Source organism: Streptomyces sp. NPDC002499, assembly GCF_053595415.1.
Genome location: NZ_JBSFXO010000018.1, coordinates 168,990 through 276,779 on the forward strand (window position 1 = coordinate 168,990; position 107,790 = coordinate 276,779).

Sequence of the window (107,790 nt, forward strand, 5' to 3'; positions counted from 1 at the left end):
ACCTCCACCCCGCCCGCGGGCACCGCCGCCCGGCTTCCGTCCGGCAGCACCACCTTCACCTCGCCACCGGTGTGGTTCACGTAGAACCGGAACGTCCCCGACTCGCCCTCCCGGACGACGAGTTCGACATCGCGAGGCAAGTCACCGGGGGCGATCCCGGCGTCCGCGAGGGCGAGATCGACCACGGCCGCCAGGTCGGCGCCGGTCAGCCGCGTCGCCAGGTACCACGCCGCCCCCGACCCCACCGCGTGCCGTGTCAGCGCCGCCCCGCCCGCCGTACGCCCGTCGGCGAAGACCGCGACGACCTCGCAGCCGTCGCCCGGCACCACCACCTCGGACCACAGATCGGCCTCGTACGACTCGGGTCCGCCGCCGCCCCCGACCCGCCGCACGCCCACCGTCTCGCCGGGCAGCAACGGATCGAACTCCTCGACCGTCAGCCCGAGCACATCCCGCAACGCCCCCGGATACGCCCCGGGATGCAGCGTGTCGTTCTCGTCGACGATCCCCGAGAAGAACGACACCAACAGCGTGCCGCCCCGCGCCACATACCGCTCCATATCGGCCCCCACCCCGGCCGGCGCCGCATACAACTGCGGTACCACCAGCAGTGGATACCGTGCAGGGTCCAGGTCCCCCAACCCCGTCGGCGGCAGGAAGTCCACCGTCAAGTGCCGGTCGTACAGGGCCTCGTAGAAGGAATCCAGCCGCTCCCGCGCGTCCAGGTCCTGGCTCGGCCGCCACTCCAGGCTCTGCGCCCACCAGGAGTCCCACGACCACACCATCGCCACGTCACCCCGCGTCCGCGTGCCGTGCAGGCCGGCCAGGCCCAAGTCCGCGACACGGCGGCCGAGTTCGGTCACCTCGCGCCAGCCCCGGTTGTCCGTCCCCGAGTGCGCCAGCATCGCGGTGTGGAACTTCTCCGCGCCCGACCGCGACTGCCGCCACTGGAAGAACATCGCGCCCTCGGAACCCCGGGCCACGTGCCCGAGTGAGTTGCGCGCCATCTCGCCGGGGCGCTTCGCGGGGTTGTACGGCTGCCAGTTGACCCCGGACGTGGCGTGTTCCAGCAGCAGCCACGGGCCGCCGCCGGCCACCGAGCGCGTCAAGTCCGCCGCCAGCGCCAGGTTCACGTGCGTGCGGCGGCCGTCGGTCATCAGGTAGTGGTCGTTGGTGACGAGGTCGACCTCCTTCGCCCAGGCCCAGTAGTCGACGGTCTGGCCCTGGCTGGGCGCGACCATGAAGTTGGTGGTGACGGGGACGCCGGGGGAGAGGCGGTGCAGGATGTCCCGCTCGGCGACGAAGTTGGCGCGGGCCTGGGCGTCGGCGAAGCGCCGGTAGTCCAGTTGCTGGGTCGGGTTGCACACGGACGGGGTCGCGCGGGGCGGGGTGATCTCCTCCCAGTCGCCGTACTGCTGGCCCCAGAAGGCCGTGCCCCAGGCCTCGTTGAGGGCGTCGAGCGTGTCGTGCCGGTCCCGCAGCCAGACCCGGAAGGCGGCCGCGCAGGTGTCGCAGTAGCAGGCGAGGACGGGTGCGCCGTACTCGTTGTGGACGTGCCACAGCACCACCGCCGGGTGGCTGCCGTAGCGCTCGGCCAGCGCCCGAGTGATCGTGGCCGCCGCCGCCCGGTACTCCGGATTCGAGTGGCAGATCGCGCCGCGCGAGCCGAAGGACAGGCGGACGCCCTCGCGGGTCACGGGGAGGGCGTCGGGGTGTGCCCGGTAGAACCACGCCGGCGGTACGACGGTGGGCGTGCCGAGGTTCACCGAGATGCCGGCCGCGTGCAGCAGGCCGATGACCGTGTCGAGCCACTCCCAGTCGTACGCGCCGGGGCGGGGCTCCATGCGGGCCCAGGAGAAGACGCCGAGGGAGACCGTCGTGACCCCGGCCTCGCGCATCAGCCGTACGTCCTCCGCCCACACCTCCGGTGGCCACTGCTCGGGGTTGTAGTCACCCCCGAAAGCGAGCGGCGGGCGGTCGTGCGGGGCGGGGGACGGCATGAAGTTCACTCCTGTTTCTGTGATCGTGCACATAGCCAATCGAGGGTGTCATCCGTCGACAACAGGTAGGTAACCCCACGCTTCATCCATTGACAAGGGTCCGAAACGCTTCTCTACTGTGCACGATCACAGAGCCGTTCAGTCAGGGGAGATGAAGATGTCGATCCACCGCCACCAACTCAGCAGGCGCAGCATCCTTGCCGGGGCAGCAGCTGTCGGCCTCACCGGCACCCTCGCCGCCTGCGGCGGTTCCGACGACGACTCCGGCAAGAGCAGCGGGCCCGTCAAGCTGACCTACTGGACCTGGGCGCCGAACATGGAGAAGGTCGCCGCGATCTGGAACAAGAAGAACCCGGACATCACGGTCACCGTCTCCAAGCAGGCCGCCGGCAAGGACATCGTCTCCAAGCTGATCACCGCGAAGAAGGCGGGCAACGCCCCCGACCTGATCCAGGTCGAGTACCAGGCGCTGCCGACGCTGGTCTCGAACGACGTGCTCGCCGACATCTCGAAGTACGCGAAGTCCGCCAAGTCCCAGTTCGCCGAGGGTCTTTGGGGCATGGTCACGCTCGGCACGGACGCGGTCTACGCGATACCGCAGGACTCGGGCCCGCTGATGTTCTTCTACCGCGAGGACCTGTTCAAGAAGCACAACCTGACGGTCCCGGCGACCTGGGACGACTTCGCCAAGACCGCCCGCGCCGCCAAGAAGGCCGTCCCGGACGCCTACTTGACGACGTTCTCCTCCAACGACCCCGGTCTGTTCGCGGGGTTGGCGCAGCAGGCCGGCGCCAAGTGGTGGACCGTGGGCGACGGCGGCAAGTGGACCGTCGGCATCGACGACGCGGCGACCAAGAAGGTCGCCGACTTCTGGGGCGGCCTGGTCCAGGAAGGCGCGATCGACAACCAGCCGATGTACACGCCGGCTTGGAACAACGCCCTGAACAAGGGCACCCACCTCGCCTGGGTCTCCGCCGTGTGGGCGCCGGGTGTGCTGGTCAGCTCGGCCCCCGACACCAAGGGCAAGTGGCGGATGGCGCCGCTGCCGCAGTGGAGCGCGGGCGAGGACGTCACCGGCAGCTGGGGCGGCTCCTCCACCGGTGTCTCCACCGACTCCAAGCACGCCGAGGCCGCGACCAAGTTCGCGAACTGGCTGAACACCGACCCGGAGGCGCTGGCCGCCCTGGTCAAGGAGGCCGGCATCTACCCGGCCGCCACCAAGGGCCAGTCCGGCTCGGTGCTCACCCCGCCCGCGTTCTTCCCGAACCAGACCGACTTCTACGACACGGCCGCCAAGATCGCCGCGACCACGGCCGCGTCCGCCTGGGGCCCGAACGTCCAGGTCGCCTACGACACCTTCAGCGACGCGTTCGGCAAGGCCACCAAGGCGAAGAAGGCGGCCCAGTTCGACACCGCGCTCGCCACCATGCAGTCGTCGACCTTCACCGACATGAAGAAGCAGGGCTTCAAGGTGACCGAGGCATGACCAGCACGCCGCTCAAGGGCACCGACCGGCTGACGGCCGGGCCCTTGGCGGACGGCACCGCCACCTCCGTCCGCCCCCGCCGCCTCCGTCGTGGCCGCAGCGCGCCGTACTGGTTCCTCGTACCGGCCGTGCTCCTGTTCGCCGCCTTCACCGTCGTACCGATCGGGTACGCGGTGTGGCTCAGTCTCCACAAGGTCCAGGTCAAGGGCATCGGCCTCGGCAAGGGCGCCCGCGAGCAGGTGTGGAACGGCCTCGGCAACTACACCGCCGTCTTCGAGGACTCCGAGTTCGGGCACAGCGTCCTGCGCGCCTTCGGCTACGGCCTGATCGTCATCCCCACGATGCTCGGTCTGGCGCTGGTCTTCGCGCTGATGCTGGACACCCCGCAGGCGCGCAGCGCCAAGTTCGCCCGCCTCGCGATCTTCCTGCCGTACGCCGTCCCCGGCATCATCGCCGCCCTGATGTGGGGCTTCCTCTACCTGCCGACGGTCAGCCCCTTCTACTTCCTCCTGCGCGAGTTCGATCTCCCGCAGCCGGACCTGTTCGACGGCGGCAACCTGTACCTGTCCTTCGCGAACATCGCGGTGTGGGGCGGCACCGGCTTCAACATGATCGTCATCTACACCGCCCTGCGCTCGATCCCGCAGGAGATCTACGAGGCCGCCCGCATCGACGGCGCGTCCGACCTGAAGATCGCTCTGCGGATCAAGATCCCGATCGTGATGCCGTCGCTGGTGCTCACGTTCTTCTTCTCGGTCATCGCCACGCTCCAGGTCTTCACCGAGCCCATGGCGCTCAAGCCGCTGACCAACGGCCTGTCCAGTTCCTGGAGTCCGCTGATGGCCATCTACGACGCCGCCTTCCTCAGGTCGGACATCTACGGCGCCTCCGCCACCGCCGTGGTGCTGGCCCTGGCGACCTTCGCGCTCTCCTTCACGCTGCTGCGCGTCTCCGACCGCTACACCCGGGAGGACCGGGCATGACCCCCCTCACCCTCACCGCCGACACCAACCAGGGGCTCAGCAAGCCGAGGCGCACCGCCTGGGTGCCCACCGTGGTGCTGATCATCGGCTCGCTGTACTGCCTGATCCCCGTGGCCTGGGTGGTCATCGCGGCGAGCAAGGGCCAGGGCGAACTGTTCTCCACCTTCACCTTCGCCCCCGGCACCGGCTTCCTCGACAACCTCAAGGAGCTGAGCTCCTACCGGGACGGCATCTACTGGGAGTGGATGGCCAACTCCCTTCTCTACGCGGGCGGCGGCGCCCTGCTCTCCGCCGCGGTCTCGGCCGCCGGCGGCTACGCGCTGGGCCGGTTCGCCTTCAGGGGACGGGAGTTCGTCTTCAAGCTGATGCTGGCCGGCGTCCTGGTCCCGAGCATCGTGCTGACGGTCCCGCAGTACCTGCTCCTCTCGAAGCTGGGCCTGGCCGACTCGTACTGGTCGATGCTCCTGCCGTCGATCCTCTCCCCGTACGGGGTCTACCTCGTCCGTATCTACGCGGCCGCCTCCGTGCCCGCCGAACTCCTCGAAGCCGCCCGCATGGACGGCGCGAGCGAGTGGCGGATCTTCTCGCGGATCGCGGTGCCGATGATGATGCCGGGCCTCATCACGGTGTTCCTGTTCCAGTTCGTCGGCATCTGGAACAACTTCCTGCTGCCGTACGTGATGCTCGCGGACGACACCAAGTTCCCGATCACGCTGGGTCTTTACACCCTGCTCAACCAGGGCGCCTCGCAGCCCGCCCTCTACACCCTGGTCATCATGGGCTGTTTCCTCGCGATCCTGCCGCTGATCGCGCTCTTCCTGGTGATCCAGCGCTTCTGGTCCCTCGACCTGCTCAGCGGATCCGTCAAGGCCTGAGCCGAACCGCCCGCCACCGCACCGGACTTCCCCCCACCGCACCGACCCGGCAGAACGAGGACCATGGCCACCAGTCCGAACGGACGCCGCAAACCGCCCACCATCCACGACGTGGCCCGGGAGGCAGGGGTCTCCCGGGGGACCGTCTCCCGGTTCCTGAACGGGGGCCACTACGTCTCGCCGGCCGCGCGCGGCGCGGTGGAGTCGGCGATCAGGAAGACGGGGTACGTCGTCAACCGGCATGCCCGCAGCCTGAGTACGGGCCGGTCGGACTCGGTGGCGTTCCTCCTGACCGAGCCGCAGGAGAAGTTCTTCGAGGACCCCAACTTCAATGTGCTGCTGCGGGGTTGCACCGAGCACCTGGCCCGGCACGACATCCCGCTGCTGCTGATGCTGGCCTCGTCCGAGGACGACCGTCGCCGGCTGACCCGGTACATCACATCGGGCCATGTCGACGGCGTCCTGCTCGTCTCCAACCACGGCGGAGACCCGGTCGCCGCCGAACTCCGCGACGCCGGCATCCCGTTGGTGGCCTGCGGCAAGCCGGTCGGCATCGGCTCCAAGGTCAGCTACGTGGCGGCGGCCGACCGCGAGGGCGCCCAGGAGATGGTGCGCCATCTCATCGCGCGCGGCCGACGCCGTATCGGCATGGTCACCGGACCGCTCGACACGGCGGGCGGCCCCGACCGGCTGGCCGGCTACCGCGACGTCCTCACCGAGGTGGGCCTGCCCTACGACCCGGCGCTCGTCGTCGAGGGCGACTACCGCCGCACCGGCGGCGAGGAGGCGGCCCGCCGGCTCCTGGACCGGGCCCCCGACATGGACGCGGTGTTCGTGGCCTCCGACCTGATGGCCCTCGGCGTCGTCAACACCCTTCAGCAGTCGGGCCGTTCGGTCCCCGATGACATCGCTGTCGGGGGCTTCGACGACTCGGCCGCGGCCACCGCGGGCACCCCGGCCCTCACCACCATGCGCCAGCCCTACGACCGCATCAGCGCCGAGATGGTCCGCATGCTGCTCGCGCAGATCGCCGGGGAGGACACGGCGGGGGTGCTGCTGCCGACCGAGTTGGTGATCCGCGAGTCGGCGTGAGCGCGGCGCGAGTGGCGTGCGCGGAGCACCGTCCGCCCCTCAACGCATATGTAGGCAGCAACCGTCCGGTTCGCGTCGAGTTAGCCGGGCTTTCCATCCGTATTCTCTGATCATGGCCGCACCCCTCGCATATTCACTCATCGCCACGGATCTGGACGGCACCCTGCTCCGGGGCGACGACACCCTCTCCGACCGGTCTCTCGCCGCGCTCGCGCGGGCGGTCGGCGCCGGGGCCCGCCATCTCGTCGTGACCGGACGGCCGGCCCCGAGAGTGCGCCCGCTCCTCGACGACCTGGGCAGCAAGGGGCTCGCGGTGTGCGGGCAGGGCGCGCAGGTGTACGACGCCGGCGCGGACCGGCTGCTCTGGTCGGTCACGCTGGACCGGGAGTTGGCCGAGACCGCGCTCGGCAAGATCGAGGCGGAGGTCGGGCAGGTGTACGCGGCCGTGGACCAGGACGGCGTGGACGGACTCACGCTCATCGAGCCCGGCTACCTCATGCCGCACCCCACGCTGCCCGCCGTCCAGGTCGGCCGACGCGACGACCTGTGGCACGAACCGATCAGCAAGGTGCTGCTGCGCCATCCCGACCTGTCCGACGACGAGTTGGCGACAACCGCCCGCACCGTGGTCGGTTCACTGGCCACCGTCACCATGTCGGGACCCGGCACCGTCGAACTCCAGCCATGCGGAGTCACGAAGGCGACGGGCCTGGCTCTGGCCGCCCGTCACCTGGGCCTGGGCCCGCACGAGACGATCGCTTTCGGCGACATGCCCAACGACATCCCCATGTTCGACTGGGCCGCCCACGGAGTGGCCATGGCCAACGCCCACCCCGAACTCAAGGCGGTGGCGGACGAGATCACCTTGTCGAACGAGGACGACGGCATCGCCGTCGTCCTCGAAAGACTCTTCTGGGAGTAACCCTTTACGGGGTGGCTCAGTAGGCCCCATACACGTTGTCGATGGAGCCGTAGACCGCCGCCGCGTAGTTGCAGGCAGCCGTGATGTTCGCGACCGGGTCGTACGGGTCGAACGACGTGCCGGCCACGTGGTACGCGGCGAACGTCGGGTCGATCACCTGGAGCAGGCCCTTGGACGGGGTGCCGGCCGCGGCGTTGGAGTCCCAGTTGTTGATGGCGTACTGGTTGCCGGACGACTCACGGATCACGTTGCGGTAGATGCCGTCGTACGTGCCCGGGATCCCGTTCTGCGCCATGACCTGGAGCGAGGCGCGGATCCAGCCGTCGAGGGTGTTGGAGTACCCCAGCGACGCGGCGGTCACCGTCGACGAGGGAGCCGCGGACGCGCTGGTCGCGCCGATGACGGGGAGGGCGAGCACCGCGGCCCCCGTGCCGAGCACGGCGAGCTTGCGGACGAGGCGGGAGTTGCGGCTGCGGCGGTGCTGAGCGGATGCAGGCATGACGAGGTTCCTCTCCGTCGCCTGCGAGGTGAGCTGTCGGGTTCGGGCTGGGAGGTGCCCGGCCACGCCCTTGCGGACGTGACTTAACCCCGAGCCGTCCCGGTCGTGCTGACCGGTCCGGCGACTTACCTGGGTCCCCCGCTCCTGCCGTGCGGTGAGTTCGTGACTGGGATGCCGGGCGGCGGCAGGATTCGGCGTTCCACCCGACAGGGCGGGAACGTATGCGAGAGCACATGTCCGGAACAAGTACCGGATTCACACATCGACCCTATTGACCTTGGTCTGAGGCCTATGGGGCGCTTGATCCTTTGCGCCTGCCAAGGGTCAACTGTCAAGCGGCGAAAGGAGAAACGCCGACATGTCGGGGCACAGGCCGCGCACAGATTCGCGTGACCCAAGTCACGGCAGGATTAAGAACGGCAAAACGGGCATTCATCCTCAACTGGCAGTTCTCGGAACCCTCTTCTCCCAGGTCCGATGAAAGATCACCTCGCCGCCCTCGGTGCAGATCACCTCATTCGACGTAATAAAGTCCGTTTCGTCGCAAGTAATCTCCGACCGGGTGCGCACGGTGGTGTCCCAGGCCTGCTCCGGCCGATGCAGCCGGATCGACCAGTCGGACCGGGCGCGCGCCGACAACGGATCCGTCTCGTCGATCGTGTACGTCTCCAGCGCGTCCTCGGTGAACTCCAAGCCGTCCGGATACACGCGCGTGCCGCCGTACCGGGGATCCACCTCCAGCCGCCACTCACCCTTCGCGACATCCCGCACGACCAGCCGCTCGGGCCGTGGCTCGTCCAGCGTGGCCGGGTGGTTGACCCCGAGCGGCTCGGCCTCCTCGGGCTCCTCGAAGCGAATGCCGTCCACCGACTCCCGCTCCCGCACCGGGAGTTCGAGCGCGCTGCCCTCCGGGTCCATCGTGAAGCCGGCCGCCGACTCCGGCTGGGGCCAGATCCAGGGCCAGTACGCCGAGGACACCGCGAGCCGGATGCGATGCCCGGCCGGAATGGCGTACCCGATGCCGTTCAGCTCGAAGGTCACGTCCTCCACCGCGCCCGGCGTCCAGGGCACCGCCCGCCCCCGCCCGAACCGCGCCGACAGGTTCAGCGCCCCCCGGGTGACCAGCGTCGACGAACCGTCCGGCGCCACATCGCACAGCCGGGCGATCACCTGCCCCCGCGCCACCTCCGAGGTCAGCCGCAGCCGAACCCTCGGCCGCCCCAGCACCCACGTCTCCGCCGGCACCTCGAACTCGAAGCACGCCGACCGCGCGTCCTCGTCCCGCTGGTCCGGCGGCAGATCGGCCTCGTTCCCGAAGGGGAAGAACCGGCCCGCGTCCACACCGGTGTGCATGGGCGACCGGACGATCGCGGGGGCGCCCCGCAGCCCGTACGTCGTCGTCTTGACGTGCGGCGAGGGCCAGGCCGGCTCGCCGACCCAACGGCCCGGCAGGGTGTCGTAGACCGTGGCCGGCGGGTGCGAGTCGCTGACGTAGGAGCGCAGGAGCGGGTCGGCCATGACGCCGGTGTCCTTGCCCTTGAGCCAGTGGTCCCACCAGCGCAGGGTCTCCTGGAGGAAGCCGATCGCCGGTCCCGGCGGCAGGCCGCGGTCCGGGTACTGGTGGGACCAGGGGCCGATCAGCCCCCGTACCCGGTCCGCCGGGAGGTGCTCGACGAGCCGCAGCACGGTGTCGCGGTACGGGTCGTGCCAGCCGCCCACCGCCAGGACGGCCGCGTCGATCGCGCCGTAGTCCTCGCAGACGCTGCCGTGCCGCCAGTAGTCGTCCCGGGTCTGGTGGGCCAGCCAGGTGTGGATGAAGGGGTCGACCGCTTCCAGGCGCTTGAGCCACATGTCCCGCCATTCCTCGCCCACATGGAGCGGGTCCGGCGGGCGGGAGACGAAGGCGAGCATGGTCGCCGCCCACGCGTGCATGTCGACGGCGAGGACGGAACCACCCATGTAGTGCACGTCGTTGTCATAACGGTCGTCCGTCGAGCAGACGGTGACGACCGCCTTGAGCGGCTCGGGCGCGAGGGCCGCGAGCTGGAGGGAGTTGAAGCCGCCCCAGGAGATGCCGAACATGCCCACCTTGCCGTCGCACCAGGGCTGCGCGGCAAGCCAGTTGACCACCTCGACCCCGTCGGCCAGCTCGGTCACGGAGTACTCGTCACCGGGCATGCCCTCGCTGTTGCCGTGCCCGCGCACGTCGACCCGGACGGAGGCGTAGCCGTGCCCGGCGTACCAGGGGTGCCGCTGGGCGTCGCGGGGCGCGGTCCAGTCGGTCAGGCGGTACGGCAGGTACTCGAGGAGCGCGGGTACGGGCTCCTCGGTGAGCGGTCGCCATACGCGGGCGTACAACCGCGTTCCGTCGGGCAGCCGGACACGGAGGTCCTCGTGGGTCGTCTCGTAAGGGAAGGACGTTCGGATGCGCATGAGCGTGACCCCTGTGGCTGCGTGGGCTTCAGTGGACCGGGTGCATCGTGCGGCGCAGCCAGGGCGCCGCGGCGATCACCGCGAGGCCCGCGGCCACCGCGATCGCGCCGTTGACGCCGAAGTAGGCCGGCTTGGAGACGTCGTCGTAGAGCTTCACCGTCTGGGCCTGGATGCCGTTGGCGAGTGCGAGGGACAGGAACCAGAGGGACATGGTCTGGCTGGAGAAGGCGGCCGGGGCGAGCTTGGTGGTGGCGGACATGCCGGAGGTCTCCAGGAGGATGTCGCCGAGGCCGAGCAGCAGGTAGGAGCCGACGATCCACCAGACCGACATCAGGTAGTCGTCGCCGCTGTGCCCGCTGGTCGGCAGGACCATGAGCAGGAACGACAGGCCGCCCAGCACGACCCCGATCGCGATCTTGTTGGAGGCGTGCGGCTGGCGCGGTCCCATCCGCACCCACAGCGTGGCGACCACGGGCGCGAGCCCGACCTCGAAGGCGCCGAGCGCGGAGGCGTACCAGCTGGCCGGGAAGTCGAAGCCGAGGATGGACGTCTCGGCGTTGGTCGAGGCCAGCAGCATCATCGTCGAGTACGCCTGGAAGAGGATGAAGTTGAAGACCGTCGAGGCGAGGAACAGCACGATGTACGGGCGCAGCCGGCCGCGTTCCCCGGGCGTCACCCGCGGGCTCATGAACATCACCGCGAAGTAGACGACCGGCGCGATCACGGAGACCACCGTCAGCAGGTCGACGAAGCGGTCCATGGTCAGCCAGCCCACCCCGGCCAGCAGGACGGCGAGCGCGGCGGCGACCAGGATGCCGACGACGATCAGCCGGACCGCCCGGCGCATTCCGTCCGGCGCGAGCGCGAACTCCGCCGTGTTGCTGCGCCCGGCCAGGTGACGGCGGCCGGCCACGTACTGGATGAGCCCGAAGGTCATGCCGACCGCCGCCGCCGAGAAGCCCCAGTGCCAGCCCTTGTGATCGCCGAGCCAGCCGGTGATCAGCGGGCCCGCGAAGGCGCCGACGTTGATCGCCATGTAGTAGAGCGCGAAACCGGCGTCCCGGCGCTCGTCGTCGGTCCGGTACAGCTTGCCGACCATGGTGGCCACGTTGGGCTTGAGCAGCCCGGTGCCCCCGCTGATCAGCCCGAGGCCGACCCAGGTCATGGTCCCGGTCGGCACGGCCATCGCGTAGTGGCCGCAGGCGATCAGGACGCCGCCCCACAGGACCGAGCGGTACGAGCCGAGGATGCGGTCGGCGAGCCAGCCGCCGGCGACCGAGACCAGGTAGACGAGGGTGCCGTAGGCGGCGGAGACGGAGGCGGCGGTGCCGTCCGACATGCCCATGCCGCCGTGGGCGACGGAGTCCGCGAAGTAGAGGACGAGGATCGCCTGCATGCCGAGGAACGAGAAGCGTTCCCAGACCTCCAGGCCGGAGAGGGTGAGCAGGCCTTTGGGCTGGCCGAAGAAGGCGTGGTCGTCCTCGGGCGGCGGCCGGTCCTCGGGTTCGACGTCTGCCTCGGTTCGGGACACGCTCCACTGCTTCCTGGTAAGTCGCTACATGTCCATCCTTATCAAGTGATCAAAAACATACCCGTCGTGATCGGATATCGCCCGGGCTGCACAGGTGGGTGGCATAGGTGCCCGCCAGGGCAGCACGCGTGGGCGGCATCGGTGATCGAAACTTGACCGGATACGCTGACTTGAGTGATGGCAGCGACCTATCGACAAACCGTGTAACCACCCGTGGACACCAGCAGACAGGAGATCCCTCGTGACCGTCGTCGGGCCGTTCGGGCTGAGCGTGCGGGACCAGGCTCTGGAAGCCGATGTCCAGGCGGGGATGGCCGCTGTCGAGGAGGGACTGCTCGAAGCCACCAAGAGTGAGGTCCCCTTCATCACGGAGGCCGCGCAGCATCTCGTGCGGGCCGGCGGCAAGCGGTTCCGCCCGCTGCTGGTCATGCTCGCCGCGCAGTTCGGGGACCGGTACGCGCCGGGGATCGTGCCGTCCGCGGTGGTGGTGGAGCTGACCCACCTCGCGACGCTGTACCACGACGACGTCATGGACGAGGCGACCGTGCGGCGCGGGGTCGACAGCGCCAACACCCGCTGGGGCAACTCGGTGGCCGTCCTCACGGGTGACTTCCTGTTCGCCCGCGCCTCGCACATACTGGCCGACCTCGGCCCCGAGGCGGTCCGGGTGCAGGCCGAGGCGTTCGAACGCCTGGTGACCGGCCAGATCCTGGAGACCGCGGGTCCGCAGGACGGCCGGGACCCGATCGACCACTACCTGGACGTGCTCGCCGGCAAGACGGGCTCCCTGGTCGCGGTCTCGTGCCGGTTCGGCGCCCTGATGTCCGGTGCCGACGAGACGGTCGTCGACGTGCTCACGCAGTACGGCGAGCGGCTCGGTGTCGCCTTCCAACTCGCGGACGACGTCCTGGACATCGCGTCCGACTCGCACGAGTCCGGCAAGACGCCGGGCACCGACCTGCGCGAGGGCATCCCGACCATGCCCGTGCTGCGCCTGCGGGAGCGGGTCGCGCGCCTCGGCCTGGCCGAGGACATCGCCCTGTGCGAGCTGCTGGACTCCGACCTGACCGACGACGCCCGGCACGCCGAGGCGCTGGCGGGACTGCGGGAGCACCCCGCGCTGGAGCAGGCGCGGCGGGACACGGTCCGGTACGCCGAGGACGCGCGGGCCGCGCTGGCACCGCTGCGGGAGTGCGACGCGAAGGCGGCGCTGGTGGAGCTGTGCGACGCGGTGGTGCACCGGGCGGGCTGAGGCACGCCCGGCACGGGGCCGACAGGGCCCAGGTGATACACGTCACACCTTTGGACTAAATCCAATCTGAGATCCGCTCCGTATTGATTCCCAGAAGCTGACGCAGGGGGCGTCGGCTTGGATACGGGGAGAAAACAACATCATGGGCATGAACACGACGTTCTCCAAGCGCCGTAAGAGCCTCATCGTCACCGCGGTCGCGGTGGCAGCCGCCGGCGGGATCTCCGCCGCGGTGATTCCCGCCTTCGCCGCCGGAGGGACCCACGCCGACCACGCGGGCCACTCCGTCGACATGGGCGGCACGCACGACCCGTCCGGCGCGAGCCAGGACATCGTCACGCAGAGCGGTACCGTCTCCGGCGGCACCGGGGGAACCCTGCTCGCCGCCAGCTTGCGCGGCGGCAACGAGGTACCCGTGGCCGGCGGTCCCGCCGTCGGCGACAAGGACGGCGCCGCCGTCGAGTTCATCAAGGTCAAGGGCGACAAGGTCTCCGTCGCCGTGACCTGGCGCGGCACCGGCAGGCCGACCATGCTCCACATCCACCAGGGCGCCAAGGGCACCAACGGCGGCGTCAAGGTCGACTTCACCAAACTGCTCGACAAGATCAAGGGCCACAGCGTCACCGGCACCGTCAAGGTCAAGGACAAGGCCCTGCTCAACGCCCTCAAGTCCGACCCGAACTCCTTCTACGCCAACCTGCACACCGCCCAGTTCCCGGGCGGCGCCGTCCGCGGCCAGCTCCACAAGGTCACGGTCGCCGACTTCGACTTCCGCGACGCCCTGCACAACTTCCAGGCCTCCGTGGTCAAGGGCAAGCAGATCTACGAGTGCAAGCCGGCCGCCGGCGGCGGGTACGCCTTCGCCCAGCGGGACGTCAGCGCCCTGCTCGGCGGCAGCATCAAGCACACCTTCGTCAAGCCCAACTCCGGTACGCCGCAGTGGATCGCCCCCGACCGCAGCGCGGTCACCGGAGCCGTCATCAGCAAGACCGCGAACGGCGCCACCAACATTCCCGAACTCGACCTCAAGGCCACCCAGTCCGGCAAGCACCGCGGCCTGCTCGCCCACACCACCGAGATCCTGCGCCTGAACACCGTCGGCGGGGTCGCCCCGGCCGGCTCCTGCACGCCCGGCACCATCGTGGGCGTGCCCTACAAGGCGGACTACGTCTTCCTCCAGAGCTGAACCGTCTTCCTCCGGAGCCGGCACACCAGTTGACGCGAGAGCGTCCGGGCGGCGCCTCCCCGACACGACCCCTACGGGTCGGGGGAGGCGCCGCCTCCTCATGTCATCCCGCAGGTGTACATGGAGTTGAGTCCGGGGTCTGACGCTTACCTCCCGTCGATTTGGTCAGATGGAAACCACGGAAAACACCACTCCTCACCGATTCGGGTGAGAATGGCGGCACGGGGTGGAAAGCGAGTGCAGCTGGACAGCCGCCGCCGACGACGGAGGTAAGGCACACATGGCACCGTACGAATCCGACGACAGCACGTCCGCCGCGGAGGCAGACGACCTGCGCGCCGGCCGCCGCAAGGCCGCGCGTTACGTCGTCCCGGTCGCGGTGTTGGGGGTGGCGGCGGCGACCATCGGGCTCGTCCCCGCGCTCGCCGACTCCGGCGATCCCGACCTGCCGAAGATCACCGCGCAGCAGCTCATCGAGAAGATCGCGAAGTCGGACGTACAGCAGATGTCCGGCACGGTGAAGATCACCACGGATCTGGGGCTGCCGAACCTCGGCGGTCTGGAGAGCAGCCTGACGCAGGGCGCCACCGGCTCGGGCGACGGCTCGTCCGCCGACCCGTCCGCCAAGCTCACCGAACTCGCCACCGGCACGCACACCCTGCGCGTCGCCGCCGACGGTCCGGACCGGCAGAAGGTGTCGCTCCTGGAGAGCGCGGCCGAGTACAGCCTGATCCACGACGGCAAGGACGTCTGGGGCTACGACAGCGGGACCAACGAGGTCTACCACGCCACCGCCGACGACAGCGCGAGCGCCAAGGAGAAGCAGGAGGAGACGCCCGCGACTCCCCAGCAGCTCGCCAAGGACGCCCTCGCCGCGGTCGACGACACGACCTCGGTGACGGTCCAGGGCACCGCGCAGGTGGCCGGCCGGGACGCGTACCGCCTGGTCATCAAGCCCAAGGACGACGGCTCGACGGTCGGTCAGATCACCGTGGCGGTCGACGCGAAGACCGGCCTGCCGCTGAAGTTCACGCTCACCCCGGCGAGCGGCGGCGCGGCTGTCGTCGACGCCGGCTTCACCAAGATCAGCTACTCCAGGCCCGCCGCGTCCACCTTCGACTTCACGCCGCCCAAGGGCGCGAAGGTCACCGAGGACGGCAAGGTCGACGGGGCCGGCGGCAAGGCGAGCGGCGACAAGAAGACCGACGGCAAGACCCGCGAGGACCTCGGCGGGGACCTCGGCAAGGGCGGCGGCCCCGACGGCCTGAACGTCATCGGTGACGGCTGGGACTCCATCGCCACCTTCGACACCGGCGGCCAGGGCGTCCCGTCCGGCTCCGGGGCCGGCGCCTTCGGCGGCTTCCTGGACTCGCTCGGCGACAAGGCGTCCGGCAAGTTCGGCTCGGGCACGGTCTTCAAGACGCGTCTGATCAACGCCCTGATCACCGACGACGGCAAGGTCTACGTCGGCGCGGTCACCAAGGACGCGCTGGTGAAGGCGGCCAACGCCGCGCAGTAGCACCGCAGGAATCAGCAGCACGACGAATGAGGGAGCCGATGGGCGAAGCGTCCGCCACGGAGCCGGAGCAGGAGGACCCGGGTGACAGCGTCATCGCCACCCGCGGCCTCACCAAGCGCTACCGCGGCGGACAGCTCGCCGTGGACGGTCTCGACCTGACCGTCCCGGCGGGCAGCGTCTTCGGCTTCCTCGGTCCCAACGGCTCCGGCAAGACCACTACCATCCGCATGCTGATGGGCCTCATCGAGCCCACCTCCGGGACGGCGCGTGTCCTCGGGCGGCCCATGCCGCGCGCGACCCGCGCCGTCCTCCCGCACGTCGGCGCCCTGATCGAGGGCCCCGCCCTGTACGGCTTCCTCTCCGGCCGCGACAACCTCCTGCGCTACGACGCCGCCGACCCGACCGCCGACCCGCGCACCCGGCGCGCCCGCGTCGCCACGGCGCTGCACCGGGTGGGCCTGACGGCCGCGTCCGGCAAGAAGGCGAAGGCGTACTCACTCGGCATGAAGCAGCGCCTGGGCCTGGCGGCGGCGCTCCTGCAACCCCGCAAGCTGCTCGTCCTCGACGAGCCGACCAACGGCCTCGACCCGCAGGGCATGCGCGAAATCCGCTCCCTGGTCCGGGAGTTGGCCTCCGAGGGCACGACCGTCTTCCTCTCCTCCCACCTCCTCGACGAGATCGAGCAGGTCTGCACCCACGTGGCCGTCATGGCCCAGGGCCGCCTGATCACCCAGGGCCCGGTGGCCGACCTGGCGGCGGGCGCGAGGGGCCGCCTGGTCGTGACCACGCCGGATACCGGGGACGCGGCTCGGGTGCTGAAGGAACAGGGGACGGCGGACGTCGTCATCGCGGAGGACCGGGTGACAGCAGAGCCACCGGATCGCGAACTGGCGGACATCAACGCCGCGTTGGTGAAGGCAGGGGTACGAGTGCGAGGCTTCGGCGTCGAACGGGCGTCGCTGGAGGACGCCTTCGTGGCCCTGACAGGGGAGGGCTTCGATGTCGCAGGCTGAGTTGGACGCCCTTAAGGGGCGCGGGGAACTGCGCGACCAGCCACGAACTACGGTCAGCCGCCGAACAACCTTCTACGGCACCCTCTTCCGCAACGAGCTGCTCACCACCTTCCGCCGCTGGCGCACCCTGGCCCTCCTCGGCGTACTGGCGGCCGTCCCGATCCTGGTCGGCATCGCCGTCAAAATCGAGACAGGCGACGGCGGAAACGCGGGCCCCGGCGGAGGCGGCGGCCCCGCGTTCATCTCGCAGATCACCAACAACGGCCTCTTCCTGGTCTTCACCGCACTCGCCGCAACACTCCCGTTCTTCCTGCCGATGGCGATCGGCGTCATCGCAGGAGACGCCATCGCCGGCGAGGCCAACGCCGGCACCCTGCGCTACCTCCTGGTCGCCCCCGCGGGCCGCACCCGCCTGCTGCTCACCAAGTACGCGACGGTACTGACCTTCTGCCTGGTCGCCACCCTCGTGGTAGCCGTGTCGGCCCTGGCGGTGGGCGCGATCCTGTTCCCGCTCGGCGGCCTGACCACGATCTCCGGCACCCAGATCAGCTTCGCCGAAGGCCTCGGCCGGGCCCTGCTGATCGCCCTCGTGGTCGCCGCGTCCCTGATCGGCATGGCGGCCCTGGGCCTGTTCGTGTCGACGCTCACCAACAGCGGCATCGCGGCGATGGCGACCACCGTGGGCCTGCTGATCACCATCCAGATCCTCGACCAGATCCCCCAACTGCACACGATCCAGCCGTACTTCTTCTCCCACTACTGGCTGTCCTTCGCCGACCTCATGCGCGACCCGATCTACTGGGACGACCTGACGAAGAACCTGGGCCTACAGGCCCTGTACGCGGTCGTGTTCGGCTCGGCGGCCTGGGCGCGCTTCACGACGAAGGACGTCACGGCGTAGCCGTGAGCCGCGCGAGCACCGCCGTCTCCTTCGGAGGCGCCCCGCCGAAGTCACCGAGACGCCAGGCGGGCACCCACGGCACCCGGTACACGTCGATGATCGACTCCAGCAGCCGCACATCCCGGTCGAGCGGTTTGGGCAGGCGCCCCGGCGCGTCCGCGACCAGCACGACACCGTCGAGGTACAGCTCAGGCGGCGCCTCCCCGCGCCGGAACATCTCCAGCGTGGCGAGCAGCGAGGCCAGCCCCGACGCATGCGTACGGCCCACCAGCAGCACCGACCGGGGGGCCTCGGGGCCGGGCCAGTCGCGCCCGCAGTCGTGACCGCCGTACACGGTGGAGAGGGTGGAGACACCGGCGCCGCCGTGCGTGCCGACCCAGGAGTAGCGCCGTGCGCCGGCGGAGCCCTGCTCCTCCGGTACGGCGACCGGTCCGCGGATCCAGATCTCCGGTCCCTGCTGCACATCGGTCCGCATGCCCGCGCTCCTCCTTCGCCACGCCTACCGGTACGCACGGCTCCGGGACAGTTCCGGGAACGGACGGTTCCGCGACGGGACGCGGGCTCCTGGGACGAGTCTGTGACGTCCCGGTGACCTGGAGAACAGGAGCGACCGGAGAGACTCAACAGTACGTGTACGACCGGACCACAGCAGGACCGGATCTTGCCGCCGGGGGAGCGCGACCCGAGGCCGGGAGGGAGCACCATGGAACCCGAAGGCCTCACCCGCCCGACCCCGACGCATCCGAGTGAGGGAACCGATGTCTCGACTCAGCCGTGAGAAGAAGCGTGAACAGCAGCGCGCCGAGCGGTCGGCGGCCCTCATGGCGGCGCCGATCGACGTCCACGTCCCCGGCACCGGTCCCGCGACGGTGGGCGGCGTACCGATCACGGCGGCTCCCGGCGAGGAACTCCAGCTGACCGTCCTGAACCACCTCCACCACATCGCCCTCACCGCCGGCCACCCCGTCCACGCCACGGTCCGCGACGAGCGCATCGGCTACGTCGTCCAGCTCCAGGTGGCCCCGGACGGCTCCAGCGACTTCACGGGCGAGCCGGTACCGCTGGCTCCGCCGGTCCAGCGGGGGGCGCAGCCGGAGGCGCCGGACGCGTTCCGGGCACCCGAAGGGCCGCAGCAGGAGTGGCCCGGCGTGCCGGACGACTCGCAGGAGAGGCCCGGGGCAGCCACGCCGGCGCTCCCGCCCGCCTCTCCGACCGCCCTTGCGCCCAGCCCTGCTTCAACGCGTCCGCCCGCGTCCGCCGCCGCCCCTTCGCACGCCCCCGCACTCCCGCCCGCCCCCGCATCCGGGGTCCGGTCGACGCCCGCGTCCGCATCGGCGTTCCCTCCCGCACCCGGCGGACCCGCCCCTGCCCCCGCGCTCCCCGTCGCGCCGGAGTCGCCGCGACCGCAGGCGCAGCGGCCCCGGAGTGACTCTCCGGCCGACAAGCCCACGCACGTCTTCCCTCCCGTCGCGGAGCCCGGCGCCGAGCCGCTCGCGGACTCCCCGCCGACCTTCCGGATGAAGGCCGTCTCGGAACCGTTGCCGCTCGGCGAGAACGTACCCACCTTCCCGCTGCGGGCCGTGCCGGAGTGGGTCGAGGACCGCGTCCCCGGGACGGTCGTCCCGCCGTTGGGCGAGTTCGGGCCGCCGCCGCAGATGGACGCGATCCCGCTCCCCGCGCTGCCGCCCGAGCCGGAGCCCGACCCCGACTCCCGGCAGACCCCCGCCCGGGGTTTCGACGCGGTGGCGGAAGCCGTGTTCGACGACGCCCCCTCGACGGTTCCGCCGATCCTCGCGGAGCCGATGACTCGTATCAACGAGGCCGTGAAGGACGGCCGGATCGACGCGGCGGCCGAACTGGCGGAGCGCACCGTGGGGGAGGGTGCGCGGGCGCTCGGCCCGGAGCACCCCGAGGTGCTCCGGCTGCGCGAACTCACCTCGTACATCGCCTACTTGGCCGGCGACCCGGTCCGCTCCTTCCACCTCTCCCTGGACCTCGCCCGGATCCGCCGCCACACGCGGGACGCGGAGGCGGCGTACGGCAACATCCAGAGCGCGGCCTCGGCCTGGCGGGCGGTCCGCGACCCGGAGCAGGGCCTGTCCCTCGGCCGCGAACTGATCGATCTGTGGACGGAGTTGACGGCGGAGGACGGCCCGGCCGCCGAGGACATCGAACAGCTGGAGGCGGCCCGGGCCCGCATGGGCCGCCTCACCGAACGAGCCCGCCGCGACTGACAGCCGTACACGGAGGGCCTGTTGACGATCCGCTGAGCCCTACGACGAGAGCGACCACACCGCGTAGGCGATCGCGTCGCTGTTCCGGTCGAGGGCCGTGTCGTTGATGTTGGCCGTCGTGTCGCAGGACGCGTGGTAGCACCGGTCGAAGGCGAGCCCCGCGGTCCCGCCCCACTTGGCCGCCTGGGCGGTCGTCTTGATGTAGTCGGCGCCGCTGAACAGGCCGCCGACGGGGATGCCCACGTTCTTGAAGGGCGCGTGGTCGGAGCGCCCGTCGCCCTCGGTCTCGATCTCGGTGGGGACGCCGATGCCGGTGAAGTAGTCCTTGAAGGTCTTCTCGATGGCCGGGTCGTCGTCGTAGACGTAGTAGCCGGGGTTGGGCGAGCCGATCATGTCGAAGTTCAGATAGCCGCTGATCTTCTGGCGGTTGGCGGTGGTGAGGCTGTTGACGTAGTAGCGCGAGCCCACCATCCCGAGCTCCTCCGCGCCCCACCATGCGAACCGGAGGTGCTTGGTGGGCTGGAAGTTGGTCCGTGAGACGGCGAGCGCGGTCTCCAGGATGGCCGCGGAGCCCGAGCCGTTGTCGTTGATGCCGGCTCCGGCGGTGACGCTGTCGAGGTGCGAGCCCGACAGCACGACCGAGTTGGTGTTCCCGCCGGGCCAGTCGGCGATCAGGTTGTAGCCGGTGCGGCCGGAGGACGTGAACTGCTGGATGGTCGTGGTGAATCCGGCCGCGTCCAGCTTGGCCTTCACATAGTCCAGCGAGGCCTTGTAGCCGGTGCGGCCGTGCGCGCGGTTGCCGCCGTTGGCGGTGGCGATGGACTGGAGCTGGGCCAGGTGGGCCTTGACGTTCGCCACGGGGATGTCGGGCGCGGCGGCAAGGGCCGGGGCGGGCGCGGGTGCCGCGCCGACTATGGATCCGCCAGTCAGGAGCATGACAACAGAGGCACCGGCGGCGAGCTTGATGCGAGGGGTCAGTGCGGGGGCCATGTGGGGGGCTCCGGCTTCATCGGGAATCACAGGGATTCCACAGTGGATGGGGTCCCAGGATGGTGAAGCCTTGACCATTTCCCCGTCAAGAGCGGTATCAGGACAGCGAGTTCACATAACGGATATCCGGGTGAACTCCGAACTCCTCGTGCGCGCAGAACCCCCTACGGCGCGCAGAACCCCCTACCGCGCACAGAACTCCTACTGCACGCAGAACTCCTACTGCACGCAGAACTCGTTCCCCTCCGGATCGGCCATCACGACCCACTCCCCGCCGTTCTCCTTCACCCGCCGCAGCACGCTCGCGCCGAGCCCCTCCAGCCGCTCGACCTCGCCGTCCCGCAGCTCCGGGCCGGGATGCAGGTCCAGGTGCAGCCGGTTCTTGACGCTCTTGACCTCCGGCACCCGCTGGAACAGCAGCCGGCGCCCGAGCCCCGTACCGCTGCCCTCGTCGTACGGGTCCGCCGGATGCCGTACGGCGATCAGGTCCCGGAACGCGGCCCGTCCGTGATGCTCGACGGTCGCCTCCTTCGGCAGCGCGCCGAGCCCCAGCAGCCGCTCGACGAGGGCGCTGTTGTCCTCGACCGAGTAGTGCAGGGCGGCGGCCCAGAAGTCGGCCTGGGCATGCGGGTCACCGGAGTCGACGACGAGTTTCCAGTGGAGGGGCGTGGGGGTGGCTGCGGGCGTCTGAGTCATGACACCCACTATCCAACGAGGGTCTGACAATCACAGCCCGACCGTCCTTCGGGGACGAGATCAGACATCCACCGGAGCGGTCGCCGGTACATCCGTCGCCCGGGCGAGCTCCAGCCGCCGCCGCCCCGCCGCTGCCGTCCGCCACACGTCGAAGGTGAGCAGGCACAGGGCCAGCCACACGAGCGAGAACCCGGCCCACCGCTCCACCGGCATCTCCTCGTGGAAATACAGCACCCCGAGCAGGAACTGGAAGACGGGCGCCAGGTACTGGAGCAGCCCGAGCGTCGACAGGGGCACCCGTATCGCCGCCGCCCCGAAACAGACGAGGGGCAGCGCGGTCACGACCCCGGTCGAGGCGAGCAGCGCGGCATGCCCGGCCCCCTCGCTCATGAAGGTCGCGTCGCCCCGCGCGCCCAGCCACACCAGATACCCCACCGCGGGCAGAAACTGGATCGCGGTCTCGGCCGCCAAGGACTCGACGCCCCCGAGATTGACCTTCTTCTTCACCAGCCCGTAGGTGGCGAAGGAGAACGCGAGCGTCAACGAGATCCAGGGCGGCTGCCCGTACCCCACCGTGAGCACGACGACCGCCGAGAACCCGACCCCGACCGCCGCCCACTGAAGGGGCCGCAGCCGCTCCTTCAGCAGCAGCACGCCCATGGCGATGGTGACGAGCGGATTGATGAAGTACCCGAGGGACGCCTCGACCACGTGCCCGCTGTTCACGGACCAGATGTAGACGCCCCAGTTGACGGTGATGACGGCCGCGGCCACCGCGACCAGCGCCAGCCGGCGCGGCTGCCGCAGCAACTCGCCGGCCCAGGCCCAGCGCCGTACGAAGAGCAGCGCGACCCCGACGAAGACGAGCGACCAGACCATGCGATGGGCGAGGATCTCGATCGCTCCGGCGGGCTTGAGCAGCGGCCAGAAAAGGGGAACGAGTCCCCACATCCCGTACGCGGCGAAGCCGTTCAGCAGTCCTATGTGCCGCTCACCCTTCGGCTTCCCGCTCACGGGCCCTCCCCCTCACCTGATCGCACACGCGCGCAGGCACGAAGGTAACGCCGAGGACCCGCACCTGTCATGCCCGTATCGCCATACGGTCATGACAGGCCGGGTCCACGTCCCTGACCTGGGCGTCAGCCCTTGAGGGCGAGCGCGATCGACTCGGCGATCGGCGTGGTCGGACGGCCGGCGAGGCGGGACAGGTCACCGGTGGCGACGACCAGCTCGCCCTTCTCGATGGAGGCGTCGACGCCGGCGAGGATCGCGGCGAACGGCTCGGGCAGCCCGGCGCCGGTGAGGATGCCGATGAGGACCTCGCCGGGAACGTTGTTGAAGGCGATCTCCTTGCCGGTCTGCCGGCTCAGCTCGGCCGCGTACTCGGCGAAGCCCCAGGCCTCGTCGCCACCCAGTTCGTACGTCTGGTTCTCGTGGCCCTCGCCGGTCAGTACGGCGACGGCGGCCGCGGCGTAGTCGGCGCGGGAGGCGGAGGAGACGCGGCCGTCACCGGCGGCGTTCACGACGGCGCTGTGCTCCAGGACCGGGGCCAGCTGCTCGGTGTAGTTCTCGTTGTACCAGCCGTTGCGCAGCAAGGTGTACGGCAGACCGGAGGCGAGCAGGGCCTCCTCGGTGCCGCGGTGGTCGTCGGCCAGGGCGGCGGTGAGGGAGCCCGGGGCGCTGGTGTAGGCGAGCAGCGCGGCACCGGCGGCCTTGGCGGCCGCGATGACGACCTTGTGCTGCTCGACCCGGCCCTTGTCGAACTCGTTGCCGGAGATGAGCAGCACCTTGTCGCCGGCGGCGAAGACGGAGTCGAAGGTCTCGGGGGAGTTGTAGTCGGCGACCGCGATCTTCACGCCGCGCTCGGCGAAGTCGGCGGCCTTCTCCGGAGTGCGGACGACCGCCGTGACCTGATCGGCCGGAACCTTCTCCAGCAACTGCTCCACGACGAGGCGGCCGAGGTGTCCGGTGGCTCCGGTGACGACGATGCTCATGATGACAACTCCTTGTGGGGTGCGATGACGCTAACCCTAGGGGTTGCACTAACCTTACGAAAGTACCCACTTTGAAGTAAGGTACCGACATGGCAGTAAGCAGTGAGGCGACAAGCAAGTACACCGTGGGTGCGGTGATGTGCCCGTACCGCCTGGTCCTGGAGCACGTGACGTCCCGCTGGGGCGTCCTCGTCCTCATCGAACTCCTCGACCGCCCGTACCGGTTCAGCGAACTCCGCCGGGCGATCGGGCGGGTGAGCGAGAAGATGCTGACCCAGACCCTCCAGACCCTCGAACGAGACGGCCTGGTCCACCGCGACGCCAAGCCGGTCATCCCGCCGAGGGTCGACTACTCCCTCACGGACCTGGGCCGCGAGGCGGCGGAACAGGTGCGGGCGCTGGCGCTGTGGACCGAACGCCGGATGCCGGAGGTGCAGGAGGCGCGGGAGATGTACGACACCCGGAAAGCGGCCGCTGAGCAGGGATGACGCGCGCGTAGCGGCTCCACCGAACGAATGCGGGAGGCGCTCGCTGGGCACACACATGTCAGGGCGTCGAATGACACGAGCGCCACGTCCACCCGTGCGCCCCCTCTCCGCCTCCCGCGCCGACTTGAGTCGCCCGGCATCCTGGGGGCGGGGCGCAGTGCCCAACCGCGCACCGGCCCTCGTGCCGCCCACGAGGACTTCGACCGGCGTGCGGACGCCTACTCGGGGGTCGCATGGCCAGACAGAATCCGGATGCGCGAAGGATCGGTTCTGCATCGCGAACGAGGAGCGGCCGAGTGCGCACCCCCTTTCCCCGCCAGGCCTGGCGCCGGCGACAGGAGGAACTGGCGCTGGCCGTGCTGCACCAACTCACCTGTGTCGCCGAGGAGATCAGGAACGCCAACCTGCTCATGCTGCACCGCATCACGGCCGAGCAGGTGGACCGCGCGATCGCCGACCCCGCGCTGGCCGCCGCCATGAGCACCCTGCGCGAACTCTCGGACCACAAGCGCCGCCAAGTCCTGTTCGTCAACCGGGAGTACAGCGCGATCCTGCTGGGGCATCGCATCGGTGCCTACGGCTGGGAGGAGTTGATCGGGCATCTGCGGGTACTGGCTCGGAACCCGGTCTTTGCGGAGTATTGGGAAACGACTCGGGAGCACCGCCTGAGCCTGCCGCGCCATTCATTAGAGGCTCGGGTGAGCGACGTCGTCAATGTAATTGTCGATGAATTGGCGGACGATCCGGACGAATGGTGGGTTGTCGGCTCGGAGGATGAGCCGAATTCGTGAAGTGATGCAATCCATAAGTCGACAGAGGCGATTTAAGGATTCGCTCTTACTACCTCTGGGTAATCGGGTATCCTTCTGCTTGATCGGGTATTCTCGCGCGCAACGTGTTGCGTCCGGCCCCTGGTCACGTGGGGTCGGACCTTCATTTGTGTCCGGCCGTAGAAAGTAGAAAAGGGCCCCCGCGTGCACAGCGAATTCCCTGTCGTCAGCATTCTTCGCCGAATCGGCGACTCGCCCCGCCAGCGAGGATCAATGACCGGCGAGACGTGTCCCGATTTGTTCGAGCTGAGCGACGGAAATTTTGCGGTCATCGGCACCGACCGAACCGAGGAACTAGACGGACTTCTGCCCGCGGATGCTGCCAGAGCCGACTACGAGCGCATCGTCGTCATCACCCGTGACACTCTCCTCCGAGCCAAGCGGGATATCCCCGAAGCCTGACTCGACCGACGTAAAGGCCCGGATGACCACCCACCTCGTCCGGGCCCTTCCGCATGTCCGTCGCCGTCAGCCCACAACCGTCCAGGTGTCCCCGCCCGCCAGCAGCGCCCCCAGATCCCCCTTGCCGTTCTGTTCGATCGCTGCGTCGAGTTGGTCGCTCATCTGCGTGTCGTACACCGGTCGGTCCACGGAGCGCAGGATGCCGATCGGGGTGTGGTGGAGGGTGTCCGGGTCGGCGAGGCGGGAGAGGGCGAACGCCGTGGTCGGGGACGCCGCGTGGGCGTCGTGGACCAGGATCTGGGACTCGTTGTCCGGCGTGACCGTGACGACCTTCAGGTCACCCGTCGTCACATCTCGCACCACACCCCGTGAACCGTCCGCCCCGAAGCGGATCGGGCGTCCGTGTTCGAGGCGGATCACCGCTTCCTCCGCCTGCTGACGGTCCTTCAGCGCCTCGAACGCCCCGTCGTTGAAGATGTTGCAGTTCTGGTAGATCTCGATCAGCGCCGTGCCGGGATGGGCGGCCGCCTGCCGCAGCACCTCCGTCAGATGCTTGCGGTCGGAGTCGATCGTCCGCGCCACGAAGGACGCCTCCGCGCCGATCGCCAGCGACACCGGGTTGAACGGCGCGTCCAGCGACCCCATCGGCGTCGACTTCGTGATCTTGCCGACCTCGGACGTGGGGGAGTACTGCCCCTTCGTGAGGCCGTAGATCCGGTTGTTGAAGAGCAGGATCTTGAGGTTGACGTTCCGGCGCAGGGCGTGGATCAGGTGGTTGCCACCGATCGACAGCGCGTCGCCGTCACCGGTCACCACCCACACGCTCAAGTCCCGCCGGGAGGACGCCAGTCCGGTCGCGATGGCGGGCGCCCGGCCGTGGATGGAGTGCATCCCGTACGTGTTCATGTAGTACGGGAACCGGGACGAGCAGCCGATGCCCGAGACGAAGACGATGTTCTCCTTGGCCAGCCCCAGCTCCGGCATGAAGCCCTGGACGGCCGCCAGGATCGCGTAGTCACCGCAGCCGGGGCACCAGCGCACTTCCTGATCGGACTTGAAGTCCTTCATGGACTGCCTGCCCTCGGCCTTGGGGACGAGAGAAAGCGCCTCGATCGTGTCCGAACCTTCCGTGGACGTCTCAGCCATCGATGGCCTCCTTGAGAGCCGTGGCGAGCTGCTCAGCCTTGAACGGCATGCCGTTGACCTGGTTGTACGAGTGGGCGTCTACCAGGTACTTCGCCCGGATCAGCGTGGCGAGCTGACCGAGGTTCATCTCGGGGATCACGACCTTGTCGTACCGCTTCAACACCGCGCCGAGGTTCTTCGGGAACGGGTTGAGGTGCCGCAGATGCGCCTGCGCGATGGCCTCCCCGGCCCCGCGCAGCCGCCGCACCGCCGCCGTGATCGGCCCGTACGTCGATCCCCAGCCCAGCACCAGCGTGCTCGCCCCGTGCGGGTCGTCGACCTCCAGATCGGGCACGTCGATGCCGTCGATCTTGGCCTGCCGGGTGCGGACCATGAAGTCGTGATTGGCGGGGGAGTACGAGATGTTCCCGGTCCCGTCCTCCTTCTCGATGCCGCCGATGCGGTGTTCGAGACCGGGCGTGCCGGGGATCGCCCAGGGGCGCGCGAGGGTCAGCGGATCGCGCTTGTAGGGCCAGAACACCTCGGTGCCGTCGTCGAGGGTGTGGTTCGGTCCCTGCGCGAACTGCACGGTCAGGTCCGGGAGTTCGTCCGTCTCCGGGATCCGCCAGGGCTCCGAGCCGTTGGCCAGATAACCGTCGGAGAGAAGAAAGACGGGAGTGCGGTACGTCAGCGCGATCCGCGCCGCCTCCAGGGCCGCCTCGAAACAGTCGGCCGGCGTCTTCGGCGCGATCACCGGAACCGGCGCCTCGCCGTTGCGGCCGAACATGGCCTGGAGCAGGTCGGCCTGCTCGGTCTTGGTGGGCAGACCGGTGGAGGGCCCGCCGCGCTGGATGTCGATGACGAGCAGCGGCAGTTCGAGGGAGACGGCGAGCCCGATGGACTCCGACTTCAGTGCCACTCCCGGACCGCTCGTCGTCGTCACTCCCAGCGAACCGCCGAAGGCCGCGCCCAGCGCCGCGCCGATGCCCGCGATCTCGTCCTCGGCCTGGAAGGTCCGTACGCCGAAGTTCTTGTGCCTGCTGAGTTCGTGCAGGATGTCGGAGGCCGGGGTGATGGGGTAGGAGCCGAGGAAGAGGGGCAGGTCGGCCTGGCGGGCGGCGGCGATCAGACCGTAGGCCAGGGCGAGGTTGCCGGAGATGTTGCGGTAGAGGCCGGGCGGGAACGCGGTGGCGGCCGGAGCGACCTCGTAGGAGACCGCGAAGTCCTCGGTGGTCTCGCCGAAGTTCCAGCCCGCGCGGAACGCTGCCAGGTTCGCCGCGGCGATCTCGGGTTTCTTCGCGAATTTGGCCCGCAGGAACTTCTCGGTCCCCTCGGTCGGCCGGTGGTACATCCACGACAGCAGGCCCAGCGCGAACATGTTCTTGCTGCGCTCGGCCTCCTTGCGACTGAGGTCGAACTCCTTGAGCGCCTCGACCGTCAGCGTCGTCAGCGGAACCTCGTGGAGGCTGTACCCGTCGAGCGAGCCGTCCTCCAGGGGCGAGGCCGCGTACCCGACCTTCTGCAGGGCCCGTTTGGTGAACTCGTCCGTGTTGACGATGATCTCCGCGCCGCGCGGCACGTCGGCGATGTTCGCCTTGAGCGCGGCGGGATTCATGGCGACGAGCACGTTGGGCGCGTCGCCGGGGGTGAGGATGTCGTGGTCCGCGAAGTGGAGCTGGAAGGAGGAGACCCCCGGCAGGGTGCCGGCAGGGGCGCGGATCTCGGCGGGGAAGTTCGGCAGTGTCGAAAGGTCGTTTCCGAAGGACGCCGTTTCGGAGGTGAAGCGGTCGCCGGTGAGCTGCATACCGTCGCCGGAGTCTCCCGCGAACCGGATGATCACCCGGTCCAGCCTGCGTACGTCCTTCTCGCCCGTCGGTTTGCGCTGCTCTCCCAAGACGGCTTCGTCGGCCTGTTCCGCTGTCCTGCTGACCTGGCTGGTCACTGAACTGGACCTCCTTCGAGGCGGCTGTCGGGGACCGGCCTTCCCGCAGGCCTTCCCAGGATCAACCCTACGTCCGGCAGGGTCGCCTTCCCTTGGCCATTCGCATGATGGACGCGGTTTTGAGACGGTGCGCCGCCCTGACTTGTCATGATTTCTCGCCCCGGCGTCTCCTTGTGGAGACGCCCCGGATGCCTCCGCGGTTTCTGACCAAGTGTCAGCCCGTCAGGAGTTCAGATAGGTGAGCACCGCGAGAACGCGCCGGTGATCCCCGTCACTCGGAGACAGCCCGAGCTTCAGAAAGATATTGCTGACGTGCTTCTCGACGGCACCGTCGCTGACCACCAACTGCCGGGCGATCGCGGAGTTGGTCCGCCCCTCGGCCATCAACCCCAGGACCTCCCGCTCCCGCGGGGTGAGCCCGGCCAGCACATCCTGCTTACGGCTGCGCCCCAGCAGCTGCGCGACCACCTCGGGATCCAGCGCGGTACCCCCCTGGGCGACCCGCACCACGGCATCCACGAACTCGCGCACCTCGGCGACCCGGTCCTTCAGCAGATAGCCCACCCCATGGCTGGAACCGGCCAAAAGTTCGGTGGCGTACCGCTCCTCCACATACTGTGACAGCACGAGCACACCGAGTCCCGGATGGGCCTTCCGCAGCTGTACGGCGGCCCGCACCCCCTCGTCCGTGTGCGTCGGCGGCATCCGCACATCGGCGACCACCACGTCCGGCAGCTCGCCCTGTTCGTTCAGCTCCGTGATGGTCTTGACCAACGCGTCCCCGTCCCCGACTCCGGCGACGACCTCATGCCCACGGTCGGTCAACAACCGGGTCAGGCCCTCCCGAAGCAGCACTGAATCCTCGGCGATGACCACCCGCACCCTGTCCTCCACGATCTCCGGCCCCCCGAGCCCGACTCCGCCCGCCGCACCGACCAAGTCGGCCCCCACGGCGGCTTCGGTGGTCCAGCATTCCAGCAATCCCATCCCACTGCGCCCGCCGAACACGAATCAACGGGAAAAGACGCATGGTAGGGCGGGTTTCGGGGGTCCATTTCAGGGCGGGTACCCACAGAAACACCTCAACGCCGGCGAGCATCCTCCAGCCGGTCTGTCTTTCAGCCCGTCCGGCCTTCAAGGCCAAGGCTCTGCCATCCCCAACCCCCACCCACCCCTACCGGGCTGCGCCTCCTGAACTCCGGTCCGTATCTTTCAGCCCGTCCGGTGTTCGAGGCCGAGGTTTTGCCATCCCGATCCCCCACCCACCCTCAGCGGGCTGCGCCTCTTGAACTCCGGTCCGTATCTTTCAGCCTGTCCGGCGTTTGAGGACGAGGCCGTTCAGGCCGAAGCGGGGTCTGGGGGCGCAGCCCCCAGTGGGGTCGAAGGGGCAGCGCCCCTGGGGATGGGACGGGTAGGGGCGGCGGGGGCGAGGAAAGCCCAGGTCAGCGAACCGCCCGCCAAGGCAGCTCCGCCGTCACCCGAGTAGGCCCACCCACCGGCGAATCCACCACCAGAATCCCGTCGACCGCGTCCAACCGCTCGGCCAACCCCCCGAGCCCCGACCCCCCGGACGTATCCGCCCCACCCACCCCGTCATCCACAACCTGCACCATCAACCGATCCTCCACCCGCCACACATCCACGGAAGCCCACGTCGCCCGCGAGTGCTTACTGATGTTCTGCAGCAACTCGGACACGGTGAAGTAAGCGATCCCCTCGATGGCCGGCGCGGGCCGCGCCGGCAGATCCACCTCCACCTGCACCGGCACCGTGCAACGCGACGCCACCGAGGACAACGCCGCGTCCAGCCCCCGATCCGTCAACACCGCCGGATGAATCCCCCGAGCCAGATCCCGCAGCTCCTGCAACGCCGTCTTCACCTCCCCGTGCGCCTCACCCACCATCCGAGCCGCCGCCTCCGGATCCTCCGTCAGCTTCTCCTTCGCCAGCCCCAGATCCATCGCCAACGCCACCAACCGCGCCTGCGCCCCGTCATGCAGATCCCGCTCGATCCGCCGCAGATCCGCCGCCGCCGTGTCGACCACGACCCCCCGGTCCGACTCCAGCTCCACCACCCGCGCCGACAACCGCGTCGGCCCGAGCAACCCCTGCACCATCACCTGGTCCACCGTCGTGAGCGCCCGCACGATCCACGGCGTGGCCAACGTGAACAACAGCCCCACCAACGCGGTCACGGTGATCTCGAACGGGTTGTCGAGGTACACGCTGTGCGTCCCGTCGCTGAACAGCTGAACTCCGCCCTGACCGACGTACACCGGAAAGACCCAGAACCACAGCGGATACGTCAGCAACGCCCAGCCGTACGCCCAGAAGTTCAGCGCGACGACGAACGAGAACACCGACCACGGGAACTGAAGCACCGCGTACAGCAGCGACCGCCACGACGTGCCGCTCTTCAGCACCGCGCCCACCCACGCCAGCACGCCGGGCTTCCGCATCCGCAGCGGCTCCGGGTCGGCCACCTCCACGCCCAGCAGCCCCCGCGCCCGCGCCCGCTCCATCGCCCCGAACCCGCGGCAGCCGGCCAGCCCCGCCGCCAGCACCGGAACCCCGAGGAACGTCACCAGCAGACCCGCACCGAGCGACACCATCGTGACCGCGTAGGTGAAGAGAAGGATGCTGATCGGCAGGCTCAGCAGCACATACGCGAAGGCCCGCCAGGTGCGTGCCTCGAACGGCGCCCGCAGCCCGGCGGGCAGCCGGTGCCGGCGCTCGCCGGCAAGAGGGAGACCGCTGTCGTAACCGTGCCCGTCCCCGTAGCCCTGTCCGTACTCCGTGGCCATCGACGTCGTCCCGTTCTACTCGTCCTGCGGCTGTCCCGCCGTACCTCCACCCTCCTGCGTCGCAGCTCCCCGAACCATGGAGTCCGTAGGCCTCTTCGACGGGGGGTTTTCCCTACCTCCGCGGGCGCCCTGCCGCCCCTGCGCGCCAAGCCGGTCCAGGCCCTACGGCTGACCCGGCGTGCGGTCCCGCCAGGGCAGTTCCGCCGTGACCGTGGTCGGGCCGCCCACCGGCGAGTCCAGGATGAACAGCCCGTCGACCGCACCCAGCCGGTCCGCGAGCCCCCGCATCCCCGTACCGCCGTCCAGCCGCGCGCCCCCGCGGCCGTTGTCCTCGACCTGGATCAGCAGCCGGTCCGCCGACCGCCACACCTCCACCGAGGCCGTCCGCGCGGCGCTGTGCTTGCTGATGTTCTGCAGCAGCTCGGAGACGGTGAAGTAGGCGATGCCCTCGATCGCCGCGGCCGGCCGGGCGACGAGATCGACCGTCACCTTCACCGGCACCGTGCAGCGCGAGGCGACCGACGACAGCGCGGCGTCCAGGCCCCGGTCGGTGAGCACCGCCGGATGGATGCCCCGGGCGAGATCTCTGAGCTCCTGCAACGCCAGCTTCACCTCGCCGTGCGCCTCCGCGACCATCTCCGCGGCCGTGTCCGGGTCCTCCAGGAGCTTCTCCTTGGCGAGCCCGAGGCCCATCGCCAGATTGACCAGGCGGGCCTGCGCCCCGTCGTGCAGATCGCGCTCGATGCGCCGCAGATCGGCGTTGGCCGTGTCGACCACGACCCCCCGGTCCGACTCCAGCTCGGCGATCCGCTGCTCCAGCTCGTCGGACGGCGACAGCAGACCGCGCACCATCGCCCGGTCGGCGTTGGCCAGCCCCCGCGCGATGAACGGCAGCACCGGCCACAGCACGAACAGCGAGGTCAGCGTGATGGTGAAGGTGAGAATGCCCCAGGGCAGCCGGATGAAGTCGTACAGAATCGTGCGCCAGCCCACCGGGTCCTTCAGGGTCATCCACAGCCAGGGCAGATAGCCGTCGCGGCGTTTGGGCAGCCGGCTGGGCTCGTCGATCCGCACCCCGAGCAGCTTCCTGGCCCGCGCCCGCTCGAACCGGCCCAACTGCCGTGCCCCCAGCAGCCCGAGGGTCAGCAGCGGGAACCCGATCACCGTGAGGGCCAGCATGCCGCCGGTGAACAGGACCACCACGGTGTAGGTGAAACCGACCAGCGACACCGGAAGGTTCGCCAGCAGATGCGCGATCTCCTTCCAGGTGTGCCGGTCATAGGCGAAACGGGCGGGCGGCAGACGGTCGTCGTCCTCCGGCCGCGCGGCTTCCCGATCGGGCGTCGGGAACAAGAGGCGTTCGGTCATATGGGCCAGCGTGCCGCGCCCGGGGCCGCCGCGCCATGAGGAGGGCCGCCAGGTTCCCCTGGGGAAAACCCCACCCCTCGGCACGGACTTCGGTCCGGCCCCGGCATATCAAGCAGATCTCGAGCCCGACGGGCTGCTTACCGTCCCTTTAACAGGGCCTAGACTCCCGTCCGTACAGATCGCAGATCGCAACTCGCTGATCGCGGATTGCCGAACCGCAGCGATCGTCGAGCAGCCAGCGAAGGGACGGACGCGGACGTGCGGGAACCGACTGTCCTCGATCCGACCGTCGTCGCGGCGGACTACTTCGAGTCGTACTCGGTCGTCGGACTGCTCGCCGTCGTCGGCGTGCTCTTCGTCGCCGTCGCCTTCGGCGCCGGCCGCCTGCTGCGCCCGGTGGTCCCCACCCCCGAGAAGCTCCTGACCTACGAGTGCGGTGTCGACCCCGTCGGCGAGGGCTGGGCCCACACCCAGGTCCGCTACTACGTCTACGCCTTCCTCTACGTCATCTTCGCCGTCGACTCGATCTTCCTGTTCCCCTGGGCCACGGTCTTCGCCGCCCCCGGCTACGGCGCGACGACCCTCGTCGAGATGTTCATCTTCCTCGGCTTCCTCGCCGTCGGCCTGCTGTACGCCTACAAGAAGGGCGTCCTGGAATGGACGTGACGCCAGAAGTGACCTCGCCGCAGCCGATTCCGGAGGCGGAGCCGGTGTACCTCCCCGAGCCGAAACGGCTGGGCGCCCTCGCCCGCCTCGCCCCCGAGCCGATGAAGGTGGTCCTCAACTGGGGCCGCCGGTACTCCCTCTGGGTCTTCAACTTCGGCCTGGCCTGCTGCGCCATCGAGTTCATCGCCGCGTCCATGGCCCGCCACGACTTCATCCGCCTCGGCGTGATCCCCTTCGCGCCGGGCCCGCGCCAGGCCGACCTGATGGTCGTCTCCGGCACGGTCACGGACAAGATGGCCCCCGCCGTGAAGCGCCTCTACGAACAGATGCCGGAACCCAAGTACGTCATCTCCTTCGGTGCCTGCTCCAACTGCGGCGGTCCCTACTGGGACTCCTACTCCGTCACCAAGGGCGTCGACCAGATCATCCCGGTCGACGTGTACGTCCCCGGCTGCCCGCCCCGCCCCGAGGCCCTCCTCCAGGGAATCCTCAAACTCCAGGAGAAGATCGCCCGGGAGTCCCTGGCCGAGCGCTACGGCACCGCCCCGGCACGCCCGTCGACAGCGGCCCTGCAGAGCGGCCTGGTGAAGCCCCCGCCGACTCCCTCGAACGGATCGACTCCTTCTGCCGGGTCGCCCGAAGGGGACGCCTGATGACGACGATCGGCTGGCTCCCCGCCCCCGCCGAAGAACTCTTCGGTACGGAGGCCACCGCCGAGGAGTCCTACGAGGTCCTCACGGTCGACGTCCCGCCCACCACCTGGCTCACCGCACTGCGCGTGGCCCGCGACGAACTGGGCTGCACCTACTTCGACTGGCTCAGCGCCGTCGACGAACCCGGCACCGGCTTCCGCGTCTCGGCCCACGTCGTGGCGCTGTCCCCGGTCCGCCGCCTCCTGGTGCGCACGACGGTCCCGCACGAGTCGCCGACCCTGGCCTCCGCCGTCGACGTCTACGCGGGCGCCGCCTGGCACGAGCGCGAGACCCACGAGATGTTCGGCGTCGTCTTCGACGGCCACCCCGCCCTGGACCACCTCCTCCTCCCGGAAACCTTCGAAGGCCACCCCCTGCGCAAGGACTTCGTCCTGGCGGCCCGCGTCGCCAAGGCCTGGCCCGGCGCCAAGGAACCGGGCGAGTCCGACCACGGCGGCCCCAAGCGCCGCCAGACCCTCCCGCCAGGCGTCCCCGACCCCAACGAATGGGGCCCCCAGAAGGGCCAGTTGCCCCCGGCTCCGGCCCGCCCCGCCCGAGCGGCCGGCCGAGCACCGGGCCGCGCGGCGGTCGAGCGCCCCGGCCAGGCGCCGGCAGACCGTCCGGCCCGCCCCACGGGCGACCGCCCGCCCCGCCGCACCCGCACAGCAGCGGACGGCTCCGCCAGTCAGGCGGAGGCCGGCCCGACGCAGGGTTCGTCGGCACCGGCAACCGACGCAGCCGCCCCCGCGTCGGCTCCTGCCTCGCCACGGCGCACCCGCACCGCGTCCCAGGGCTCCGCGAGCCAACAGACGCCGACCACCCCGGAACCGGAATCGAGCCCGTCACCCGCCGACCGCAGCGAGGGCGAGCCCGCCACACCGCCGAAGGCACCCACGGCCCCTCACAGCCCGGACGCCCCGTGGCACCACGCCCGCCCGGCTTTCGACGCCCCGGAATCAGGCCTGGAGTCCGGCCCGGAATCCGGCCCAGAACCCACTTCGGAATCCATGGAGTCCGCTTCGGGAACGGAACCAGCCCCCGATCCCGAGGTCCCTCAGACCTCCGAGGTCCCTCAGGCTCCCGAGACACCTCAGGCTCCTGACGCAGGCGAGGCCGGCGAGGTCTCGAAGGCGCCCCGAACCCCGCAAGCACCCACCCCCGAAGACCCCGCAGGAGGCCCGCAGTGAACGACGCTCTCGACGTCGCCCTGCGACTCCTGATCGTCTTCGTCGTCTTCCTCACCTTCCCCCTCATCGTCGGTCAGACCGAGCACAAGGTCATGGCCCACATGCAGGGCCGCCTCGGCCCGATGTACGCCGGTGGCTTCCACGGCTGGGCCCAACTCGTCGCGGACGGCGTCAAGTTCGCGCAGAAGGAAGACGTGGTCCCGGCGGGTGCGGACCGCCGCATCTTCCAACTCGCCCCCGCCGTAGCCCTCCTCCCGTACCTGATCGTTCTGCTGGCCATCCCGATCGGCCCCGGCGAGGGCGCGGTCGGCCAGGTCCTCGACGCCGGCATCTTCTTTGTGCTCGCGGTGATGGGCGTGGGCGTCCTCGGCTCGCTCATGGCCGGTTGGGCCTCCGCCAACAAGTTCTCCCTCCTGGGCGGCCTGCGCACCGCCGCCCAACTCCTCGCCTACGAACTCCCGATGCTGCTCACCGCCGCCTCCGTGGCCATGGCGGCCGGCACCGTCTCCCTCCCCGGCATCCTCGACGCCTTCGAGTGGTGGTGGCTGCCCTGGCAGATCGTCGGCGCGATCGTCTTCTTCGTCGCCGGCCTCGCCGAACTCCAGCGCCCGCCCTTCGACATGCCCGTCGCCGACTCGGAGATCATCTTCGGCGCCTACACCGAGTACACCGGTCTGCGCTTCGCCCTGTTCCTCCTCGCCGAGTACGCCGGAATCATCGTTCTGTGCGGCCTGACCACCGTCCTTTTCCTGGGCGGTTGGCACGGCCCCTGGGGTGCCGACGGCCTCGGCTGGGTCTGGACCCTGCTGAAGACGGCCGTCCTGGCCTTCGTCGTCATCTGGCTCCGCGTCACCTACCCCCGCCTGCGCGAGGACCAGTTGCAGAAACTCTCCTGGACCCTCCTGGTCCCCCTCTCCCTCGCCCAGATCGCCCTCACCGGCATCGTCAAGGTGGTGATCTCCTAACCATGGCCGAGCCCCTCCCGCCCACCCGGCCCCGCTTTCCCGGCTCCGGCCTGGCCAAAGGTCTGGCCGTCACCCTCCGCACGATGACGAAGAAGACCGTCACCGAGCAGTACCCGGACGTTCAGCCCGACCTCCCGCCCCGCACCCGCGGTGTGATCGGCCTGTTCGAGGAGAACTGCACGGTCTGCATGCTCTGCGCCCGTGAGTGCCCCGACTGGTGCATCTACATCGACTCCCACAAGGAGACGGTCCCGGCGGCGGCCCCCGGCGGCCGCGAGCGAAGCCGTAACGTGCTCGACCGCTTCGCCATCGACTTCTCCCTGTGCATGTACTGCGGTATCTGCATTGAGGTCTGTCCTTTCGACGCGCTGTTCTGGTCACCGGAGTTCGAGTACGCCGAGACCGACATCCGCGAGCTCACCCACGAGCGGGACAAGCTCCGAGAGTGGATGTGGACCGTCCCGGCCCCACCCGCCCTCGACCCCGGCGCGGAGGAACCGAAGGAGATCGCCGCCGCCCACAAGTCCGCCGAGAAGCTGGCGGCGGCACAGGTGACTTCGGCTGCGCAGGACGAGTTGAGCGAGCCGCCCGCGAAGCCCGAGCCGCCCGCGAAGCCCGAGCCGCCCGCGAAGCCCGAGCCGCCCAAGTCGCCCGAAGCCGGGGGAGGCACACCGTGACCCTCGCCGCAGCCGCCGCCACCGCGGTGCACGCCCTGGCCGTGCCCGCCACCGCCGCGCACCCTGCGCTCACCACCGCCGCGCACCCCACGCTCACCACCACCGCCGCCGAAACGCACGGCTTCCTCTCCCCGACCGGCGTCGAGGTCGCGTTCCTCCTCGTCGGCCTGGTCACCTTCGGCGCCGCCCTCGTCAGCGTCACCACCCGGCAGCTGGTGCACGCCGCCCTGTGGCTGGTGGTGACCCTCGGTGGTCTCGCCGTCGAATACCTGTTGCTCACCGCCGAGTTCATCGCCTGGGTGCAGGTCCTCATCTATGTCGGTTCCGTCGTCGTCCTCCTCCTGTTCGGTCTGATGCTCACCAAGGCCCCCATCGGCCGCTCCCCGGACGCCGATTCCGGCAACCGCTGGGCCGCCCTCACCGTGGCCGTCGCCGCGGCGGCCGCCCTGGTCTGGGTCGTCGTCGACGCTTTCCGCGCCACCTGGATCGATCTGGACGGCCCGGCCGCCGGCACCACCGCCGTCACCGGAGCGAGCCTGTTCCAGAACTGGGTGCTCCCCTTCGAGGCCCTCTCCGTCCTTCTCCTCGCTGCCCTGGTCGGCGCGATCGTCCTGTCCCGCAAAGCGAAGGCGGAGTCGAGTTCTCCCCCTTTGAACTCCCGGGCGATCACGGAGAGTTCCCCATCTGCCCCGGATTCCCGGAATAACCCGATCGAGGGAAATGGGCCGAAATCGGGAACCGGCCCGGTTGAGGGCACCAGCTCGGTCGATGGAACCGGCTCGGTTGAAGGAACCAACCCGGCCAAGCAGGAAGGCGCCCGCTGATGCACCTCGCCTATCCGGCTGTCCTCGCCGCGCTCCTCTTCTGCACCGGCATCTACGGCGTCCTCGCCCGCCGCAACGCGATCCTCGTCCTGATGTCGGTCGAGCTGATGCTCAACGCCGTCAACCTGAACCTCGTCGCCTTCGACGTCTGGCTCAGCAGGACCGCCCGGGACACCCTGCACTCCGGACAGGCCCTGACCCTGTTCACCATCGCCATCGCCGCCGCGGAGATCGGCATCGGCCTGGCGATCGTCCTCGCCGTCTACCGCAACCGCGGCACCTCGGACATCGACCGGCTCCGCGACACCGCCGAGGGCCACGAGCCCGACGGGCCGGAATCCGATGGGCCGGCTCCCGGGGGTACCGACTCCGACGGCTGGGACTCCGACGGTTCCGACAGTGACGCCCGCACGGCCGGGTCGGCCGGCCGGGCCGGGAAGGCTGAGGCCACCGCGTGACCACGACCAACCTCGCCGTCCTCGTCCCCCTCCTGCCGTTCCTGGGCGCGGCGGCGGGCCTGCTCCTGGGCCGCACGGCCCCCGGGTTCGTCCGCCCGCTCGCGATCCTGCCGCCCCTCACCTCCCTCCTGCTCGCCGTGCTGGTCGCGGTGCGCCAGGGCGGCGACCGGGCCGTCGACTCCGCCACGGAGCTCACGCCCACCGGCTCGGTCCCGATCGAACTCGCCCTGCACATCGACGGCTTCGCCGCCCTCGTCGCCGTACTGGTCGCCTTCGTCGCGTCGTGCGTGCAGATCTACTCGACCGGCTACCTGCGGGACGACGCGCGCTACCCCTCCTACGCCGCCCTCGTCTCCCTCTTCACCTCCGCGATGCTGCTCGTCGTCTACTCCGGCGACCTGATCGTGCTGCTGGTCGGCTGGGAGATCATGGGCATCTGCTCGTACTTCCTGGTCGGCCACTACTGGGAGACCCCGGAGGCCCGCGCCGCCTCCATCAAGGCCTTCCTGGTGACGAAGCTCGGTGATGTCCCGTTCCTCATCGGCCTGTTCGCCCTCGCCACCGACGCCGGCTCCTTCCGGATCACCAAGGTCCTCGGCACGGTCGCGAGCGGCGGACTCGACCACCCGACGCTGATCGCCCTGCTGCTCCTGGCCGGCGTCGCGGGCAAGTCGGCACAGTTCCCGCTGCACACCTGGCTCCCCGACGCGATGGCCGGCCCGACCCCCGTCTCCGCGCTGATCCACGCCGCGACGATGGTCGCCGCCGGTGTGTACTTCGTGGCCCGTCTCCTCCCGGTGTTCGAGGCCTCGCAGGCCGCGATGGTCGTCCTCGCCGTGATGGCCTCCGTCACGATGGTCGGCTCGGGTCTCGCCGCGCTCGCCCAGGACGACATCAAGCGCGTCCTCGCGTACTCGACGATCGGTCAACTCGGCTACATGACCGGCGCCCTGGCTGTCGGCGACCGCGGTGCCGCCGTCTTCCACCTCCTGTCCCACGGCGCCTTCAAGGCGCTGTTGTTCCTCGCGGCCGGCGTGATCATCCACGCCGCCGGCACCAACTCGCTGGCCGCCATGTCCCGCATGGGCAAGCTCCGCGACCGCGTCCCCGACGCCTTCTGGACGATGACCGTGGCGCTCCTCGCGCTCGCCGCGATCCCGCCCTTCAGCGGCTTCTTCTCCAAGGAGTCCGTCCTCGGCGCCGCCGAACACGTCGCCACCGGCCACACCGAGCACGCCCCCGGCGCGGCGGGCTGGACCGTGCTCGTCGCCGGCCTGCTCACGGCCCTGCTCACCGCGGCCTACGCCACCCGCCTGTGGCTGCTCGCCTTCCGCGGACACGGCGCCGAAGCCCCCGACCACGGCCGTCAGCCTCGCACCATGACCGTGGTGCTGTGGGTGCTCGCCGTCCCGTCCCTCGCCCTCGGCGGATTCGCCTACCGCTCGCTGCCCGGCTGGTTCGACGGCCGCGACCTCACCCCGACCCTCACCACCTCCGTGCTCGGCACGGGCGTGGCCCTGGTCGGCGGCATCGTCACCTACGCCGTCTGGCGGCACACCAGCGCACTCGCGGCCCATGTCCCGCTGGGCGCGGTCGCCGCCCACCCGGACGGCGACGCGGGACTCGTCGAGGCCGAGGCGATCGCCAGCCACGCGCCCGCGTACGGGGACGTGGCCTCAGCACCCGACCCGGCGGACCCCGGACGGATGCTGCTCGGCCCGCTGCACCGGCACGCGGCCGTCGGCTTCCACCTGGACGCCGTGTACGCGGCCCTCTTCGTCCGCCCGGTCCTGGCCGGCGCGAGTCTCGTCCGGTTCCTCGACCGCGAGGTCGTCGAGACCTACGTACGCGGTGCGGGCACCCTGCCCCGCCTGCTCGGGTCCGCCGTACGGCGCGCCCAGACCGGCAACACGCAGACCTATGTGAGCGCGCTGCTCGCCGGCACCGTCGTCCTGGCGGTCGCCGCCCTCCTAGTCGCCACGGGAGCGTGAGCAGGCGTGATCGATATCAGCGAGTCCGTGATGCAGTTCCTTCTGGCGTTCGTCGTCGTCGCGCCCCTCCTGGGCGCCGTCGCCGCTCTGCTGCCCGCCCCGCCCGGACTGAAGGGGAAGTCGCCCGAACAGGCCGTGCTGCGGCACGGCGTGACCGTGACCGGCGCGGTGCTCATCGCCGCGATCGTCCTCGCGCTCGGCTTCGACCACGACCACCCGTCGAAGATGCAGGCCACGACCGACATCAGCTGGATCCCCGCACTCGATGTGCGGATCCACCTCGGCATCGACGGCATCTCCCTCCCCCTTCTGGTCCTGACCGCGCTGCTGACCTTCCTCTGCGCGCTCTACTCCTACTTCAAGATGCCCGCGGGCCCGACCCCGAAGGCCTTCGTCGCACTGGTGCTCGTCCTCGAGTCCGGCACCCTCGCGAGCTTCGCCGTCCTCGATCTGCTGCTGTTCTTCCTGGCGTTCGAGATGGTCCTCGTCCCGATGTACTTCCTCATCGCCCGCTGGGGCGGCGAGGACAGGACGCGGGCCGCCTGGCGGTTCATCCTCTACACACTGCTCGGTTCGGTCATCATGCTGCTCGGCCTGCTCCTGATCGGGATCAAGGCGGGCACATTCGACATGGTGGCACTCGCCACTGACAACGGCCGGTCGCTGAGCACATCCGTGCAGGTCATCGCCGTTTTGGCGATCGGGATCGGGCTCGCGGTCAAGACGCCGATGTGGCCGCTGCACAGCTGGTTGCCCGACGCCCACACCGCGGCCCCGACCGTCGGCTCGGTCCTGCTGGCCGGCGTCATGCTCAAGATGGGTACGTACGGTTTCGTCCGAATTCTGCTGCCGATCGCCCCCGACGGCTTCCGCACCTTCGCGCCCTACCTCGCCGCCTTCGCCGTCGTCGGGATCATCTACGGATCCCTGGCCTGCCTGGCCCTCGCCCGACAGGGCGCCAAGGGCGACCTCAAGCGCCTCATCGCCTACTCCTCCGTCGGCCACATGGGCTTCGTCCTGCTCGGCATCTCGACCATGACCCCGACCGGCGTGAACGGCGCCCTGTTCGCCAACATCGCCCACGGCCTCATCACCGGCCTGCTCTTCTTCCTGGTCGGCGCACTCAAGGACCGCACCGGCAGCACCGACCTCGACACCCTCGCCGCGGAGACCGGCGCCGCGCTGTACGGCAAGGCCCCGCGCCTCGGCGGCCTGCTCGCCTTCGGCGCGGTCGCCTCGCTCGGCCTGCCCGGACTGGCCGGATTCTGGGGCGAGATGCTGGCACTGTTCGGCGCCTTCAAGCCCGCCGCCGACCTCAGCCGCCCGGTGTTCCTCACCTTCATGGCGATCGCGGCCTTCGGCACGCTCCTCACCGCCGCGTACATGCTCGTCGTGGTCCGCCGCGTCTGCATGGGCGCTGTACCGCAGGAAGCCCCGCTCCTCGCCGACGTGCAGTCCTACGAGTTCGCGGCCTGGACCCCGCTCGTCGTCCTCACCGTCGTCGCCGGGCTGTGGCCCAAGGCCCTCCTCGGCCTCACCGACCCGGCCGTGCAGCAGCTCCTCGCAGGAGGCACCCGATGAGCAGCCCGGTCCAGCCGCTGGCCGCGAACCTCGTCCAGTCCGTCGACTGGCTCGCCATCGCACCGCCCACCCTCGCGGCGGTCGTCGCACTCGTCGTCCTGGTCGCCGACCTGTTCGTCGGCGAACAAAAGAAGGCGCTCCTCGGCTGGCTCTCGGTGGCGGGCCTCGCCGCCTCCGCACTCCTGCTGCTGCCCCTCCTGGACGGCGACCGCTCCACCTTCTGCCTGAACGGCAACGCCGACGTCTGCAGCTACACCGCGGACCGCTTCACCCTGGTCATCCAGTTCCTGGTCCTGGGCGGCGCCCTGCTCGCCGCCCTCTTGTCGGTCACCGCCCTCAAGGACGCCGACAAGGGACTCCCCGAAGGGGAGTACTGGTTTCTGTTGCTGTCCTCGGCCGCCGGAGCCGCCCTGCTTCCGGCGTCCCGCGACCTCGCGACCCTGATCGTCGCCCTGGAGGTCGCCTCCCTGCCCGCCTTCGCCCTCGTGGGCCTTCGGCAGGGCGACCGGAAGTCCTCCGAAGCCGCCCTCAAGTTCTTCCTGTCGTCGGTCACCGCGACCGCCGTCAGCCTCATGGGCATCAGCTTCGTGTACGCCTCCACCGGCACCCTCTACCTCACCCAGGTCGCCGACCGCATCCAGCACGTCGACGGACAGCTCCACACACTCGCCCAGACCGGCGTCGTCCTCACCCTCGTCGGCTTCGCCTTCAAGGTCGCGGCCGTCCCCTTCCACTTCTGGGTGCCCGACACCTACGTGGGAGCGCCCCTGCCGATCGCCGCCTACCTCTCGGTCGTCGGCAAGGCGGTCGGCTTCTCCGGCCTGATCCTCGTCACAGTCGTCGCCTTCCCCTCGTACGCCGACGTCTGGGGCCCCGCCCTGGCAGCCCTGGCCGCGCTCACCATGACCGTCGGCAATGTCGGCGCACTGCGCCAACAGGCCACGCGCGCTTACAGCGCGGTACGCCTGCTCGCCTGGTCGTCGGTCGGCCAGGCCGGCTACCTCCTCGTACCGATCGCCGCGGCCGCCTACTCCGACGACGCCGAGCACTCGATCGGCTCCACGGTCGCCTACGCCCTCATGTACGCCGCCGTGAACCTCGGCGCCTTCGCGGTGGCCGCACTGGTGGGCCGTACACAAGCCCTCAACCGCATCTCGGACTACCGCGGCCTGTACGCCAAGAACCCCCTCGCCGCCCTGCTCCTGGCCTTCTTCCTGCTCTGCCTGGCCGGGCTGCCGCCGGGCATCATCGGTCTCTTCGCCAAGGTCACCGTGTTCGCGGCGGCCGTGGACGCGGGCCTCGGCTGGCTGGCCGTGGTCATGGCCGTCAACGTGGTGATCGCCCTCTTCTACTACCTCCAGTGGACGGCACTGCTCTTCCGCGCCCCCGAGGGCGAGCCCGTCAAGCACCGCCTGCCCGCCCCGCTCACGGCGGCCATCACCCTCACCGGCCTCCTCGCCGTCGCGCTGTCCGGCGCTCCGCAGCTGGTCCTGCGCTTCGCGGACACGGCACTCTTCTAGAACCGGCACCGCGTTCTTCCGGGCAGAAGCAGGCAGCAGAGGCCGCCATCACCCGGTCGGCCCATGCCCGGCGCCGCACGCACAAGGGAACTAGAGGCCCCCGCCTGGCGTTGACCAGTGAGGGAGGGTCCACTGGACGTGACACCACGGCACCGGTGGCATCGGAGACAACACGCAGGATCAGCAAGCAAAGGGTTCCCCTGCTGCGCGATTTGGAGGGCGTACCGTGCACCGCCGGCACAACGGGCTAAGGACCGCAGTACTCCTCGGGGGACTGTCCGCCCTCATCATCGTCATCGGCAGCTTCTTCGGCCGCATGGGGCTCGTCGTAGCGGTCCTGGTAGCACTGGGCACGAACGCGTACGCGTACTGGAACAGCGACAAGCTGGCGCTACGCGCGATGCGCGCCCGTCCGGTCAGCGAGTTCGAGGCCCCCGCTCTCTACCGCATGGTCCGCGAGCTCTCCACCCAGGCCCGCCAGCCCATGCCGCGCCTCTACATCTCGCCGACGGAAGCACCGAACGCCTTCGCGACCGGCCGCAATCCGCGCAACGCCGCCGTGTGCTGCACGGACGGCATCCTGCGCCTCCTCGACGAGCGCGAGCTGCGCGGTGTCATCGGCCACGAGCTGAGCCACGTCTACAACCGCGACATCCTCATCTCGTCGGTCGCCGGCGCACTCGCCTCCGTGATCATGTTCCTGGTCAACTTCGCCTGGCTGATCCCGATCGGCCGCTCGAACGACGACGACGGACCCGGCATCCTCGGCATGCTGATGATCATGATCCTGGGCCCGCTCGCGGCCACCGTCATCCAACTGGCCATCAGTCGTTCCAGGGAGTACGAGGCCGACGCGTCCGGAGCCCAGCTCACCGGCGACCCCCTCGCGCTCGCCAGCGCCCTGCGCAAGCTCGAAACCGGCACGAAGCAACTGCCGCTGCCGCCCGAGCCCCGGATCGAGACGGCGAGCCACATGATGATCGCGAACCCCTTCCGCCCAGGCCAGGGACTCTCCAAGATGTTCTCGACACATCCGCCGATGGCGGAGCGCATCGCCCGTCTCGAGAAGATGGCAGGTCGACCCCAGTGAAAACCATCCTGAACGTCATTTGGCTCGTCCTGAGCGGCTTCTGGCTCTTCCTCGGATACCTGCTAGCGGGCGTCCTCCTCTGCATCACGATCATCGGCATCCCGTTCGGCATCGCGGCCTTCCGTATCGGCATCTACGCCCTGTGGCCCTTCGGGTACACGACGGTCGAGCGCCGCGACGCCGGGGCGCCCTCCTGCATCGGCAACGTGCTGTGGCTGATCCTCGCGGGATGGTGGCTGGCCCTGGCGCACATCGTCACGGGCATCGCCCTCTGCATCACGATCATCGGCATTCCGTTCGGCATCGCCAACTTCAAGCTCATCCCGGTCTCGCTGCTGCCCCTCGGCCGCGAGATCGTGCCGACGGACCAGCCGTTCGCGGCACGCTGAGCGCATAGAACACACGGCCCGGGTTGGGGGTTGACGATCGGTCGCCCCTCGCCCGGGCCGACGCGTTGTCCACAACCCGGTAGTTGTCCACAGGCCGGTTCGATTGTCAGTGCCGCCTTGCATCATGAACCCATGACCGAGAACGAGCAGTTGCTGGCACGGGTGGCCGCCAAGGCACGCAACACCCATCCGTGGGGCTGGACTTCCCTGCCCGAGCCCGTCGACGCCGCCACCCTGGCCCGTGCCGAGGCCACGCTCGGTTTCTCCCTGCCGCCGCTGCTCGCCGACCTCTACCTGCGGATAGGGGACGGTGGATTCGGCCCGGAGTACGGCCTGTTGCCCCTGCTCGACAGCCCGCCCGCCGGCGAGCCCGCCGCCGTCGTGCAGTACCTCGCCAACCGCAAGGACGCCCGCAAGGACCCGGAGTGGCCCTGGCCCGAGGGCGTCCTGCCGATATCCCACTGGGGCTGCGCGATGTACGCCTGCGTGGACTGCCACACTCCACAGGCCACCGTCCTCCTCTACGAGCCGAACGCCGCCGAGGCCGACCACGCCTGGTTCATCGACGCCCCCGAACTCACGGACTGGCTGCGTGCCTGGGTCGACGGGACCGGCTGGTACGAGGAGATGAACGAGGAGCTGGAGATGGCTCCTTGGGCCGACTTCCGCATACGCACGACGGCCGAGCGGGCGTCCTGACCGACCTGGCTCCCTGCCCTCGTTCCTGACTGCTATCGCGAGGCCAACCGCCGCCGCACGCCGTACGTCAGCACCCCCAGGACCAGCACACCCGCACCCACGACCACCGACACCCCCGGCAGAGAGAAGGCCAGGACCACGCACCCGACAAGTCCCAGCGCCGGCATCGCGCGGGCCGCCGGAGCCGAATCGAGCGTCCAGGCCGAGGCGTTGGCGATGGCGTAGTAGGCCAGCACACCGAAGGAGGAGAACCCGATCGCGCCCCGCACGTCGACTGTGGCGGCCAGGACGGCGACCACCGCGCCCACGGCCAACTCGGCCCGGTGCGGGACCTGAAAGCGCGGGTGCACAGCCGCCAGCGCGTTCGGCAGATGCCGGTCCCGGGCCATGGCCAGCGTCGTCCGTGAGACGCCCAGGATGAGCGCGAGCAACGACCCAAGTGCGGCCACCGCGGCACCCACGCGCACCACGGGCACCAGCCCCGGCACGCCGGCGGCCCGCACCGCGTCGGCCAGCGGGGCGCCCGCTCGACCGAGATCGTCAGCCCCCAGCACCGAAAGGACGGCCACCGCCACACACACGTAGACCGCCAGCGCGATGCCCAGAGCGAGCGGGATCGCGCGGGGGATGGTGCGCGCCGGATCCCGCACCTCCTCACCGAGGGTCGCGATGCGCGCGTACCCGGCGAACGCGAAGAACAGCAGCCCGCCCGCCTGCAACACCCCGCCCACCCCACCCGAGACCCCGACGTCCAGGCGCCCCGCGTCGGAGGCACCCGAGCCCAGACACACGACCACCACGGAAGCGAGGACAGCGAGGACCACCGCCACGATCGCCCGCGTCAGCCAGGCGGACTTCTGGACGCCGCCGTAGTTCACCGCGGTCAGCGCCACCACGGCCGCGACCGCCACGGCATGCGCCTGCCCCGGCCAGACGTACGCCCCGACCGTGATCGCCATCGCCGCGCAGGAGGCCGTCTTCCCGACCACGAACGACCAGCCCGCGAGATAGCCCCAGAACGCCCCGAGCCGCTCGCGTCCGTACACGTACGTGCCACCCGAGGCCGGATACCGGGCGGCCAGCCGGGCCGACGACGTGGCGTTGCAGTACGCGACGACGGCGGCGACCGCGAGGCCGAGCAGCAGTCCGGAACCGGCGGCACGTGCCGCGGGTCCGAGGGCGGCGAAGATGCCGGCCCCGATCATCGAACCGAGCCCGATGACCACGGCGTCCCCGACCCCCAGAGTGCGCCGCAGTTCGGGCGGATCAGAACTGGGCGAACTCGAACCGGACGGATCCGGACCGGACGATGTCATGGCCGAAACATTACCGATCAGTTGCAACCGAGAAGTGCCGTCAAGACGTCCCATCCATCAACAGAGCATGAGCACCAGGCACGAGCAAACGCGCCCGAAATCACAGTGCCCGGACAGTGCGGGCACAGCGCGGAAGGGCAGGTTCACGGCATGACCATCATCAGCTGGATCATTCTGGGGCTGTTGGCCGGAGCCATCGCCAAGTTCCTGCTGCCGGGCCGCGACCCGGGCGGTTTCATCGGCACGACGCTGATAGGGATCGCGGGCGCGTTCATCGGTGGCTGGATTTCGGCCCGTTGGCTGGGCCACCCGATCTCCAAGGACTTCTACGACGGCGCGACCTGGGCCGCGGCGATCGGCGGCTCGCTGGTCCTCCTGATCGCCTTCCGCCTGCTGTTCGGCAACTCGCGCGACTGAGCACACCGCACACCCCTGGACTGCGGCCAGCAGACGAGAAGGGTGGGCACCGGCGGTGCCCACCCTTCCTCGTACAACGGCCGAGCAGCCGGGCCGCCATCTACCGGTAGTTCACGAACTGCACGGCGAAGTCGAAGTCCTTGCCCTTCAGCAGGGCGATCACGGTCTGCAGGTCGTCACGGCTCTTGGAGCTGACGCGCAGTTCGTCGCCCTGCACCTGGGCCTTGATGCCCTTGGGGCCCTCGTCGCGAATGATCTTCGCCACCTTCTTCGCGTTGTCCTGGGAGATGCCCTCCTCGATCGACGCGAAGAGCTTGTACTCCTTGCCGGAGAGCTGGGGCTCACCCGCGTCCAGGGACTTCAGCGAGATCCCACGCTTGATCAGCTTGGACTGGAAGACGTCGAGGATGGCCTTGACCCGGTCCTCGGAGTTCGCCTCCATCAGGATCTTCTCGCCGGACCACGCGATCGAGGCACCCACACCCTTGAAGTCGTAGCGCTGCGAGATCTCTTTGGCGGTCTGGTTGAGGGCGTTGTCGACCTCCTGCCGCTCGACCTTCGAGACGATGTCGAAACTGGAGTCGGCCATGTCCTGTGGCTCCTTGTATCGGGGTGCTTGTCAGGTGCGTGTCGGCGGGCGTGGGGGTGGCCGCCGAGCCCGGCGTCGATCCGGGCCGCATCCGCACAAGCCTAGCCACCCCATGTCCCCCGGGCGCAGATCAATCGGGTGGCGAAGCACCCCTCCGTATCGGGTATTGTTTACGTCGTTGCCAGCGAGCACCGCCGAAAAGCGGTTCGAACGGCAGCAACCCCCGGCGGTGTGCCCGAGCGGCCAAAGGGAGCAGACTGTAAATCTGCCGGCTCAGCCTTCCGTGGTTCGAATCCACGCGCCGCCACACGGGAAAAAGATCCCCTCCGACCTGCGTAAGAGCAGGGCGGAGGGGGTCTTTGCGTGCTCCGTCGTTTTCCTCATGCCGCCACCCCGGGAGACGTCCAGCTCGCCCCGGCCCCGCGCACGCGCAACACAGTGACCCTCGGGGCACACTGACAGCATGTCCACTCCCCGTAGACGCTGTCCCGAATGCCGGCGTGAGATCGCCGTGGTCGCCGGACGGATCGCGCGGCACGATCCGCCCGGGGCGCGAGAGGCGGGGGAGCTGGTGTCGTGTCCCGGGTCGCGCCGTCAGACGCAACTGGGTGCCGCGCAGCCGTCGTTGGACGGCTACACAGTTCCCGAATTCCCCGGCCAGCTCCCGCTCTTCTGACCGCTCCGACGGACCGCCGTCGGTCTCAGTTCCCCGCCACCGACTTGACCGCGACCGACACCGGCGTCGAACCACTGATCAGTTCCAGGACCAGGCCCGCCGTCGCGACGCTGTCCACCAACTCCGCCAGTACGGCGGCCACGTCGTCGCGCGGTACCGCGCCGCGGCCCGTGCGGGCCTCCAGGCGGACGAGACCGGTGCCGGCGTCGTTCGTGAGCGCGCCTGGGCGCAGGATCGTCGCGTCCAGCGCGTTCAGGCCCTGCACGTACGCGTCCGCCTCGCCCTTGGCGCGCAGGTACACGTCGAAGATGCCGTCCCCCTGATGCGCGGGGTCGGCGCCCATCGACGAGACGACCACGTGTCGTCGTACACCCGCCCTGACCGCCGCGTCCGCGAACAGGACCGCTGCGCCCTTGTCCACCGTGTCCTTGCGGGCGGCGTCGCTGCCCGGGCCCGCGCCCGCCGCGAAGACCGCCGCGTCGGCGCCCCGCAGTTTCTCCGCGACCTCCTCCACCGAGGCCGACTCCAGGTCCAGGAGCACCGGTTCGGCACCGGCCTCCCGCAGATCGTCGGACTGTTCGGGGTGACGGATGATCCCCGCGACCTCGTCTCCGCGCGCGGCGAGCAGGCGCTCCAGCCGCAACGCGATCTGACCATGACCACCAGCGATGACAATGCGCATGCCTTCGACCGTACGCCCGGACGGCCGCATCCGCCGCACGACTTGAGCCACGCCTCAGGGGCGCACCCGGGAGCCGATAGAGGCGGCTCGCGCGCGGGTGGCGTGCGCCCACCGCCCCGTCACGACACCTCGCCCCGGCCCTGCCGAGGCAACCCCAGCTCCGCTGCCGCCGCCGAGTTGCAGTACTCCCGTACCGCGCTCGTGCGTGCCACCACGCGCCCCCGGTGCACGACGATGCGGCTGTACGCCAGGGAGAGGGCGCCCGCGAGTCGGTCGCCGCGGACCGCGAGGAGTTCGGCGGGGAAGCCGGCCTCGACGCGGACCTCGGGCAGGCCGAGGGCGGCGCGGGCTGAGGAGCTGACGGCGTCGTAGGCGTCCTCAGGGCGCAGCCCGTAGCGGGAGGCCAGGAGGTAGGCCGCCTCCAGGGGGTCCCCGCGGCCCACCGGGTTCGACAGGTCGCGCAGGGCGCCGCTGCCCGCGGCGACGCGTACGCCGGCCGAGCGCAGCAGCCGTACCGGTGCCGTGTCGCGGCGGTCGACGGCGGCGCAGCCGCCCTGGGGCAGGCACACCACGGTCACGCCGGCCGTGGCGAGCCCGTCGGCGATGCGCGGGGCCGCCTCGGCGGGCAGCCGGTCCAGGCCGCCGCACGGGCCGAGGGTCACGCCGGTGCGCAGTCCGCCGGACATCGCGGCGAGGCGGGCGAGGCGCGCCGGGTCGGCGGCGTCGGTGTGCAGGTCGACGGGGCAGCCGTGCTCGGAGGCGACCTCGAGGACTGCCTCCACGTACCCCGTCGGGTCGGGGTCCAGGTCGGGACAGCCGCCCACCACCGAGGCGCCCATCTTCAGCGCGTCCCGGAGCATCGCGAGCCCGTCCGCGCCGGCCACGCCGGTCAGCAGCCGCGGCATGGCGACCGCCGTCAGCTCCGTCAGGCCGCGCAGCGAACGCCGTGCCTGCAGCACCGCGGCCAGCGCGCCGAGCCCCTGGACGTCACCCACGCGCACGTGTGCCCGTACCGCCGTCGCCCCGTGGCCGAGTTGCAGCAGCGCGGCTTCGGTCGCCCGGCGCTGGACGTCCTCGGGGGCCGAGGAGGCGGGCCCGTCGCCGTCGGCCGAGAGGGCGGTGTCACCGTGGGTGTGCGGTTCGGCCGGGGCCGGCAGCAGCAGGTAGCCGGTGAGGTCCACGCGCGCGCCGCAGCCCCGAGCGGCGTCCGTCGCCAGGCTGCCGGCCGTACCGACCGCCTCGATACGCCCGCCGCCCAGCCGTACGTCCACCGTCCGGCCGTCGGTCAGCCGCGCCCCGCACAGCAGCAGGGAGGCCGAGTCGCCCTGTCCCGACGAGCCCGCGGGGCCCGAGGAACCGGAGGAGGAGGACGAGGAGGACGACGAGTGAGGCGGCTGCGGCTGGCTGTCGGGCATCGCGCTCCAGGGGCTCGGGGCTGCGCGGACTCGGGCACTGCGGACCGGGTACTCACCGGGGAGGCAAGATCACGCAGAGTGAGTCGAGCCTAGGGCGGTGATCCGCCCGTGTCGGGGAGGAGCGCAATAGTCGTACCGGTGTGGTCCGACGGTCCCGAGGGGCTCCGGAGGCCGCTGGGGGAGCGGCTGGATGGGCCTGTATGGGGGCCACGAAACGGATTTGGGTGAACGGCTGCCGAGCGTGTAATGTCTTCATCGCTCGCCCCAATAGCTCAGTCGGTAGAGCGTCTCCATGGTAAGGAGAAGGTCTACGGTTCGATTCCGTATTGGGGCTCTGGTGTGAGAGGTTCCCGTCGCAAGGCGGGAACTGATCGCATCACAGCGGTGTAGCTCAGTCGGTAGAGCAAGCGGCTCATAATCGCTGTGTCACCGGTTCAAGTCCGGTCACCGCTACTGACAGTAGCCGATTGCGGGGTCGGTCCTTCGATCGGCTACTCTTTTATGCGTTCATCGTCCCATCCGTTCGTCAAGGAGCACTCCTGTGGCTGCCACCGACGTCCGCCCGAAGATCACGCTGGCCTGCGTGGAGTGCAAGGAGCGGAACTACATCACCAAGAAGAACCGGCGTAACAACCCGGACCGACTGGAGATGAAGAAGCACTGCCCGCGTTGCAACGCGCACACCGCGCACCGCGAAACGCGATAAATCAGGCTCGTACACGAGGCCGCCCCCGCAGTCGGGGGGCGGCCTCGTGTCGTTATCGGCCCCGGTTACCGACCGGTTCAGACAACAGGAGGTGCCGAGCCATGGCGCTCGACCAGTCCTTCGTGGGGCGGACCTATCCGCCCACCGACCCGTACGAGGTGGGCCGGGAGAAGATCCGTGAGTTCGCGGTCGCGGTGGGAGACACCAACCCGGCGTACACGGACCCGGAAGCCGCCAAGGCGCTCGGTCACCCCGATGTGATCGCCCCGCCGACCTTTGTGTTCGCGATCACCTTCAAGGCCGCGGGACAGGTCATCGAGGACCCGCAGCTGGGCCTGGACTACAGCCGGGTCGTGCACGGCGACCAGAAGTTCGTCTACGTCCGCCCCGTGCGGGCCGGTGACCGGCTCACCGTCACCTCGACCATCGAGGCCATCAAGTCCATGGCCGGCAACGACATCCTGGACATCCGCGGCGAGGTCCACGACGAGGCGGGCGAGCACGTCGTGACCGCCCTGACCAAGCTGGTCTCCCGCGCGGCAGAGGAGGCGTGAGGAACCGATGACGGCGAAGATCGCTTACGACGACGTCGAGGTCGGCACCGAGCTGCCCGCCCAGACCTTTCCCGTGACCCGTGCCACGCTCGTCCAGTACGCGGGCGCGTCCGGGGACTTCAACCCGATCCACTGGAACGAGAAGTTCGCCAAGGAGGTCGGGCTGCCGGACGTGATCGCGCACGGCATGTTCACCATGGCCGAGGCGATCCGCGTGGTCACCGACTGGACCGGCGACCCGGGCGCGGTCGTCGAGTACGGCGTCCGCTTCACCAAGCCGGTCGTCGTCCCGAACGACGACCAGGGCGCCGTCATCGAGGTCAGCGGCAAGGTCGCCGCCAAGCTCGACGACAACACGGTCCGCGTGGACCTCATGGCGACCAGCGCCGGCCAGAAGGTGCTGGGCATGTCCCGGGCGGTCGTACGGCTGGGCTGAGACACGCACGCGTGGCTTGCGGTAAGGGGCGTACTCCATTGAGGGCGCCCCTTACGCATGCCTCGGCCTTCACCCCAGCCTCTCCCTCCGTCTCCACAGCCTCGTCAACCACCTCTTCCGCACCCACTTGACGTAGTTAGTGATTGAGTACTAACTTCGTCGCATGGTCAGGATGAGCGCAGAAGAGAGGCGCGAGAGCGTCATCCGTGCGGCGACCGCGGAGTTCGCCCGCGGTGGCTACTACGGCACGTCGACCGAGGCGATCGCCAAGCGCGTCGGTGTCTCGCAGCCGTATCTCTTCCGGCTCTTCCCGGGCAAGAAGGCGATGTTCCTCGCGGTGGCGCAGCGGTGCGTGGACGACACGATCCGCACGTTCGAGGAGGCCGCCAAGGGGTTGCAGGGCGAAGAGGCCCTGCACGCCATGGGGGAGACGTACCGCAAGGTCATCGCGGAGCAGCCGGAGCGGCTGCTGATGCAGATGCAGATGTACATCACCGTGGCCGCCGCCGAGCAGGCCGGCGATCTCGAGCTCGGCGAGGAGGTGCGGGCGGGCTGGTCGCGGCTGTGGGACACGCTGCGTCTGTCCTTCGGTGCCGATGTCGACGAGACGACGTCGTTCCTGGCGTACGGGATGCTCATCAACTGCCTGGTGGCCATGGGTTTTCCGCCGGAGCATCGGGTCTGGGAGGGCTTTGGGTCGGAGGCCCGGCTCAGGGGCAATCCGTGCACCCAGATCACCGGGAACGGCTAGTTCGACCGACGCAAGTGGTTCACGTGAGCGGGGAGAAGGCGCCGCAACCGCCTTTTCATGGCCGCAAAAGTTAGTAATCAATAACTAATCAAGCAAGCAGCAGCAGACTCACCACCGAAGCGACTGATCACTCTCTGGGGGAGCGATGTCAGAGCAGACAGCACGTCGCGGGGGAACCGTCTGGGCCCTCGTCATCACCAGCGTCGCCGGATTCATGGCGGCCCTCGACAACCTCGTGGTCACCACCGCCCTGCCCTCCATCCGCAAGGATCTCGGCGGCGCGCTGGGCGACCTCGAATGGACCGTGAGCGCCTATACGCTCACCTTCGCCGTGCTCCTGATGTTCGGCGCGGCGCTCGGGGACCGGTTCGGCCGCCGACGGATGTTCCTCGTCGGCATCAGCGTCTTCACCGTCGCGTCGGCCGCGGCGGCCATGGCCACCGGCATCGACAGCCTCATCGCGGCGCGTGCGGTCCAGGGCGTAGGCGCGGCGATCATGATGCCGTTGACCCTCACCCTCCTGACCGCGGCCGTACCGGCAGCCAAGCGCGGAATGGCGTTCGGCATCTGGGGCGCGGTCAACGGCCTCGCAGTCGCGTCCGGCCCCCTCATCGGCGGCAGCCTCACCGAGCACATCTCCTGGCACTGGATCTTCTGGCTGAACGTTCCGCTCGGCATCGCGTTGCTGCCCCTGGCCCGCCTTCGCCTCTCCGAGTCCTTCGGCACGGGTGCGCCGCTCGACGTACCCGGCACGCTCCTCGCCAGCGGCGGCCTGTTCGGGATCGTCTACGGCCTGGTCCGCGGCCCCTCCGACGGCTGGAACAGCTCTCTGGTCCTGACCGGCCTGTTCGCCGGGTCGGCGCTGCTCGTCGGGTTCGTCCTCTACAGCATCCGGGCCAAGAACCCCATGCTCCCGATGCGGCTGTTCCGCTCGCGGGCCTTCGCCGGCATCAACGCGGCGAGTCTGCTCATGTTCCTCGGGATGTTCGGGTCGATCTTCCTGCTCAGCCAGTACATGCAGGGCGTCCTGGGCTACTCGCCCACCGAGGCGGGCCTCCGGATGCTGCCCTGGACCGGTATGCCGATGCTGGTCGCTCCCATCGCGGGCATCCTCTCCGACCGGATCGGTGGCCGCCCCGTCGTCGCCACGGGCCTCTTCCTCCAGGCGGCCGGTCTTGCCTGGATGGCGTCCGTGGTCACTCCTGATGTGTCCTACGCCGTCCAGTTGCCGGGTCTGATCGTCAGCGGTATCGGTATGGCGCTGTACTTCGCTCCGGCGGCCAACCTGGTCATGTCCAGCGTTCTGCCCAAGGAACAGGGGATCGCGTCCGGGGCGAACAACGCCCTGCGCGAGGTCGGGGGCGCGCTCGGCATCGCCATCATGGCGTCGATCTTCGCGTCTCAGGGTGGGTACGAGTCGGGGCAGAGGTTCGTGGACGGCCTGCAGCCGGCGCTGGTGACGGGGGCGGGGGTTGTGGCTCTCGCGGGTGTCGCTGCGCTGCTCATCCCGACGCGGCGGTCCGAGAAGGCGGCGGAGTCCTCGCGGACGGAGGACCAGGCGCCGGCCCTGGAGTCGATCGCCGGCTGATAGCTCGACCCCGGCCCGACCCGGCCGCAATGAAACGGCTCTGCCAGGACAGGCAGGGCCGTTTCGTCGTACCCGCGCGCCGGGGCTGGTGCGGGGGTGGGTCGCGCAGCCCGGCGCTGACGGGGCGCCGCCTGCGCCCACCCGTGCCGCCCCAGCGGCACGACTGCCCGCAGCTTGGGTGCGGGTGGGGAGCTGTCGACTGGCCGCAGCTTGGGCGGGGGTAGGGGGGTGGGGATGTGTCGACTGCCCGCGGCTTGGGTGGGGGGAGGGGGTGTGGACGTGCCGACTGGCCGCAGCTTGGGCGGGGGACGGGGCGTGGGAATGTGCCGACCGGCCGCAGCCGGCGAGAGGGACGGGGTTGTCGGGCGCGTGGCGCCTCGGGCGTACGACTGTGCTGCGGCCGGGACCGGTGGGGACGTGTCGACGGCCGGTACCCGCCCACGGCGAGGAAGGGACGTGTCGACTACCCGCACCCGCCTTCGGTGTGAGGGGACGTATCGACGGCCCGCACCCGTCCACCGTGTGAGGGGACGTGCCGACGGCCCGCACCCGCCCACCGTGTGAAGGGACGTATCGACGGCCTGCACCAGCCCTCTGTGTGAAGGGGGTTGTCCACGACCCGCACCCGCCCGCCGTGCGAAGGGGACGGGGTGGGGGGTGTCCGCCCGCAGTGGCCGGCGTTTGCGGGCGGTGCCTCGTTGGCCGACGGACGCGCCGGTCCGAGGACGGATACCCCCCGCCCCGGCCCCGACCCATGGCGCGCGCGTAGGCGCTGCGCGCGCCCCCGCCGATCCCGAGCAGGCGCCGCAGGCATTCGTCTCCGGCCCCGGCCGATCCTGTCGGTCCCGTCTCGTACTCTTGGGCGCGTGCAGGAACTTCACGATGCCCCCCTCGCCCCGTTGACCACCTTTCGGCTGGGCGGGTCCGCTGATCGGCTGATCACCGCGACGAGCGACGCCGAGGTGATCCGCGCTGTTCAGGACGCCGATGACGCGCGGACGCCGTTGTTGGTGATCGGTGGGGGGTCGAATCTGGTGATCGGGGACAAGGGGTTCGCCGGGACCGCGCTTGTCGTCGCCACCAAGGGGTTCGTACTCGACGGCACCCGTCTCGAGCTTGCCGCCGGTGAGGTGTGGAGCGACGCCGTCGCCCGTACCGTCGAGGCCGGGCTCGCCGGGATCGAGTGTCTGGCCGGGATTCCGGGGTCGGCAGGCGCGACGCCGATCCAGAACGTGGGGGCGTACGGACAAGAAGTGTCGTCCACGATCACCGAGGTGGTCGCGTACGACCGGCACGCGCGCGAGACGGTCACCCTCGCGCCCGCCGACTGCGCCTTCTCCTACCGCCACAGCCGCTTCAAGGCCGACCCCGAGCGATACGTCGTCCTGCGCGTCCGCTTCGACCTGGAGGACGCGGACGGCCTCTCCGCGCCGATCAAGTACGCCGAGACAGCCCGCGCACTCGGCGTGGAGCCCGGCGACCGCGTCCCGCTGGCCGCCGCCCGCGAGACCGTCCTCAAGCTGCGCGCCGGCAAGGGCATGGTCCTGGACCCCGACGACCACGACACCTGGTCGGCCGGTTCCTTCTTCACGAACCCGATCCTCACCGACACGGAGTTCGCCGCGTTCCACGCACGCGTGCGTGAGCACCTGGGCGACGGCGTGGAACCGCCCGCGTTCCCGGCGGGGGAGGGACACACCAAGACCTCCGCGGCCTGGCTCATCGACAAGGCGGGCTTCACCAAGGGCTACGGCACCGGCCCGGCCCGCATCTCCACCAAGCACACCCTCGCCCTCACCAACCGCGGCGACGCCACCACCGAGGACCTGCTCACCCTCGCGCGCGAGGTCGTCGCCGGCGTCCGGGAGACCTTCGGCATCACGCTGGTCAACGAACCGGTGACGGTCGGCGTGACCCTCTAGCACCAAAGCCCCACTTCAACTCAGCTCAGCCCAAGCTCAGCCCAGCCCACCTCAATACGCCACCCCCACCCCCTGCTTCACCGCCCCCGGATCCCCGGTCATCGCCAACATCGCGTGCGCCACATCCGCCCGCCCGATGAACCGCCCCTTGGCAGGGAAACCGCCGACCACCGTCCGGTACACCCCCGTGACCGGCTTGTTCTGCAGCCGCGGCGGCCGCACGACCGTCCAGTCCGTGGCGCTACGGCCCAACTCGGCCTCCATCGCGCCCAGGTCGGCGTAGACATCCTTCAGAAGCGCCGTGACGATCCGTCGTGCCGTGCGGTCGACGAGACCCTCCGCCGCGGGCGCCGGACCCACCGGACCCGCGCTCACCACGACGAGCCGCCGTACCCCCGTCGCGTCCATCGCGCCCAGCACCGTACGCGTGAGCCGGGCCGTGACTCCGGCCTCCTTGCGGGTGCGCGCGCCCAGCCCCGACAGGACCGCGTCCCGGCCGGCCACGGCGGCCCGCACCTCCTCCGGGTCGGTCAGCTCCGAGCGGACCACCTCGAGCTGCTCACCGGCCGCCGCCAGCCGCGCCGGATCCCGTACCACCGCGGTGACCCGGTGCCCCGAATCCAGGGCCTGCCGGACGATCTCCTGGCCGATGCCTCCCGTGGCACCGAAGACGGTGAGGTGCATGGCTCCTCCTGTGATCGTGTGGTGGTGCTCGCGTGGTGGGTGAGTATTCACTCACCCCTGCCTCTCCCTAGAATGGGTAAGCACTCACTCACCCGTCAAGCCCGATTGGCCGTGCCATGGAGAAGAAGCCCGCCCGCGTCCGTCTCCTCGACGCCGCTCACGAACTGATGCTCACCGTCGGGCTGGCCCGTACCACCACCAAGGAGATCGCCAAGGCGGCGGACTGTTCCGAGGCGGCGCTCTACAAGTACTTCGACAGCAAGGAAGACCTGTTCATCCGCGTCCTCACGGAGCGGCTGCCGCAGTTGACGCCCCTGCTGAGCAGCCTGGTCGCCGAGCCCGGCCGGGGCACACTGACGGAGAACCTCACCGAGATCGCCCGCCGGGCCGCCCTCTTCTACGAGCAGAGCTTCCCGATCGCCGCCTCGCTGTACGCGGAGACCCAGCTCAAGCGCCGGCACGACGACGCGATGAGGGAGATCGGTGCGGGGCCGCACCGGCCCATCGAGGGCCTGGACGCCTACCTGCGAGCCGAACAGGCCGTCGGCCGCGTCCGCCCCGACGCCGACACCTTCGCCGCCGCGTCCCTGCTCCTCGGCGCGTGCGCCCAGCGCGCGTTCGCGTACGAGGCGACCGCGCAAGGCGTACGGCCGCCGGTCGACGAGTTCGCCGCGCGGCTGGCCCGCACCCTGCTCGCCGGGATCGCGGACTGACCCCGCCGCTACACGCCCTGCGCCAGCCAGTCGTCGACCCCCGCCAACAGCTTCGCCTTCACATCCGCCGGCGCCGCCGAACCCCGCAGCGACTGCCGAGCCAGCTCCGCCAACTCCTCGTCCGTGAAGGCGTGATGGCGGCGCGCGATCTCGTACTGGGCGGCCAGCCGCGAGCCGAAGAGCAAAGGATCATCCGCCCCCAGAGCCATCGGGACCCCCGCCTCGTACAGCGTGCGCAGCGGCACGTCCTCGGGCTTCTCGTAGACGCCCAGGGCGACGTTCGAGGCGGGGCACACCTCGCAGGTGATGCCCCGCTCGGCGAGGCGCTTCAGCAGCCGCGGGTCCTCGGCCGCGCGCACCCCGTGACCGAGTCGGTCGGCGTGCAGGTCGTCGAGGCAGTCCCGCACCGACGACGGCCCGGTCAGTTCGCCGCCGTGCGGAGCGGACAGCAGTCCGCCCTCCCGCGCGATGTGGAAGGCCCGGTCGAAGTCCCGTGCCATGCCCCGGCGTTCGTCGTTCGAGAGGCCGAAGCCGACCACGCCCCGGTCCGCGTACCGCACCGCGAGCCGGGCCAGCGTGCGCGCGTCCAGCGGGTGCTTCATCCGGTTCGCGGCGACCAGCACCCGCATCCCCAGACCCGTCTCGCGGGAGGTCGTCTCGACCGCGTCCAGGATGATCTCCAGCGCCGGGATCAGCCCGCCCAGGCGCGGTGCGTACGACGTCGGGTCGACCTGGATCTCCAGCCACCCGGAGCCGTCCTTGACGTCCTCCTCGGCGGCCTCGCGCACCAGCCGCCGGATGTCGTCCGGCTCCCGCAGACACGACCGCGCGGCGTCGTACAGGCGCTGGAAGCGGAACCAGCCCCGTTCGTCCGTCGCCCGCAGTCTCGGCGGTTCCCCGCTGGTCAGCGCCTCGGTCAGGGCGTCGGGCAGACGGACGCCGTACTTGTCGGCCAGTTCCAGCACGGTCGCCGGCCGCATCGACCCGGTGAAGTGCAGATGCAGATGGGCCTTCGGCAGCTCAGAGACATCACGTACACGCTCCATTCGAGGATCCTGCCGTACCGCGGAGGCCTCCCGATACCGGATTCCCCGTACGTGGTCTTGCTCGCACGCAGAAACGGGCCGCCTCCCGCAGGGGAGACGGCCCGTCACGCGCGCGTGGAGCGCGAAAACGTCAGTCCAGCGTCAGTCCTGCGCCTCGGCCAGCAGCTTCTGGATCCGGCTGACGCCCTCGACGAGATCCTCGTCACCCAGGGCGTACGACAGCCGCAGATACCCGGGGGTGCCGAAGGCCTCGCCCGGGACGACCGCGACCTCGACCTCCTCGAGGATGAGCGCGGCCAGCTCGACCGAGTCCTGCGGGCGCTTGCCGCGGATGTCCTTGCCGAGCAGCGCCTTGACCGACGGGTACACGTAGAAGGCGCCCTCGGGCTCCGGGCAGACCACGCCGTCGATCTCGTTCAGCATCCGCACGATCGTCCTGCGGCGGCGGTCGAAGGCCTCCTTCATCTTCTCCACGGCGGAGAGATCACCGGAGACGGCGGCCAGCGCGGCGACCTGGGCCACGTTGGAGACGTTCGACGTGGCGTGCGACTGGAGGTTCGTCGCGGCCTTGACGACGTCCTTGGGGCCGATGACCCACCCGACCCGCCAGCCGGTCATCGCGTACGTCTTCGCGACACCGTTGACGACGATCGTCTTGTCGGCCAGCTCCGGTACGACCACCGGGAGCGAGTGGAACTCCGCGTCGCCGTACACGAGGTGCTCGTAGATCTCGTCCGTCAGGACCCACAGGCCGTTGTCGGCGGCCCAGCGGCCGATCTCCTCGATCTGCGCGCGCGTGTAGACCGCGCCGGTCGGGTTCGAGGGGGAGACGAAGAGGAGGACCTTCGTGTTCTCGGTGCGCGCCGCCTCCAGCTGCTCGACCGAGACCCGGTAGCCCGTCGTCTCGTCCGCGACGACGTCCACCGGGACACCGCCGGCCAGCCGGATCGACTCCGGGTACGTCGTCCAGTACGGCGCCGGGACGATGACCTCGTCGCCCGGGTCGAGGATCGCGGCGAAGGCCTCGTAGATGGCCTGCTTGCCGCCGTTGGTCACCAGGATCTGGGACGCCTCGACCTCGTAGCCGGAGTCGCGCAGCGTCTTCGCGGCGATCGCGGCCTTCAGCTCGGGCAGACCGCCGGCCGGCGTGTAGCGGTGGTACTTCGGGTTCTTGCAGGCCTCGACGGCCGCCTCGACGATGTAGTCCGGGGTCGGGAAGTCGGGTTCGCCGGCGCCGAAGCCGATCACCGGACGCCCGGCGGCCTTGAGGGCCTTGGCCTTGGCGTCGACAGCGAGGGTGGCGGACTCGGAGATCGCGCCGACTCGGGCGGAGACCCGGCGCTCGGTGGGAGGGGTTGCAGGGCTCATGGGCCCCATCGTTTCAGACCGGAAACGCCACCGGCACGCGGGTTTCACAGACTGAACATGTAGCGGTCGGCCACTGAACACCCGTCCGGAATCACGCGGTGGCCAGGTGATCTTCCGTCGGTTTTCCGGCGATCTTCCTCCGCCAAGGCCCCTACGGGCGCTTTCTGTTCGACGGGGCGCCCCGGACCACGTACACTCTCACCTCGTTGGCCATCAACTGCCGCGCCGTGGAAGGTGCACTCCGAGCACCCGGTCGGATGCGGTACGTTGGGGGACGCGCAAAGGGTCGTAGCTCAATTGGTAGAGCACCGGTCTCCAAAACCGGCGGTTGGGGGTTCAAGTCCCTCCGGCCCTGCTACACACACCTTCGCCAGGATGTGTGTGCATGTACGTACAGTAGTGCACAGCCGTGCGGCTCATACCGGGCGCGGCACGGCCACGACCCGGGAACAGGTGAGGACGAATGGCGGACGCCGTGGGCTCCATCGACACGCCTGGTGCCCAGGACGAGGCGCAGGAGACGAAGAAGACCCGAAAGGGCGGCAAGCGGGCCAAGAAAGGTCCGTTCAAGAGGCTTGGCCTCTTCTACCGTCAGGTCGTCGCCGAGCTGCGCAAGGTCGTCTGGCCCACACGCAACCAGCTGACGACGTACACGACCGTGGTCATTGTCTTCGTCGTCATCATGATCGGCCTGGTGACCGTGATTGACTATGGGCTCAGCCACGCCGCCAAGTACGTCTTCGGCTGAGTCTAGAGCGAAGGGCGCCGAGGTAACCGGCGCCCCTTTCGCATGTTCCACCCCTATGTATCCAGGAAGAAGCAGCCATCGTGTCTGACCCGAACCTGAACGACGCCGCCGTCGAGCCCGATGAGTCGGTCGATGACGAGCTCGACATCGTCGAGGGCTCGGACGAGCAGGACGAGTTCGAGGCTGCCGAGGCCGAGGCGGGCGAGCCCGCCGAGGAAGCCGCGCTGCACGTCGAGGACGAGGACGAGAGTGCCGAGGACGCGTCCGACGAGGACGCCGAGGACGAGCTCGTCGAGGAGGAGCCCGAGCCGGTCGACCCGGTCGAGGCCCTCCGCCAGGAGCTGCGCGCGCTGCCCGGCGAGTGGTACGTCATCCACACCTACGCCGGTTACGAGAACCGCGTGAAGACCAACCTCGAGCAGCGTGCCGTCTCGCTGAACGTCGAGGACTTCATCTTCCAGGCCGAGGTGCCGCAGGAAGAGGTCGCGCAGATCAAGAACGGCGAGCGCAAGACGATCAAGCAGAACAAGCTCCCGGGCTACGTCCTGGTCCGCATGGACCTGACGAACGAGTCCTGGGGCGTCGTCCGCAACACCCCCGGCGTCACCGGCTTCGTGGGCAACGCCTACGACCCGTACCCGCTGACCCTGGACGAGATCGTCAAGATGCTCGCGCCGGAGGCCGAGGAGAAGGCCGCCCGTGAGGCCGCCGAGGCCGAGGGCAAGCCCGTTCCGCAGCGCAAGGTCGAGGTCCAGGTGCTGGACTTCGAGGTCGGCGACTCGGTCACCGTCACTGACGGCCCGTTCGCGACGCTCCAGGCGACCATCAACGAGATCAACCCCGACTCGAAGAAGGTCAAGGGCCTGGTCGAGATCTTCGGCCGCGAGACGCCGGTCGAGCTCTCCTTCGACCAGATCCAGAAGAACTGACGCACGCGGGTCCGTTGACCGACACAGACAGAGAGAGCGCCCTGAGCCGGGCGGCAGTCACGCCACGGCTCGGGCGCTCTCGTCGTTTTCTGCTCGCCGGAGTGTTCCTGCTGATCGGGGCGGTCGTCTCGGCCTGCGCCGCCTACGTGGGCGTGACCCAGTGGGCGCAGGTCTCCTCGCTCCAGCGGGACGGGGTCCGCGCGGTCGGCGTCTTCCACAACGAGGGCGCGGCCAACTGCTGGCGTCACCGCTGCTGGGCCGAGTTCGAGCTCGACGGGAAGAAGGTGGAGGCCGATCTGCCGGCCCTCACCGCCGCCAAGAAGAACAAGGTCTCCCGCGAGGGCGAGCCGATCACCATCCGGTACCGGCCCTCGGACCCGACGGTGGCCGCCGAGGAGGGCGGGCTCGGCCAGGTGGGCGCCATCACCGCGCTCATCGGCATGTTCGGGGCCGGGTTCCTGATCGCGGGGCTGGTCCAACTGGTGGTCGCGAGCCGGGACCGTACCCCCGCGCAGCCTTCCTGACCTCGCCGATTTCATGCCGGGGGAGGTCATCGGCTACCGTGGTGCGGTATGCCATCTGCCGGATGATTCATCCAATTGATGCAGCTGGTAACCAACTCTCAGTAAGGACCCGGAGAGAGCATGCCTCCCAAGAAGAAGAAGGTCACGGGGCTCATCAAGCTCCAGATCCAGGCCGGCGCGGCCAACCCGGCTCCGCCGGTCGGCCCCGCGCTGGGTCAGCACGGCGTGAACATCATGGAGTTCTGCAAGGCGTACAACGCCGCGACCGAGTCGCAGCGTGGCTGGGTGATCCCGGTGGAGATCACGGTCTACGAGGACCGTTCCTTCACCTTCATCACCAAGACGCCGCCGGCCGCCAAGATGATCCTCAAGGCCGCGGGTGTGGAGAAGGGCTCCGGCGAGCCGCACAAGACCAAGGTCGCCAAGATCACTCAGGCGCAGGTCCGCGAGATCGCCACCACGAAGATGCCCGACCTCAACGCCAACGACCTGGACGCCGCGTCGAAGATCATCGCCGGCACCGCCCGTTCCATGGGCATCACGGTCGAGGGCTGAGCCCCACCCCCCGTTCCACCGCAGAAGTGGCAGGGCCTGCTCGGTCCGGACCACGACTCCTCAAGACTCACCAGGAGAAGAAGTGAGCAAGCGCAGCAAGTCTCTCCGCGCTGCGGACGAGAAGATCGACCGGGACAAGCTCTACGCCCCGCTCGAGGCCGTCCGTCTCGCCAAGGAGACCTCCACCTCCAAGTTCGACGGCACCGTCGAGGTCGCCTTCCGCCTGGGTGTCGACCCGCGCAAGGCCGACCAGATGGTCCGTGGCACCGTGAACCTTCCGCACGGCACCGGTAAGACCGCCCGGGTCCTGGTCTTCGCGACCGGTGACCGTGCCGAGGCCGCGACCGCCGCGGGCGCCGACATCGTCGGCTCCGACGAACTCATCGACGAGGTGGCGAAGGGCCGGCTGGACTTCGACGCCGTCGTCGCCACCCCGGACCTCATGGGCAAGGTCGGCCGCCTGGGCCGCGTGCTCGGCCCCCGTGGCCTCATGCCGAACCCCAAGACCGGCACGGTCACCCCGGATGTCGTGAAGGCTGTCAACGACATCAAGGGCGGCAAGATCGAGTTCCGCGTCGACAAGCACTCGAACCTGCACTTCATCATCGGCAAGGCGTCCTTCGACGACACCAAGCTGGTGGAGAACTACGGCGCCGCGCTGGAGGAGATCCTCCGTCTGAAGCCGTCCGCCGCCAAGGGTCGCTACATCAAGAAGGCCGCGATCAGCACCACGATCGGCCCCGGCGTTCCGGTCGACCCGAACCGCACCCGCAACCTCCTCGTCGAGGAGGACCCGGCCGCCGTCTGAGCCGAGCGCTCACCCCGGTAGCCGCGTCAGGGACGCGACAAAAGCACGACGGGCTCCGCAACCTTCACGGGTGCGGGGCCCGTCCTTTGTGTGTGCGGATATTTCCGTACGGCTGTCAGTGCCCTGAGCTACCGTCGGGACACAGCAAACGCTTAGGGGTGGGACGAATGAAGAGCACGACCGTGCGCCGGATGGCCCTGTCGATCGCGGTGGGGACCGCTCTGGCGGGGGTGGCCGCCTGCGGTTCCTCGGACTCCGGCGGCGGGTCCGCCAAGGACGACAACGCGGCCGGCAAGGGCAGCGCCCGGTTCAGCCCGATAGCCGCCCTGCGCACCGCCGAGAAGTCCACCGACGGCGCCGACTCCGCCAAGGTCGAGTCCACGACGTCCATGGGCTCCGTGATGTCGATGACCGCCGACGGCGCCCTCGGCTGGGCCGACGGTCTCACCGGCAACCTCGTCATCACGTACACCGGCGGCACGATGGCCGACACCATGCGCCAGCTCGGCACCACGTCGATGCAGGCCCGCTATCTGCCCGACGCCTACTACGCGAAGATGGGCGAGCAGTTCGCCCAGCAGGCCGGCGGCAAGCACTGGATCCGGTACGGCTACGACGACCTCGCGGACCTCGGGGGCAGCTCCGGTGCCTACCTCAAGGACCAGATGCAGAACACGACCCCGAACCAGTCGGTGAAGCTCCTGCTGGCCTCCGGGGACGTCAAGAAGGTCGGCACCGAGAAGGTGCGCGGCGTGCAGACCACGCACTACTCGGGCACGGTGGACGTGGCCGATCTGGCCCGCAAGAACTCCAGCCTCACCGCGAGCCAGCTGGCGGGCCTGAAGAAGCAGCTCACCCAGGCCGGCGTCAGCACCGAGACCGTGGACATCTGGGTCGACGGCAAGGACCTGCTGGTCAAGAAGGTCGAGAAGGGCCAGATGACGGCCGGCGAGTACACGCAGACCGCGTACTACAGCGACTACGGCACGAAGGTGTCCGTCAGCGAGCCGGCGGCGAGCGACACCGAGGACTTCAAGGACCTGCTGAAGAAGCAGGGCATGACACCGGGCAGCGGCGACACCGCCAGCGGCTCCGGCTCCAGCTCTTGAGATCGGCGGTCGGGGCGGGCGCGGTCGGAGCGACCGGGCTCGCCCTGCTGCTGTGCGCGGGCTGCGCGGGCGGCAGCGCTGGCGCGGGCGGGTCCTCGGACTCGTCCGCCGCCGCGGCCGTCGCCCGGGCGGTCAGGGCGACCGAGGGCGTCTCGTCGGTGCACTACCGGACCAGCGGGCGGATACCGGAGCAGGGGCGGGTCGAGACCGAGGCGTCCGTCGCCGCGAAGCCGGCCCGGGCCCGCATGGTCACCAGCAGCAGGGACGACGGCAACTCCACGGAGGCCGAACTGCGCCTGGTCGACGGGGTGTTGTACCAGAAGGCGACCGACAACGGCGTGGCCCAGCAGGCGCACGGCAGACACTGGGCGGACTTCGGTTCAGAGGCCAAGTTCACCGCGGCCGGCGGACTGAGGATGGACGTCGGTGGCCTGCGCGACCAGGTCGGGCAGAACCCGGCCCGGGACGCGGCCTTCCTGGCGGCCGCCGACGACGTACGGCGGACCGGCACCGAGACCGTCGCGGGCACCCGCACCACGCACTACACGGGAACGGCGACCCTCGACGGCCTCCGCGACTCCGTGACCGGGAAGGCGAAAGCGGACCTCGCGCAGTACGAGAAGCTGGGCGTCGACGAGCTCACCCTCGATGTGTGGGTGGACGGCGACGACCACGTCAGGCGGCTGCGCACCCAGGGCTTCGGACGGCACGGGGAGCTCGATCTCACCGTCACGCTCCTCGACTTCGGCAAGCCGGTGACGGTGCGGGCACCGGCCGCCGACGACACGGTGGACGTGCCCGAGGCGGTCAAGGAGTCGCGGGGCTGAGCACCGTAGGAGCGGATTTGCTTGACAGGGATGCGGTCCCGTACTCTCCAGGAGAAGCCAAAGACCGCTGGTCGTTGCCGGGCTCTCGGAAGAGGGTTCGGTGGCCGAAGGATCCGCTGAACTGCGGACGACCCGCGCAGGTGACACTGTGGAAGTACTCCCGGAGTCTGCTGCCCAACAGCTGCTGAATCCGGTCGAGTTACGCCCCGTGCGCCTGCGCCGGGGCGTTTCGTATTCCTCAGCCCCTTCTGAGCGGTCCAACACCCGGAAGGAGGCCGACGCTCTATGGCAAGGCCCGACAAGGCTGCCGCGGTAGCCGAGCTGACGGAGCAGTTCCGCAGCTCGAACGCCGCCGTGCTGACCGAGTACCGGGGTCTCACCGTGGCGCAGCTCAAGACGCTGCGTCGTTCGCTCGGTGAGAACGCCCAGTACGCCGTGGTGAAGAACACGCTGACCAAGATTGCGGCCAACGAGGCCGGGATCTCCACGCTCGACGACCTGTTCAACGGTCCGACGGCGGTCGCCTTCGTCACCGGTGACCCGGTGGTGTCGGCGAAGGGTCTTCGTGACTTCGCCAAGGACAACCCGAACCTCGTCATCAAGGGCGGTGTCCTTGACGGCAAGGCGCTGTCCGCCGACGAGATCAAGAAGCTCGCGGACCTCGAGTCCCGCGAGGTTCTGCTCGCCAAGCTGGCGGGTGCCTTCAAGGGCAAGCAGACCCAGGCTGCTCAGGTCTTCCAGGCGCTCCCCTCGAAGTTCGTCCGCACCGCGGAGGCGCTTCGTGCCAAGCAGGCCGAGCAGGGCGGTGCCGAGTAACTCGGCTCGCGAAATGACCGCCGCCTGAGGCTCCGCGCCCCGAGGCAACGGTCGTAGCGGGCCGAACGTACGCCCGCCAGACATGTACACACCCGGCACCAGCCGAATTAGTGAAGGGAAGCCATCGTGGCTCTCACCCAGGACGAACTGCTCGCCGAGTTCGAGACGATGACCCTCATCCAGCTTTCCGAGTTCGTGAAGGCGTTCGAGGAGAAGTTCGATGTCACCGCCGCCGCCGCGGTCGCCGCCGCCCCCGCCGCTGCTGCCGCCGCCGTTGAGGCCGAGGCCGAGCAGGACGAGTTCGACGTCATCCTCACCGGCGCCGGCGAGAAGAAGATCCAGGTCATCAAGGTCGTGCGTGAGCTGACCTCGCTGGGCCTGAAGGAGGCCAAGGACCTCGTGGACGGCGCCCCGAAGCCCGTCGTCGAGAAGGTCGCCAAGGAGGCCGCCGAGAAGGCTGCCGAGTCCCTCAAGGCCGCCGGCGCCTCCGTCGAGGTCAAGTAACACCTTCGAGGCCCCCTGGGCCTCCGCGCGCGGACGCGGCCCGATCGGGCTGTAACGCGAGAGCACCGAAGAGCGATCATCCATCCGGGTGGTCGCTCTTCGGCGTTACGGGGAGGCGGGCCACGGTTGCCTTGCACCCGCTGTGGCGGCGGGTATGGTGATCTTCGTCGTGTCTCCCGCGCACCGGGTTTGCGCAGAGGGGCCTTGACGAACCGCACGGAGCGCGCAATTCTCAGGACGCGTCGCCAGAACGGTCCGAATCCGAGGCATGGATCGGCGACGAAGAGGGCAGTATCAACGTGCGTTGAAGGCAGGCATGGCGCAGGCGTTGAGGACAACGAGGGTCTCAGAAAATGGGGACTGGACATCAGTGTGCCGAGTGGCTACACTGACCCTTTGCGCTGCCTGTTAGCTGTCCCCTGCCCGTCACCAGGGGTCTGCCCTCACCTGAGCACCGATGACCGAAGCCCCTTTGAACTGGGGTTTCTGTCTCCGTGGCCGGGGAGGGACCGGGGAGCGCGTAGTGAGTCCGAGCCCTCGGAAGGACCCCCTCTTGGCCGCCTCGCGCACTGCCTCGACCGCGAATACGAACAACGCTGCCAGCACCGCCCCGCTGCGCATCTCTTTTGCAAAGATCAAGGAGCCCCTCGAGGTTCCGAACCTTCTTGCGCTGCAGACCGAGAGCTTCGACTGGCTGCTCGGCAACGACGCGTGGAAGGCTCGAGTCGAGGCGGCTCTGGATTCCGGTCAGGACGTCCCCACCAAGTCCGGTCTGGAGGAGATCTTCGAGGAGATCTCCCCGATCGAGGACTTCTCCGGGTCGATGTCGCTGACCTTCCGCGACCACCGTTTCGAGCCGCCTAAGAACAGCATCGACGAGTGCAAGGAGCGCGACTTCACGTACGCGGCTCCGCTCTTCGTCACCGCCGAGTTCACGAACAACGAGACCGGCGAGATCAAGTCCCAGACCGTCTTCATGGGTGACTTCCCCTTGATGACGAACAAGGGCACCTTCGTCATCAACGGCACCGAGCGTGTCGTGGTGTCGCAGCTGGTCCGCTCGCCGGGTGTCTACTTCGACTCCTCCATCGACAAGACGTCCGACAAGGACATCTTCTCCGCCAAGATCATCCCGTCCCGGGGTGCCTGGCTGGAGATGGAGATCGACAAGCGCGACATGGTCGGTGTCCGTATCGACCGCAAGCGCAAGCAGTCCGTCACCGTTCTCCTGAAGGCTCTCGGCTGGACCACCGAGCAGATCCTCGAGGAGTTCGGCGAGTACGAGTCGATGCGCGCCACCCTGGAGAAGGACCACACCCAGGGCCAGGACGACGCGCTGCTCGACATCTACCGCAAGCTGCGTCCGGGCGAACCGCCGACCCGTGAGGCCGCGCAGACGCTGCTCGAGAACCTCTACTTCAATCCCAAGCGCTACGACCTGGCCAAGGTCGGCCGCTACAAGGTCAACAAGAAGCTGGGTGCGGACGCTCCGCTGGACGCGGGCATCCTGACCGTCGAGGACATCATCTCGACGATCAAGTACCTGGTGAAGCTGCACGCCGGTGAGACCGAGACGGTCGGCGACAGCGGCGGCTCCATCGTCGTCGAGACCGACGACATCGACCACTTCGGCAACCGTCGTCTGCGCAGCGTCGGCGAGCTCATCCAGAACCAGGTCCGCACGGGTCTGGCTCGTATGGAGCGCGTCGTGCGTGAGCGCATGACGACCCAGGACGTCGAGGCGATCACGCCGCAGACCCTGATCAACATCCGGCCGGTCGTCGCCTCCATCAAGGAGTTCTTCGGCACCAGCCAGCTGTCGCAGTTCATGGACCAGAACAACCCGCTGTCGGGTCTCACCCACAAGCGCCGTCTGTCGGCGCTCGGCCCGGGTGGTCTCTCCCGTGAGCGGGCCGGCTTCGAGGTCCGTGACGTGCACCCCTCGCACTACGGCCGCATGTGCCCGATCGAGACCCCTGAAGGCCCGAACATCGGTCTGATCGGTTCGCTCGCCTCCTACGGCCGCGTCAACGCGTTCGGTTTCGTGGAGACGCCGTACCGCAAGGTCGTCGACGGTCAGGTCACCGACGAGGTGGACTACCTGACGGCCGACGAAGAGGACCGATTCGTCATCGCGCAGGCCAACGCCACGCTCAACGACGAGATGCAGTTCACCGAGGCCCGGGTCCTCGTCCGCCGCCGTGGCGGCGAGGTCGACTACGTCGCCGGTGACGACGTGGACTACATGGACGTCTCGCCGCGCCAGATGGTGTCGGTCGCGACCGCCATGATCCCGTTCCTCGAGCACGACGACGCCAACCGTGCCCTGATGGGCGCGAACATGATGCGTCAGGCCGTTCCGCTCATCAAGAGCGAGGCCCCGCTCGTCGGCACCGGCATGGAGTACCGCTCCGCCGTCGACGCCGGTGACGTGGTCAAGGCCGAGAAGTCGGGTGTCGTCCAGGAGGTCTCCGCGGACTACATCACCACCGCCAATGACGACGGCACGTACATCACGTACCGCCTGGCCAAGTTCGCCCGCTCCAACCAGGGCACCTCGGTCAACCAGAAGGTCATCGTCAACGAGGGCGACCGGATCATCGAGGGCCAGGTCCTGGCCGACGGTCCGGCCACCGAGAACGGCGAGATGGCGCTGGGCAAGAACCTGCTCGTGGCGTTCATGCCGTGGGAGGGTCACAACTACGAGGACGCGATCATCCTGTCGCAGCGCCTCGTGCAGGACGACGTCCTCTCCTCGATCCACATCGAGGAGCACGAGGTCGACGCCCGTGACACCAAGCTCGGCCCCGAGGAGATCACCCGGGACATCCCGAACGTCTCCGAGGAGGTCCTCGCCGACCTCGACGAGCGCGGCATCATCCGGATCGGTGCCGAGGTCGTCGCCGGTGACATCCTCGTCGGCAAGGTCACGCCCAAGGGCGAGACCGAGCTGACCCCCGAGGAGCGCCTGCTCCGCGCGATCTTCGGTGAGAAGGCGCGCGAGGTGCGCGACACCTCGCTGAAGGTGCCGCACGGCGAGATCGGCAAGGTCATCGGCGTCCGCGTCTTCGACCGCGAGGAGGGCGACGAACTGCCGCCCGGCGTCAACCAGTTGGTCCGGGTGTATGTTGCGCAGAAGCGCAAGATCACCGACGGCGACAAGCTGGCCGGCCGCCACGGCAACAAGGGCGTCATCTCGAAGATCCTGCCGATCGAGGACATGCCGTTCCTGGAGGACGGCACCCCGGTCGACATCATCCTCAACCCGCTGGGTGTCCCGTCCCGAATGAACCCGGGACAGGTCCTGGAGATCCACCTCGGCTGGCTCGCCAGCCGCGGCTGGGACGTCTCCGGCCTCGCGGACGACTGGGCGCAGCGCCTCCAGGTCATCGGCGCCGACCAGGTCGCGCCGGGTACCAACGTCGCGACCCCGGTCTTCGACGGTGCCCGCGAGGACGAGATCTCCGGTCTCTTCGAGGCCACGATCCCCAACCGCGACGGCGACCGGCTGGTCCAGCCCTCCGGCAAGGCCAACCTGTTCGACGGCCGCTCCGGCGAGCCGTTCCCGAAGCCGATCTCCATCGGCTACATGTACATCCTCAAGCTGCACCACCTGGTCGACGACAAGCTGCACGCGCGTTCGACCGGTCCGTACTCGATGATCACCCAGCAGCCGCTGGGTGGTAAGGCCCAGTTCGGTGGCCAGCGCTTCGGTGAGATGGAGGTGTGGGCGCTGGAGGCTTATGGCGCCGCGTACGCCCTCCAGGAGCTGCTGACCATCAAGTCCGACGACGTGACCGGCCGCGTGAAGGTCTACGAGGCCATCGTCAAGGGCGAGAACATCCCCGAGCCCGGCATCCCCGAGTCCTTCAAGGTGCTCATCAAGGAGATGCAGTCCCTGTGCCTCAACGTGGAGGTGCTGTCCTCGGACGGCATGTCCATCGAGATGCGCGACACCGACGAGGACGTCTTCCGCGCTGCGGAGGAGCTTGGCATCGACCTGTCCCGGCGTGAGCCGAGCAGCGTCGAAGAGGTCTGACGGGAGTCCGGCCGAAGGTCCTGGTGAGGAATCTTCGGCCGGCCCCTGGACCCCCGTATCAGACCCCATGACTTACAACCCTGAGAGGGATTGACGCATAGTGCTCGACGTCAACTTCTTCGATGAGCTCCGGATCGGTCTGGCCACCGCTGACGACATCCGTCAGTGGAGCCACGGCGAGGTCAAGAAGCCTGAGACCATCAACTACCGCACCCTCAAGCCCGAGAAGGACGGACTCTTCTGCGAGAAGATCTTCGGTCCGACCCGGGACTGGGAGTGCTACTGCGGCAAGTACAAGCGCGTTCGCTTCAAGGGCATCATCTGTGAGCGCTGCGGCGTCGAGGTGACCCGCGCCAAGGTGCGCCGTGAGCGGATGGGCCACATCGAACTGGCCGCCCCCGTCACGCACATCTGGTACTTCAAGGGTGTCCCGTCGCGACTGGGCTACCTGCTCGACCTCGCCCCGAAGGACCTCGAGAAGGTCATCTACTTCGCGGCGTACATGATCACGTTCGTCGACGAGGAGCGCCGCACCCGCGACCTGCCCTCCCTGGAGGCGCACGTCTCCGTGGAGCGTCAGCAGGTCGAGAACCGGCGTGACTCCGACCTCGAGGCCCGCGCCAAGAAGCTCGAGGCCGACCTGGCCGAGCTGGAGGCCGAGGGCGCCAAGGCCGACGTGCGCCGCAAGGTGCGCGAAGGTGCCGAGCGGGAGATGAAGCAGCTGCGCGACCGTGCGCAGCGCGAGATCGACCGCCTGGACGAGGTGTGGACCCGGTTCAAGAACCTCAAGGTCCAGGACCTGGAGGGCGACGAGCTCCTCTACCGCGAGCTGCGTGACCGCTTCGGCACGTACTTCGACGGCTCGATGGGTGCCGCGGCGCTGCAGAAGCGCCTGGAGTCCTTCGACCTCGACGAAGAGGCCGAGCGGCTTCGCGAGATCATCCGCACCGGCAAGGGCCAGAAGAAGACCCGTGCGCTGAAGCGGCTGAAGGTCGTGTCTGCCTTCCTGCAGACCTCCAACAGCCCCAAGGGCATGGTCCTCGACTGCGTCCCGGTCATCCCGCCGGACCTTCGCCCGATGGTGCAGCTGGACGGTGGCCGCTTCGCGACCTCCGACCTGAACGACCTGTACCGCCGTGTGATCAACCGCAACAACCGCCTGAAGCGCCTTCTCGACCTCGGTGCGCCCGAGATCATCGTGAACAACGAGAAGCGCATGCTCCAGGAGGCCGTCGACGCGCTCTTCGACAACGGCCGTCGTGGCCGCCCGGTGACGGGCCCCGGCAACCGTCCGCTGAAGTCGCTGTCCGACATGCTCAAGGGCAAGCAGGGTCGCTTCCGTCAGAACCTGCTCGGCAAGCGCGTGGACTACTCGGCGCGTTCCGTGATCGTCGTCGGTCCGCAGCTGAAGCTGCACCAGTGCGGTCTGCCGAAGGCCATGGCGCTGGAGCTCTTCAAGCCGTTCGTGATGAAGCGCCTGGTCGACCTGAACCACGCGCAGAACATCAAGAGCGCCAAGCGGATGGTCGAGCGCGGCCGCACGGTCGTGTACGACGTCCTGGAAGAGGTCATCGCGGAGCACCCGGTTCTGCTGAACCGTGCGCCCACGCTGCACCGCCTCGGCATCCAGGCCTTCGAGCCGCAGCTGGTCGAGGGCAAGGCCATCCAGATCCACCCGCTCGTCTGCACCGCGTTCAACGCGGACTTCGACGGTGACCAGATGGCCGTGCACCTGCCGCTCTCCGCGGAGGCGCAGGCCGAGGCCCGCATCCTGATGCTGTCCTCGAACAACATCCTCAAGCCCGCCGACGGTCGTCCGGTGACGATGCCGACCCAGGACATGGTCCTCGGTCTGTTCTTCCTCACCACCGACGGCGAGCTGCGGAACGTGAAGGGCGAGGACCGCTCCTTCGCGTCCGTCGCCGAGGCCATCATGGCGTTCGACGCCGGCGAGCTCTCGCTGCAGTCGCGCGTGGACATCCGCTTCCCGGTGGGCACCATCCCGCCGCGCGGCTGGACCCCGCCGGCGCAGGAGGAGGGCGAGCCGGAGTGGCAGCAGGGTGACAGCTTCCGGCTGAAGACGACCCTGGGCCGCGCGCTCTTCAACGAGCTGCTGCCCGAGGACTACCCGTTCGTCGACTACGAGATCGGCAAGAAGCAGCTCTCGGAGATCGTCAACGACCTCGCCGAGCGCTACCCCAAGGTCATCGTGGCGGCGACGCTCGACAACCTGAAGGCGGCCGGCTTCTTCTGGGCGACCCGTTCCGGTGTCACCGTGGCCATCTCCGACATCGTCGTGCCGGACGCGAAGCGCGCGATCGTCAAGGGCTACGAGGACCAGGACGAGAAGGTCCAGAAGCAGTACGAGCGTGGTCTGATCACCAAGGAAGAGCGCACGCAGGAGCTCATCGCGATCTGGACCAAGGCGACCAACGAGGTCGCCGAGGCGATGAACGCGAACTTCCCGAAGACCAACCCGGTCTCGATGATGGTGAACTCGGGCGCACGAGGCAACATGATGCAGATGCGTCAGATCGCCGGTATGCGTGGTCTGGTGTCGAACGCCAAGAACGAGACGATCCCGCGTCCCATCAAGGCGTCCTTCCGTGAGGGCCTGTCCGTGCTGGAGTACTTCATCTCCACGCACGGTGCCCGTAAGGGTCTGGCGGACACCGCCCTGCGTACCGCCGACTCGGGTTACCTCACCCGTCGTCTGGTCGACGTCTCGCAGGACGTCATCATCCGCGAGGAGGACTGCGGCACCGACCGTGGCCTCAGGCTCCAGATCGCGGAGGTCGGCGCGGACGGCGTGCTGCGCAAGGCCGACAACGTCGAGACCAGCGTGTACGCCCGTGCGCTGGCCGAGGACATCACCGTCGACGGCAAGGTGCTGGCCCCGGCCAACACCGACCTCGGCGACGTCCTCATCGACGAGCTGGTCAAGCACGGTGTCTCCGAGGTCAAGACCCGCTCGGTCCTGACCTGTGAGTCCGCCGTCGGCACCTGCGCCATGTGCTACGGCCGCTCGCTGGCCACCGGCAAGCTGGTCGACATCGGTGAGGCGGTCGGCATCATCGCCGCCCAGTCCATCGGTGAGCCCGGTACCCAGCTGACGATGCGTACCTTCCACACCGGTGGTGTGGCCGGTGACGACATCACCCAGGGTCTGCCCCGTGTCGTCGAGCTCTTCGAGGCTCGTACGCCGAAGGGTGTCGCCCCGATCTCCGAGGCCCAGGGCCGCGTGCGGATCGAGGAGACCGAGAAGACCAAGAAGATCGTCATCACCCCGGACGACGGCAGCGACGAGACGGCGTTCCCGATCTCCAAGCGCGCCCGTCTGCTGGTCAGCGAGGGCGAGCACGTCCAGGTGGGCCAGAAGCTCACCGTGGGTGCCACCAACCCGCACGACGTGCTGCGGATCCTCGGTCAGCGCGCGGTCCAGGTCCACCTGGTCGGCGAGGTCCAGAAGGTCTACAACTCGCAGGGTGTGTCGATCCACGACAAGCACATCGAGATCATCATCCGGCAGATGCTGCGCCGGGTGACGATCATCGAGTCGGGCGACGCGGAGCTGCTGCCCGGCGAGCTGGTCGAGCGTTCGAAGTTCGAGACCGAGAACCGTCGTGTGGTCCAGGAAGGCGGCCACCCGGCCTCCGGCCGTCCGCAACTGATGGGTATCACCAAGGCCTCGCTGGCGACGGAGTCCTGGCTGTCGGCCGCCTCCTTCCAGGAGACGACCCGAGTGCTGACGGACGCGGCGATCAACGCCAAGTCCGACAGCCTCATCGGCCTCAAGGAGAACGTCATCATCGGTAAGCTCATCCCGGCCGGTACGGGTCTGTCCCGCTACCGCAACATCCGGGTCGAGCCCACCGAAGAGGCCAAGGCCGCGATGTACTCGGCCGTCGGCTACGACGACATCGACTACTCGCCGTTCGGCACCGGCTCCGGCCAGGCCGTCCCGCTGGAGGACTACGACTACGGTCCGTACAACCAGTAAGGCGTACGTCTGCTGAAGGGCGGTCACCTCGCTTCGCGCGGGGTGGCCGCCCTTCGGCATGTCAGCGGGCGGTGAGCTGGACGAAGGTCACGACCGCGGTGGCGATCGCGGCCAGGACGCCGATGCTGGCGAGCGGCCAGCGGGAGCGCTCCAGCGACTCCACGCGCCGCTCGTGGTCGGCGAGTTGCCGGTCGGTCTGGTCGCAGCGCTGGACCACGAGCGCGAGCGAGCCGTCGACCCGGGCGAGGCGGGAGTCCAGGGAGCCGCGCAGGCGCTCCAGCTCCAGTGCGACGGCGAGCGAGTCGGTCTGGTCAGGGTCGGTGCCGGCCTGGTTCCGCGAGTTGGCGGGGCCCACGTTGCGTCATCTCCTTGGGGGTCTGTTCGGTACGGCCGTCTCAGGGCCGTTCGGTGTCCGGGTGGGGGCGGGCCGGCTGGGGGCCGGAGAGGGGCGGGAAGGGGAGGACCGTCGCGTCGGCGGGGGTGCCGTGGCGGGGCCCCGGCTGTGTTGCCGCCTCCGCCCTGCGGCGCTCGTCGTGTTCGCCGCGGTCCCGCCAGCCCTGGCCGTACGCGGTGAACTCCCGGCGCTCGATCTCCGTCCGTGTGGTGATCACCAGGTCCGGCGGAATCGGACGGCCCTTGAGGTGTGCGGCAAGGGCCCGTCGTAGCTCGGCGCTTGTCCCGGCCTCGTCGGTCTCGTTCCGTTCCGTGTCGTCGTCCCTGGTCATGAGGCCCTCGTATCCCTCCGTACCGTGCGGACCCTCGCTCGGTTCCACTCCGTTCGAATCGAACAAGTGAGCGATAGCTGTTCGCAGGGTACTCCACGCGTGTGCCCGCGCGGGGGAGAAACGGAAGCGATCACCTCCGGTGGGGGTTCGGGGTGCGGACATGCGAAACGGCGGACCGTCACCCGGTGTCCGGGTACAGCTCCGCCGCTGTGTCTACTGTGACATGTTGCGATCGCGCTCGCAACTAGTTGGCTCAGTCGGCCGCGAGCGTCCCGGCGCCGCTCTCGTCCGGCAGGAACTGCTCGACCACCCGTACGAACATGTCCCGCCGGTCGGCCGGTACGCCCAGCAGCTCCGCGACCTCCTCGGGCGTGGGCCGGCGGCCGGGCTCGGCGCCCGCGGCGGGGAAGGGCGCTCGCTCCTGCGGGTCGGCCAGCTCCTCGGCGGTCAGCCGTCCCGAGCGGATGAGCAGGTCGCGCACCGGCACCCCGAGCACGCGGGCGAGCCGGCGCGTGGTCTCCAGGTCAGGCATGCTCTGCCGGTGCAGCAGGCGGGTGACGGCGGCGCGGTGGACGCCCGCCTCGTCCGCGATCCGCGATTTGCCGCCGCCGCGCGGACTGTCGATGTCGTAGCCGCGGTCGCGCATCAGGCCCTCGACCCATGTGGCGAACGCGTCCAGATCCGGACTGGTCATCTGTCTGCTCGCTTCCCTAGGCGGGGACGTCCAGTTTGCTTGCGCGCGCGGTACTACGTGCGCTCGTGCAAGCAATGAGTATAGAGGCGCGGGTGTCGGATGGGCAGAGTGGCCGGAACTAGATTGCGTGCGCACGCGCAACATGTCAGGGTGGACGGCCCCTGAAAGCCCCCTGCTCCTTCCCCTTTCCCCCTTTTCTCCCGGACCGAGAGAGGCCATGGCTCCCATCACCCCCGCCACGCCCGCCAACCCCACCGCCCAGGCCGCCCGCTGGATCGACCGGCTGCTCCAGCAGCTCCCCGAACTGGTGGCGGAATTAGCCCCGGGCCGCCCGGCACCGGCCCACCGCCTTGCCTCCCCGCCGTCGACCGGCCACGGCACCGCCCCGATCCGCGTTCACGTCTCCGACGCCCTCCGTGACATCACCGACGGCGTGTTCGAACTGGAGGAGGCCGTGTGCGACCGCCTCGGCCTGCCCCGGCCGCACCGCGCGTCCGTGCCCGAGCGGCTCCGGCGTATCGCCGCGCTCCTCGACGGCATCGCCGCCGACCCCGTGCTGGCCGCGCACGTGCGCGACGAGAGCCGGCGGCTGGCCCGGCGGTGCGCGCGGGCGCTGGGGGACACCGAGACCGTCGTACGGGTCTCCGGGCGCTGCCCCCGGTGCGACTCCGTCTCGCTGCGCGACTTTCCCGAGCGGGGTGCCGTCCTCTGTGTGAACCCCGGGTGCCCGGCCGGCCCGGAGCGGCGGCAGGGGCGGGACGAGGCGGTTCCGGGTGCCCTCGCCGCCCGGGAGGTCGGGGTCGCGCCCGCGACCGTCCGCAAGTGGGTCCAGCTCGGCCGGCTTCAGGTGGCCGGGCGGGCGGGTCGGGCGCGGCTCTTCCGGCTGGAGGACGTGTTCGCGGCCGAACGCGCGGCGCGGAGCGGCTCGCGGGGCCGGGGTGATTCGGGCGACGCACCCTGACGGCAGGGCGTCCGATGCCGCATCATGGAGGAACCTCGGGGGGTTCGGGAGGTGCTCGGTGTCTCAACCGTCGTGGCAGCCGTGGCAGGACAAGGACGAGTCGTCGGCCAACGGCACGCCGTACGACACACCGGGGAGAGACGCGTCCCGGCCGAACTCCCACTCGCACCTTCAGCCCCAGCCGTACTTCCAGCCCCAACCTTCTCCGTATTTTCAGCCGTGGCAGACCCCCGTCGCCCACACCGCCTCCGCCATGCTCGCCTCGCACGCCGACCGCGAGCGGGCCGTGGACGTGCTCAGGGCGGGGTTCGGGGAGGGGCGGCTGGAGAAGGGGGAGTTCGACCGGCGGGTGGAGCGGGTGTACGCGGCCCGGACCGTCGGGGAGCTGGCGCTGCTCGTGGCCGACCTGCCGCTGGGTCCCGTACCGCAGCCGGCGCCCGTCACCGTCGTACCGCGGACGTTTCTGCCCCAGCCGGTGCCGCGGACGAACGGGAAGGCGGTGGGGGCCGCCATCTGTGGGGTGCTGTGTCTGCCGACCTTCGGGCTGACCGGGATACCGGCGGTGGTGCTCGGGCACACGGCGCGTACGGAGATCCGGCGGACCGGCGAGAGCGGCGACGGGCTCGCGTTGACCGGGCTCGTCCTGGGCTGGCTCTCCACGGCGGGCTGGGCGCTGCTGCTGACGCTGATGATTCTGGTGGGTGTCACCACCGGATGACGGCCCGATGACGACCTGGCCCGGCGTGTGCGGAATGTGAAATCGAAGATCGACTACGGCGTAGGGGCTTGACACCGGAGGCCCGGCACTGTTGGTGCCGTCCATTTGTTTTGACCGCAGCGTATGAGCTAGGTACCCTCGGACCTTGTGCCTGGGGTGTGCCCTGGCCCTTGTGCGTGCCTTCGAACCGTACTCGGACCGTGAGCGGCCACCGCAATCTGCGCTCTTACTGCCTGGCGGCGGAAGTCTGCAGCATTCGACACACCCGACCGCGTGGGTCGGCGACGTTCCAGGTTAGCTTCACCATTCGGCACACAGAAACCGGAGAAGTAGTGCCTACGATCCAGCAGCTGGTCCGGAAGGGCCGGCAGGACAAGGTCGAGAAGAACAAGACGCCCGCACTCGAGGGTTCCCCTCAGCGTCGTGGCGTCTGCACGCGTGTGTTCACGACCACCCCGAAGAAGCCGAACTCGGCCCTGCGTAAGGTCGCGCGTGTGCGTCTGACCAGCGGGATCGAGGTCACCGCTTACATTCCGGGTGAGGGACACAACCTGCAGGAGCACTCCATCGTGCTCGTGCGCGGCGGCCGTGTGAAGGACCTGCCCGGTGTTCGCTACAAGATCATCCGCGGCTCCCTTGACACCCAGGGTGTCAAGAACCGCAAGCAGGCCCGCAGCCGCTACGGCGCCAAGAAGGAGAAGTAAGAATGCCTCGTAAGGGCCCTGCCCCGAAGCGCCCGGTCATCATCGACCCGGTCTACGGTTCTCCTCTTGTCACCTCCCTGATCAACAAGGTGCTGCTGAACGGCAAGCGCTCCACCGCCGAGCGGATCGTGTACGGCGCCATGGAGGGCCTGCGCGAGAAGACCAGCAACGACCCGGTCATCACGCTCAAGCGCGCGCTGGAGAACATCAAGCCCACGCTTGAGGTCAAGTCCCGCCGTGTCGGTGGCGCCACCTACCAGGTGCCGGTCGAGGTCAAGCCCGGCCGCGCCAACACGCTGGCGCTGCGCTGGCTGGTCGGTTACTCCCGCGCCCGTCGCGAGAAGACCATGACCGAGCGTCTGCTCAACGAGCTTCTGGACGCTTCGAACGGCCTCGGCGCGGCCGTCAAGAAGCGCGAGGACACGCACAAGATGGCCGAGTCCAACAAGGCCTTCGCGCACTACCGCTGGTAGTCGCTACCCACATCGAGACCGAGAGAAGACCGAAGCCTTATGGCTACTACTTCACTTGACCTGGCCAAGGTCCGCAACATCGGGATCATGGCCCACATCGACGCGGGCAAGACGACCACCACCGAGCGGATCCTCTTCTACACCGGCGTCAGCTACAAGATCGGTGAAGTCCACGACGGCGCCGCCACCATGGACTGGATGGAGCAGGAGCAGGAGCGTGGCATCACGATCACCTCTGCTGCCACCACCTGTCACTGGCCGCTTGAGGACGACGACTACACGATCAACATCATCGACACCCCCGGGCACGTCGACTTCACCGTCGAGGTGGAGCGTTCGCTCCGCGTCCTCGACGGCGCCGTCACCGTGTTCGACGGCGTGGCCGGTGTCGAGCCGCAGTCCGAGACGGTGTGGCGTCAGGCCGACCGTTACGGCGTGCCGCGCATCTGCTTCGTGAACAAGCTGGACCGTACGGGCGCCGAGTTCCACCGCTGCGTGGACATGATCTCGGACCGCCTGGGCGCCGTGCCGCTCATCATGCAGCTGCCGATCGGTGCCGAGGCCGACTTCAAGGGCGTCGTGGACCTGGTCCGCATGAAGGCGCTCGTGTGGTCCGCCGAGGCCGCCAAGGGCGAGATGTACGACGTCGTCGACATCCCGGCCACGCACACCGAGGCTGCCGAGGAGTACCGCGGCAAGCTGGTCGAGGCGGTCGCGGAGAACGACGACGAGATCATGGAGCTGTTCCTGGAGGGCCAGGAGCCCACCGAGGAGCAGCTGTACGCCGCGATCCGTCGTATCACCATCGCGTCCGGCAAGTCCGACGGCATCACGGTCACCCCGGTGTTCTGTGGCACCGCGTTCAAGAACAAGGGCGTCCAGCCCCTGCTCGACGCGGTCGTGCGCTACCTGCCGACCCCCCTGGACGTCGAGGCCATCGAGGGCCACGACGTCAAGGACCCCGAGGTCGTCGTCAAGCGCAAGCCGTCCGTGGACGAGCCGCTGTCCGCGCTCGCGTTCAAGATCATGAGCGACCCGCACCTGGGCAAGCTCACCTTCGTCCGGGTGTACTCGGGCCGCCTGGAGACCGGCACCGCGGTGCTGAACTCCGTCAAGGGCAAGAAGGAGCGCATCGGCAAGATCTACCGCATGCACGCGAACAAGCGTGAGGAGATCGAAGCGGTGGGCGCCGGCGACATCGTCGCCGTCATGGGCCTGAAGCAGACCACCACCGGTGAGACGCTGTGCGACGAGAAGCAGCCGGTGATCCTGGAGTCCATGGACTTCCCGGCGCCGGTCATCCAGGTCGCCATCGAGCCCAAGTCCAAGGGCGACCAGGAGAAGCTGGGTGTCGCCATCCAGCGTCTCGCGGAGGAGGACCCCTCCTTCCACGTCCACTCGGACGAGGAGACGGGCCAGACCATTCTCGGCGGTATGGGCGAGCTGCACCTCGAGGTGCTGGTCGACCGTATGAAGCGCGAGTTCAAGGTCGAGGCCAACGTCGGCAAGCCGCAGGTCGCGTACCGCGAGACGATCCGCAAGAGCGTCGAGCGTCACGACTACACCCACAAGAAGCAGACCGGTGGTACCGGTCAGTTCGCCAAGGTGCAGATCGCGATCGAGCCGATCACCGAGTCGGACGGCCCGGCGTACGAGTTCGTGAACAAGGTCACCGGTGGCCGTATCCCGCGGGAGTACATCCCGTCGGTGGACGCCGGTGCGCAGGAGGCCATGCAGTTCGGCATCCTGGCCGGCTACGAGATGACGGGCGTCCGCGTCATTCTTCTCGACGGCGGCTACCACGAGGTCGACTCCTCCGAGCTCGCCTTCAAGATCGCCGGCTCGCAGGCCTTCAAGGAGGCCGCCCGCAAGGCCAGCCCCGTGCTGCTCGAGCCGATGATGGCCGTCGAGGTCACCACGCCCGAGGACTACATGGGTGAGGTCATCGGCGACATCAACTCCCGCCGTGGTCAGATCCAGGCCATGGAGGAGCGTGCCGGTGCCCGCGTCGTGAAGGGCCTCGTGCCCCTCTCGGAGATGTTCGGCTACGTCGGCGACCTCCGCAGCAAGACCTCGGGTCGCGCAAGCTACTCGATGCAGTTCGACTCCTACGCCGAGGTTCCCCGGAACGTCGCCGAGGAGATCATCGCGAAGGCCAAGGGCGAGTAACACACCCCGTTTACACGCTTTAGGCTTGACACCGACCGCCGGGGCTCACCCGGGAGGGCAGACCCCGGCGGGCGGCACCCCAGCAAAGATCACCTGGCGCCGATGAGTAAGGCGTACCAGAACCACTCCACAGGAGGACCCAGTGGCGAAGGCGAAGTTCGAGCGGACTAAGCCGCACGTCAACATCGGCACCATCGGTCACATCGACCACGGTAAGACGACCCTCACGGCCGCCATTACCAAGGTGCTGCACGACGCGTTTCCGGACCTGAACGAGGCCTCGGCCTTCGACCAGATCGACAAGGCTCCTGAGGAGCGCCAGCGCGGTATCACGATCTCGATCGCGCACGTCGAGTACCAGACGGAGACCCGTCACTACGCCCACGTCGACTGCCCCGGTCACGCGGACTACATCAAGAACATGATCACCGGTGCGGCCCAGATGGACGGCGCCATCCTCGTGGTCGCCGCCACCGACGGCCCGATGCCGCAGACCAAGGAGCACGTGCTCCTGGCCCGCCAGGTCGGCGTTCCGTACATCGTCGTCGCCCTGAACAAGGCCGACATGGTGGACGACGAGGAGATCCTGGAGCTCGTCGAGCTCGAGGTTCGTGAGCTGCTCTCCGAGTACGAGTTCCCGGGCGACGACCTGCCGGTCGTCAAGGTCTCGGCGCTCAAGGCCCTTGAGGGCGACAAGGAGTGGGGCCAGTCCGTCCTCGACCTGATGAAGGCCGTCGACGAGAACATCCCGCAGCCCGAGCGTGACGTCGACAAGCCGTTCCTCATGCCCATCGAGGACGTCTTCACGATCACCGGTCGCGGTACGGTCGTCACCGGCCGTATCGAGCGTGGTGTCCTGAAGGTCAACGAGACCGTCGACATCATCGGCATCAAGACCGAGAAGACCACCACCACGGTCACCGGCATCGAGATGTTCCGCAAGCTGCTCGACGAGGGCCAGGCCGGTGAGAACGTCGGTCTCCTCCTCCGTGGCATCAAGCGCGAGGACGTCGAGCGCGGCCAGGTCATCATCAAGCCCGGCTCGGTCACCCCGCACACGGAGTTCGAGGCCCAGGCGTACATCCTGTCCAAGGACGAGGGTGGCCGTCACACGCCGTTCTTCAACAACTACCGTCCCCAGTTCTACTTCCGTACGACGGACGTGACCGGTGTCGTGACCCTCCCCGAGGGCACCGAGATGGTCATGCCGGGTGACAACACCGAGATGAAGGTGGAGCTCATCCAGCCCGTCGCCATGGAAGAGGGCCTGAAGTTCGCCATCCGTGAGGGTGGCCGGACGGTCGGCGCCGGCCAGGTCACCAAGATCAACAAGTAGTTCTGTTGGTCTGACCCGGTAGCTCCAACGCGAGTTCCAGAAAAGGTCCGTACGACTTCGGTCGTACGGACCTTTTCGTTTCCCGGGCCCATTCGTTGCCAGGCCCTTCTGCTGTCGGGCCACGGCGATGATTCCTGGGTGAAGTCTTGGAGAACCTTGTGAGGCACCTTTTCGAGGACTGAGCCAATTCCGGGCGGCCGGTGCACCGAATGTTCTTGTCTGTTCGCTGTGGGGTGGTTGTGACGGCCTAGCGTGGAGGGCTCGTAGGGCCGGCGGGGCCAGGACGCACACAGGGGATGGCTGGAGTCTGATGCGTGAGGCGCACAGCGGATCGTTGATCGTCACCGGCGGCACCAAGGGCGGTATCAGGGGCGGGGTCCCGCAGCAGCGACAGCTGCTGGAGGACGTACCGACGCAGCAGCTGCGGACGGTACGGCCGGGACAGCGCAGGACCGCACCGAGCGCGCCGAGCACCCCGAGCGCCCCCGTCCGGCGCGAACGCCCGCGCCTGTACGCCATCGACGGCATCCGCCTGGTCGCCGCGCTGATGGTGGCGGTGCACCACTACGCCGGCACGTACCGCGTGAACCAGCCGCACAACGCCATCTGGGACCGGCCGGTGTCCGACATCATGCCGACGGTGTTCCATGCCGCGACCTACGGCTGGATCGGCGTCGAGATCTTCTTCGTCATCAGCGGCTTCGTGATCTGCATGTCCTGCTGGGGCCGCACCCCGAGGCAGTTCTTCACCTCCCGGGTGATGCGGCTCTACCCGGCCTACTGGTTCGCCATCGCCTTCACCACGGCCGTGCTGGTCGCCCTGCCGGGCGTCTGGGACCGGCAGCGGCCGCGCGACACCCTCCTCAACTTCACGATGCTGCAAGCGGGTTCGAAGGTCGGCAACGTCGACGGCGTCTACTGGACCCTCTGGTCGGAGCTCCGCTTCTACCTCCTCTTCCTCGTCGTCGTCGCCATGGGTCTGACGTACCGCAGGGTCGTGCTGTTCTGCTGTCTGTGGGGCGCGGCGGCGATGCTCGCGCCGGTCGCGAAGTTCCCGCTGCTGGAGCTGATCGCCAACCCCGAGGGCGCCTGGTACTTCATCGCCGGCCTCGCCCTCTACCTCATGTACCGCTTCGGCCAGGACCTGCTGCTGTGGGGCATCCTCGGGATGGCCTGGCTGATGGGCCAGCGGGAGCTGGGCCTGCGGATCGACGAGGTCGAGCATGTGTCGGGGTGGCGGGGGAGCGTGGCGATCTTCACCGTCTTCCTGCTGGTCATGGTCGCGATCGCCCTCGGCGCGACGGACCGCGTCCAGTGGAAGTGGCTGGTGACGGCCGGTGCGATGACGTATCCGCTGTACCTGATGCACTACGTGGCCGGAACGACGCTGATCCACCGGCTCAAGGACACGATGGACGCGCGGCTGCTGGTCGCGGTGGTCATCGCCGGCTTCATGGCGCTCAGTTGGCTCGTGCACCGGTTGGTGGAGCGGCCGGTGGCGGGGCTGATGAAGCGGGGGTTGGACACGTCGTTCGCACGGCTGCGGAACGCGGGGTCGTAGGGGCGGAGTGCCGCTCCGGGGCCGGTGGGTTCGTGTTCAGGACCGGCGCAGTACGTTCACCGCGGTGTCGAAGGCGGAGTCCCGGTTCTTCGCGAACTCCTCCTTCGTGAACACCGGTTCGGTCAGCTGGGGCGGGATGCCGGTGCCGTCGAAGGTGCGGCCGGTGCGGGTCAGGAACTCCTCATTGGGCAGCCAGGCGGCCATGCCGTTCGGAAGCACGCGGGTCATGACGTCGGAGAAGACGCCCTGGGTGGCCTGTCCTATACGGACGGTCCGGCCCGGCCGGTCGATGAGCGCCTGCGTGAAGGTCTCCCCGGCGCTCACGGTGGAACCGCCGGTGAGTACGGCGATCGGGCCCGTGTAGCGCGGTGCCTCGGCCGGCGTGACGCGGATCGGCTCGGGACGCGTGAACCGGGTCGGGTCGGCGGGGTCGTTGCGGGCGCGCTTGGCATAGGCGACGTAGGGCGTGTCCGTGAGGCGCTCGGCGATGTGGATGCCGAGGGAGTCGGCGCCGCCGCCGTTGACGCGGAGGTCGATGATCAGGCCGCGGAGGTGCCGGGTGCGGTCGGGGGTGAGTACGGCGGTCAGGGCGCGGTCGAGTTCGGCGAGATCGGCGGCGTAGGAGCCTTCGTCGGGGTCGTAGCCGGAGAAGGTGGCGATGCGGAGGTATCCCAGGGTGCCGGTTCCACCCTTGAGGTCGGCGTAGGTGATCAGGCCGCCGGCGAATTCCTGTACGGGTGAGGCGCCCTTGAGGTCCCTCGCGATGACGAACTTCCGTACCTTGTCGTTGAGTTCCGGGCCGGGAATCTCGGTGCCGGGGCGGCCTTCGCCGTAATGGCGGTCACCGTCCTGGACGACGACGTGGGCGTCGTGCAGGGGCTTCACCATGCGGCTGAAGAGGGCGAACAACTCGTCGCGGGTGGTGTCCGCGTGGACCTGCGGGCGGTAACGGTCCCGGACGGCCTGCCAGTCGATGCCCTTGGCGGCGAAGAAGGGGTAGTTCTCCTCGAACGACTGCCAGAAGACGTCGAAGGCGGCGCGGGGGTCGTCGGCGGGGAGCGGGTGGGCGCAGTCGGCGGGGAGAGCGGCGATGCGGTGGAGCTGCCGATGGCCCACCGAACTGTCCGCGGAGAGGGTGGCGTGGTCGTGGTCGGGCCCCGGCCGCACGGTCAGCACGGCACCGTCCGCGGTGTACGTCCCCGGTCCCGACCGCGCGGCGAAGTCGCCCTTGATACAGCTGACGGCGGTGGTCTGGTACTCCTGCAGGCCGTCTTCGGTGAGGGCGAGGACGGTGCCGTAGCCGTCTGTGCGCCAGAGGGTGGGGGTGCGGGGGCCCGGGCCTTCGGAGCCGGCGACGGCGGCCGGGGCCGCGACCGCGGCGAGAGTGAGGGCGATGGCCGGGACGAGGGCGAGGGTGGTGCGCACGGTGGGGTCCTCTCGATGGCGATGTCTCCACGGTGACGGCGAGATCATCGGGGGACCATCCGGCCCGCTGGTGCCTGGGGGGTGGGGAGAACCCCAGGCCCGGTGACCCGGATGCCCTTCACATCGAAACTCCGTGCCGGGTAAGTTCGCGTGTGCATACGGCTGTTGATGGTGTGGTGCGCGTGACGGGGGTTGCGGGATGGCGGGGTATCGGCCTTCGGACTGGCATGTGCTGGATCTGGACAGGGATCCGACGCCGGGGGATCCGGATCGTGTGCGGTCGTTGGCGAAGCAGTTGCACGACTTTGCGGATGACGTGTCGGATGCGTTGCGTCTGGTCAAGGGGATGGCTGAGGACGATGCGACGTTGCAGTGGGCGGGGAAGTCGGCTGAGGTGTTCCGGGATCAGTTCTCGGGTGTGCCGAAGAATCTGAAGAAGCTGAAGAAGTCGTACGAGTTGTGCGGGTCTGCTTTGGCGGATTTCTGGCCGAGGTTGGAGCGGGCGCAGGCGCTGGCGGACAAGGCGTTGGTGAAGGCGCGGGAGGCGCGCAGCAATCTGTCGTCGGCGCAGTCGCGGTTGTCCTCTGCTGATTCGTGGGTGACGCGGGCGTCGAAGGAGTCGGACAAGTACAAGGACGACCCCACCGGCAGCAAGTCCGATGCCGACAAGCCGGACGAGGCGAAGGTCCGCGCCGCTACACGTGATGTGCAGAACGCCAAGTCGGCGCATACGAAGGCCCAGTCGGACGTCTCCGACGCGCAGGATGCGCTGGCTGCGGCGAAGAAGATGGCGGCGGACGCGCGGCAGATGCGGGATGAGGCTGCGGGGGACGCGAAGCGGAAGATCGATGAGGCGTCGGATGCGGGTATTCAGAACCGGTCGTGGTGGGAGGACGTGGGGGACTGGTTCGAGGACAACTGGGACACCATCGTCACGGTGTGCAAGGTGGTTGTGGCGGTGCTCGGCATCGTCGCGATGATCATCGGTGGGCCGATTCTGGGTGCGATCGTGCTCATTGCCGCGCTCGTGGTGCTTGCGGACACGCTCTACAAATATTCCAAGGGACAGGCGTCTCTATGGGACGTCGGTTTTGCCGCGCTGGACTGCATACCCGGAATGAAGGGCCTGACGACTCTGGGTGGTCTCGCCAAGGGGCTCAAGGGTGGACTGGCCGCGGCGAAGGACCTCAAGACCATGGGGCTCGCGCTGCGCGGCCTGGGCAAGAACGCGCGCGGCATGCTCGCCGACGGTGCCAAGGGCGCGTACAACCGTCTCAAGAACGTGGTCCGTTCCAACGGCAGCGACCCTGTCGACATGGCCACCGGTGCCATGTACCTGCCGCAGCTCGACGTGGAACTGCCCGGGATTCTGCCGCTCGCCTTCACCCGTCGGGTCGCCTCGGACTACCGCTGCGGCTGGTGGTTCGGCCCCACCTGGGCCTCGACGATCGACCAGCGCCTCGAAGTCGATGAGGAGGGGATCGTCTTCGTCACCGAGGACGGTCTGCTGCTCGCCTATCCCCACCCTGACGGGTCACAGACACAGGTGCTGCCCGTGACGGGCCCCCGGTTGCCGCTGACACGGCTGGACGACGGCGGGTTCCGCGTCACCGATCCGCTCACGGGCCAGGCCCGCCACTTCTCCCGCCCCGCCGCCGACGGCGTCGCCCTTATCACCCGTATCACCGACCGCAATCAGCACACGATCACCTTCGACCACGACGAGGAGGGCACCCCGCTGGCCATCCGGCACTCCGGCGGCTACCACCTCGTCCTCACCACCGACAGCGGCCGTGTCACCGCCCTCGCCCTGGCCGGCGCCGCCCCGGGCGGCTCGGACGTCGTCGTCAAGCGGTACGGCTACACCGACGGCAATCTCACCGAGACGATCAACTCCTCCGGTCTGCCACTCCGGTTCACCTACGATCAGCGGCTCCGCGTCACCTCCTGGACGGACACGAACAAAAGCCGCTACGGCTATACCTACGACGACCGGGACAGGTGTGTCGCGGAGGGCGGCGAGGCCGGCCACATCACCATCACACTGGACTACGAAGGCAGCGATCCCGCGTGGCCCGGCTGCCGCGTCACCACTCTCACCACCGCGGACGGCGCCACCACCCGCTTCGTCGTCAACGACAACAGCCAGGTGGTCGCCGAGACCGACCCGCTCGGTGGCACTGTGCGGACCGCCTACGACGAGCACCATCACGTCGTGGCACAGACGGACGAACTCGGGCACGCCACGACGCTCGTCCGGGACGAAGGAGGGCGTCCTACGGAGGTGAGGCGCCCGGACGGTGGTGTCCTCCGCTTCGAATACGGTGGCGAGGGCATGCTCACAGCCATCGGTCGACCGGACGGCAGCGCCTGGCGCCGCGAGTACGACGAACGGGGCAACTGCACGGCACTGACGGATCCCGCGGGGATCGTCACCAGGTTCACTCATGACGCGGCCGGATGCGTCACGGCGGTTGTCGACGGGTTGGGCAACACCAGGACGGTTCGCTGTGACTCGGCCGGGCTGCCGGTGTCCGCCACCGACCCGCTCGGGGCCACCACGACATGGGAACGGGACGCCTTCGGCCGGATCGTCACCTACACGGATCCCCTGGGGGAGACGACCCGCCTGGCCTGGACCGTCGAAGGCCTACTGGCCAGGCGTGTCACGGCGGACGGAGTGATCGAGTCCTGGTCCTACGACGCGGAGGGCAACTGCCTCAGCCACACCACCCCGACCGGTGCCGTCACCCGCTTCGAGTACACCCACTTCGACCTGCCCTCGGCACGGACGGGTCCGGACGGAGCGCGCTACGAACTCGTCCATGACGACAGTCTGCGTCTCGTCCAGGTCGTCAATCCCCAGGGGCTGTCGTGGACCTATCGGCATGATGCGGCGGGACGGCTTGTCTCGGAGACGGACTTCGACGGGCGGACACTCGCGTACACCCACGACCCGGCCGGGCGCCTCACCTCGCGCACCGACATGCTCGGGCACACCGTCCACTTCTCCTACGACGCCGTCGGCAACCTCGTCGAGAAGCGCAGCGGCGAACAGGTCACCTCGTTCGCCTACGACCTGAACCGCCAACTGATCACGGCCGCGTCCCCAGGAGCACACCTCGGTCTGCTGCGTGACATCAACGGGCGGGTCACGAGAGAGACGGTCGACGACCGCGACCTGACGTACGAGTACGACCAGTTGGGACGAGTTTCCCGCCGCACCACGCCGTCCGGGGCGGTCAGCGCTTGGTCCTACGACGGGGTCGGCAATCCCTCGCAGTTGGAGGCATCGGGCCGGACCATGCGTTTCCAGCACGACTGGTCCGGGTTGGAGACCGGTCGCCGGACGGGTGAGGACACCGTCCTCGGGCAGGTGTACGACGGCCTCGGCCGGCTCACCGTCCAAGAGGTGACCCATGGCGGCGACCAACGGATCCGGCGCGCCCGTACCTACGCCGAGGACGGCAACCTGCTCGGCATCGACGATTCCCGAGCGGGCAGCCGTCGATTCGACCTGGATGTGACAGGCCGGGTGACGGCGGTCCACTCCGCCGGCTGGTCGGAGCGGTACGCCTATGACGAGGCGGGCAATCTGACGGACGCGTCATGGCCCGTCGAACATTCCGGTGAACAAGCCACAGGACCCCGTGACTACAGCGGAACGAGGGTTGTCCGCGCCGGAGACACCCGGTACGAGTACGACATCCTGGGCCGGGTCGTGCTGCGCCAGAAGAAGCGCCTTTCCCGCAAGCCCGAGACATGGCGCTACACGTGGGACGAGGACAGCCGCCTGACGTCGGTGAGGACACCGGACGGAACCGCCTGGCGCTATGCGTACGATCCGCTCGGCCGACGCACCGCCAAACAACGTATGGACGCGGACGGCGTGACCGTCCTGGAGCAGATCGACTTCGTCTGGGACGGAGTCATCCTGTGCGAACAGCTGACGAGGACGCTGTCCACGCCTCACGCGGTGGCGACCACGTGGGACCACGACGGATTCCGTCCGATCGCGCAGACAGAGCGAATCGTCACACCGGGAACGCCTCAGGGGGACATCGACTCCCGGTTCTTCTCGATCGTCACCGACCTGGTCGGCACACCGACGGAACTCGTCGACGACGACGGAAACGTGGCCTGGCGTACCCGCAGCACGCTGTGGGGCATCACAGCCTGGAACGTGGATGCCACCGCGTACACACCCCTTCGTTTCCCCGGCCATTACCACGACCCCGAGACAGGTCTGCACTACAACTACTTCCGGCATTACGACCCCGAGACAGCCCGCTATCTCACCCCCGACCCGCTGGGGCTCGCCCCCGCGCCGAACCCGGTCACGTACGTCTCCAACCCCCACACCGGAGTCGATCTTCTGGGCCTGAGCCCCTACTACAGCGAGATCGCCACCAACGGCCGACGAGGGCCCGCCTATGCCGAGGTGACACCCCAAACGCTGGATGACGCGGCCAACGGCCTCATCGGAAGTCCGCCCGGGCGTGGCTCCCGCTACGCTCCGCCCGGTTTCCAGGGTGGTCCGGCCGGTCACTCACGGGGGCACCTGATCGGGCAGCAGTTCGGTGGTGACGGACGCGACATGCGGAACATCGTCACTCAAGGCACAGCCCAGAACAACGGGGCCGTTTCCACAGCGGAGGACCTCATCGCCGATCATGTCCGATCGACCGGGAACACGGTCATCATGAGCGTCACCCCCGAATACGCCAACGGAGGCAACGTGCCCAGTCATGTTCTGCTTGAGGCTGTCGATGACTTCGGCTGGTCGTTCAGCAGAAGGATTCCCAACCTGTAATGAGGGAGTTTTCAGTCGTGGGAGACAGCAACTCTCCGGAGGATCTGCGTCGCCTCACCGTCCTGTGCCCCCCGCCTCGCAAGGCGGGTGCTCTCCCGGCCGATCACCGGGAGCTGATCGATACCTACGGCACAGGCTGTTTCGACGAGTTTCTGTGGGTTTTTGCGGACGGCGCGGCGAACGCCAATCTCGATGTGCGCAACCAGACCGAGAAGCTGCGGAGCATCTTCCAGGGCAAGTCGCTGGGTCCGCTGAGGAGTGTTCTCGAGGAACACCGTGCCGGTCCCGAGGATCTGATCCAGTGGGGTGTGACCGACAACGCCGACGTGTTGGCGTGGATCGCGGTGGGGGAGCCCGACACCTGGCCGACGGTGATCGTCCAGGCCGGGCAGCTCGGTGCCGTCGTCTCGCCCGAGGGCTCGACCACCACGCTGCTCCGTCTTCTCACGGGGTCGTTGCGCGTGCCGTTCTTCCCGGAGGACTTCCCCAGCGGGCATCCGGAGTTCTCCGTGGACCCGTACGCGTGAGCGCGGACATGGCTGAGCCCCGACTGCGCCTTTCGAACGCGGACGGCGACACCTGGGACGACCCCTCCGAGGAGCAGATCGACCGCCACTACTCCAGGCTCAACCTGCGCCACCGGTTCCTCGTTCTGGACCGGCTCGATGTGCCGGCCGAGGAGGCCGGTGAGCACTACCTGCAACTCGCCCTCAACGACGACTTCAGCATGGTGATCGAGTGCCGGGAGGGGGGTGCCGACGCCCACTATCGCGCCGAGGTGACCACACCCTCGGACCGGGGAGGCGACGAGATCGCGCGTCCTGTGCTTCTCGGCTGGGCGGCGGGTCGCTCGGGATGGCGTGGCGGGCTGGAGTGGGTGCGGTGGGATACAGAGGGAGAGCGTCCCTGGGGTGCATAGGTTCATGGATCTTCAGTCCACCATCGCCGGATTCCGCGACGCGACCCCACTGTCAGGCCTGCCCCATGCCTGGCAGTGGAGTCTCAATCCCGTGTTGCGCCACGCGGGCGTGCTGACCGCGGACGGGACGCGGCTGCTCCAGATGAACACGCGGGGGAAGTACAGCGAGGAGCTGACCCGTGCGGTGCTGTCCTTCGCGCACGAGCATGAAGGGGAACTGCTCCAGGAAGGTCGGTTCCTCGGGTTCGCCGGGGGCTTCTGTGCGTCACGGCGTGACTTCGACACCGTCGCGGTCGCCGATCCCGAGGTGGCCCAACTGCACAAGGTGCAGAATCCTGCCCTCACGCCGGTGACCTACGCGGTCTTCCCTGCCTACTCCTGCGAATTCTCGGGCGCCGAGACCCTTGAAGAAGCCGAGCACCGGTATCTCAAGATGCTTTCCACCGCCGACATCAACAGGGAGCCGGTTCCCTTCCTGAAGATGCGGTTCGACAACCCTCGGACCGGGGGAGGCAGCACCAACCCGGGACGTGCCCTCGCGCAGGAGAAGATCCTGCTCCAGGAGATCCCGAAGCTGGAGAACGCGCCCGGCGGCTTCATCGAGTTCGAGAACCGGCACGGGAAGGTCTGGCGCGTCGAGTGGGACAACGGCTTGGTCCTGCGGGAGGCGAGCGCCGCCGATGTTCGTCCTGTCGAGCTTGCCGAGCTGCTTGCCTTCGCGAGCGCGCGACTTCGGGACTGAACGCGGTCAGTGCATCAGCCGCGGTCCCAGCACCGGCAGCAGTCTGTCCCTCAGCAGCCGTCGACCCGCCAGGCGGGCGAGGTGAGGCGTACGGCCAGGTGCTCTCCGTCGTCCGTCCACAGGGTGGGGGAGACTTCGTGGCCGGCTGCCGACCAGAGGGGTCTGCGGGTGTCGAGCTCTGTCGCGGCCTGGGCCAGGGTTATGCGCTGCGTCACGCCGGGATTCCGGCGGACGTGCAGGCCGGGACGCCACGCGGGTGGTACCTGTGTTTGACCTGCGTCACTCCCGGGGTATTCTCTCCGGCCCGATTGGCCAGGGCCCTGCGCCATATGGCAGACTGTCGGAGTTGCTCGGTCGAGTGTTGATGCTGCGCGCCTCCCGCCGGGAGGACCGGAAGCGAGTCCCACAGTACTCGTCGCCCTAACTGCCGTAAGGCAGCGCTGGGGCGGACGTACGGGAATCTTTCGGGAAGTGCGGTGCAGCGCCGGCCAGGCGCCCGGTGAACCTCTTTCTCAGGCAAGGGATGTTCGGACAAGGGACATCTGTGTCGGTGAGAGTGCGACACACCCGACCGCGTGGGTCGGAGGAAGTCAATGGAGCACCGGGTTCCAGAGCTGTAAAAGAGACAGGACTACTGAGTAGCCATGGCGGGACAGAAGATCCGCATCCGGCTCAAGGCCTACGACCACGAGGTCATCGACTCCTCGGCGAAGAAGATCGTCGAGACGGTGACCCGCACTGGTGCGTCGGTCGCGGGCCCGGTGCCGCTGCCCACTGAGAAGAACGTGTACTGCGTCATCAAGTCGCCGCACAAGTACAAGGACTCTCGCGAGCACTTCGAGATGCGCACGCACAAGCGCCTCATCGACATCCTCGACCCCACCCCCAAGACCGTTGACTCTCTGATGCGACTCGACCTCCCGGCCGGTGTCGACATCGAGATCAAGCTCTAGGGGTCGGTGAGCTGAAGATGGCAAAGCAGATCAAGGGCATCCTGGGCGAGAAGCTCGGCATGACGCAGGTGTGGGACGAGAACAACCGTGTTGTTCCCGTCACCGTCGTCAAGGCCGGCCCCAACGTCGTGACCCAGGTCCGTACGAACGACAGTGACGGCTACGAGTCGGTCCAGATCGCCTTCGGCGAGATCGACCCGCGCAAGGTGAACAAGCCCCTCAAGGGCCACTTCGCCAAGGCCGATGTCACCCCGCGTCGCCACCTCGTCGAGATCCGCACCGCGGCCGCCTCCGAGTACACGCTCGGCCAGGAGATCACCGCTGAGGTGTTCGAGGCCGGCGTGAAGGTCGACGTGACCGGCAAGAGCAAGGGCAAGGGCTTCGCCGGTGTCATGAAGCGTCACAACTTCAAGGGCCTCGGCGCCGGACACGGCACCCAGCGCAAGCACCGCTCTCCCGGCTCCATCGGTGGCTGTGCCACCCCGGGCCGTGTGTTCAAGGGCCTCCGCATGGCGGGTCGTATGGGCAACGAGCGGGTCACCACCCAGAACCTGACCGTCCACGCCGTTGACGCGGAGAAGGGCCTGCTCCTCATCAAGGGCGCGGTTCCTGGTCCGAACGGCGGCCTCGTCCTGGTCCGCACTGCGGCCAAGGGGGCCTGAGGTACCGATGAGCACTGTTGACATCCTTTCGCCTGCAGGCGAGAAGACCGGCTCCGTCGAGCTCCCCGCGGAGATCTTCGGCGTGGAGAAGATCAGCATCCCGCTGATCCACCAGGTCGTCGTCGCGCAGAACGCCGCTGCCCGCCAGGGCACGCACAAGACCAAGCGTCGCGGCGAAGTCCGTGGTGGCGGCAAGAAGCCGTACCGCCAGAAGGGCACCGGCCGCGCCCGTCAGGGCTCGACCCGTGCGCCGCAGTTCGCCGGCGGTGGCGTCGTCCACGGCCCGCAGCCGCGTGACTACTCGCAGCGGACCCCGAAGAAGATGAAGGCCGCGGCCCTGCGCCACGCCCTCACCGACCGGGCCCGCCATGACCGCATCCACGTCGTCTCCGGCGTGATCGAGGGCGACAACCCGTCCACGAAGGCCGCTCGGACGCTGTTCGGCAAGATCTCGGAGCGCAAGAACCTGCTCCTGGTCGTCGAGCGCGCCGACGAGGCCGCGTGGCTGTCCGCCCGCAACCTGCCCCAGGTGCACATCCTGGAGCCGGGCCAGCTGAACACGTACGACGTGATCGTCTCCGACGACGTGGTCTTCACCCAGGCCGCTTTCGAGTCCTTCGTGTCCGGCCCGCAGGCCACCGACACCGAAGGGAGCGAAGCCTGATGGCTACGCGTCACCCGAGCATTGCCCCCAAGGCGGCCAAGGCCGCCAAGGCCGCGCGCGTCGCCAAGGCGAAGCGCCACGCGACCGAGGGCAAGAACACCGTCGTCACGCCGCTCAGCAAGTCGTACACGGACCCCCGTGACGTGCTGCTGAAGCCGGTCGTGTCGGAGAAGAGCTACGCGCTCCTGGACGAGAACAAGTACACGTTCATCGTCGACCCGAACGCCAACAAGACCCAGATCAAGCAGGCCGTCCAGGCGGTCTTCTCGGTCAAGGTCACCGGGGTCAACACGATCAACCGCATCGGCAAGCGCAAGCGCACCAAGACCGGCTTCGGTCAGCGCGCGGGCAGCAAGCGAGCGATCGTGACCCTCGCTGAGGGCGACCGTATCGACATCTTCGGCGGTCCGTCCGCGTAAGCGGGTCGGATCGTCCGATATCGGACGAGGACTGAAAAATGGGAATCCGCAAGTACAAGCCGACTACGCCGGGCCGTCGTGGCTCCAGCGTCGCCGACTTCGTCGAGGTCACGCGGTCCACGCCGGAGAAGTCGCTGGTCCGCCCGCTGCACAGCAAGGGCGGCCGTAACAACGCCGGTCGTGTGACCGTTCGCCACCAGGGTGGCGGACACAAGCGCGCCTACCGTGTCATCGACTTCCGTCGCCATGACAAGGACGGCGTGCCGGCGAAGGTCGCGCACATCGAGTACGACCCCAACCGCACCGCGCGCATCGCGCTGCTGCACTACGCGGACGGCGAGAAGCGCTACATCCTCGCCCCGCGCAACCTGCAGCAGGGCGACCGCGTCGAGAACGGTCCCGGGGCCGACATCAAGCCGGGCAACAACCTGGCGCTGCGCAACATCCCGGTCGGTACGACGATCCACTCCGTGGAGCTTCGTCCGGGCGGTGGCGCCAAGTTCGCCCGTTCCGCCGGTGCCTCCGTGCAGCTGCTCGCGAAGGAGGGCTCGATGGCCCACCTCCGCATGCCGTCCGGTGAGATCCGTCTGGTCGACCAGCGCTGCCGCGCCACGGTCGGCGAGGTCGGCAACGCCGAGCAGAGCAACATCAACTGGGGCAAGGCCGGCCGCAAGCGCTGGCTGGGCGTCCGCCCGACCGTTCGCGGTGTGGCGATGAACCCGGTTGACCACCCCCACGGTGGTGGTGAGGGCAAGACCTCCGGTGGTCGCCACCCGGTCAGCCCCTGGGGTCAGAAGGAGGGTCGTACTCGTTCGCCGAAGAAGGCTTCGAACAAGTACATCGTCCGCCGCCGCAAGACGAACAAGAAGCGCTAGGAGCGGGTTTAGATGCCGCGCAGTCTCAAGAAGGGGCCCTTCGTCGACGAGCACCTCGCCAAGAAGGTGGATGCTCAGAACGAAGCCGGTTCCAAGAACGTCATCAAGACCTGGTCCCGCCGCTCGATGATCGTCCCGGCGATGCTGGGCCACACGATCGCGGTGCACAACGGCAAGACCCACATCCCGGTGTTTGTCACCGAGTCGATGGTCGGCCACAAGCTCGGCGAGTTCTCGCCGACGCGCACCTTCCGGGGTCACGTCAAGGACGACCGGAAGTCGAAGCGCCGCTAGCGCGGGGTGACCGACCATGACAAACACTGAAGGGACAACCATGGAAGCCAGGGCCCAGGCGCGGTACATCCGCGTCACGCCCATGAAGGCCCGCCGCGTGGTGGACCTCATCCGTGGCATGGATGCCACGGAGGCTCAGGCGGTCCTGCGTTTCGCCCCGCAGGCCGCGAGCGTGCCGGTCGGCAAGGTGCTGGACAGCGCCATTGCCAACGCCGCGCACAACTACGACCACACCGACGCCGACAGCCTCTTCATCTCCGAGGCCTACGTCGACGAGGGTCCGACCCTGAAGCGGTTCCGTCCGCGCGCCCAGGGTCGTGCCTACCGGATCCGCAAGCGGACCAGCCACATCACCGTGGTCGTCAGCAGCAAGGAAGGAACCCGGTAATGGGCCAGAAGGTTAACCCGCACGGGTTCCGGCTCGGCATCACCACGGACTTCAAGTCCCGGTGGTACGCCGACAAGCTGTACAAGGACTACGTCAAGGAAGACGTCGCCATCCGTCGGATGATGACGTCCGGCATGGAGCGCGCCGGCATCTCGAAGGTGGAGATCGAGCGCACCCGTGACCGTGTGCGTGTGGACATCCACACCGCGCGTCCGGGCATCGTCATCGGCCGCCGTGGCGCCGAGGCCGACCGCATCCGCGGTGACCTCGAGAAGCTCACGGGCAAGCAGGTCCAGCTGAACATCCTCGAGGTCAAGAACCCCGAGACGGATGCCCAGCTGGTCGCGCAGGCCGTCGCCGAGCAGCTCTCCTCCCGCGTCTCCTTCCGCCGCGCCATGCGTAAGAGCATGCAGTCGGCGATGAAGGCCGGCGCCAAGGGCATCAAGATCCAGTGCGGCGGTCGCCTCGGCGGCGCCGAGATGTCCCGCTCGGAGTTCTACCGCGAGGGCCGCGTGCCCCTGCACACGCTCCGCGCGAACGTGGACTACGGCTTCTTCGAGGCCAAGACGACCTTCGGCCGCATCGGCGTGAAGGTCTGGATCTACAAGGGCGATGTCAAGAACATCGCCGAGGTCCGCGCTGAGAACGCTGCCGCCCGTGCGGGTAACCGCCCGGCTCGCGGTGGCGGCGGCTCCGACCGTCCGGCCCGTGGTGGCCGTGGCGGTGGCGAGCGGCGCGGTCGCAAGCCGCAGCAGGCTGCCGGCGCCGAGGCCCCCAAGGCCGAGGCTCCCGCTGCCGCCGCTCCGGCTGAGAGCACCGGAACGGAGGCCTGACCGACATGCTGATCCCCCGTAGGGTCAAGCACCGCAAGCAGCACCACCCCAAGCGCCGCGGCGAGGCCAAGGGCGGTACGACGGTTGCGTTCGGCGAGTACGGCATCCAGGCCCTCACTCCGGCGTACGTGACCAACCGCCAGATCGAGGCGGCCCGTATCGCGATGACCCGCCACATCAAGCGTGGCGGCAAGGTCTGGATCAACATCTACCCGGACCGCCCGCTCACGAAGAAGCCTGCCGAGACCCGCATGGGTTCCGGTAAGGGTTCTCCCGAGTGGTGGATCGCGAACGTGCACCCGGGCCGGGTCATGTTCGAGCTGTCCTACCCCAACGAGAAGATCGCCCGTGAGGCCCTGACTCGCGCAGCCCACAAGCTGCCGATGAAGTGCCGGATCGTCAAGCGCGAGGCAGGTGAAGCGTGATGTCGGCCGGTACCAAGGCGTCCGAGCTGCGCGAACTGGGTGACGAGGAGCTTCTGGCGAAGCTCCGCGAAGCCAAGGAAGAGCTGTTCAACCTCCGCTTCCAGGCGGCGACGGGTCAGCTCGAGAACCACGGTCGGCTCAAGGCCGTCCGCAAGGACATCGCGCGGATCTACACCCTGATGCGTGAGCGCGAGCTGGGCATCGAGACGGTGGAGAGCGCCTGATGAGTGAGAACAACGTGACCGAGACCGCTGAGGCCCGCGGCTTCCGCAAGACCCGTGAGGGTCTCGTCGTCAGCGACAAGATGGACAAGACCGTCGTCGTCGCCGTCGAGGACCGTGTGAAGCACGCGCTGTACGGCAAGGTCATCCGCCGTACGAACAAGCTCAAGGCCCACGACGAGCAGAACGCCGCAGGCGTCGGCGACCGTGTCCTCCTCGCGGAGACCCGGCCGCTGTCCTCGACGAAGCGCTGGCGCATCGTCGAGATCCTCGAAAAGGCCAAGTAAATCTCCTGCGGGCATCCCCGCAGGACAGTTCCGCCAGGCTCGGGGCGGGTGGGTAAGTTGCGCACCCGCCCCGGGAACCGGCAGACAAACAGGAGATAGACGTGATCCAGCAGGAGTCGCGACTGCGCGTCGCCGACAACACTGGTGCGAAGGAAATCCTTTGCATCCGTGTGCTCGGTGGCTCCGGTCGCCGCTACGCGGGCATCGGTGACGTCATCGTCGCCACCGTCAAGGACGCGATCCCCGGTGGCAACGTGAAGAAGGGTGACGTCGTCAAGGCGGTCATCGTTCGCACCGTCAAGGAGCGCCGCCGTCCGGACGGCTCGTACATCCGCTTCGACGAGAACGCCGCCGTCATTCTGAAGAACGACGGCGACCCTCGTGGTACCCGCATCTTCGGCCCGGTCGGGCGCGAGCTGCGCGAGAAGAAGTTCATGAAGATCATCTCGCTGGCTCCGGAGGTGCTGTAAGCATGAAGATCAAGAAGGGCGACCTGGTTCAGGTCATCACCGGCAAGGACAAGGGCAAGCAGGGCAAGGTCATCGCGGCCTTCCCCCGCGAGGACCGCGTCCTGGTCGAGGGTGTCAACCGGGTCAAGAAGCACACCAAGGCCGGCCCGACCGCTCGCGGTTCGCAGGCCGGCGGCATCGTCACGACCGAGGCGCCCGTCCACGTCTCCAACGTCCAGCTGGTCGTTGAGAAGGACGGCAACAAGGTCGTCACGCGTGTCGGTTACCGCTTCGACGACGAGGGCAACAAGATCCGCGTTGCCAAGCGGACGGGTGAGGACATCTGATGGCTACCACCACGACTCCGCGTCTCAAGACGAAGTACCGCGAGGAGATCGCGGGCAAGCTGCGTGACGAGTTCAAGTACGAGAACGTCATGCAGATCCCCGGCCTCGTCAAGATCGTGGTCAACATGGGTGTCGGCGACGCCGCCCGTGACTCCAAGCTCATGGACGGTGCCGTCCGTGACCTGACCACCATCACCGGTCAGAAGCCGGCCATCACCAAGGCCCGCAAGTCCATCGCACAGTTCAAGCTGCGCGAGGGTCAGCCGATCGGTGCCCACGTCACTCTTCGTGGCGACCGCATGTGGGAGTTCCTGGACCGCACCCTGTCGCTCGCGCTGCCGCGCATCCGCGACTTCCGTGGTCTGTCTCCCAAGCAGTTCGACGGCCGTGGCAACTACACCTTCGGTCTCACCGAGCAGGTCATGTTCCACGAGATCGACCAGGACAAGATCGACCGCGTCCGGGGTATGGACATCACCGTGGTCACCACGGCGACCAACGACGCCGAAGGCCGTGCCCTTCTCCGTCACCTCGGCTTCCCCTTCAAGGAGGCGTAAGCGAGATGGCGAAGAAGGCTCTGATTGCCAAGGCTGCTCGTAAGCCCAAGTTCGGAGTACGTGGCTACACGCGCTGCCAGCGCTGCGGCCGTCCGCACTCCGTGTACCGCAAGTTCGGCCTGTGCCGCGTCTGCCTTCGTGAGATGGCTCACCGTGGCGAGCTGCCGGGCGTGACCAAGAGCTCCTGGTAATCCCTTCAGGGATTCCGGAGTCTCTCGGTAAGCAAAGGGTTTGGTCAGGAGCCCACCCCTCCATGGCTTAGGCTAGGAGGGTTGGGCGCTCTGACGCCCGTAAGACTTACTACGCCGTAGGTCCACCGTGCCGCACCCGCCCCGTCTCGGATCGGGGAGAGGGATGGCGCACCAGGAAACCCCGGCGAGAGAGGCCGAAGGCCACTTCATGACCATGACTGATCCGATCGCAGACATGCTTACGCGTCTGCGGAACGCGAACTCGGCGTACCACGACTCAGTGACGATGCCGGCGTCCAAGATCAAGTCTCACATCGCGGAGATCCTCCAGCAGGAGGGCTTCATCACGGGCTGGAAGGTCGAGGACGCCGAGGTCGGCAAGAACCTCGTTCTCGAGCTGAAGTTCGGCCCGAACCGTGAGCGCTCCATCGCGGGCATCAAGCGGATCTCCAAGCCCGGTCTCCGGGTGTACGCGAAGTCCACCAACCTGCCGAAGGTGCTGGGCGGCCTGGGCGTGGCGATCATCTCCACGTCGCACGGGCTCCTCACCGACAAGCAGGCCGGCAAGAAGGGCGTAGGCGGGGAAGTCCTCGCCTACGTCTGGTAGCGGAAGGGAACGGAAGAAGCTATGTCGCGTATTGGCAAGCTCCCCATCACGGTTCCCGCCGGCGTGGACGTCACCATCGACGGCCGCACGGTGTCGGTCAAGGGCCCCAAGGGCACCCTGTCCCACACCGTCGCCTCGCCGATCGACATCGCCAAGGGTGAGGACGGCGTGCTCAACGTCACCCGCCCCAACGACGAGCGTCAGAACAAGGCCCTGCACGGCCTGTCCCGCACGCTGGTGGCGAACATGATCACCGGCGTGACCCAGGGTTACGTGAAGAAGCTCGAGATCAGCGGTGTCGGTTACCGCGTTGCGGCCAAGGGCTCGAACCTCGAGTTCGCGCTCGGCTACAGCCACTCGATCACCGTCGAGGCGCCCGAGGGCATCTCGTTCAAGGTCGAGAACCCGACGCACTTCTCGGTCGAGGGCATCGACAAGCAGAAGGTCGGCGAGGTTGCGGCCAACATCCGCAAGCTGCGCAAGCCCGACCCGTACAAGGCCAAGGGTGTCAAGTACGAGGGCGAAGTCATCCGCCGCAAGGTCGGAAAGGCGGGTAAGTAAGCCATGGCATACGGACAGAAGATCCTTAAGGGCGACGCCTACAAGCGCGCCGCGATCAAGCGCCGTCACATCCGGATCCGTAAGCACATCAACGGAACGGCGGAGCGTCCGCGTCTGGTCGTTACCCGCTCCAACCGCCACATCGTGGCCCAGGTGATCGACGACATCAAGGGTCACACCCTGGCGTCGGCGTCCACACTGGACACCACGGTCCGTGGCGGCGAGGGTGACAAGTCCGCGCAGGCCAAGCAGGTCGGCGCCCTGGTCGCCGAGCGTGCCAAGGCCGCCGGTGTCGAGGCTGTCGTCTTCGACCGTGGCGGTAACCAGTACGCCGGGCGCATCGCCGCTCTGGCGGACGCCGCCCGCGAGGCCGGGCTCAAGTTCTGAGCCGCCGTAGCTAGCGGATATAGAGAGAGGTAATTCCAATGGCTGGACCCCAGCGCCGCGGTGGCGGTGCCGGTGGCGGCGAGCGGCGGGACCGGAAGGGCCGTGACGGTGGCGCAGCTGCCGCCGAGAAGACCGCGTACGTTGAGCGCGTCGTCGCGATCAACCGCGTCGCCAAGGTTGTCAAGGGTGGTCGTCGCTTCAGCTTCACTGCGCTCGTCGTAGTGGGCGATGGCGATGGCACCGTCGGTGTCGGTTACGGCAAGGCCAAGGAGGTGCCGGCCGCGATCGCCAAGGGTGTTGAAGAGGCCAAGAAGCACTTCTTCAAGGTCCCCCGTATCCAGGGCACCATCCCGCACCCGATCACGGGCGAGAAGGCCGCGGGCGTCGTCCTGCTCAAGCCTGCCTCCCCCGGTACCGGCGTCATCGCCGGTGGCCCGGTGCGTGCCGTGCTCGAGTGCGCCGGTGTGCACGACATCCTGTCGAAGTCGCTCGGCTCGTCGAACGCGATCAACATCGTGCACGCGACCGTGGCGGCCCTCAAGGGTCTGCAGCGTCCCGAGGAGATCGCGGCTCGCCGTGGTCTGCCCCTCGAGGACGTCGCGCCCGCGGCTCTGCTGCGTGCGCGTGCCGGGGCTGGTGCTGCGTAATGGCACAGCTCCGGATCACGCAGACGAAGTCGTACATCGGCAGCAAGCAGAACCACCGTGACACCCTGCGCTCCCTTGGTCTCAAGGGCATCAACTCGCAGGTCGTCAAGGAGGACCGCCCCGAGTTCCGCGGCATGGTTCGCCATGTCCGCCACCTCGTGACGGTCGAGGAGGTCGACTGATCATGGCGGAGAACAACCCGCTCAAGATCCACAACCTCCGTCCCGCCCCGGGCGCCAAGACCGCCAAGACCCGTGTGGGTCGTGGTGAGGCGTCGAAGGGTAAGACGGCCGGTCGTGGCACCAAGGGTACGAAGGCCCGTTACCAGGTTCCGGAGCGCTTCGAGGGTGGCCAGATGCCCCTCCACATGCGTCTTCCGAAGCTGAAGGGCTTCAAGAACCCGTTCAAGACCGAGTACCAGGTCGTGAACCTCGACAAGCTCTCCGCCCTCTACCCCGAGGGTGGCGAGGTGACCGTCGAGGGTCTCGTGGCCAAGGGCGCTGTTCGCAAGAACAGCCTCGTCAAGGTCCTCGGCCAGGGTGAGATCTCCGTGGCGTTGCAGGTGACGGTGGATGCCGTCTCCGGTTCCGCCAAGGAGAAGATCACCGCGGCCGGCGGTACCGTCACCGAGCTCGTCTGAACACCACAGGCGTCTCGATGACTTGAACGATCCCGACCGGGGATACCTCACAACGGGGTATCCCCGGTTGGTCGTTCCTAGGGAAGCGGTGTCGCCGGTAAGGTGGCCTGCGCTGTTCTTTTTCCTATTCGTCGAACCTCAAGACCGTCACCCTTGACGCAGTTGCGCGGGGGTCGCAGGAGGCACCGTGCTCACCGCGTTCGCCCGGGCGTTCAGGACGCCCGACCTGCGCAAGAAACTGCTCTTCACGCTCGGCATCATCGTGGTCTACCGGGTCGGTACCCACATTCCGATTCCCGGCGTCAACTACACGGCCGTCCAGCAGTGTGTGGACGAGGCCTCCGGCAACCAGGGCCTGTTCGGTCTGGTCAACATGTTCAGCGGCGGCGCGCTGCTGCAGATCACGATCTTCGCGCTGGGCATCATGCCCTACATCACCGCGAGCATCATCCTGCAGCTGCTGACCGTGGTGATCCCGCGCCTCGAAGCCCTCAAGAAGGAGGGCTCGGCAGGCACCGCGAAGATCACGCAGTACACGCGTTACCTGACCGTGGCGCTGGCCATCCTGCAGGGCACCGGCCTGGTGGCCACCGCCCGCAGCGGCGCTCTCTTCTCCGGCTGCACCGTCGCGTCGAGCATCGTCCCCGACCAGGCCATCTTCACCACCATCACGATGGTGATCTGCATGACGGCCGGTACGGCCGTCGTCATGTGGCTGGGCGAGCTCATCACCGACCGCGGCATCGGCAACGGCATGTCGATCCTCATGTTCATCTCCATCGCGGCGACCTTCCCGTCGGCGCTGTGGGCCATCAAGAAGCAGGGCACGCTGGCGGGCGGCTGGATCGAGTTCGGCACCGTCATCGCCGTGGGTCTGGTCATGGTCGGCCTGGTCGTCTTCGTCGAGCAGGCCCAGCGCCGGATCCCGGTGCAGTACGCGAAGCGCATGATCGGCCGCCGTTCCTACGGCGGTACGTCGACCTACATCCCGTTGAAGGTCAACCAGGCCGGTGTCATCCCGGTCATCTTCGCGTCCTCGCTGCTCTACATCCCGGCGCTCATCGCGCAGTTCTCGGGAAGCACCTCCGGCTGGAAGACCTGGATCGAGCAGAACCTGACCAAGGGCGACCACCCGATCTACATCAGCATGTACTTCTTGCTGATCGTTTTCTTCGCCTTCTTCTACGTCGCGATCTCCTTCAACCCCGAAGAAGTCGCCGACAACATGAAGAAGTATGGTGGCTTCATCCCGGGCATCCGGGCTGGCCGACCGACCGCTGAGTACCTCTCGTACGTGCTCAACCGGATCACCTGGCCGGGTTCGCTGTATCTGGGTCTGATCGCTCTTGTGCCGACGATGGCGTTGGTGGGCTTCGGGGCAAGCCAGAACTTCCCGTTCGGTGGGACAAGCATCCTCATCATCGTGGGTGTCGGTCTCGAGACGGTGAAGCAAATCGAGAGCCAGCTCCAGCAGCGCAATTACGAAGGGTTCCTCCGCTGATGCGAATCGTCCTCGTCGGGCCGCCGGGCGCCGGGAAGGGCACGCAGGCCACTCGGCTCGCCGAGAAGCTGCGCGTCCCGCACATCTCCACGGGTGACCTGTTCCGCGCCAACATCAGCCAGCAGACGGAGCTCGGGAAACTCGCGAAGTCCTACATGGACGCCGGCAACCTCGTACCCGACGAGGTGACCATCGCGATGGCCAAGGACCGTATGGAGCAGGCCGACGCGGAGAACGGCTTCCTCCTGGACGGTTTCCCGCGCAATGTCTCGCAGGCCGAGGCGCTCGACGAACTCCTCACCACCGAGGGCATCAAGCTGGACGCGGTGCTGGATCTCGAAGCACCGGAGGAAGAGGTCGTGAAGCGGATCGCCGGTCGGCGCATCTGCCGCAACGACTCGGCGCACGTCTTCCACGTGTCGTACAAGAAGCCGGCCAAGGAAGGCGTCTGTGACGTCTGCGGCGGCGAGCTGTACCAGCGGGACGACGACTCCGAGGCGACGGTCCGCACACGTCTCGAGGTCTACCACACCCAGACCGAGCCGATCATCGACTACTACAAGGTCCAGGGCCTCGTGGTGACGATCGAGGCGATGGGTCCGGTGGACGAGGTCACGCAGCGGGCCCTGAAGGCCCTCAAGCGCGAGGACGACGACAAGTAGTCGCAGTCCGATCCGGCCGTGACGCCCTGCCCCAGACTCTGTCCGGGGCACCCAGGGCGTCGCGGCCGTAGTGTTGTGTACGTATCCGAATGACGTGAGTGACGGAGAGCGCAGGCCCCCCATGGTGCAGATCAAGAGCCCCGAGCAGATCGCCAAGATGCGTGAGGCGGGCCTGGTCGTCGCCGCGATCCACGCGGCCACACGCGAGGCGGCGGTGCCCGGGGCCACGACCAGGGATCTGGACCAGGTCGCGCGCAAGGTCCTCGCGGAGCACGACGCCAAGCCGAACTTCCTTGGCTACGGCGGCTTTCCGGCCACGATCTGCACGTCCGTGAACGAGGTCGTCGTGCACGGCATCCCGTCCGACGAGGTCGTCCTCAAGGACGGCGACATCATCTCCATCGACTGCGGCGCGATCATCGACGGCTGGCACGGCGACGCGGCGTACACGGCGTTCGTGGGCTCGGGGCACTCCCCGGAGCTGATCGAGCTGTCCCGGGTCACCGAGGAGTCGATGTGGGCCGGCATCGCCGCGATGAAGCTCGGCAACCGGCTGGTCGACGTCTCCCGTGCCATCGAGACGTACATCCGCCGGCAGCCGAAGCCGGGCGGCGGCAAGTACGGGATCGTCGAGGACTACGGCGGGCACGGCATCGGCACCGAGATGCACATGGACCCGCACCTGCTGAACTATGTCGAGAAGCGCCGCGGCAAGGGGCCCAAGCTGGTCCCCGGGTTCTGCCTGGCGATCGAGCCGATGGTGTCCCTCGGCACGCCCAAGACCGAGGTGCTCGCCGACGACTGGACGGTCATCACGACGGACGGGACGTGGTCTTCGCACTGGGAGCACTCGGTCGCGTTGACTGAGGAGGGGCCGCTTGTGTTGACGGCTCCTGATGGTGGTAAGGCGAAGCTGGCCGAGCATGGGATCACGGCTGCGCCGGATCCGCTCGCGTAGTTCGTCGTCCGCGGGCCCGGTGGGGCTGGTCGCGCAGTTCCCCGCGCCCCTTTGGGGCGCGTCCCTCAGGGCGCTATATAGGGGCCCGTGCTTAATGATCTCCGCTCTGGGGCATCCTTCCTCGATTCGTCTTTCCGAGTGGCCTGACGTAGACTGACTCGTCGGCTCTCGTGCAGCCGCATGTCCGCATGCACCCTCAAGAGGGAAGCACGTGAGTCGATCAAGGTAGTCGATTCGAAGGGCGAAGCGTGGCCAAGAAGCAAGGTGCCATCGAGATCGAGGGCACTGTCGTCGAGTCTCTTCCGAACGCCATGTTCAAGGTCGAGCTCCAGAACGGCCACCAGGTCCTGGCACACATCAGCGGCAAGATGCGTATGCACTACATCCGCATCCTCCCTGACGACCGGGTCGTGGTGGAGCTGTCTCCGTACGACCTGACGCGTGGCCGGATCGTCTACCGCTACAAGTAGATCCCTCTGACTCGGAGAGCCTCAGTCCCATGAAGGTCAAGCCGAGCGTCAAGAAGATCTGCGACAAGTGCAGGGTGATCCGCCGTCACGGTCGGGTCATGGTCATCTGCGAGAACCCGCGCCACAAGCAGCGCCAGGGCTGACGCACGACTGACCGTTCCCTCTGCATCGATATCGCAGAGATTCGCGCGACGCGAGCAAAGCAAGTTCATACGCAGGACCCAGGCGTAGTAGGCGCTTGACACCCCCGGCTCGGAGGCTGGGGACCTGTTCCGTACCAACTCTTCACTACAGAAGAGGCCGGCGGACGGGAACCGGTTCTGTGGAAGACCTCCGAAGATCACCAGGAGCCATTGAATGGCACGCGTTTCCGGTGTCGACATCCCGCGCGAAAAGCGCGTGGAGGTCGCCCTCACCTACGTGTTCGGCATTGGTCGGACCCTTTCCCAGCTGACGCTGGCCGAGACCGGCATCGACCCCAACACCCGCGTTCGCGACCTCTCGGAAGAGCAGCTCGTCGCGATTCGTGAGTACGTCGACGCCAACATCAAGACCGAGGGTGACCTCCGTCGCGAGGTCCAGGCCGACATCCGCCGCAAGGTCGAGATCGGTTGCTACCAGGGTCTGCGCCACCGTCGTGGCCTGCCCGTCCGCGGTCAGCGCACCAGCACGAACGCCCGTACCCGCAAGGGCCCGCGTCGCGCCATCGCCGGCAAGAAGAAGCCGGGCAAGAAGTAGTCCGCAGCGGACAACGCTTCATCAGCGGTCTTCGCTGTAGGACCGACCACCTCCCCGTAGGAGTTATAGATGCCCCCCAAGGGTCGTCAGGGCGCTGCCAAGAAGGTGCGCCGCAAGGAAAAGAAGAACGTCGCTCACGGCCACGCGCACATCAAGAGCACGTTCAACAACACCATCGTCTCGATCACGGACCCCTCGGGCAACGTGATCTCCTGGGCCTCCGCCGGCCACGTCGGCTTCAAGGGCTCGCGCAAGTCCACCCCCTTCGCCGCGCAGATGGCCGCCGAGTCGGCCGCCCGTCGCGCGCAGGAGCACGGCATGCGCAAGGTCGACGTCTTCGTGAAGGGCCCGGGTTCGGGTCGCGAGACGGCCATCCGTTCGCTTCAGGCGACCGGTCTTGAGGTCGGCTCCATCCAGGACGTCACCCCCACCCCGCACAACGGCTGCCGTCCGCCCAAGCGCCGCCGCGTCTGACGCACGGTTGTCTCAGGTTTCGGGCGGTACGGCACCTCGGTGCGGTGCCGCCCGTACCCTTGCAGTACTCAAGGACATCAAATAGTGGGTGTCCATGACTGAAGGATTCACTTCATGCTGATCGCTCAGCGTCCCTCGTTGACCGAAGAGGTCGTCGACGAGTTCCGCTCCCGGTTCGTGATCGAGCCGCTGGAGCCGGGCTTCGGCTACACCCTCGGCAACTCCCTGCGTCGTACGCTCCTCTCCTCGATCCCCGGTGCGGCTGTCACCAGCATCCGGATCGACGGTGTCCTGCACGAGTTCACCACCGTGCC

The 107,790-nt window shown here is 68.6% G+C and carries 112 protein-coding genes, 4 tRNA genes, 1 pseudogene and 1 riboswitch (1 of these 118 cut by a window edge); of the genes and pseudogenes, 91 read left to right on the forward strand and 26 right to left on the reverse strand.

Features of this window, described 5'->3' with window-relative positions:
• Nucleotides 1-2,000, reverse strand: the 5' portion of a protein-coding gene (locus tag ACWD5F_RS42440; protein ID WP_451261538.1) for a beta-galactosidase. It extends 19 nt beyond the left edge of the window; the window shows 2,000 of its 2,019 coding nt (coding positions 1-2,000); it begins with the start codon at nt 1,998-2,000; its stop codon lies off the left edge, out of view.
• A gap of 151 nt (nt 2,001-2,151) precedes the next feature.
• Here ACWD5F_RS42440 and ACWD5F_RS42445 point away from each other — a divergent pair, with 151 nt between their 5' ends.
• The 5 genes from ACWD5F_RS42445 to ACWD5F_RS42465 all read left to right on the forward strand — a co-directional run bounded on the left by ACWD5F_RS42445 (nt 2,152) and on the right by ACWD5F_RS42465 (nt 7,358).
• Nucleotides 2,152-3,486, forward strand: coding sequence for an ABC transporter substrate-binding protein (locus ACWD5F_RS42445; protein WP_451261539.1), 1,335 nt, complete (start codon nt 2,152-2,154; stop codon nt 3,484-3,486).
• A complete protein-coding gene (locus ACWD5F_RS42450; RefSeq protein ID WP_451261540.1) occupies nt 3,483-4,469 on the forward strand; it encodes a carbohydrate ABC transporter permease in 987 nt (328 codons plus the stop codon). Before ACWD5F_RS42445 ends, ACWD5F_RS42450 begins: the two co-directional genes overlap by 4 nt.
• Nucleotides 4,466-5,344, forward strand: coding sequence for a carbohydrate ABC transporter permease (locus ACWD5F_RS42455; protein ID WP_451261541.1), 879 nt, complete (start codon nt 4,466-4,468; stop codon nt 5,342-5,344). The genes ACWD5F_RS42450 and ACWD5F_RS42455 overlap by 4 nt, the downstream gene beginning before the upstream one ends.
• Nucleotides 5,345-5,407: 63 nt before the next feature.
• Nucleotides 5,408-6,436, forward strand: a complete 1,029-nt coding sequence (locus tag ACWD5F_RS42460) for a LacI family DNA-binding transcriptional regulator (protein ID WP_451261542.1) — start codon at nt 5,408-5,410, stop codon at nt 6,434-6,436.
• A 112-nt stretch (nt 6,437-6,548) separates the two neighbouring features.
• On the forward strand, nt 6,549-7,358 hold the full coding sequence (locus ACWD5F_RS42465; RefSeq protein ID WP_123998396.1) for an HAD family hydrolase: 810 nt from the start codon (nt 6,549-6,551) through the stop codon (nt 7,356-7,358).
• Nucleotides 7,359-7,374: 16 nt separating this feature from the next.
• On the opposite strand, the gene ACWD5F_RS42470 is transcribed toward ACWD5F_RS42465, so the two are convergent.
• The 3 genes from ACWD5F_RS42470 to ACWD5F_RS42480 form a co-directional block, all read right to left on the reverse strand.
• Nucleotides 7,375-7,857, reverse strand: a complete 483-nt coding sequence (locus ACWD5F_RS42470; protein ID WP_401714184.1) for a transglycosylase SLT domain-containing protein — start codon at nt 7,855-7,857, stop codon at nt 7,375-7,377.
• Between the two features lie 3 nt (nt 7,858-7,860).
• A riboswitch (cyclic di-AMP (ydaO/yuaA leader) is annotated at nt 7,861-8,024 on the reverse strand.
• 271 nt (nt 8,025-8,295) lie between these two features.
• Nucleotides 8,296-10,290: a CocE/NonD family hydrolase gene (locus ACWD5F_RS42475; RefSeq protein WP_451261543.1), complete on the reverse strand. Its 1,995-nt coding sequence runs from the start codon at nt 10,288-10,290 to the stop codon at nt 8,296-8,298.
• Nucleotides 10,291-10,318: 28 nt separating this feature from the next.
• The gene (locus ACWD5F_RS42480) at nt 10,319-11,821 is read right to left on the reverse strand and encodes a peptide MFS transporter (protein WP_451261544.1); all 1,503 of its coding nucleotides are present in this window, start codon (nt 11,819-11,821) and stop codon (nt 10,319-10,321) included.
• A 241-nt stretch (nt 11,822-12,062) separates the two neighbouring features.
• On the opposite strand from ACWD5F_RS42480, the gene ACWD5F_RS42485 reads away from it, so the two are divergent.
• From ACWD5F_RS42485 to ACWD5F_RS42505, 5 genes are all read left to right on the forward strand, one after another.
• Nucleotides 12,063-13,073 (forward strand): polyprenyl synthetase family protein, encoded by a 1,011-nt coding sequence (locus tag ACWD5F_RS42485; RefSeq protein WP_451261545.1) that lies wholly within the window; start codon nt 12,063-12,065, stop codon nt 13,071-13,073.
• 142 nt (nt 13,074-13,215) lie between these two features.
• Nucleotides 13,216-14,259 (forward strand): CHRD domain-containing protein, encoded by a 1,044-nt coding sequence (locus ACWD5F_RS42490; protein WP_451261546.1) that lies wholly within the window; start codon nt 13,216-13,218, stop codon nt 14,257-14,259.
• Between the two features lie 280 nt (nt 14,260-14,539).
• Nucleotides 14,540-15,778, forward strand: coding sequence for a LolA family protein (locus ACWD5F_RS42495; protein WP_451261547.1), 1,239 nt, complete (start codon nt 14,540-14,542; stop codon nt 15,776-15,778).
• A 38-nt stretch (nt 15,779-15,816) separates the two neighbouring features.
• Nucleotides 15,817-16,791: an ABC transporter ATP-binding protein gene (locus ACWD5F_RS42500; protein ID WP_451261548.1), complete on the forward strand. Its 975-nt coding sequence runs from the start codon at nt 15,817-15,819 to the stop codon at nt 16,789-16,791.
• Nucleotides 16,778-17,692: an ABC transporter permease gene (locus tag ACWD5F_RS42505; protein ID WP_451261549.1), complete on the forward strand. Its 915-nt coding sequence runs from the start codon at nt 16,778-16,780 to the stop codon at nt 17,690-17,692. Before ACWD5F_RS42500 ends, ACWD5F_RS42505 begins: the two co-directional genes overlap by 14 nt.
• Here ACWD5F_RS42505 and ACWD5F_RS42510 read toward each other — a convergent pair.
• Complete coding sequence (locus ACWD5F_RS42510; RefSeq protein WP_401714172.1) at nt 17,682-18,167, reverse strand: hypothetical protein; 486 nt, start codon at nt 18,165-18,167, stop codon at nt 17,682-17,684. The two genes, ACWD5F_RS42505 and ACWD5F_RS42510, sit on opposite strands and share 11 nt — an antisense overlap.
• A 283-nt stretch (nt 18,168-18,450) precedes the next feature.
• Between ACWD5F_RS42510 and ACWD5F_RS42515 the strand changes: the two genes are divergently transcribed.
• Nucleotides 18,451-19,926: a tetratricopeptide repeat protein gene (locus ACWD5F_RS42515; RefSeq protein WP_451261550.1), complete on the forward strand. Its 1,476-nt coding sequence runs from the start codon at nt 18,451-18,453 to the stop codon at nt 19,924-19,926.
• Nucleotides 19,927-19,965: 39 nt separating this feature from the next.
• On the opposite strand, the gene ACWD5F_RS42520 is transcribed toward ACWD5F_RS42515, so the two are convergent.
• From ACWD5F_RS42520 to ACWD5F_RS42535, 4 genes are all read right to left on the reverse strand, one after another.
• Nucleotides 19,966-20,916, reverse strand: coding sequence for a M28 family metallopeptidase (locus tag ACWD5F_RS42520; protein ID WP_451261551.1), 951 nt, complete (start codon nt 20,914-20,916; stop codon nt 19,966-19,968).
• Between the two features lie 219 nt (nt 20,917-21,135).
• Entirely contained in the window at nt 21,136-21,612 is a 477-nt protein-coding gene (locus tag ACWD5F_RS42525; RefSeq protein WP_401714167.1) for a VOC family protein, read from the reverse strand.
• Between the two features lie 60 nt (nt 21,613-21,672).
• Entirely contained in the window at nt 21,673-22,626 is a 954-nt protein-coding gene (gene rarD, locus ACWD5F_RS42530) for an EamA family transporter RarD (RefSeq protein WP_451261552.1), read from the reverse strand.
• Nucleotides 22,627-22,751: 125 nt separating this feature from the next.
• Nucleotides 22,752-23,606 carry an SDR family oxidoreductase gene (locus ACWD5F_RS42535; protein WP_451261553.1) on the reverse strand — a complete coding sequence of 285 codons (855 nt, stop codon included), beginning with the start codon at nt 23,604-23,606 and terminating at the stop codon, nt 22,752-22,754.
• Nucleotides 23,607-23,695: 89 nt separating this feature from the next.
• Between ACWD5F_RS42535 and ACWD5F_RS42540 the strand changes: the two genes are divergently transcribed.
• The 3 genes from ACWD5F_RS42540 to ACWD5F_RS42550 all read left to right on the forward strand — a co-directional run bounded on the left by ACWD5F_RS42540 (nt 23,696) and on the right by ACWD5F_RS42550 (nt 25,326).
• Nucleotides 23,696-24,094, forward strand: a complete 399-nt coding sequence (locus tag ACWD5F_RS42540; RefSeq protein WP_451261554.1) for a winged helix-turn-helix transcriptional regulator — start codon at nt 23,696-23,698, stop codon at nt 24,092-24,094.
• Nucleotides 24,095-24,390: 296 nt separating this feature from the next.
• Nucleotides 24,391-24,885 (forward strand): DUF6082 family protein, encoded by a 495-nt coding sequence (locus tag ACWD5F_RS42545; protein ID WP_401714159.1) that lies wholly within the window; start codon nt 24,391-24,393, stop codon nt 24,883-24,885.
• A 252-nt stretch (nt 24,886-25,137) separates the two neighbouring features.
• On the forward strand, nt 25,138-25,326 hold the full coding sequence (locus ACWD5F_RS42550) for a hypothetical protein (RefSeq protein WP_401714157.1): 189 nt from the start codon (nt 25,138-25,140) through the stop codon (nt 25,324-25,326).
• A 66-nt stretch (nt 25,327-25,392) separates the two neighbouring features.
• Here ACWD5F_RS42550 and ACWD5F_RS42555 read toward each other — a convergent pair whose 3' ends face one another.
• The 5 genes from ACWD5F_RS42555 to ACWD5F_RS42575 all read right to left on the reverse strand — a co-directional run bounded on the left by ACWD5F_RS42555 (nt 25,393) and on the right by ACWD5F_RS42575 (nt 32,565).
• Nucleotides 25,393-26,472 (reverse strand): 2-oxoacid:ferredoxin oxidoreductase subunit beta, encoded by a 1,080-nt coding sequence (locus ACWD5F_RS42555; RefSeq protein WP_401714155.1) that lies wholly within the window; start codon nt 26,470-26,472, stop codon nt 25,393-25,395.
• Nucleotides 26,465-28,393 carry a 2-oxoacid:acceptor oxidoreductase subunit alpha gene (locus ACWD5F_RS42560; protein WP_451261555.1) on the reverse strand — a complete coding sequence of 643 codons (1,929 nt, stop codon included), beginning with the start codon at nt 28,391-28,393 and terminating at the stop codon, nt 26,465-26,467. The genes ACWD5F_RS42555 and ACWD5F_RS42560 overlap by 8 nt, the downstream gene beginning before the upstream one ends.
• 222 nt (nt 28,394-28,615) lie before the next feature.
• Nucleotides 28,616-29,287, reverse strand: a complete 672-nt coding sequence (locus tag ACWD5F_RS42565) for a LuxR C-terminal-related transcriptional regulator (RefSeq protein WP_401714434.1) — start codon at nt 29,285-29,287, stop codon at nt 28,616-28,618.
• A gap of 548 nt (nt 29,288-29,835) precedes the next feature.
• Nucleotides 29,836-31,197 carry a sensor histidine kinase gene (locus ACWD5F_RS42570; RefSeq protein WP_451261556.1) on the reverse strand — a complete coding sequence of 454 codons (1,362 nt, stop codon included), beginning with the start codon at nt 31,195-31,197 and terminating at the stop codon, nt 29,836-29,838.
• A 162-nt stretch (nt 31,198-31,359) separates the two neighbouring features.
• Nucleotides 31,360-32,565 (reverse strand): sensor histidine kinase, encoded by a 1,206-nt coding sequence (locus tag ACWD5F_RS42575; protein ID WP_451261557.1) that lies wholly within the window; start codon nt 32,563-32,565, stop codon nt 31,360-31,362.
• A 258-nt stretch (nt 32,566-32,823) separates the two neighbouring features.
• On the opposite strand from ACWD5F_RS42575, the gene ACWD5F_RS42580 reads away from it, so the two are divergent.
• From ACWD5F_RS42580 to ACWD5F_RS42640, 13 genes are all read left to right on the forward strand, one after another.
• Nucleotides 32,824-33,231, forward strand: coding sequence for an NADH-quinone oxidoreductase subunit A (locus ACWD5F_RS42580; protein WP_401714147.1), 408 nt, complete (start codon nt 32,824-32,826; stop codon nt 33,229-33,231).
• Nucleotides 33,222-33,884, forward strand: coding sequence for an NADH-quinone oxidoreductase subunit B (locus tag ACWD5F_RS42585; protein WP_451261558.1), 663 nt, complete (start codon nt 33,222-33,224; stop codon nt 33,882-33,884). The genes ACWD5F_RS42580 and ACWD5F_RS42585 overlap by 10 nt, the downstream gene beginning before the upstream one ends.
• Nucleotides 33,884-35,110, forward strand: a complete 1,227-nt coding sequence (locus ACWD5F_RS42590; RefSeq protein WP_451261559.1) for an NADH-quinone oxidoreductase subunit C — start codon at nt 33,884-33,886, stop codon at nt 35,108-35,110. Before ACWD5F_RS42585 ends, ACWD5F_RS42590 begins: the two co-directional genes overlap by 1 nt.
• Entirely contained in the window at nt 35,107-36,075 is a 969-nt protein-coding gene (locus ACWD5F_RS42595; protein ID WP_402353428.1) for a complex I subunit 1/NuoH family protein, read from the forward strand. Before ACWD5F_RS42590 ends, ACWD5F_RS42595 begins: the two co-directional genes overlap by 4 nt.
• A gap of 2 nt (nt 36,076-36,077) precedes the next feature.
• Complete coding sequence (locus ACWD5F_RS42600) at nt 36,078-36,752, forward strand: NuoI/complex I 23 kDa subunit family protein (RefSeq protein WP_451261560.1); 675 nt, start codon at nt 36,078-36,080, stop codon at nt 36,750-36,752.
• A gap of 41 nt (nt 36,753-36,793) precedes the next feature.
• A complete protein-coding gene (locus ACWD5F_RS42605; RefSeq protein ID WP_451261599.1) occupies nt 36,794-37,576 on the forward strand; it encodes an NADH-quinone oxidoreductase subunit J family protein in 783 nt (260 codons plus the stop codon).
• Nucleotides 37,576-38,034, forward strand: coding sequence for an NADH-quinone oxidoreductase subunit NuoK (nuoK, locus tag ACWD5F_RS42610; protein WP_451261561.1), 459 nt, complete (start codon nt 37,576-37,578; stop codon nt 38,032-38,034). Before ACWD5F_RS42605 ends, nuoK begins: the two co-directional genes overlap by 1 nt.
• A complete protein-coding gene (locus ACWD5F_RS42615) occupies nt 38,031-40,025 on the forward strand; it encodes an NADH-quinone oxidoreductase subunit 5 family protein (protein WP_451261562.1) in 1,995 nt (664 codons plus the stop codon). Before nuoK ends, ACWD5F_RS42615 begins: the two co-directional genes overlap by 4 nt.
• 6 nt (nt 40,026-40,031) lie before the next feature.
• Complete coding sequence (locus tag ACWD5F_RS42620; RefSeq protein ID WP_451261564.1) at nt 40,032-41,606, forward strand: NADH-quinone oxidoreductase subunit M; 1,575 nt, start codon at nt 40,032-40,034, stop codon at nt 41,604-41,606.
• Entirely contained in the window at nt 41,603-43,126 is a 1,524-nt protein-coding gene (locus ACWD5F_RS42625; protein ID WP_451261565.1) for an NADH-quinone oxidoreductase subunit N, read from the forward strand. The genes ACWD5F_RS42620 and ACWD5F_RS42625 overlap by 4 nt, the downstream gene beginning before the upstream one ends.
• Nucleotides 43,127-43,352: 226 nt before the next feature.
• A complete protein-coding gene (gene htpX, locus ACWD5F_RS42630) occupies nt 43,353-44,216 on the forward strand; it encodes a zinc metalloprotease HtpX (RefSeq protein ID WP_401714129.1) in 864 nt (287 codons plus the stop codon).
• Nucleotides 44,213-44,605 (forward strand): YccF domain-containing protein, encoded by a 393-nt coding sequence (locus ACWD5F_RS42635; protein WP_401714127.1) that lies wholly within the window; start codon nt 44,213-44,215, stop codon nt 44,603-44,605. The genes htpX and ACWD5F_RS42635 overlap by 4 nt, the downstream gene beginning before the upstream one ends.
• A gap of 132 nt (nt 44,606-44,737) precedes the next feature.
• On the forward strand, nt 44,738-45,304 hold the full coding sequence (locus tag ACWD5F_RS42640) for an SMI1/KNR4 family protein (RefSeq protein WP_451261566.1): 567 nt from the start codon (nt 44,738-44,740) through the stop codon (nt 45,302-45,304).
• Nucleotides 45,305-45,336: 32 nt separating this feature from the next.
• On the opposite strand, the gene ACWD5F_RS42645 is transcribed toward ACWD5F_RS42640, so the two are convergent.
• A complete protein-coding gene (locus tag ACWD5F_RS42645; RefSeq protein ID WP_451261567.1) occupies nt 45,337-46,620 on the reverse strand; it encodes an APC family permease in 1,284 nt (427 codons plus the stop codon).
• Nucleotides 46,621-46,770: 150 nt separating this feature from the next.
• On the opposite strand from ACWD5F_RS42645, the gene ACWD5F_RS42650 reads away from it, so the two are divergent.
• On the forward strand, nt 46,771-47,037 hold the full coding sequence (locus tag ACWD5F_RS42650) for a GlsB/YeaQ/YmgE family stress response membrane protein (protein WP_451261568.1): 267 nt from the start codon (nt 46,771-46,773) through the stop codon (nt 47,035-47,037).
• Nucleotides 47,038-47,137: 100 nt separating this feature from the next.
• Here the strand turns inward: ACWD5F_RS42650 and ACWD5F_RS42655 are convergent, their stop codons facing one another.
• A complete protein-coding gene (locus tag ACWD5F_RS42655) occupies nt 47,138-47,626 on the reverse strand; it encodes a YajQ family cyclic di-GMP-binding protein (RefSeq protein WP_401714121.1) in 489 nt (162 codons plus the stop codon).
• Nucleotides 47,627-47,851: 225 nt separating this feature from the next.
• Here ACWD5F_RS42655 and ACWD5F_RS42660 point away from each other — a divergent pair.
• Nucleotides 47,852-47,933: transfer RNA gene (locus tag ACWD5F_RS42660), tRNA-Tyr, on the forward strand.
• 156 nt (nt 47,934-48,089) lie between these two features.
• Complete coding sequence (locus tag ACWD5F_RS42665) at nt 48,090-48,302, forward strand: hypothetical protein (protein ID WP_451261569.1); 213 nt, start codon at nt 48,090-48,092, stop codon at nt 48,300-48,302.
• Between the two features lie 25 nt (nt 48,303-48,327).
• On the opposite strand, the gene ACWD5F_RS42670 is transcribed toward ACWD5F_RS42665, so the two are convergent.
• Both ACWD5F_RS42670 and ACWD5F_RS42675 read right to left on the reverse strand, forming a co-directional pair.
• Nucleotides 48,328-48,984, reverse strand: a complete 657-nt coding sequence (locus tag ACWD5F_RS42670; RefSeq protein WP_451261570.1) for an NAD(P)H-binding protein — start codon at nt 48,982-48,984, stop codon at nt 48,328-48,330.
• A 119-nt stretch (nt 48,985-49,103) separates the two neighbouring features.
• Nucleotides 49,104-50,399, reverse strand: a complete 1,296-nt coding sequence (locus tag ACWD5F_RS42675; protein WP_401714076.1) for an amidohydrolase family protein — start codon at nt 50,397-50,399, stop codon at nt 49,104-49,106.
• A gap of 261 nt (nt 50,400-50,660) precedes the next feature.
• Here ACWD5F_RS42675 and ACWD5F_RS42680 point away from each other — a divergent pair.
• From ACWD5F_RS42680 to ACWD5F_RS42715, 8 genes are all read left to right on the forward strand, one after another.
• Nucleotides 50,661-50,733: transfer RNA gene (locus ACWD5F_RS42680), tRNA-Thr, on the forward strand.
• 46 nt (nt 50,734-50,779) lie between these two features.
• A tRNA-Met gene (locus ACWD5F_RS42685) sits at nt 50,780-50,852 on the forward strand.
• Between the two features lie 88 nt (nt 50,853-50,940).
• Nucleotides 50,941-51,105 (forward strand): 50S ribosomal protein L33, encoded by a 165-nt coding sequence (gene rpmG / locus ACWD5F_RS42690; RefSeq protein WP_003948671.1) that lies wholly within the window; start codon nt 50,941-50,943, stop codon nt 51,103-51,105.
• A gap of 101 nt (nt 51,106-51,206) precedes the next feature.
• Nucleotides 51,207-51,659, forward strand: coding sequence for an FAS1-like dehydratase domain-containing protein (locus ACWD5F_RS42695; RefSeq protein ID WP_401714074.1), 453 nt, complete (start codon nt 51,207-51,209; stop codon nt 51,657-51,659).
• Nucleotides 51,660-51,666: 7 nt separating this feature from the next.
• Nucleotides 51,667-52,095, forward strand: coding sequence for a MaoC family dehydratase (locus tag ACWD5F_RS42700; RefSeq protein WP_401714072.1), 429 nt, complete (start codon nt 51,667-51,669; stop codon nt 52,093-52,095).
• Nucleotides 52,096-52,258: 163 nt separating this feature from the next.
• Nucleotides 52,259-52,846 (forward strand): TetR/AcrR family transcriptional regulator, encoded by a 588-nt coding sequence (locus tag ACWD5F_RS42705; protein ID WP_451261571.1) that lies wholly within the window; start codon nt 52,259-52,261, stop codon nt 52,844-52,846.
• Nucleotides 52,847-52,991: 145 nt separating this feature from the next.
• On the forward strand, nt 52,992-54,434 hold the full coding sequence (locus ACWD5F_RS42710; RefSeq protein WP_451261572.1) for an MFS transporter: 1,443 nt from the start codon (nt 52,992-52,994) through the stop codon (nt 54,432-54,434).
• An 866-nt stretch (nt 54,435-55,300) separates the two neighbouring features.
• Complete coding sequence (locus ACWD5F_RS42715; RefSeq protein WP_451261574.1) at nt 55,301-56,356, forward strand: UDP-N-acetylmuramate dehydrogenase; 1,056 nt, start codon at nt 55,301-55,303, stop codon at nt 56,354-56,356.
• A 51-nt stretch (nt 56,357-56,407) separates the two neighbouring features.
• Here ACWD5F_RS42715 and ACWD5F_RS42720 read toward each other — a convergent pair whose 3' ends face one another.
• On the reverse strand, nt 56,408-57,040 hold the full coding sequence (locus ACWD5F_RS42720; protein WP_451261576.1) for an NAD(P)-dependent oxidoreductase: 633 nt from the start codon (nt 57,038-57,040) through the stop codon (nt 56,408-56,410).
• A 116-nt stretch (nt 57,041-57,156) separates the two neighbouring features.
• On the opposite strand from ACWD5F_RS42720, the gene ACWD5F_RS42725 reads away from it, so the two are divergent.
• Nucleotides 57,157-57,753, forward strand: coding sequence for a TetR/AcrR family transcriptional regulator (locus ACWD5F_RS42725; RefSeq protein ID WP_451261577.1), 597 nt, complete (start codon nt 57,157-57,159; stop codon nt 57,751-57,753).
• An 8-nt stretch (nt 57,754-57,761) separates the two neighbouring features.
• Here ACWD5F_RS42725 and ACWD5F_RS42730 read toward each other — a convergent pair whose 3' ends face one another.
• Nucleotides 57,762-58,799, reverse strand: coding sequence for an adenosine deaminase (locus ACWD5F_RS42730; protein WP_451261578.1), 1,038 nt, complete (start codon nt 58,797-58,799; stop codon nt 57,762-57,764).
• A gap of 141 nt (nt 58,800-58,940) precedes the next feature.
• Entirely contained in the window at nt 58,941-60,167 is a 1,227-nt protein-coding gene (locus ACWD5F_RS42735; protein WP_451261579.1) for a pyridoxal phosphate-dependent aminotransferase, read from the reverse strand.
• Between the two features lie 282 nt (nt 60,168-60,449).
• Between ACWD5F_RS42735 and ACWD5F_RS42740 the strand changes: the two genes are divergently transcribed.
• The 12 genes from ACWD5F_RS42740 to ACWD5F_RS42795 all read left to right on the forward strand — a co-directional run bounded on the left by ACWD5F_RS42740 (nt 60,450) and on the right by ACWD5F_RS42795 (nt 75,026).
• Nucleotides 60,450-60,522: transfer RNA gene (locus ACWD5F_RS42740), tRNA-Trp, on the forward strand.
• Nucleotides 60,523-60,630: 108 nt separating this feature from the next.
• Nucleotides 60,631-60,915, forward strand: coding sequence for a preprotein translocase subunit SecE (gene secE, locus ACWD5F_RS42745; protein WP_401714058.1), 285 nt, complete (start codon nt 60,631-60,633; stop codon nt 60,913-60,915).
• A gap of 80 nt (nt 60,916-60,995) precedes the next feature.
• Complete coding sequence (gene nusG / locus ACWD5F_RS42750) at nt 60,996-61,844, forward strand: transcription termination/antitermination protein NusG (RefSeq protein WP_401714056.1); 849 nt, start codon at nt 60,996-60,998, stop codon at nt 61,842-61,844.
• Between the two features lie 101 nt (nt 61,845-61,945).
• Nucleotides 61,946-62,368: a hypothetical protein gene (locus tag ACWD5F_RS42755; protein WP_451261580.1), complete on the forward strand. Its 423-nt coding sequence runs from the start codon at nt 61,946-61,948 to the stop codon at nt 62,366-62,368.
• Between the two features lie 120 nt (nt 62,369-62,488).
• Entirely contained in the window at nt 62,489-62,923 is a 435-nt protein-coding gene (rplK, locus tag ACWD5F_RS42760) for a 50S ribosomal protein L11 (protein WP_030359033.1), read from the forward strand.
• Nucleotides 62,924-63,005: 82 nt separating this feature from the next.
• Nucleotides 63,006-63,731: a 50S ribosomal protein L1 gene (gene rplA / locus ACWD5F_RS42765; protein ID WP_123998331.1), complete on the forward strand. Its 726-nt coding sequence runs from the start codon at nt 63,006-63,008 to the stop codon at nt 63,729-63,731.
• 167 nt (nt 63,732-63,898) lie between these two features.
• Complete coding sequence (locus tag ACWD5F_RS42770) at nt 63,899-64,840, forward strand: hypothetical protein (RefSeq protein ID WP_451261581.1); 942 nt, start codon at nt 63,899-63,901, stop codon at nt 64,838-64,840.
• Nucleotides 64,837-65,667, forward strand: a complete 831-nt coding sequence (locus ACWD5F_RS42775; protein ID WP_451261582.1) for an LppX_LprAFG lipoprotein — start codon at nt 64,837-64,839, stop codon at nt 65,665-65,667. Before ACWD5F_RS42770 ends, ACWD5F_RS42775 begins: the two co-directional genes overlap by 4 nt.
• Before the next feature lie 285 nt (nt 65,668-65,952).
• Nucleotides 65,953-66,483 carry a 50S ribosomal protein L10 gene (rplJ, locus tag ACWD5F_RS42780; protein ID WP_280878475.1) on the forward strand — a complete coding sequence of 177 codons (531 nt, stop codon included), beginning with the start codon at nt 65,953-65,955 and terminating at the stop codon, nt 66,481-66,483.
• 123 nt (nt 66,484-66,606) lie between these two features.
• Entirely contained in the window at nt 66,607-66,987 is a 381-nt protein-coding gene (gene rplL, locus ACWD5F_RS42785; protein ID WP_280878730.1) for a 50S ribosomal protein L7/L12, read from the forward strand.
• A 553-nt stretch (nt 66,988-67,540) separates the two neighbouring features.
• Nucleotides 67,541-71,026: a DNA-directed RNA polymerase subunit beta gene (gene rpoB / locus ACWD5F_RS42790; RefSeq protein ID WP_401714049.1), complete on the forward strand. Its 3,486-nt coding sequence runs from the start codon at nt 67,541-67,543 to the stop codon at nt 71,024-71,026.
• Nucleotides 71,027-71,126: 100 nt separating this feature from the next.
• Nucleotides 71,127-75,026, forward strand: a complete 3,900-nt coding sequence (locus ACWD5F_RS42795) for a DNA-directed RNA polymerase subunit beta' (RefSeq protein WP_123998326.1) — start codon at nt 71,127-71,129, stop codon at nt 75,024-75,026.
• Between the two features lie 61 nt (nt 75,027-75,087).
• Here ACWD5F_RS42795 and ACWD5F_RS42800 read toward each other — a convergent pair whose 3' ends face one another.
• The 3 genes from ACWD5F_RS42800 to ACWD5F_RS42810 form a co-directional block, all read right to left on the reverse strand.
• Complete coding sequence (locus ACWD5F_RS42800) at nt 75,088-75,381, reverse strand: hypothetical protein (protein ID WP_401714047.1); 294 nt, start codon at nt 75,379-75,381, stop codon at nt 75,088-75,090.
• 40 nt (nt 75,382-75,421) lie between these two features.
• Nucleotides 75,422-75,751 carry a hypothetical protein gene (locus ACWD5F_RS42805; RefSeq protein WP_451261583.1) on the reverse strand — a complete coding sequence of 110 codons (330 nt, stop codon included), beginning with the start codon at nt 75,749-75,751 and terminating at the stop codon, nt 75,422-75,424.
• A gap of 253 nt (nt 75,752-76,004) precedes the next feature.
• The gene (locus ACWD5F_RS42810; protein WP_451261584.1) at nt 76,005-76,445 is read right to left on the reverse strand and encodes a helix-turn-helix domain-containing protein; all 441 of its coding nucleotides are present in this window, start codon (nt 76,443-76,445) and stop codon (nt 76,005-76,007) included.
• 217 nt (nt 76,446-76,662) lie between these two features.
• Here ACWD5F_RS42810 and ACWD5F_RS42815 point away from each other — a divergent pair, with 217 nt between their 5' ends.
• The 7 genes from ACWD5F_RS42815 to ACWD5F_RS42845 all read left to right on the forward strand — a co-directional run bounded on the left by ACWD5F_RS42815 (nt 76,663) and on the right by ACWD5F_RS42845 (nt 84,367).
• Nucleotides 76,663-77,406 carry a hypothetical protein gene (locus tag ACWD5F_RS42815; RefSeq protein WP_451261585.1) on the forward strand — a complete coding sequence of 248 codons (744 nt, stop codon included), beginning with the start codon at nt 76,663-76,665 and terminating at the stop codon, nt 77,404-77,406.
• 253 nt (nt 77,407-77,659) lie between these two features.
• On the forward strand, nt 77,660-78,124 hold the full coding sequence (locus tag ACWD5F_RS42820; RefSeq protein ID WP_401714429.1) for a DUF1707 and DUF4190 domain-containing protein: 465 nt from the start codon (nt 77,660-77,662) through the stop codon (nt 78,122-78,124).
• Nucleotides 78,125-78,456: 332 nt separating this feature from the next.
• Nucleotides 78,457-78,828 (forward strand): 30S ribosomal protein S12, encoded by a 372-nt coding sequence (gene rpsL, locus ACWD5F_RS42825; protein WP_003948652.1) that lies wholly within the window; start codon nt 78,457-78,459, stop codon nt 78,826-78,828.
• Between the two features lie 2 nt (nt 78,829-78,830).
• Nucleotides 78,831-79,301, forward strand: a complete 471-nt coding sequence (gene rpsG / locus ACWD5F_RS42830) for a 30S ribosomal protein S7 (protein WP_007384059.1) — start codon at nt 78,831-78,833, stop codon at nt 79,299-79,301.
• A gap of 39 nt (nt 79,302-79,340) precedes the next feature.
• A complete protein-coding gene (gene fusA / locus ACWD5F_RS42835) occupies nt 79,341-81,470 on the forward strand; it encodes an elongation factor G (RefSeq protein WP_401714039.1) in 2,130 nt (709 codons plus the stop codon).
• A 142-nt stretch (nt 81,471-81,612) separates the two neighbouring features.
• Nucleotides 81,613-82,806, forward strand: coding sequence for an elongation factor Tu (gene tuf, locus ACWD5F_RS42840; RefSeq protein ID WP_123998321.1), 1,194 nt, complete (start codon nt 81,613-81,615; stop codon nt 82,804-82,806).
• Between the two features lie 310 nt (nt 82,807-83,116).
• Nucleotides 83,117-84,367, forward strand: a complete 1,251-nt coding sequence (locus ACWD5F_RS42845) for an acyltransferase family protein (RefSeq protein ID WP_451261586.1) — start codon at nt 83,117-83,119, stop codon at nt 84,365-84,367.
• A 36-nt stretch (nt 84,368-84,403) separates the two neighbouring features.
• On the opposite strand, the gene ACWD5F_RS42850 is transcribed toward ACWD5F_RS42845, so the two are convergent.
• Nucleotides 84,404-85,792 carry a S41 family peptidase gene (locus tag ACWD5F_RS42850; RefSeq protein ID WP_451261587.1) on the reverse strand — a complete coding sequence of 463 codons (1,389 nt, stop codon included), beginning with the start codon at nt 85,790-85,792 and terminating at the stop codon, nt 84,404-84,406.
• Nucleotides 85,793-85,991: 199 nt separating this feature from the next.
• Here ACWD5F_RS42850 and ACWD5F_RS42855 point away from each other — a divergent pair, with 199 nt between their 5' ends.
• From ACWD5F_RS42855 to ACWD5F_RS42870, 4 genes are read left to right on the forward strand one after another with little or no spacing between them, the layout of a single operon-like run.
• The gene (locus ACWD5F_RS42855; protein WP_451261588.1) at nt 85,992-90,605 is read left to right on the forward strand and encodes a DUF6531 domain-containing protein; all 4,614 of its coding nucleotides are present in this window, start codon (nt 85,992-85,994) and stop codon (nt 90,603-90,605) included.
• 17 nt (nt 90,606-90,622) lie between these two features.
• Nucleotides 90,623-91,132 carry a hypothetical protein gene (locus ACWD5F_RS42860; RefSeq protein ID WP_451261589.1) on the forward strand — a complete coding sequence of 170 codons (510 nt, stop codon included), beginning with the start codon at nt 90,623-90,625 and terminating at the stop codon, nt 91,130-91,132.
• Nucleotides 91,133-91,140: 8 nt separating this feature from the next.
• Entirely contained in the window at nt 91,141-91,524 is a 384-nt protein-coding gene (locus ACWD5F_RS42865; RefSeq protein WP_451261590.1) for a hypothetical protein, read from the forward strand.
• 4 nt (nt 91,525-91,528) lie between these two features.
• Nucleotides 91,529-92,266: a hypothetical protein gene (locus ACWD5F_RS42870; RefSeq protein WP_451261591.1), complete on the forward strand. Its 738-nt coding sequence runs from the start codon at nt 91,529-91,531 to the stop codon at nt 92,264-92,266.
• Between the two features lie 50 nt (nt 92,267-92,316).
• Here ACWD5F_RS42870 and ACWD5F_RS42875 read toward each other — a convergent pair whose 3' ends face one another.
• On the reverse strand, nt 92,317-92,481 hold the full coding sequence (locus ACWD5F_RS42875) for a hypothetical protein (protein WP_451261592.1): 165 nt from the start codon (nt 92,479-92,481) through the stop codon (nt 92,317-92,319).
• Between the two features lie 429 nt (nt 92,482-92,910).
• Between ACWD5F_RS42875 and rpsJ the strand changes: the two genes are divergently transcribed.
• The 29 genes and pseudogenes from rpsJ to ACWD5F_RS43020 all read left to right on the forward strand — a co-directional run.
• Nucleotides 92,911-93,219, forward strand: a complete 309-nt coding sequence (rpsJ, locus tag ACWD5F_RS42880; protein ID WP_003948644.1) for a 30S ribosomal protein S10 — start codon at nt 92,911-92,913, stop codon at nt 93,217-93,219.
• Nucleotides 93,220-93,236: 17 nt separating this feature from the next.
• Nucleotides 93,237-93,881, forward strand: a complete 645-nt coding sequence (gene rplC / locus ACWD5F_RS42885) for a 50S ribosomal protein L3 (RefSeq protein ID WP_123998314.1) — start codon at nt 93,237-93,239, stop codon at nt 93,879-93,881.
• A gap of 7 nt (nt 93,882-93,888) precedes the next feature.
• Entirely contained in the window at nt 93,889-94,545 is a 657-nt protein-coding gene (gene rplD, locus ACWD5F_RS42890; RefSeq protein WP_401714023.1) for a 50S ribosomal protein L4, read from the forward strand.
• Nucleotides 94,545-94,964, forward strand: a complete 420-nt coding sequence (gene rplW / locus ACWD5F_RS42895; protein WP_401714021.1) for a 50S ribosomal protein L23 — start codon at nt 94,545-94,547, stop codon at nt 94,962-94,964. The genes rplD and rplW overlap by 1 nt, the downstream gene beginning before the upstream one ends.
• A 38-nt stretch (nt 94,965-95,002) precedes the next feature.
• Nucleotides 95,003-95,839, forward strand: a complete 837-nt coding sequence (gene rplB, locus ACWD5F_RS42900; RefSeq protein WP_123998311.1) for a 50S ribosomal protein L2 — start codon at nt 95,003-95,005, stop codon at nt 95,837-95,839.
• Between the two features lie 12 nt (nt 95,840-95,851).
• Nucleotides 95,852-96,133 carry a 30S ribosomal protein S19 gene (rpsS, locus tag ACWD5F_RS42905; RefSeq protein WP_030930516.1) on the forward strand — a complete coding sequence of 94 codons (282 nt, stop codon included), beginning with the start codon at nt 95,852-95,854 and terminating at the stop codon, nt 96,131-96,133.
• A gap of 40 nt (nt 96,134-96,173) precedes the next feature.
• Nucleotides 96,174-96,521: a 50S ribosomal protein L22 gene (gene rplV, locus ACWD5F_RS42910; RefSeq protein WP_003974262.1), complete on the forward strand. Its 348-nt coding sequence runs from the start codon at nt 96,174-96,176 to the stop codon at nt 96,519-96,521.
• Nucleotides 96,521-97,354 (forward strand): 30S ribosomal protein S3, encoded by an 834-nt coding sequence (gene rpsC, locus ACWD5F_RS42915; RefSeq protein WP_401714019.1) that lies wholly within the window; start codon nt 96,521-96,523, stop codon nt 97,352-97,354. Before rplV ends, rpsC begins: the two co-directional genes overlap by 1 nt.
• Before the next feature lie 5 nt (nt 97,355-97,359).
• On the forward strand, nt 97,360-97,779 hold the full coding sequence (gene rplP / locus ACWD5F_RS42920; RefSeq protein WP_030788270.1) for a 50S ribosomal protein L16: 420 nt from the start codon (nt 97,360-97,362) through the stop codon (nt 97,777-97,779).
• Nucleotides 97,779-98,003 carry a 50S ribosomal protein L29 gene (rpmC, locus tag ACWD5F_RS42925; RefSeq protein WP_003998824.1) on the forward strand — a complete coding sequence of 75 codons (225 nt, stop codon included), beginning with the start codon at nt 97,779-97,781 and terminating at the stop codon, nt 98,001-98,003. The genes rplP and rpmC overlap by 1 nt, the downstream gene beginning before the upstream one ends.
• Entirely contained in the window at nt 98,003-98,287 is a 285-nt protein-coding gene (gene rpsQ, locus ACWD5F_RS42930; RefSeq protein WP_280878456.1) for a 30S ribosomal protein S17, read from the forward strand. The genes rpmC and rpsQ overlap by 1 nt, the downstream gene beginning before the upstream one ends.
• Before the next feature lie 101 nt (nt 98,288-98,388).
• Nucleotides 98,389-98,757 (forward strand): 50S ribosomal protein L14, encoded by a 369-nt coding sequence (rplN, locus tag ACWD5F_RS42935; RefSeq protein WP_003998823.1) that lies wholly within the window; start codon nt 98,389-98,391, stop codon nt 98,755-98,757.
• Between the two features lie 2 nt (nt 98,758-98,759).
• Nucleotides 98,760-99,083, forward strand: coding sequence for a 50S ribosomal protein L24 (gene rplX / locus ACWD5F_RS42940; protein WP_052839850.1), 324 nt, complete (start codon nt 98,760-98,762; stop codon nt 99,081-99,083).
• Nucleotides 99,083-99,640 carry a 50S ribosomal protein L5 gene (gene rplE / locus ACWD5F_RS42945; protein ID WP_053753925.1) on the forward strand — a complete coding sequence of 186 codons (558 nt, stop codon included), beginning with the start codon at nt 99,083-99,085 and terminating at the stop codon, nt 99,638-99,640. Before rplX ends, rplE begins: the two co-directional genes overlap by 1 nt.
• A 5-nt stretch (nt 99,641-99,645) precedes the next feature.
• Nucleotides 99,646-99,831: a type Z 30S ribosomal protein S14 gene (locus ACWD5F_RS42950; RefSeq protein ID WP_003948630.1), complete on the forward strand. Its 186-nt coding sequence runs from the start codon at nt 99,646-99,648 to the stop codon at nt 99,829-99,831.
• Between the two features lie 208 nt (nt 99,832-100,039).
• On the forward strand, nt 100,040-100,438 hold the full coding sequence (gene rpsH / locus ACWD5F_RS42955) for a 30S ribosomal protein S8 (protein ID WP_007384075.1): 399 nt from the start codon (nt 100,040-100,042) through the stop codon (nt 100,436-100,438).
• A 21-nt stretch (nt 100,439-100,459) separates the two neighbouring features.
• Nucleotides 100,460-100,999, forward strand: coding sequence for a 50S ribosomal protein L6 (rplF, locus tag ACWD5F_RS42960; RefSeq protein WP_451261593.1), 540 nt, complete (start codon nt 100,460-100,462; stop codon nt 100,997-100,999).
• Between the two features lie 3 nt (nt 101,000-101,002).
• Nucleotides 101,003-101,386: a 50S ribosomal protein L18 gene (rplR, locus tag ACWD5F_RS42965; RefSeq protein ID WP_123998306.1), complete on the forward strand. Its 384-nt coding sequence runs from the start codon at nt 101,003-101,005 to the stop codon at nt 101,384-101,386.
• A 38-nt stretch (nt 101,387-101,424) separates the two neighbouring features.
• Nucleotides 101,425-102,033, forward strand: a complete 609-nt coding sequence (gene rpsE / locus ACWD5F_RS42970; RefSeq protein ID WP_007384078.1) for a 30S ribosomal protein S5 — start codon at nt 101,425-101,427, stop codon at nt 102,031-102,033.
• On the forward strand, nt 102,033-102,215 hold the full coding sequence (gene rpmD, locus ACWD5F_RS42975) for a 50S ribosomal protein L30 (protein ID WP_280878454.1): 183 nt from the start codon (nt 102,033-102,035) through the stop codon (nt 102,213-102,215). The genes rpsE and rpmD overlap by 1 nt, the downstream gene beginning before the upstream one ends.
• A gap of 2 nt (nt 102,216-102,217) precedes the next feature.
• Nucleotides 102,218-102,673 carry a 50S ribosomal protein L15 gene (gene rplO, locus ACWD5F_RS42980; protein ID WP_123998304.1) on the forward strand — a complete coding sequence of 152 codons (456 nt, stop codon included), beginning with the start codon at nt 102,218-102,220 and terminating at the stop codon, nt 102,671-102,673.
• 187 nt (nt 102,674-102,860) lie between these two features.
• A complete protein-coding gene (secY, locus tag ACWD5F_RS42985; RefSeq protein ID WP_401714012.1) occupies nt 102,861-104,174 on the forward strand; it encodes a preprotein translocase subunit SecY in 1,314 nt (437 codons plus the stop codon).
• Entirely contained in the window at nt 104,174-104,836 is a 663-nt protein-coding gene (locus tag ACWD5F_RS42990) for an adenylate kinase (protein WP_123998302.1), read from the forward strand. The genes secY and ACWD5F_RS42990 overlap by 1 nt, the downstream gene beginning before the upstream one ends.
• Before the next feature lie 121 nt (nt 104,837-104,957).
• The gene (gene map, locus ACWD5F_RS42995; RefSeq protein ID WP_123998301.1) at nt 104,958-105,794 is read left to right on the forward strand and encodes a type I methionyl aminopeptidase; all 837 of its coding nucleotides are present in this window, start codon (nt 104,958-104,960) and stop codon (nt 105,792-105,794) included.
• Nucleotides 105,795-106,042: 248 nt separating this feature from the next.
• Entirely contained in the window at nt 106,043-106,264 is a 222-nt protein-coding gene (gene infA / locus ACWD5F_RS43000; RefSeq protein WP_003948620.1) for a translation initiation factor IF-1, read from the forward strand.
• A gap of 29 nt (nt 106,265-106,293) precedes the next feature.
• The gene (gene rpmJ / locus ACWD5F_RS43005; RefSeq protein ID WP_003998809.1) at nt 106,294-106,407 is read left to right on the forward strand and encodes a 50S ribosomal protein L36; all 114 of its coding nucleotides are present in this window, start codon (nt 106,294-106,296) and stop codon (nt 106,405-106,407) included.
• 214 nt (nt 106,408-106,621) lie between these two features.
• Nucleotides 106,622-107,002 (forward strand): 30S ribosomal protein S13, encoded by a 381-nt coding sequence (rpsM, locus tag ACWD5F_RS43010; protein WP_280878449.1) that lies wholly within the window; start codon nt 106,622-106,624, stop codon nt 107,000-107,002.
• A 69-nt stretch (nt 107,003-107,071) separates the two neighbouring features.
• Complete coding sequence (gene rpsK, locus ACWD5F_RS43015) at nt 107,072-107,476, forward strand: 30S ribosomal protein S11 (RefSeq protein ID WP_003956432.1); 405 nt, start codon at nt 107,072-107,074, stop codon at nt 107,474-107,476.
• 114 nt (nt 107,477-107,590) lie between these two features.
• Nucleotides 107,591-107,790, forward strand: a pseudogene (locus ACWD5F_RS43020) (DNA-directed RNA polymerase subunit alpha); the annotation flags it as partial.

What these genes read in the sequence shown, in the direction of transcription:
- ACWD5F_RS42445 (WP_451261539.1), top strand. Translation starts at nt 2,152, where the DNA reads ATGAAGATGTCGATCCACCGCCACCAACTCAGCAGGCGCAGCATCCTT.
- ACWD5F_RS42450 (WP_451261540.1), top strand. Translation starts at nt 3,483, where the DNA reads ATGACCAGCACGCCGCTCAAGGGCACCGACCGGCTGACGGCCGGGCCC.
- ACWD5F_RS42455 (WP_451261541.1), top strand. Translation starts at nt 4,466, where the DNA reads ATGACCCCCCTCACCCTCACCGCCGACACCAACCAGGGGCTCAGCAAG.
- ACWD5F_RS42460 (WP_451261542.1), top strand. Translation starts at nt 5,408, where the DNA reads ATGGCCACCAGTCCGAACGGACGCCGCAAACCGCCCACCATCCACGAC.
- ACWD5F_RS42465 (WP_123998396.1), top strand. Translation starts at nt 6,549, where the DNA reads ATGGCCGCACCCCTCGCATATTCACTCATCGCCACGGATCTGGACGGC.
- ACWD5F_RS42470 (WP_401714184.1), bottom strand. Translation starts at nt 7,857, where the DNA reads ATGCCTGCATCCGCTCAGCACCGCCGCAGCCGCAACTCCCGCCTCGTC.
- ACWD5F_RS42475 (WP_451261543.1), bottom strand. Translation starts at nt 10,290, where the DNA reads ATGCGCATCCGAACGTCCTTCCCTTACGAGACGACCCACGAGGACCTC.
- ACWD5F_RS42490 (WP_451261546.1), top strand. Translation starts at nt 13,216, where the DNA reads ATGGGCATGAACACGACGTTCTCCAAGCGCCGTAAGAGCCTCATCGTC.
- ACWD5F_RS42495 (WP_451261547.1), top strand. Translation starts at nt 14,540, where the DNA reads ATGGCACCGTACGAATCCGACGACAGCACGTCCGCCGCGGAGGCAGAC.
- ACWD5F_RS42500 (WP_451261548.1), top strand. Translation starts at nt 15,817, where the DNA reads ATGGGCGAAGCGTCCGCCACGGAGCCGGAGCAGGAGGACCCGGGTGAC.
- ACWD5F_RS42505 (WP_451261549.1), top strand. Translation starts at nt 16,778, where the DNA reads ATGTCGCAGGCTGAGTTGGACGCCCTTAAGGGGCGCGGGGAACTGCGC.
- ACWD5F_RS42510 (WP_401714172.1), bottom strand. Translation starts at nt 18,167, where the DNA reads ATGCGGACCGATGTGCAGCAGGGACCGGAGATCTGGATCCGCGGACCG.
- ACWD5F_RS42515 (WP_451261550.1), top strand. Translation starts at nt 18,451, where the DNA reads ATGTCTCGACTCAGCCGTGAGAAGAAGCGTGAACAGCAGCGCGCCGAG.
- ACWD5F_RS42520 (WP_451261551.1), bottom strand. Translation starts at nt 20,916, where the DNA reads ATGGCCCCCGCACTGACCCCTCGCATCAAGCTCGCCGCCGGTGCCTCT.
- ACWD5F_RS42525 (WP_401714167.1), bottom strand. Translation starts at nt 21,612, where the DNA reads ATGACTCAGACGCCCGCAGCCACCCCCACGCCCCTCCACTGGAAACTC.
- ACWD5F_RS42535 (WP_451261553.1), bottom strand. Translation starts at nt 23,606, where the DNA reads ATGAGCATCGTCGTCACCGGAGCCACCGGACACCTCGGCCGCCTCGTC.
- ACWD5F_RS42540 (WP_451261554.1), top strand. Translation starts at nt 23,696, where the DNA reads ATGGCAGTAAGCAGTGAGGCGACAAGCAAGTACACCGTGGGTGCGGTG.
- ACWD5F_RS42550 (WP_401714157.1), top strand. Translation starts at nt 25,138, where the DNA reads ATGACCGGCGAGACGTGTCCCGATTTGTTCGAGCTGAGCGACGGAAAT.
- ACWD5F_RS42555 (WP_401714155.1), bottom strand. Translation starts at nt 26,472, where the DNA reads ATGGCTGAGACGTCCACGGAAGGTTCGGACACGATCGAGGCGCTTTCT.
- ACWD5F_RS42570 (WP_451261556.1), bottom strand. Translation starts at nt 31,197, where the DNA reads ATGGCCACGGAGTACGGACAGGGCTACGGGGACGGGCACGGTTACGAC.
- ACWD5F_RS42575 (WP_451261557.1), bottom strand. Translation starts at nt 32,565, where the DNA reads ATGACCGAACGCCTCTTGTTCCCGACGCCCGATCGGGAAGCCGCGCGG.
- ACWD5F_RS42585 (WP_451261558.1), top strand. Translation starts at nt 33,222, where the DNA reads ATGGACGTGACGCCAGAAGTGACCTCGCCGCAGCCGATTCCGGAGGCG.
- ACWD5F_RS42590 (WP_451261559.1), top strand. Translation starts at nt 33,884, where the DNA reads ATGACGACGATCGGCTGGCTCCCCGCCCCCGCCGAAGAACTCTTCGGT.
- ACWD5F_RS42600 (WP_451261560.1), top strand. Translation starts at nt 36,078, where the DNA reads ATGGCCGAGCCCCTCCCGCCCACCCGGCCCCGCTTTCCCGGCTCCGGC.
- nuoK (WP_451261561.1), top strand. Translation starts at nt 37,576, where the DNA reads ATGCACCTCGCCTATCCGGCTGTCCTCGCCGCGCTCCTCTTCTGCACC.
- ACWD5F_RS42625 (WP_451261565.1), top strand. Translation starts at nt 41,603, where the DNA reads ATGAGCAGCCCGGTCCAGCCGCTGGCCGCGAACCTCGTCCAGTCCGTC.
- ACWD5F_RS42640 (WP_451261566.1), top strand. Translation starts at nt 44,738, where the DNA reads ATGACCGAGAACGAGCAGTTGCTGGCACGGGTGGCCGCCAAGGCACGC.
- ACWD5F_RS42645 (WP_451261567.1), bottom strand. Translation starts at nt 46,620, where the DNA reads ATGACATCGTCCGGTCCGGATCCGTCCGGTTCGAGTTCGCCCAGTTCT.
- ACWD5F_RS42650 (WP_451261568.1), top strand. Translation starts at nt 46,771, where the DNA reads ATGACCATCATCAGCTGGATCATTCTGGGGCTGTTGGCCGGAGCCATC.
- ACWD5F_RS42655 (WP_401714121.1), bottom strand. Translation starts at nt 47,626, where the DNA reads ATGGCCGACTCCAGTTTCGACATCGTCTCGAAGGTCGAGCGGCAGGAG.
- ACWD5F_RS42665 (WP_451261569.1), top strand. Translation starts at nt 48,090, where the DNA reads ATGTCCACTCCCCGTAGACGCTGTCCCGAATGCCGGCGTGAGATCGCC.
- ACWD5F_RS42670 (WP_451261570.1), bottom strand. Translation starts at nt 48,984, where the DNA reads ATGCGCATTGTCATCGCTGGTGGTCATGGTCAGATCGCGTTGCGGCTG.
- ACWD5F_RS42675 (WP_401714076.1), bottom strand. Translation starts at nt 50,399, where the DNA reads ATGCCCGACAGCCAGCCGCAGCCGCCTCACTCGTCGTCCTCCTCGTCC.
- ACWD5F_RS42695 (WP_401714074.1), top strand. Translation starts at nt 51,207, where the DNA reads ATGGCGCTCGACCAGTCCTTCGTGGGGCGGACCTATCCGCCCACCGAC.
- ACWD5F_RS42700 (WP_401714072.1), top strand. Translation starts at nt 51,667, where the DNA reads ATGACGGCGAAGATCGCTTACGACGACGTCGAGGTCGGCACCGAGCTG.
- ACWD5F_RS42705 (WP_451261571.1), top strand. Translation starts at nt 52,259, where the DNA reads ATGGTCAGGATGAGCGCAGAAGAGAGGCGCGAGAGCGTCATCCGTGCG.
- ACWD5F_RS42710 (WP_451261572.1), top strand. Translation starts at nt 52,992, where the DNA reads ATGTCAGAGCAGACAGCACGTCGCGGGGGAACCGTCTGGGCCCTCGTC.
- ACWD5F_RS42720 (WP_451261576.1), bottom strand. Translation starts at nt 57,040, where the DNA reads ATGCACCTCACCGTCTTCGGTGCCACGGGAGGCATCGGCCAGGAGATC.
- ACWD5F_RS42725 (WP_451261577.1), top strand. Translation starts at nt 57,157, where the DNA reads ATGGAGAAGAAGCCCGCCCGCGTCCGTCTCCTCGACGCCGCTCACGAA.
- ACWD5F_RS42730 (WP_451261578.1), bottom strand. Translation starts at nt 58,799, where the DNA reads ATGGAGCGTGTACGTGATGTCTCTGAGCTGCCGAAGGCCCATCTGCAT.
- ACWD5F_RS42735 (WP_451261579.1), bottom strand. Translation starts at nt 60,167, where the DNA reads ATGAGCCCTGCAACCCCTCCCACCGAGCGCCGGGTCTCCGCCCGAGTC.
- secE (WP_401714058.1), top strand. Translation starts at nt 60,631, where the DNA reads ATGGCGGACGCCGTGGGCTCCATCGACACGCCTGGTGCCCAGGACGAG.
- rplK (WP_030359033.1), top strand. Translation starts at nt 62,489, where the DNA reads ATGCCTCCCAAGAAGAAGAAGGTCACGGGGCTCATCAAGCTCCAGATC.
- ACWD5F_RS42770 (WP_451261581.1), top strand. Translation starts at nt 63,899, where the DNA reads ATGAAGAGCACGACCGTGCGCCGGATGGCCCTGTCGATCGCGGTGGGG.
- rplJ (WP_280878475.1), top strand. Translation starts at nt 65,953, where the DNA reads ATGGCAAGGCCCGACAAGGCTGCCGCGGTAGCCGAGCTGACGGAGCAG.
- ACWD5F_RS42805 (WP_451261583.1), bottom strand. Translation starts at nt 75,751, where the DNA reads ATGACCAGGGACGACGACACGGAACGGAACGAGACCGACGAGGCCGGG.
- ACWD5F_RS42810 (WP_451261584.1), bottom strand. Translation starts at nt 76,445, where the DNA reads ATGACCAGTCCGGATCTGGACGCGTTCGCCACATGGGTCGAGGGCCTG.
- ACWD5F_RS42815 (WP_451261585.1), top strand. Translation starts at nt 76,663, where the DNA reads ATGGCTCCCATCACCCCCGCCACGCCCGCCAACCCCACCGCCCAGGCC.
- ACWD5F_RS42820 (WP_401714429.1), top strand. Translation starts at nt 77,660, where the DNA reads ATGCTCGCCTCGCACGCCGACCGCGAGCGGGCCGTGGACGTGCTCAGG.
- rpsG (WP_007384059.1), top strand. Translation starts at nt 78,831, where the DNA reads ATGCCTCGTAAGGGCCCTGCCCCGAAGCGCCCGGTCATCATCGACCCG.
- fusA (WP_401714039.1), top strand. Translation starts at nt 79,341, where the DNA reads ATGGCTACTACTTCACTTGACCTGGCCAAGGTCCGCAACATCGGGATC.
- ACWD5F_RS42845 (WP_451261586.1), top strand. Translation starts at nt 83,117, where the DNA reads ATGCGTGAGGCGCACAGCGGATCGTTGATCGTCACCGGCGGCACCAAG.
- ACWD5F_RS42855 (WP_451261588.1), top strand. Translation starts at nt 85,992, where the DNA reads ATGGCGGGGTATCGGCCTTCGGACTGGCATGTGCTGGATCTGGACAGG.
- ACWD5F_RS42865 (WP_451261590.1), top strand. Translation starts at nt 91,141, where the DNA reads ATGGCTGAGCCCCGACTGCGCCTTTCGAACGCGGACGGCGACACCTGG.
- ACWD5F_RS42870 (WP_451261591.1), top strand. Translation starts at nt 91,529, where the DNA reads ATGGATCTTCAGTCCACCATCGCCGGATTCCGCGACGCGACCCCACTG.
- rpsJ (WP_003948644.1), top strand. Translation starts at nt 92,911, where the DNA reads ATGGCGGGACAGAAGATCCGCATCCGGCTCAAGGCCTACGACCACGAG.
- rplC (WP_123998314.1), top strand. Translation starts at nt 93,237, where the DNA reads ATGGCAAAGCAGATCAAGGGCATCCTGGGCGAGAAGCTCGGCATGACG.
- rplD (WP_401714023.1), top strand. Translation starts at nt 93,889, where the DNA reads ATGAGCACTGTTGACATCCTTTCGCCTGCAGGCGAGAAGACCGGCTCC.
- rplW (WP_401714021.1), top strand. Translation starts at nt 94,545, where the DNA reads ATGGCTACGCGTCACCCGAGCATTGCCCCCAAGGCGGCCAAGGCCGCC.
- rplB (WP_123998311.1), top strand. Translation starts at nt 95,003, where the DNA reads ATGGGAATCCGCAAGTACAAGCCGACTACGCCGGGCCGTCGTGGCTCC.
- rpsS (WP_030930516.1), top strand. Translation starts at nt 95,852, where the DNA reads ATGCCGCGCAGTCTCAAGAAGGGGCCCTTCGTCGACGAGCACCTCGCC.
- rplV (WP_003974262.1), top strand. Translation starts at nt 96,174, where the DNA reads ATGGAAGCCAGGGCCCAGGCGCGGTACATCCGCGTCACGCCCATGAAG.
- rpsC (WP_401714019.1), top strand. Translation starts at nt 96,521, where the DNA reads ATGGGCCAGAAGGTTAACCCGCACGGGTTCCGGCTCGGCATCACCACG.
- rplP (WP_030788270.1), top strand. Translation starts at nt 97,360, where the DNA reads ATGCTGATCCCCCGTAGGGTCAAGCACCGCAAGCAGCACCACCCCAAG.
- rpmC (WP_003998824.1), top strand. Translation starts at nt 97,779, where the DNA reads ATGTCGGCCGGTACCAAGGCGTCCGAGCTGCGCGAACTGGGTGACGAG.
- rpsQ (WP_280878456.1), top strand. Translation starts at nt 98,003, where the DNA reads ATGAGTGAGAACAACGTGACCGAGACCGCTGAGGCCCGCGGCTTCCGC.
- rplX (WP_052839850.1), top strand. Translation starts at nt 98,760, where the DNA reads ATGAAGATCAAGAAGGGCGACCTGGTTCAGGTCATCACCGGCAAGGAC.
- rplE (WP_053753925.1), top strand. Translation starts at nt 99,083, where the DNA reads ATGGCTACCACCACGACTCCGCGTCTCAAGACGAAGTACCGCGAGGAG.
- ACWD5F_RS42950 (WP_003948630.1), top strand. Translation starts at nt 99,646, where the DNA reads ATGGCGAAGAAGGCTCTGATTGCCAAGGCTGCTCGTAAGCCCAAGTTC.
- rpsH (WP_007384075.1), top strand. Translation starts at nt 100,040, where the DNA reads ATGACCATGACTGATCCGATCGCAGACATGCTTACGCGTCTGCGGAAC.
- rplF (WP_451261593.1), top strand. Translation starts at nt 100,460, where the DNA reads ATGTCGCGTATTGGCAAGCTCCCCATCACGGTTCCCGCCGGCGTGGAC.
- rplR (WP_123998306.1), top strand. Translation starts at nt 101,003, where the DNA reads ATGGCATACGGACAGAAGATCCTTAAGGGCGACGCCTACAAGCGCGCC.
- rpsE (WP_007384078.1), top strand. Translation starts at nt 101,425, where the DNA reads ATGGCTGGACCCCAGCGCCGCGGTGGCGGTGCCGGTGGCGGCGAGCGG.
- rpmD (WP_280878454.1), top strand. Translation starts at nt 102,033, where the DNA reads ATGGCACAGCTCCGGATCACGCAGACGAAGTCGTACATCGGCAGCAAG.
- rplO (WP_123998304.1), top strand. Translation starts at nt 102,218, where the DNA reads ATGGCGGAGAACAACCCGCTCAAGATCCACAACCTCCGTCCCGCCCCG.
- ACWD5F_RS42990 (WP_123998302.1), top strand. Translation starts at nt 104,174, where the DNA reads ATGCGAATCGTCCTCGTCGGGCCGCCGGGCGCCGGGAAGGGCACGCAG.
- map (WP_123998301.1), top strand. Translation starts at nt 104,958, where the DNA reads ATGGTGCAGATCAAGAGCCCCGAGCAGATCGCCAAGATGCGTGAGGCG.
- rpmJ (WP_003998809.1), top strand. Translation starts at nt 106,294, where the DNA reads ATGAAGGTCAAGCCGAGCGTCAAGAAGATCTGCGACAAGTGCAGGGTG.
- rpsM (WP_280878449.1), top strand. Translation starts at nt 106,622, where the DNA reads ATGGCACGCGTTTCCGGTGTCGACATCCCGCGCGAAAAGCGCGTGGAG.
- rpsK (WP_003956432.1), top strand. Translation starts at nt 107,072, where the DNA reads ATGCCCCCCAAGGGTCGTCAGGGCGCTGCCAAGAAGGTGCGCCGCAAG.